Below are 101022 nucleotides of genomic sequence, written 5' to 3' on the forward strand. Positions count from 1 at the left end.
TGACGGCCGCCTCCAGGGCGACGTCCTTCAGGACGACGTCGATGCCGGCGCGGGCGCAGGAGTAGGCGATGCCCGCGCCCATCATGCCGGCGCCGAGGACGGCGACCTTGCGGACCCGGCGGGGCTCGATGCCCCGGGGGCGGTTGGCGCCGGAGTTGACGGCCTGCAGGTCGAAGAAGAAGGCCTGGATCATGTTCTTCGAGGTCTGGCCTGCGGCCAGCTCCACGAAGTAGCGGGCCTCGATGACCTGGGCGGTCTCGAAGTCCACCTGCGCGCCCTCGACGGCCGCGGCGAGGATGTTGCGGGGGGCCGGGTAGGGCGCGCCGTTCGTCTGCTTGCGCAGGGTGGCCGGGAAGGCCGGCAGGTTGGCCGCGAACTTGGGGTTGGCGGGGGTGCCGCCGGGGATCTTGTAGCCGGGCTGGTCCCAGGGCTGCCGGGACTCGGGGTTGGCGTCGATGAAGGCGCGGGCCCTGGCGAGCAGTTCCTCCGGCGTGGCGGCGACCTCGTGGACCAGGCCGTTCTCCTGGGCCCGCCGCGCGTTGTACTGCTGCCCCTGGAGGAGCACCTTCAGCAGCGCGTCCGCGATGCCGAGCAGCCGTACGGTGCGGACGACTCCGCCGCCGCCGGGGAGCAGGCCGAGGGTGACTTCCGGGCAGCCGATCTTCGTGCCGGAGGTGTCGAGGGCCACCCGGTGGTGGCAGGCGAGGGCCAGCTCGAAACCGCCGCCGAGGGCGGCGCCGTTGATCGCCGCGACGACCGGCTTGCCCAGGGTCTCGATGCGGCGCAGGTTGCGCTTGATGGCGAGGCCGCCGTCGAACAGGTCCTGCGCGGTCTCGGGCGTGACCCGGATCAGGTCGCGCAGGTCGCCGCCCGCGAAGAAGGTCTTCTTCGCCGAGGTGAAGATGATGCCCCGGACGGAGTCCTGCTCGGCCTCCAGCCGGTCGGTGATCGCGGCGAGGGAGTCGCGGAACGCCTGGTTCATGGTGTTCGCGGACTGGTCGGGGTCGTCCAGGACGAGGGTGACGACACCGGTGCCGTCCTGCTCCCAGCGGATGGTGGTGCTCTCGGTCATGACAGTCGTCTCCGTTGAAGTCGCTTGGTTCCGCAGGGAGTTCAGATGCGCTCGATGATCGTGGCGATGCCCATGCCGCCGCCCACGCAGAGGGTGGCGAGGCCGTACCGCTTGTCCTGGCGCTCGAGTTCGTCCACGAGGGTGCCGAGGATCATCGCGCCGGTCGCGCCGAGGGGGTGACCGAGGGCGATGGCGCCGCCGTTGACGTTGACCTTGTCCAGGGACAGGCCCATGTCCTTCACGAAGCGCAGCACGACCGCGGCGAACGCCTCGTTGATCTCGACCAGGTCGATGTCGTCGATGGTGAGGCCCGCCTTGGCGAGCGCCTTGCGGGTCGCGGGGGCGGGCCCGGTGAGCATGATGGTGGGCTCGGAGCCGGAGACGGCGGCGGAGACGATCCGCGCGCGCGGGGTGAGGCCGTAGCGCTCGCCGACCTCCTTGGAGCCGATGGCGACGAGCGAGGCGCCGTCGACGATGCCGGAGGAGTTGCCCGCGTGGTGGACGTGGTCGATCTTCTCCACCCAGTGGTACTTCTGCAGCGCGACCGCGTCGAAGCCGCCGAGTTCACCGATGTCCGCGAACGAGGGCTTCAGCTTGGCGAGGGAGTCCGCGGTGGTGCCGGGGCGCGGGTGCTCGTCGTGGTCGAGGACGACCAGGCCGCTGCGGTCCTTGACGGGGACCACCGAGCGGGCGAATCGGCCCTCCTTCCAGGCGGTGGCGGCGCGCTCCTGGGAGAGGGCGGCGTACTCGTCCACGTCGCGGCGGGTGAAGCCCTCGACGGTGGCGATCAGGTCGGCGCCGATGCCCTGCGGCACGAAGTCGACCTGGAGGTTGGTCATCGGGTCGTTGAACCAGGCGCCGCCGTCGGAGGCCATCGGGACCCGGGACATGGACTCGACACCGCCCGCGAGGACGAGGTCCTCCCAGCCGGAGCGGACCTTCATCGCGGCCATGTTGACCGCTTCGAGGCCCGAGGCACAGAAGCGGTTCTCCTGGACGCCCGCGACCGTGTCCGGCAGTCCGGCGGCGACGGCCGCGATCCGCGCGATGTCGGACCCCTGGTCGCCGACCGGGCCGACGACGCCGAGCACGATGTCGTCGATCGCGGCCGGGTCGAGACCGGGGAAGCGGTCGCGGATCTCGTGGATGAGGCCGACGACCAGGTCGATGGGCTTGGTGCCGTGCAGGGCGCCGTCGGCCTTGCCGCGGCCGCGCGGGGTGCGGATCGCGTCGTACACGTACGCTTCGGTGCTCACTGATGTGCCTTTCGGGAGGGTGGGCCGAGCGGGGTGGGCGGGCTCAGCCGGCGTCGGTGACCGGGTCGTCGCTCACGAGTGCTGGTATGCCCCAGTCCCGCGCCACCGCGGCCGTGTCCGCGCCCGGCCGGGCCGGGCCGCTGCGGACGGTGGTGGGGGTGGCGGAGAAGCGGGGGGCGGGGGCGGGCTGGGTGATGCCTCCGTGGTCGGTGAAGGTGCCGCGGGCGGCGAGGTGCGGGTGGTGCGGGGCCTCGCTCAGGGACAGCACCGGTGCCACGCAGGCGTCCGAGCCCTCGAAGACGGCGGTCCACTCGTCGCGGGTGCGGGACTTGAAGCGGGCGGCGATGCCTTCGCGCAGTTCGTCCCAGCGGGTCGGGTCCGCGCGGGCCGGTGCCAGGTCGGCCAGGCCGAGCAGGCGCAGGAACTCCTCGTAGAACTGGCCCTCCAGGGCACCGACCGCCATGTACCGGCCGTCGGCGGTCTCGTAGGTGCCGTAGAAGGGGCAGCCGCCGTCCAGCAGGTTGGCGGCGCGCCGGTCCTGCCAGCCGCCGGCCGCGAGCATGCCGTGGATCATCGCGGACAGGTGCGCCGTGCCGTCGACGATGGCGGCGTCGACGACCTGTCCGGTGCCGGTCGCGCGCGCGTGGTGCAGGGCGGCGAGGACGCCGACGACCAGGTAGAGGGAGCCGCCCGCGTAGTCGCCGAGGAGGTTGGCGGGGACGGCCGGGGGCTCGTCCGGGCGGCCGATCATGCCGAGGGCGCCGGTGAGCGCGATGTAGGCCACGTCGTGGCCCGCGCGGGGGGCGAGCGGGCCGTCCTGGCCCCAGCCGGTCATGCGGCCGTAGACCAGGCGGGGGTTGCGGGCGTGGCAGTCCCGGGGCCCGACGCCGAGGCGCTCGGCGACGCCGGGGCGGTAGCCCTCGACGAGGATGTCGGCGCGGGCGGCCAGGTCGAGCACGCGCGCGGGGCCGTCCGGTGTCTTCAGGTCGACCACGATCGAGCGCTTGTTGCGGTTGGTGACGTCGTGCTCCGGGTCGATGCCGAGCCCCGGGCCGCCCGGGCGGTCCACCCGGACCACGTCCGCGCCGAGGTCGGCCAGCAGCATGGCGGCGAAGGGCCCCGGCCCGATGCCGGCCAGTTCCACCACGCGCACGCCGGAGAGCGGGCCGCTGCCCGGCGTGCCGGGTGTCCGTGCCGTCGTCATGCGTCCAGCCCCCAAAGCGTGTGACACAACTGATGTAACACCGGTGATGCTAAGAACACGCTCCACCGGGCACAAGACCTGAACGAGCAAGCGCTTAGCCAAGTGCCCGAGTGCGCGCGCATCACCCGAAGGAGTGAGAGGCGGATGCGCCACGGGATGGATCGGCGCAGGGAGGGGCGCGCGTGCCGGTCGTGAGGGCGTTCCTGGCCACGGCCACCGCTGCCTCCGGGGGCTGGTCGTCATCGCTGCGCACTGCTCACGCTAGCCTCAGCCACCGACAGCGGCGCGTCCGGCACGACCAAGGGGTGTCATGAGCAGGCTAAAAAGGGCGGATCGCCCCTATGACCTCGTGCTCTTCGGAGCCACGGGCTTCGTCGGCACGCTCACCGCGGAGTATCTGGCCGCGCACGCGCCGCAGGACCTTCGCTGGGCGGTGGCCGGCCGCGACGAGCGCAGGCTCCGGCGGCTGCGCGAGCGGCTGCCCGGCGGCGCGGACATCGGGGTGCTGCGGGCCGACGTGGCCGAACCCGCCTCCCTGTACGCCCTGGCCGAGCACGCCCGCGTGGTCGCCACGACCGTGGGGCCGTACGTGCTCTACGGCGAGGACCTGGTCGCCGCCTGCGCGGACACCGGCACCGACTACCTGGACCTCACCGGCGAGCCGGAGTTCGTGGACCTCATGTACGTCCGGCACGACGCACGCGCGCGTGAGACGGGCGCACGCCTGGTGCACGCCTGCGGCTTCGACTCCGTGCCCCACGATCTCGGCGTGCACTTCACGGTCGCGCAGCTGCCGGAAGGGGTGCCGCTGACCGTGGACGGGTACGTGACCGCCGACGCGGCCTTCTCCGGCGGCACCCTCGCCTCCGCGCTGAACCAGTTCGCCCGGGGACGGCAGATGCTGGCGGCCGCCCGCGAGCGGGGCCGGCACGAGCCGCGGCTGATCGAGCGCCGGGTCACCGCGCCGACGGGCGCGCCGCGGTTCGCCGGGGAGGTCGGTGCCTGGGCGCTGCCGCTGCCGACCATCGACCCGCAGATCGTGCGCCGTTCGGCGAAGGCTCTCCAGCGGTACGGACCCGACTTCCGCTACCGGCACTACGCGGCGGTGCGGCACCTGCCGGTCGCCCTCGGCGGGATCGCCGCGGTCGGCGCGCTGCTGACGGCGGCCCAGCTGCCGGCCGCCCGGCGCTGGCTGTCGGACCGGCTCAGGCCGGGGGACGGCCCGAGCGCCCAGAAGCGGGCGAGGAGCAGCTTCTCGGTGCGTTTCGTCGGCGAGGGCGGCGGACGACGGGTGTTCACGGAGGTCGCGGGCGGCGACCCCGGCTACGACGAGACGGCGAAGATGTTCGGGGAGGCGGCCCTGTCCCTGGCCTTCGACGACCTCCCGCCGACGGCCGGGCAGGTCACCACGGCGCAGGCCATGGGCGACGCCCTCACGGCCCGGCTGCGCGCCGCCGGCATCACCTTCCGCGTCGCGGCCGGCGGCTAGGACGCCACCGGGCCACGCCGAACCGCCGGGCTGCGGTTCCTCCGCACTGCCGTGCCGCCGCACGCGCTCGCCCGGGAACCGCGCGACGGCCCGGCCGTACGCGAGCCGGCGGGTCAGGAGGCCGGCGCCCGGCGCGCCGACGCGTCCCGGGCCTTCGCGCGTGCGTGGGCCCGCGTCGCCTCCGCAAGGGCGCGGCGGCACAGGGCGTCCGCCCGGCGCGTGGTCTCCGGCAGCCGGTACACGGGTGTCAGCGCCAAGGTGTGCGCGAGGGCGTTGTCCAGGCTCACCCGGTGCCCGACGGAGACGAAGACCGGCTTGACGCCGTCCCGGGTGCGCAGAGCGCGCCCGACCTCCTCGCTCCCGGCGAGCAGCGGAGCGGAACTGCCCCGCGCGGCGGCCGGGTCGTCGTGACGGAAGGTGAACGGGTTCTTGGCGACGCCGATCGTCGGCAGGCCGGTGAGCACGCCCAGGTGGCTGGCGAGGCCGAAGCGGCGCGGATGGGCCAGCCCGTAGCCGTCGCAGACGATCAGTCCGGGCGGGCACGGCAACGTCTCCAGCACGGCCCGGACGGTGGGGATCTCCCGGAAGGCGAGGAGCCCGGGGACGTACGGGAAGGAGACCCGGCCGACGGCCGTCGCCTCCGCCACGACGTCCAGGGTGGCTGCGTCCAGCACGACGGCCGCCGCGGCGACGAGGTCGAGGGCGTCGTCGTAGGCGACGTCGACCCCCGTCACCCGCCCGGTCCCGGGCACCGGCCCGGGCTCGTCGAGCACCACCCGCCCGCGCAGCTCGTCCTGCACGGCGCGGGCCTCCTCCTCCGTCGCGGGCCAGCCCGCGGGTACTCCTACGGTCGTCATGGTGGCCATGATGGACGCCCCCGGCGGGCCGCGCGGCCCGGGGGGTAGGCTCACGATCATGTTCGTGCTGGAACTGACCTACACCGCCCCGCTGGACGCCGTGGACGCCGTGCTGCCGGACCATGTGGGCTGGCTGGAGGAGCAGTACGCGAAAGGTTTCTTCCTGGCCTCCGGGCGGAAGGAGCCGCGCGACGGCGGGGTGATCCTGGCCGTCGCCGAGGACCGTGCCCGCATCGAGGAGATCGTCGCGGGCGACCCGTTCGCCGTCGCCGGGGTGTGCGCGTACCGCGTCACCGAGTTCGTCGCCACGAAGACCGCTCCGGAACTGGACCGCCACCGGCAGACGCTGAGCTGAGCCCGGGGGCTCAGCTCAGCTCGGCGTCGTCCGTGCGGGGCGGCGGCGCTCCGCGCGTTCAGCCCTTCTTGCGGTTCAGCGCGCGCTGCAGCTCGTCCTTGTTCATGTGTGAACGGCCTTCGATGCCACGCTGCTTCGCCTCGTTGTACAGCTGGTCGCGCGTCGGGCCCTGGGAGCCTGCGCGGCTGCCCGACCGCTGGCCGCCGCGCCTGCCGGACGACATGTCCTGCGTCGAGCTGCGACTGGCGCTCTCGGACTCGCCGGAGCGGGCGCGTTCCTTGTTCACCGTCCGGGCGGCGATCTCCTCGGCGCGCCCGGTGCTCTCGCCCCGGTCCTGCGCGCTCTTCTTGATGTGTTCGTACTGACGCTCGCGCTTGGGGCTGGAACCGGCTGGCATGATCGCTCCTTTCCTCAGCGGTGCGGAACGAGTACCCACCGCGACGGCACTTACGGCCCTCACACCTCAGCGTTCCAGCCGGGCCACCCTCCCCTGTTCGCCGGCCGCCCAGCAGCTCAGGTCGGGGGTGCAGTCCACGGTGTCGTAGGAACCGGTGTCGATCGTGTGCCAGGTGCGGCCGCCGTCGGTGGTCAGATCGGTGCCCGTGGGGCCGACGGCGAGCGCGGCGGTGCGGCTGTGCGGGAGCCAGGCGGCGCCGGAGCGGTAGGCGGGCGGCGGTGTGCCGGCCGGGCTCCAGGTGCGGCCGCCGTCGGCGGTGACCGCCGCGGCCTGCGGCGAGGACCGGTCCGGGCGGTAGTCGCCGCCGACGGCGAGGCCGTGGGCGCGGTCGCGGAAGGCGAGCGCGAAGACGCCGCGTGCGGGGTCGCCGGCCGGGACCGGCGTGTCGGCGGCCGTCCAGGTCGCTCCGCGGTCGGCGGAGTGCAGCACGCGCGCGTGGGCGGCGCCTCCCGTGGCCAGCCAGACGTCCTTCGGGCCCGAGGTGACCAGGCACTGCCCGCTCGCGGCGAAGCCCGCCTCGCCGTCCGGCGCGGGCGGCATGCCGGCGGCGGGCAGCACCCGCCAGGACCGGCCGCCGTCGCCGGTGGCCAGGATGCGGAACCTGCCGTCCACGGGGTCGCTCATCGCGAGGCCGTGGCGGCGGTCGAAGAAGGCGAGGCAGTCGTAGAAGGCCTTCGGGTCGGTGTTGCGGAAGGACTCCGTCCAGGTCGCCCCGCCGTCGTCGGTGCGGTACACGCGGGACGCCTCGCCCTCGCCGACGGCGAGGACCACCGCGCGTCGCGCGTCGAACGCCTCCACGTCCCGGAACTGCAGGTCGGCCGCCCCCGGCGGAGAGACGTTCCGCCAGCTCGCGCCGCCGTCCGTGGTGCGCAGCACCGTGCCGGCGGTGCCGGCGAGCCACGCGGTGTGCCGGTCGACGGCCGCGAGGCCCCGGAAGCGGACCTGCGGGGTGCCGGGGTCCTTCGGCCGCCAGTGCACACCTCCCTGCGCACTTTGGTGGCCGAGCGGCCGGGCCTCGGCCGCCGGCACCGTCAGCGCGGCCAGTGCCGCCCCGCACGCCACCCCCACCGCCGCTCTCCGGCCGGTCCGTCCGCTGCGTCGCGTGCTCCCCAGGCGCCTCATGGCGGGCGAAGCTAGCCCATGCCCCGGGCGCCGTCCAGAGGCCCAACCACGCACGTGTGCGCGGGAGATGGAGCGGGCCGTGCGGCTGCGGACGTACGGGCCGCAGGCCGCGCGGGAACGTGTGCATGAACGCGGTGACCGAGGTCACTAGTTCCCCGTGTGCACGCATCGGCCGTTTCCGTCGTCTCATCCAGTGCCGGGTGTCACACCCGGACGTAGTCCAGCCGTCACGAGGGAGCAAGGCGTTGTCCACCGTCATCGAGCAGCCCGTAGAGGCCCGCCTCGTCGCCGCCGCACCACGCATGCCGAGCATTCCCGCCACGCTGCGCTACGACCGGCGCGACCCGTTCGCCGTCCGCATGACCTTCCCGGCCCCGGCCACGCTGGAGGGCGTCGAGGTGTGCTGGACCTTCTCCCGCGAGCTGCTCGCGGCCGGGCTGCAGGGCCCCGAGGGCCACGGGGACGTCCGGGTGCGGCCGTACGGCTACGACCGGACCGTGCTGGAGTTCCACGCCCCCGAGGGCACCGCGGTCGTGCATGTGCGCTCGGGCGAGATCCGGCACTTCCTGGAGGCGGCCAACGGTCTTGTCCCGGTCGGCCTGGAACACCTCCAGCTCGACCTCGACCACGACCTGGCCGAGCTGATCCGCGACGCCTGCTGAGCCGCTGCGCGCGCGTGCCGGCGCGAGGAGTCCCGCCGGGAACTACGCGCGTGTGAAGAGGGTGTTCAGCTCGCCGTGGTCGTACCCGTCGGCCGGCGCCCCGTACGTGCCGCCGCGAGCAGCTCCCGCGCGGCGCGGCGGACCAGGGCGTGAGCGGCCTGGGCGAGTGCGAGATCCCGCGCTGATCCGGGCGACGCCGAGGGCGGCCGGCTCCGCGGCCGGGGGCGCGCCGGGGCCGGCATCACATCGAGGGGCCCGTCGATGCCCGCGACGAGCGCCCCCCACCGTCTCCGGGGCGACGGCCCCGGGGACGAAGATCCCGTCGGCACCCGGCCAGGAGGCCGCGGCTCGTTCCGGGGTGCGGTCCACTCCCCCGGCGCCGCGCAGGAACGTGTCGATGCGCGCGTCGACGAGCAGGGGGACCCCCGCCTCGTCCGCGGCCTCGCGGGCGGCCGCGTTCCTCTCCGCCTGCTCGGCTGCCCACAGCGGCTCCCCGTGCGCCGTGTGCCGGGCGTCCTCGATGTCGACGCCCACCGCACCCGCGGCGAGCACGGCCCGCACGGCGGCGGCGACCCGGGCGAGCGCCTCCAGGGCGCGGTCCCGGTCGAGCCGGTCGCCGTCGGCGGCCCCGAGCGCCCGGGCGAGCCCGGCGCTGGTGGTCGACGGCCGCGGCACCGACCTCCGCGACGGCCGCGGCACCGGCCGCGTCCCAGGCGTTCGGCAGGACGAGCGGACGGCCGGGCACGGGCAGGGCGCGGAAGGCGCGGGCGGGAGCGAGGAGCGGGTGCTGATGCGTCACGGGCCCGGCCAAGCACCGGGCGGGGTGCGGACGCCGACAGGAATCCGACATGTGCGTGGGGGCCGCAGCGGACGGGTGCCGCGCCGCCGGAGGGGCACCCCCCGTTTTAATCGCGTTGACAGCCTTCCGGCGCTCTCCTACGGTGTACAGCGGTTCTGTTGCCGTCGATTGGAGAAGGACGTTGCTCGTCTGAGGTCCTGAGGCACCGCGTTCGCACCGGTGAGGTGTGCGCGGCGTACGACCTCGGCGTCCGAGCCGTCCTCCGGCACAGGCCCCTCTTTTTTTCCGGCCTCTTCGTGCCCAGACCCTTCGGTTCCCGCCTCGCGGTGTCTCGAGATGCGCCCACCGACCGCACGCGCACCCCTTGCGAGGCCTCCATGTCATCTTCCCTCACCTGCACGTCCCTGTCCTTCGCCTGGCCCGACGGCACCACCGTCCTCGACGGCCTGGACATCGCCTTCGGCCCCGGCAGGACCGGGCTCGTCGGCGTCAACGGATCGGGCAAGTCCACCCTGTTGAAGCTGCTCGCCGGTGAACTCGTACCGGCCGACGGCACCGTCAAGGTCACCGGCGAGGTCGGCCACCTCCCGCAGAACGTCACCCTGGACACCGCGCTCCGGGTCGACCAGGCCCTGGGCATCGCGGAGCGGCGGGCCGCGCTGCACGCCATCGAGGCCGGTGACGCCGCCGAGCAGCACTTCGAGACGCTCGGTGACGACTGGGACGTCGAGGAGCGCGCCCTCGTCACCCTCGGCGAACTCGGCCTCGGCCACATCGGCCTGGACCGCAGCGTCGGCGAGGTGTCCGGCGGCGAGTCGGTGCTGCTGCGGCTGGCCGCGCTGCTGCTGCGCCGTCCCGACGTGCTGCTGCTGGACGAGCCCACCAACAACCTCGACCTGTACGCACGCCGCCGCCTGTACCAGGCCGTCTCCGCCTGGCCGGGCGTCCTGGTCGTGGTGAGCCACGACCGGGAACTGCTCGACCTGGTCGACCAGATCGCGGAGCTGCGCTCCGGCGAGGTCACCTGGTACGGCGGCAACTTCTCCGCCTACGAGGAGGCCCTGGCCGTCGAACAGGAGGCGGCCGAGCGGATGATGCGCGTCGCCGAGGCCGACGTGCGCAAGCAGAAGCGCGAGCTGGCCGACGCCCAGGTCAAACTGGCCCGCCGCAAGCGGTACGGGCAGAAGATGTACGAGCAGAAGCGCGAACCGAAGATCGTCATGGGCGCCCGCAGACGCGCGGCGCAGGAATCCGCGGGCAAGCACCGGATCATGCACGAGGAGCGGCTCGCCGAGGCCAGGGAACGCCTCGACGAGGCGGCGGAGGCCGTACGGGACGACGACGAGATCCGCGTCGTCCTGCCGTACACGGCCGTACCGCCCGGCCGGGAGGTGCTCACCCTGGAGAACCTCGTGACGGCCTACGGCGCGCGGGTGCAGGGGATCCTCGATCTGCGCGGCCCGGAGCGGATCGCGCTGGTCGGCCGCAACGGCGCCGGCAAGACGACGCTGCTGCGGACGGTCGCCGGTCAGCTGGAGCCGGTGGCCGGCGCGGTCCGGGTACACGTCCCGCTGCGCTACCTGCCCCAGCGGCTGGACGTGCTGGACGACGAGCTGACGGTCGCCGAGAACGTGGCCCGGTTCGCGCCGGGTGCCACCAACAACCGGATCCGGGCACGCCTGGCCCGCTTCCTGTTCCGGGGAGCGCGGGCCGACCAGAAGGCGGCGACCCTGTCGGGTGGCGAACGGTTCCGGGCGGCCCTGGCCGCGCTGATGCTCGCCGAACCGGCGCCCCAGCTGCTGCTGCTCGACGAGCCGACCAACAACCTGGACATGGCGAGCGTGCGGCAGTTGACCTCGGCGCTGGCGTCGTACGAGGGCGCGCTGCTGGTGGCCAGCCACGACCTGCCGTTCCTGGAGTCGATCGGTATCACCCGCTGGCTGCTGATGGAGGAGGGAGAACTGACGGACACCACACCGGAGGAGCTGGGCCGGTCCGCTTGAGGACCGGCGGGGCTCGCACGGCCCGCGTGCACGTCTCAGGAGGGGCACAGCCTGAGGACGAGGGTTTTGTCCGGGACGGAGCGCCCTGCATGATGGCGGACCGGTGCCGTGTCACCGGCACCGGTCCGCACCAACGATTCGAAAGGTCCCTCGTGCCCAGCAAGAAGGCCCTCGTCCGCCGCCCCGGTCCCCGCCTCGCCGAAGGCCTGGTGACGCACATCGAGCGGGAGAAGGTCGATGTCGGGCTCGCCGGCGAGCAGTGGGAGGCCTACGTCGAGGCCCTGCGCACCCACGGCTGGGAGACGGTCGAGGTCGACCCCGAGGACGACTGCCCGGACGCGGTGTTCGTCGAGGACACCGTCGTCATGTACCGGAACGTGGCGCTGATCACCCGTCCCGGCGCCGAGTCCCGGCGGGGCGAGACCGCGGGGGTCGAGGAGGCGGTGGCCCGCCTGGGCTGCTCGGTCAACTGGATATGGGAGCCGGGCACGCTGGACGGCGGCGACGTCCTGAAGGTCGGCGACACGGTGTACGTCGGCCGTGGCGGGCGCACCAACGCGGCCGGCGTGCAGCAGTTGCGGGCGGCGTTCGAGCCGCTGGGCGCGCGCGTGGTCGCCGTACCGGTGAGCAAGGTGCTGCACCTGAAGTCGGCGGTGACCGCGCTGCCCGACGGCACCGTGATCGGGCACATCCCGAAGGTGGACCGGCCGTCGCTGTTCCCGGGCTTCCTGTCGGTGCCGGAGGAGTCCGGCGCGCACGTGGTGCTGCTCGGCGGCCACAGACTGCTGATGGCGGCGAGCGCCCCGAAGACGGCGGACCTGCTGACCGACCTCGGGCACGAGGTGGTCACGGTCGACATCAGCGAGTTCGAGAAGCTCGAGGGCTGTGTGACATGTCTCTCGGTACGCCTGCGGCAGCTGTACGCCTGATCGGGTGAATCTGTCACTCCTACGGCCCTGGGACCTGCGGGTCCCGGGGCCGTCCCGCAGGGCCGACAGGCACGGTCGGAAAGCCCTGCCCGCACGCTGATCAGGGATCTTTACGACGGCCTTAACCTACGGCTTCGTAACCTACGGCTTCGTAGCCTACGATCACGTAGGTTTTCCGGCACCGCTCGCCGGACCGTCCCTTCACTCCCCCATCTGTTCGGCGTCCCCCTGGAGTTCCCGTGACGATCACTTCCCCTCACCTCGGCAGCCCGTCCGCCTGGACCGACGCGCGGCTGCTCTACGCGCTGGAGGAAGTGGTCGAGAAGGAGCTGAACCGCCATCTGACGGTCGCCAAGGACTGGATGCCGCACGAGTACGTGCCGTGGAGCGACGGCCGCAACTTCCCCGGTCTGTTCGACGACGGACAGGCGTGGGAGAAGGACCAGTCCAAGGTGACGGAGATCGGCCGCATCGCCCTCGTGGTCAATCTGCTCACCGAAGACAACCTGCCGAGCTACCACCACGAGATCGCCTCGCTCTTCGGCCGCGACGGCGCCTGGGGCACCTGGGTGCACCGCTGGACGGCCGAGGAGGGCCGGCACGGCATCGTGATGCGCGACTATCTGCTCACCTCGCGCGCGGTGGACCCGGACAAGCTGGAGCAGTTCCGCATGGCGCACATGAGCGAGGGCTTCGAGTCCGACAACCGGCACTCGATGCTGCACTCCGTCGCCTACGTCGCCTTCCAGGAGCTGGCCACCCGCATCTCCCACCGCAACACCGGCCACCAGTCCGGCGACCCGGTCTGCGACCGCATGCTGGCCCGCATCGCGACCGACGAGAACCTGCACATGGTCTTCTACCGCAACCTGCTGAAGGCCGCCTTCGAGCTCGCCCCCGACCTGACCATGCAGGCGGTCCGGGACGTCGTGGTGGACTTCCGCATGCCGGGTCACGGCATCCCCGGGTTCGAGCGGGCCGCCGCGCAGATGGCGATCGGTGAGGTGTACAACCTGCGCATCCACCACGACGACGTGCTGCAGCCGGTGCTGCGCTTCCTGAAGATCATGGAGATCGACGGTCTCGGCCCCGAGGGCCGTCAGGCGCAGGAGGAACTGGGCCTGTTCCTGGGCGGGCTGGACGCGGAGGCCAGGAAGTTCGACGAGAAGCTGGCCGCCCGGAAGACGCGGATGGCGGCCCGCGCCGCCGGCTGACCGGCGCAGGCGCGCGGGCTCAGCGGGAGGCGCGCCGCAGGGCGAGGCGCTCCTTCTCGGAGAGCCCGCCCCAGACGCCGAAACGCTCGTCGTTGGCCAGCGCGTACTCCAGGCAGGCCGGGCGCAGCTCGCACATGGCGCAGATGCGCTTGGCCTCGCGCACCGAGCTGCCGGGGTCGGGGAAGAAGAAGTCCGGCCCGGTCTGCGCGCACAGGGCCTGCGCCTGCCAGGCGTCGTCGGCCGGGGTGATCGTCTCGAAGTGCATGGCCAGGATCGTGCCGCGCGGCGAAAAACGTTCGATCAACGCCCGGTCAACGGCACCCTCGGGGCCTCCGGCCGCCCCGATGATGCTCCCCGGGACCGCGCTCGTGCACGGCGGCGCGCGGGAGGGGACGAGAACCGGGTGAACGCGCCGGGTCACCGAGGGTGAGCGCGGACGGGGCCGGCGCGTCGCGGTACTCCGGCGGCGATTGTCGGTGGGGGGTGCCAGACTCGGCAGTGCAGAGGACGGGACCCCTTCCGAGGAGGGCGAAGATGCTCACCACCCGTTTCGTCACCGGCGCCCCGAACTGGATCGACGTCACCACCCCCGACATCGACGGCGCCCTCTCCTTCTACGGCGGTCTCTTCGGCTGGCAGTTCCAGTCGGCGGGGCCGGACGCCGGCGGCTACGGCTTCTTCCAGCTGGACGGCAGGACCGTCGCGGGCGGTTCCCAGGCCGGCCCCGAGCAGGGACCGCCGTCCTGGACGGTGTACTTCCGGAGCGAGGACGCGCAGGCCACCGCCAAGGCGGTCGAACAGGCCCACGGCAGGGTGCTGTTCGGGCCGCTGGACGTGATGGGAAAGGGGCACATGGCGGTCCTCGCCGACCAGGCGGGCGTGAAGTTCGGGATCTGGCAGCCCGGGACGACCAAGGGCGTGGACGTGGCGGGCGAGCCGGGCGCGCTGTGCTGGGTCGAGCTGTACACGCCGGACATCGCGGCGGCCGCGGCCTTCTACCACCAGGCGCTCGGCCTGGAGACCTCCGGCGTGCCCTTCCCCGGCGGGACGTACACCTGCGTCAACCCGTCCGGTGCCGGTGACGACGCCGCGTTCGGCGGGATGGTGCCGTTGGCCGACGCACCCGCCGAGGTGGAGGGCGGCCCGTACTGGCTGCCGTACTTCGAGGTCGAGAACACCGACACCGTGGTCGAGAAGGCGCGGCGACTCGGCGGGACGGTCCGCATGCCCGCGACGACCTTGGCGGGCGTGGGCCGCATCGCCAGGCTCGCCGACCCGTACGGCGTGCGCTTCGCGGTCATCAAGAGCGAGTCCCCGGAGGCCGCGTAGGGCTGCCGCGCCGGGCGGTGGCCGGGGCTGCCGGGCGGACCGGACGGGCGGAGCGGCCATGGCTGTCCGAGCGGCGGCGCGAATCGTCGGTCAGGCCCTAGGCGGACGCGCGGCGTATCAGGGTCGTCGGGAGGATGACGTCGGTGGCCGGAGCCTTCGAGGTGGCCGGCGCGGGCGACGGGGTCCGCACGGCTTGCGTGCGGTCGCGGGCGGTGGACCGGCCGCTCAGGAGGAGGCGGGCCATCAACCGGCCCATCTCCTCTATCTCCTGACGGACCGTCGTCAGCGGCGGATCCGTCTGCTCGGCGAGCGGCACCATGTCGTCGAAGCCGATCACGGCCACGTCGTCGGGCACCCGTCGGCCGCTCTCGCGCAGCACGCGCAGCGCACCCAGCGCGGTCAGGTCGTTCGCGGCGAACACGGCGTCCACGTCGGGGCAGCGGTCCAGGAGTTCCCGCATGGCGCGTTCACCGCCGGCCGGGGTGAAGTCGCTCTCCACGACCAGCCGGGGATCGCCCCCGCCCAGCGCCTCGGTCATCACGTCCCGGTAGCCGTCGAGCCGGTCCACGGCCGAGGTCTGGTCCAGGGCACCGGTGATGTGGGCGACGCGTCGGCGGCCGAGGCCCACGAGGTGACGTACGGCGGCCCGGGCCCCGCCCCGGTTGTCGCAGTCGACGTACACCACGCCCCGGTGCGGCCCCGCGGCTGCCGGCCGTGCGGCGCCGGGCGCCCCGCCGTTCTCGCCCCAGCCGGGCCGCCCGCCGAACACGGTGGGCACACCGGCGTCCTGGATGAGACCGGGCAGCGGGTCGTCCAGGTGCAGCGAGAAGACGAGCGCGCCGTCGACATGGCCCCCGGCCAGGTAGCGGGCCACGCGCGCGTGATCGTCGCGGCCCTCGGTGAGCAGCAGCACCAGTTGGTTGTCGTGGGCGGTCAGCTCCTTGCTGATGCCGCGCAGTTGGAGGGCGAAGAAGGGGTCGGCGAACACCCGGCTCTCCGGCTCGGCGATGACCACCGCGACGGCGTCGTGCCGCTTGGTGACGAGGCTGCGCGCCGCCTGGTTGGGGACGTAGCCCAGCTCCTCCACGGCCTGCCGGACCCGCTCGGCCAGCGGCTCCCGGACCCCGTCCCCGCCGTTGACCACCCGGGACACGGTGGCCCGGGACACCCCGGCCCGCGCGGCCACGGCCTCCAGCGTCGGACGCGACACTGCCTCGGTCACTTCGGCCTCCTCCTCGGCGGCTGCCGGTCAGGATAACCGGGCCTGGACCGGGACGACCCCCGCATGATCCCCCGCCGCGGGGGCCGTTGTCAGTGCCGTGCCGGAGCTGTGATCAGTGGCGGCCGGGAACCACGGACCGGGGGACGCCCAGGGCCGGCCCGCCGCCCTCTCGCCTCCCCGTGAGGGCCTCAGGACGTCGGTTCGCGTCGGGCCCGGCTCGGCTGGACCCGCTTCGGTTCGCCGGGCATCTTCGGATACTCCGGCGGGTACGGCAGATCGCCCAGCCCGTGGTCGTGCTCGTCCTGGCGGGCCAGCTCCAGCAGGGCCTCCAGGGAGTAGGCGTGGTCGTCCATGTCGGCGTGCACGTCGCCGAGTTCGGCGAAGCGGGCCGGCATGGTGGCGAGGTCGAAGTCGCGGGGACGGGCCACGCCGACCTCGTCCCAGCGCAGCGGCGCCGAGACGGGGGCGTGCGGGTGGGGCCGTACGGAGTAGGCGGAGGCGATGGTGCGGTCGCGGGCCGTCTGATTGTAATCCAGGAAGATGCGGCTCCCCCGCTCCTCCTTCCACCACTTGATGGTCACGTGCTCGGGCATGCGGCGTTCCATCTCCCGGCCGACCGCGATCGCGGCGCGGCGCACCTGGGTGAAGGTCCAGCGCGGTTCGATGGGGACGAAGACGTGCAGGCCACGGCCGCCGGAGGTCTTCGGCCAGCCGCGCAGCCCGCCGAACTCCTCGAGGACGGCGCGCAGTTCGTGGGCGGCGCGGACGGCGTCGGCGTAGTCGGTGCCGGGCTGCGGGTCGAGGTCGATGCGGAGTTCGTCGGGGTGGTCGACGTCCGTGGCGCGCACCGGCCAGGGGTGGAAGGTGAGCGTGCCGTACTGGGCGGCCCACACCACGGCCGCCTGCTCGGTGGGGCACATCTCGTCGGCGCTGCGGCCGCTGGGGAAGGTGATGTGCGCGGTCGGGATCCAGTCGGGCATGCCCTTCGGGGCCCGCTTCTGGAAGAACCACTCGCCGCCGACCCCGTCCGGGTAGCGCTCCAGGGTGGTGGGGCGGTCGCGCAGGGCGCGCAGGATGCCGGGGCCGACGGCGGCGTAGTACCGCGCGAGGTCCAGCTTGGTGAAACCTCGCTCCGGGAAGAAGATCTTGTCCGGGCTGGACAGCCGTACGGTCCGGCCGCCCACGTCCAGTTCCACCGCATCACCCATGCGGCCACGGTAGGCGCACCCCGCATACCTCGCACACCGGGCGAAGGGGGAGGTGCACGAGCAGAATCGGTCCCATGGATCTGCCTGTCATGCCGCCCGTGAAGCCCATGCTCGCCAAGTCGGTCGCGAAGATCCCGCCGGGGATGCACTACGAGGCGAAGTGGGACGGGTTCCGCTCGATCGTGTTCCGGGACGGGGCCGAGGTCGAGCTGGGCAGCCGTACCGGAAAGCCGCTGACCAGGTACTTCCCCGAGCTGGTGGCGGCGCTGAAGGAGCGGGTGCCCGAGCGGTGCGTGCTGGACGGGGAGATCGTCATCGCGCGGGAGGGCCATCTGGACTTCGACGCGCTGACCGAGCGGATCCATCCGGCCGCCTCCCGGGTGCGGATGCTGGCGGAGAGGACCCCGGCCTCCTTCGTCGCCTTCGACGTGCTCGCGCTGGACGACGAGTCGCTGCTCGAGGTGCCGTTGACCGACCGCCGGGCCCTGCTGGAACGGGCGCTCGCCGACGCGACACCGCCCGTGCACGTGGCGCCCGCGACGACGGAGCTCGACGTGGCGCTGCAGTGGTTCGAGCAGTACGAGGGCGCCGGTCTCGACGGGGTCGTCGCCAAGCCGCTCACCCTGCGCTACCGGCAGGACGAGCGGGCCATGTTCAAGATCAAGCACGAGCGGACGGCGGACGTCGTCGTGGCCGGGTACCGCTTCCACAAGAGCGGCCCGGTGGTGGGCTCGCTGCTGCTGGGCCTGTACGACGAGCACGGCCGGCTCCAGCACGTGGGCGTGTCGGCCGCGTTCGCCATGAAGAGGCGGGCCGAGCTGGTCGAGGAGCTTCAGCCGCTGCGGATGGACGACGTGGCCGGGCACCCGTGGGCCGCCTGGTCGGACGAGGCCGCCCATGAGACGGCCCGGCTGCCCGGCGCGCCGAGTCGCTGGTCGGGCAAGAAGGACCTGTCCTGGGTGCCGCTGCGGCCCGACCGGGTGGCGGAGGTGGCGTACGACCACATGGAGAACGGGCAGCGGTTCCGGCACACGGCCCGCTTCCGCCGCTGGCGCCCGGACCGCACGCCGGAGAGCTGCACCTATGCCCAGCTGGAGGAGCCGGTGCGCTACGACCTGGCGGAGATCCTCGGTGAGAGGGACCGGACCTGACCGAGATTGCGGGAGGACCTGCCCCTGCAAGGGACTACGGCTGCATGAGGACCTTGACGGCGCCGTCCTGCTTGCGCTGGAACATCTCGTAGGCGTGCGGCGCGTCGGCGAGCGGCAGCCGGTGCGTGGCGAAGTCGTCGACGCCGAGCGGGTCCTCCTCCGTGAGGTAGGGCATGATCTCGTCGGTCCACCGGCGGACGTTGGCCTGTCCCATGCGCAGCTGGATCTGCTTGTCGAACAGGGTCAGCATGGGCATCGGGTCGGCCATGCCGCCGTAGACGCCGCTGAGCGAGATGGTGCCGCCGCGCCGGACCAGGTCGACGGCCATGTGGAGGGCGGAGAGCCGGTCGACGCTGAAGCGTTCGGCGAGCGGCCCGCTGAGCTTGCGGGGCAGCATCCCGGTGGCCGTCTGGGCGAGCTTGGCGGCGGCGCTGCCGTGCGCCTCGGTGCCGACCGCGTCGATCACGGCGTCCGGGCCCCGGCCGCCGGTCTCGTCGTGGATCGCGTGGACCAGCGCCTTCTCGTCGTCGAAGGCCCTCAGGTCGTACGTCCGCACGCCCCGCCGGTTCGCCCGGGCGAGCCGCTCGGGCACCAGGTCGACGCCGAACACCTGCTCGGCGCCCCGGGCGAGAGCGATCCGGCAGGCCATGTCGCCGATCGGGCCGAGGCCGAGGACGGCGAGGGTGCCGCCGCGCGGGACCGCGGCGTACTCCACCGCCTGCCAGGCGGTGGGCAGGACGTCGGAGAGATAGAGGAAACGGTCGTCCGGCGGCCCCTCGGGCACCTTGATCGGCCCGAACTGGGCCTGCGGCACGCGCAGATACTCGGCCTGGGCGCCGGGGACGGAGCCGTACAGGCGGGTGTAGCCGAACAGGGCGGCACCCATGTGCTCCCCGGTGACCTGCGTGGTCTCGCACTGGGTGGGCAGCCCGGTCAGGCACATCCAGCAGCTGCCGCAGGCGATCTGGAACGGCACCACGACCCGGTCCCCGACCGCGAGGTCCGGCACCCCAGGGCCGACCTCCTCGACGATGCCCATCGGTTCGTGTCCGAGGATGTCGCCGGGGGTCATGAACGGTGTGAGCACCTCGTACAGATGCAGGTCCGAGCCGCACAGTCCGGTGGACGTGATGCGGATGACGGCGTCGGTGGGCTCCTCGATCCGCGGGTCGGGCACATCCTCCACCCGTACGTCCCGCTTGCCCTGCCAGGTGACTGCCTTCATGGGGTCGCACTCCCTTGGTCGCGTGCGCGCCGGTTCCCCGGCGCGTCCGGTCTGCGGTGTCTGCGCCCTGTCCGGGGGTGGCGGCCGGGTACCCGTGTCCCCCTGCACCGAACCCCGCCCACGGTTTCGCGCCGGTGCGCGGGCCCCGCGCCGAAGGCTCCTCCCGCCCACGTGCCGATCCCTGGGCCCGCGTCCTCGCGCCCTCCCGCCGACGCACGACCGGAAGTGACCGGATATGGCGGGCGACGACCCGATGAGCGCACAATCAGATCACAGGGGCGGGACGGGGACGGTGGGCATGGAACACGGAGCGCGCACGCGCCGCGCGGCGCTGACGGCGGCCGTACTGGCCGCCACGCTGACCGCCTCCCTCACGGCGGGCTGCACCCACCACGGCCGCGACGACCAGGGCCGGGCACCCACCCGTGCACCGGCGGCGACCGCGGCCCCGAGCCGCTCCGTGGCACCGGCCGGTTCACCGCTCGCCGTGAAGATCGACAATGTGCCCGCGGCCCGCCCGCAGACGGGGCTCGGCGCGGCGGACGTGGTCTACGCGGAACAGGTGGAGGGTGGTCTGAGCCGGCTGATGGCGGTGTACGCGACCACCCTGCCGAAGACCGTCGGACCGGTGCGCAGTGCCCGCGAGTCCGATCTGGAGCTGCTGCGCCAGTTCGACCGGCCGACTCTCGCCTTCTCCGGTGCCCAGCACAAGCTGCTGCCGCTGATCGACCGGGCGCCGCTGCGGCCGGAGTCCGCCGACCGGGCCGGACGCCTACCACCGGGCCCCGGGCAGGGCCGCACCGCACAACCTCTATCTGCACCCGGCCCGGCTGCTGCCCTCCGCCCCGGGCCGGGGGGCCCTGACGACGGGCTTCCGCTACGGCCCCGCCCCGTCCGGCGGCGCCCCGACGGCCTCGCGCACCGTCCGCTACCCGGCCGCCCGCTTCACCTTCACCTGGTCCGCCGCGCGGCACGGCTGGCTGGTCGCCATGGACGGCGTCCCGACGGTGACCACCGACGGGGGACGGATGGCGCCGGCGACGGTCGTGGTGCAGTACGTGACGGTCCGGACGTCCCGGTACCACGACGTGCTCGGCAACCCGACGCCGTACACCGAGACGGTCGGCTCGGGACGGGCGCGGGTGCTGCGCGACGGACGGTCCTTCGACGCCTCCTGGTCACGGCCGGCCGCGACGGACGGGACGACGTTCACGGCGGCGGACGGCGGCCCGCTGAACTTCGCCGCCGGTCAGGTGTGGGTCGTCTTCGCCGAGGCCCCCTCCTGACCCGGCGCCTCGCGTCAGGACCGCTCAGCCCTGCCGGGCCGCCGCCGGCTCGCCGGGGTTGCGCAGGTCCTCGGCCGCGTCCGCGACCCGGCGGATCAGGTCGAAGAACACGGTCTGCTCCTCCGCGGACAGCGGGGCGAGGAAGACCTGGTTCATCCGGGCGGTGCGCACGGTCAGCCTGCGGTGGGTGCGCAGGCCGTCGTCGGTGAGGCGGAGCAGGAAGCGCCGGCCGTCCTGCGGGTCGCGCACCTTGTGCAGCAGCCCGCGCCGGCCGAGCCTGCTGATGACCTCGGCGATGGTCGAACGGTCCAGCCCCACCCGCTCCCCCACGGTCCGCTGGTCGAGGCCCGGCTCGGCGACGAGCGCGTTCAGCACGGCGAACTGCGGCGAGGTGATCTCCTCCGAGACCATCGTGTTCCACAGCAGGTAGTGCGCCTGCTGCAGCCGCCGGGCCAGATGCCCGGGATGGGTGCTGAGGTCCGCCGCGGCCATGTGCGCTCCCCTGATCGATTCGTTGGTGTACTGAACGATACGCGCTGTCGGCGCGGCCGTCCGGCACCCGGTGTCGTACAAAAGTAGAGCTCTTGACGCTTTCCATCCGCAGTGGCAGCGTGATGAACACCTCGCTGGAATACTCAGTGCCCTGATTAATTTCGAGAGATGGGGCTTCACGGATGGACAAGGTGGTCGCCACGGCCCTGGAGGCGGTGGCGGACGTGCCGGACGGCGCCTCGCTCGCCGTCGGCGGATTCGGACTGAGCGGTGTGCCGAACGTTCTGATCCAGGCGCTGTACGAGCGCAGGGTCGGCGGCCTGAGCGTGGTGTCGAACAACTGCGGGGCGATGGAGTCGGGGCTCGCGGTGTTGCTGGCGGCCGGGCGGATCGCCCGGGTGACCGGCTCCTACATCGGCGCCAACAAGGAGTTCGCCCGTCAGTACCTGGCCGGTGAGCTGGAGGTGGAGCTGATCCCGCAGGGCACCCTCGCGGAGCGGCTGCGCGCGGGCGGCGCCGGGATCCCCGCCTTCTACACCCCGGCCGGGGTGGGTACGCAGGTCGCCGACGGCGGGCTGCCCTGGCGGTACGACGGCTCGGGCGGGGTCGCGCTGGCCTCGCCGCCCAAGGAGGTGCGGGAGTTCGACGGCACCGAGTACGTGCTCGAGCGCGGCATCCGCACCGACTACGCCCTGGTCCGGGCGGCCAAGGGCGACCCGCACGGAAATCTGGTGTTCAACAAGTCCACCCGGAACTTCAACCCTCTCGCCGCGATGGCAGGCAAGATCACGATCGCGGAGGTCGAGGAGCTGGTCGAGCCCGGCGCGATCGACCCGGACGCGGTGCACCTGCCGGGGATCTTCGTCCAGCGGGTGGTCGCCCTCGGCCCGGAGCAGGCGGCGGACAAGCGGATCGAGCGGCGGACGGTGAGCAGCCGATGACCTGGACACGCGAGGAGACGGCCGCCCGCGCGGCACGCGAACTGCGCGACGGCCAGTACGTCAACCTGGGCATCGGCCTGCCGACGCTCATCCCGAACCATCTGCCCGAGGGCGTCGAGGTGGTGCTGGAGTCCGAGAACGGCATCCTCGGCACCGGCCCGTACCCCACCGACGACCGGGTCGATCCCGACCTGATCAATGCCGGCAAGGAGACCGTGACGGTCCTTCCCGGCGCCTCCTTCTTCGACTCGGCGCTGTCGTTCGCGATGATCCGCGGCGGGCACATCGACGTGGCCGTGCTCGGCGCGATGCAGGTCTCCGCCGGCGGGGACCTGGCCAACTGGGCGGTGCCCGGCAAGCTGGTCACCGGGATCGGCGGCGCGATGGACCTCGTCCACGGCGCCCGCCGGGTGATCGTGGTGATGACCCACACCGCGAAGGACGGCTCCCCGAAGATCCTGAAGGAGTGCACCCTGCCGCTGACCGGCACGGCGTGTGTGAACCGGATCATCACCGATCTCGGCGTCCTGGACGTCACCGATGACGGCCTGCGCCTGGTCGAGTGCGCGCCGGGCGTGTCCGCCGCGGAGATCGCCGCACGGACCGAGGCCGAACTGATCCTCACGGAGGGCCTGTCATGAGGGACGTCTACGTCGTCGACGCGGTCCGCACCCCGATCGGCCGCTACAACGGCGGGCTGCCCGCGGTGCGGCCCGACGACCTGGCCGCCCACGCGATCGCCACCCTCTGCGTCGGCGTGGGCCAGGGCCTCGCCCTCGTCCTCGAACGCTGACACCAAGGACTTCCCATGACTCTCACCCAGCAGGACATCGACCATGAGATCGCCGCCGAGCACGCCGCGTACGTCAAGCGCGTCGCCGACGGCGCCCCCGTCGAGCACCACCCGCGCCGCGACTACGCCCCCTACCGCTCCTCGGTGCTCCGCCACCCCGAGCAGCCCCTGGTCCCCATCGACACCGCCAAGGACCCCGAGCTGGTGGAGCTGTCCTCCCCCGCCTTCGGGGAGCGCGACATCACCGAGATCGACCACGACCTCACCCGGCAGCACACCGGGGAGCCGGTCGGCGAGCGGATCACCGTCTCCGGACGGCTGCTGGACCGCACCGGACGCCCGGTGCGCGGCCAGCTGATCGAGATCTGGCAGGCCAACTCGGCCGGCCGCTACGCCCACCGGCGCGAGCAGCACGACGCCCCGCTCGACCCGAACTTCACCGGCGTCGGCCGCACCCTCACCGACGCCGAGGGCCGCTACCGCTTCACCACCGTCCAGCCCGGCCCCTACCCGTGGCGCAACCACGTGAACGCCTGGCGCCCCGCCCACATCCACTTCTCGGTGTTCGGCACGGCGTTCACCCAGCGGCTGGTGACGCAGATGTACTTCCCGAACGACCCGCTCTTGCCGCACGACCCGATCCTGCAGTCCGTGACCGACGACGCGGCCCGGCAGCGACTGGTCGCCACCTACGACCACACCCTGTCGGTGCCCGAGTTCTCCCTCGGTTACCACTGGGACATCGTGCTCGACGGCCCGGCCGCCACCTGGATGGAAGAAGGACGCTGACCACCATGACGAAGATCGACACGAGCAGCCCGGAGCAGGTGCTGCCCACCCCGTCCCACACGGTCGGCCCCTTCTACGGCTACGCCCTGCCCTTCCGCGGCGGCGAGGAGATCGCACCGCTCGGCCACCCGGACACGGTCACCGTGCACGGATACGTCCTCGACGGCGCGGGCGAGCCGCTGCCCGACGCGTTCGTGGAACTGTGGGCACCCGCGCCCGACGGCACGGTGCCGCGGGTGGACGGCTCCATGCGGCGCGACCCGGCCACCGGTGGCCATCTCGGCCGCAACGGCGTGGAGTTCACCGGCTGGGGCCGCGTCCAGACCGACGCGGACGGCCACTGGTACGCCCGCACCCTGCGGCCCGGCGCGCGCGGCGGGAACGCGCCGTACCTGAGCGTCTGTGTCTTCGCGCGCGGCCTGCTCACGCACCTGTTCACCCGGATCTACCTGCCGGGCGACGAGGCCTCGCTCGCCGCCGACCCGCTGCTCACCCGGGTGGGTGACCGGCGCGCCACGCTGATCGCGGACGACGAGGGCCGCGCCACCTACCGTTTCGACATCCGCCTTCAGGGCGAGGGCGAGACGGTCTTCCTGGAGTTCCAGTGACATCTGTGACATCTGCGTACCCTCCCTGTGCCGACACCGGCCTGCTCGCCCCCGACTGGGGGCTGTCGCTCGCCGCGTCCGAGACCGGTGACCTGGCGTATCTGCAGGCGCTGCTCGACGCCGAGGCCGGGCTGACCAGGGCGCAGGCGACGCTGGGGCTCGCCCCGGCCGAGGCCGCGACGGCGGTGACCCGGGCCGCGGTCCGAGACCGGTTCGGCATCCGCTCGCTGGCGGCGCGCGCCCGCGTGGGCGGCAACCCGGTCGTGCCGCTGGTCGCCGACCTGACGAGGGAGGTCGGCGAGGAGTACGGCCCCTACGTCCACCGGGGCGCCACCAGCCAGGACATCATGGACACGGCGACGATGCTGGTCGCCGTGCGCACCCTCGGCGTGGTCCTGGCCGACCTGGGCCGCACCGAGCGGGCGCTGGCCGCACTGGCCGCCGCGCACCGGGACACGGTGATGCCGGGACGGACGCTCACCCAGCACGCCGTTCCGACCACGTTCGGGCTGAAGGCGGCCGGCTGGCGCTCGCTGGTCCTGGACGCGACGGACCGCGTCACCCGGGTCCGGGACGCGCTGCCCGCCCAACTCGGCGGCGCCGCAGGCACCCTGGCCGCCTTCCAGGCGTACGGCACCCCGGACGCCGCCGCGCTGGTCCGGGAATTCGCCCGCGAAGTCGGTCTCGCCGCACCGGAGTTGCCCTGGCACACGCTGCGCACGCCGATCGCGGACCTGGCGGGGTGCCTGGCCTTCACGGCGGGGGCGCTGGGCAAGCTCGGCGCGGATGTCCTGACGCTGTCGCGCACCGAGATCGGAGAGGTCGGCGAGGGCAGCGGCGGCGGCTCGTCGGCCATGCCGCACAAGGCGAACCCGGTGCGCTCCACGCTGCTCGCGGCCGCCGCCCGACGCGCTCCCCAGCTCGCGGCCACGCTGTACGGCTCCCTCGCCGCCGAGGACGAGCGGCCGGCCGGCGCCTGGCACGCCGAGTGGGCACCGCTGCGCGACCTGCTCCGGCTGGTGGGCGGCACGGCCGAGCACGCGGCCGAACTCGCCGAGGGGCTGCGGGTGCACCCGGCCGCGATGCGCCGAAACCTCGGCATCACCCGTGGCCTGATCGTCTCCGAACGGCTCTCCGCCGAGCTGGCGCCCCACCTGGGCCGGGCCCGAGCCAAGGAGCTGCTCACCGAACTCGCCCGCCGCGCCCACCGCGAGGACCGCTGTCTCGGCGAACTCCTCGCCGAGCATTCCGAAGTGAAGGAACTGGGCCTGGACCTGGCCGAGCTCACCGACCCCGCCCGCTACACCGGTTTCGCCGGTGTCCTCGCCGACCGTGCCCTGGAGCGACGTCGACCGTGAAACTCCTCAACCACCGTGAAGAAGGCCCGGCTTCGGCTCCCCCGCTGCTGCTCGGGCCCTCGCTCGGCACCTCCCTCGCCCTGTGGGACGAGGTCGCGCCGGAACTCTCCTCCAGCCACCGGGTCGTGCGCTGGGACCTGCCGGGGCACGGGGCATCGGCGGCGGACCTGATCAGGGCGGGCGCCACCGTCGGCGACCTCGCCGCGCTGGTGCTGTCGCTCGCCGACGCGCTCGGCATCGACCGGTTCGCCTACGCGGGCGTTTCCCTCGGCGGCGCGGTCGGCCTCCACCTGGCCGTACACCGTCCCGAGCGGCTGACCTCCCTCGCCGTCATCTGCTCCTCCGCCCACTTCGGGGGCAGCGCGGCCTGGCAGGAACGTGCGGAACGCGTGCGCCGGGACGGCCTGGACCGGCTGGCGGACGACGCCGACGCCCGCTGGTTCACCCCCGGGTTCACCGTGCCGAGGCTCGTGCGGGACCACCGGGAGGCCGACCCGCAGGCGTACGCCGCCTGCTGCGACGCGCTCGCCGCGTTCGACCTGCGCGACCGGCTCGGCGACATCACCGTACCGACCCTGCTGATCGCGGGCCGGCAGGACCCGGCGACGCCGCCCGCTCATCTGCGGGAGATCGCCGACGCGGTGCCGGACTCCACGCTGGTGGAGCTGCCCGGGGCCTCCCACCTGGCGCCGGCGCAGTGCCCGCGGGCCGTGCTGACCGCCCTGCGCAGCCGGCTCGACGGGCCCCCGGCGAGCGGCATGACGGTACGCCGGGAGGTGCTCGGCGACAGCCACGTGGACCGGGCGCAGGCCCGGCAGACTCCGTTCACCGCCCGCTTCCAGGACTTCATCTCCCGCTACGCGTGGGGCGAGATCTGGACCGATCCGACCCTGTCGCGCCGCGAACGCAGCATGATCACGCTGACCGCGCTGGTCGCGCACGGCCACTACGACGAACTGGCCATGCATGTGCGGGCCGCCCGGCGCAACGGGCTGACGCCGGAGGAGATCGGCGCGGTGCTGCTGCAGACGGCCGTCTACTGCGGGGTGCCGGCCGCCAACTCGGCCTTCGCGACGGCCCAGCGGGTGCTCGCCGAGGAGGAGGGGACGGGCTGAGCCGGCCGGCTGCCGCCCGTGCCCCGGCCACTGCCCTACGTCAGCCGCCGCGCCGTCTCCAGTGCCCGCTGTGCCCGCTCCACCAGCCCCTGCGCCCCGCAGGCGCGCGCCAGGTCCAGGCCCCGGTCCAGTTCGGCGACCGAGCCGGCGGCGATGCCGTACTCGACGCGGGCCGCCGCGTGCTCGTACTGGCAGGGCGAGGCCTCCAGGTAGGTGACGGCCCGGGCGGCCAGCTGCACTCTTCGCCGGCCGGTCTCCAGGGCGGCGGCGCAGCGCAGGGACTCGCCGATGGCGGTGTCCGTGCCGAAGCGTTCGGCCTGCCGGCGGGCGTCGGCGGCGAGCCGGCGGGCGCGGGCCGGGTCCCGGTCGGCGAGGGCCTTGGCGAGGTCGATGGACCAGGGGGCGAGGACGGGGTTGTGGCCGCCGCGTGAGGCGGCGGTCTTCTCGGCGGCCTCCAGTTCGTGGATGCCGTCCTCGGTGCGGCCGACGGCAAGCAGCAGCCGGCCGCGTACGGAGCGGATGTCGGGCAGCACGATGGTCGACGGGTACGGCGGTGCGAAGCCGTACTGTTCGGCGACCGACCAGGCCTCGTCGACGCGGCCGCGGGCCAGCAGGGTGTCGACGAGTCCGCAGCTGGCGGACCAGTACAGGGGCAGGCCGCGGCCGACGCGTTCGGCGAGGACCAGGGCCTCGCGCAGGGTGGTCTCGGCGTCCCTGAGCCGGCCCTGCCTGCGGTAGGCGAGGCCGAGGAAGGCGTTGGCGAGGGAGAGGTGGCCGCCGCGCCAGCCGGCGCCGGTGTAGACGCGCAGGGCTTCGGAGAAGAGGCTCTCGGCGCGGTCGAGCCGGTCGGCGTAGGCGTACGCGCTGCCGAGCATCATCAGCAGTTCGATGCCCCACTCCCGGTCGGTCCAGCCGAGGCCGGGGGCCAGGCGGCCGTTGACCAGCGCGCGGTCGCACAGCTCGATCACCTCGGCGGCGCTCTCGCCGTGCGTCATGGCGTCGAAGCCGCGCAGGACGAGCAGGGCGCGTTCGGAGTTGTCGCGGCCGGTGCAGGTGCGGGCCAGTTCGGCCAGGCGCCGGGAGCGGGCCGGGGAGACGGTCTCCCCGTGGATGCCCTCCCACATGAACTGGAAGGCCTGCAGCCGCATCCTGACGGGTTCCGCCGTGTGCCGGGCGGTCTCGGCCTCGATGGTGCGGACGGCCTCTTCCAGCTGGTCGTTGTGGAGCAGTGCCTGGGAGAGACGGACCACGGCGTCGACGCGGTCCCGTCCGTCGAGGCCGGGCATGCCGAGTGCGCTCTGCAGGTGGCCGATGGTGACGGCGGGCGCGGTCAGCAGGGTCGCGCAGCCGAGTTCGTAGAGGACCTGCGCGTGGACGTCGGCGCGCGGTGGTTCCTCGAGGGCGCGTTCCAGGCAGTGGCGGGCCGCGTCCGGGGCGCCGACGGCGAGGTGTTCGCGGGCTGCCTCGCGCAGTTGCTCGACCAGTTCCTCGTCGCCGTCCGGGTGCACCTTCAGCAGGTGCCGGGCGGCCTGGGCGGCGCCGCGTCCCAGTTCGGTGATCATCTGGGCGGCGACGCCGTGCATGGCGGTGCAGACGCCGGACGGTATGGAGTTGTAGACGGCCGTGGCGATGAGCGGGTGGACGAACTCGAGTTCCCCTTCCTCGCGTTCGGTGCCCGCGGCGGGGTCGGGTTCGGTGAGGATGCGGGCGCTGCAGAGCAGGTCGGCGCAGTGCCGGGCGATCTCGGGATCCATGGTGGCGAGGCGGGCGACCATGTCGACGGTGATGCCGGTGCCGAGGATGGCGGCGGCCCAGGCGAACTGGGTGGCCTCCAGTCCGAGGCCCTTGAGCCGGTCGACGAGTCCGCCGCCGCGGGCCGCGCGGTTGAGGGCGCGCAGCTCTCCGGCGCGGGCCTCGACCGGGGTCAGTTCGCTGTCCTGCACCTTGGCGAGGAGTTCGACGGTCTCGTACGGGTTGCCGGCGGTGACGGCCCACACCTCGCGGCAGAACGCGCCGTCGGCCTGCCGGCCGAGGGTGGCGCGGGTGAGTCCGGCGGCGGCGTCGGGGGTGAGGGCGCTGAGGTTGTGGACGGGGCGGTCCGAGGCGGCGGCCACCTCGTCGAGGTGGCGGGCGCTGTCGCCGCTGACCTCGCCGGGCCGGCGGGCGACGACGACGAGGACGGACAGGTCGTCCAGGCGCCGGGTGAACGCGGCGAGCCAGCGCAGGGTCTCCTGATCGGCCCAGTGCGCGTCGTCGACGATCAGCACCAGCGGCCATTCGCGGCGGGCGAGCCGGCGGACCGCGGCGACGAGTCCGTCGCAGACGTACTGCGGGTCGGGGGTGTCCTCGCCGGGGTCGACTATGCCGAGGGCGGGGCCGGCGATGTCGTACCAGTCGCCGAGGTACTCGCGGGCCTCCTCGGGCAGCAGGGACAGCAGCGCGGGCTGGAGCAGCTGGCGTACCACGTTGAACGGGACGGACCTCAGGGTCTCCGCGCCGCGGGCGGTCCACACGGTGCAGCCGCGCCGCTCGGCCGTCCGGCGGATCTCGGCGAGCAGCGCGGTCTTGCCGAGTCCTGCTTCGCCCCGGAAGACCAGCAGGCCGCCCGCGGAGGACCGGTCGGCGCACAGGACGCCGAGCGCCCGTGCGACGGTGGCGATCTCCGCGTCCCGCTCCCACAGGGCAGCCGAGGCGGCCGCCTGCGGCCGTCCCTCCGTCATCCCGATACCTCCCCAGGTCGCCCGAATGACGTACGGACCACGAGCCTAGCCGTCCGGTGGGACGCGTGGTGGCCGGTCGGGGCAGGTGTTGCCCCGCCGGGGTGAACGCGGGTGCGGGAGGGCGACGCGCACCGGGACCGACCTGCCGGTCGGCAGCGGACGGGGCGTCAACCGCGTTGTCCGGTCGGCCGGTTCAGCAGGGGCGCGCGACCGGGCGGCGTCGGAGGTGCGGGCGGTGACGGCGGGGCCGCCGACGTTCCTGAGGGCGTTTCAGGGATCTGTGGTGGGCGGGGAGTTCGGTGCGGTGACGGTGCTCATGCAGGCCGCGCCTCCGGGCCGGTGGGAGCGTACGGGGGCATGGCTGCCGTCCCCCGTGGAGCCGGAGCCGCTCGCCGGGGCTCCGGCTCCACGGTGACACGCTGCTCCCGCGCCCTCCGGCCGTGCGTGCCGGGGTCGGTGACGACACCGGCCGGGGAGGGCTTCCGGTGGCCGTCGGCCGTGGCGGGCGGGCCGCTGCGGCCTGCCGTGGAGGAGCCGTGGGGCACCTGGGTGCGGCGCGGCCCGGCGCACGAGAGGTCACGGCCTGCCCGGGTCTCTCATCACACTTTCACTGTCGCCTCATACGGTGGGGGCATGACGCAGGTGACTCCTCCCGGGTGGTATCCCGACCCGGGGCAGACGAACGACGGTCCGCCCACCGAACGCTGGTGGGACGGCAAGGCCTGGACGGACCGGACCCGCCCCGCCGGGACGGCCGCCACCTGGGGTCCCCCGACACAGCCGCCGGCCGGTGCCGGCCCCCATCCGGTGCACCCCGCGCCCGGCGTTCCCGCCGGGTACGACGCCCGGCCGGCCCATCCGGCGTACCCGGCGTATCCGGCCGCGCCGCCCCCCGCGCCCCCGCGCCGGCTGCGCACCGGTGTCGCCGTCACGGCGGCGACCGTGGTGCTGGCGTGCATCGGGGTCGGCGTGTACGCCCTGACCAAGGACCACGACGACACCGGCGACGACCGCGCCGGGTCGCGGCAGGCGTCGGGCGGCGGGCAGGACGGCGGCTGGGGCGGACCGTCCGGCGGGCCCGGCGGCGGCTCGGGGCGATCCGGCGGGCCCGGTGGTTCGGGCGGTTCCGGCGGTTCCGGGGGCGCCTCGCCCTCGCCGGGGCAGTCCGAGGCGCCCAAGGTCAAGGGCGGCGGCACCGTCCCCGACCCGGTCAACGGCATCAGCCTGCCGGTGCCCCGGGGCTGGACCGGGCAGACGATCGGCGTCGGCGCACAGGTGACCTCGGACGACTCCTACAAGTGCCCGGGCAACTCCTCCCAGACGTGCACCGCGGGCGGCGCCTACACGGCTCCGGCCCAGGCGCTGAACATCAAGGGGACGACGGCCGAGTCGGTCGCGAAGGCGGACATCTCGGCCAACGCCAAGCAGTCCTACGGCGGGAGCACCTACGGCAGCATCACCTCGCACCAGGTGCTGGCCTCCCGGCCGGTCACGGTGGCCGGGCAGAAGGGCTATCTGGTGCGCTGGAAGGCGGTCACCAGCAAGGGCGCTGACGGCTATGTCGAGTCGGTCGCCTTCCCCTCACCGAACGACGCCGAGCAGATCGTGGTGGTGCGCTTCGGCGTGGACGTCGGCCAGGAGGTGTCGGTCATCGACAGCATCCTGAAGGGGATCAAGGTCTCCTCCGGCGACGGGAACGGCCAGACCGTCTGAGCCGCACGTCCGGGCCGCCGGCGGGCACGCCCGGCACGGAGTTCGGCCGGGTGGGGCCCCCCTCCGCTCAAGGGGAACCCCACCCGGCCGGGGGGTGCGCGCCGCCCCCGTCCCCACGGTGCGGCGCGAGCAGGTCACCGTTCAGTCATCCCGTGAACGGCGGCCTGGGTCCTCATGTCAGTCCGAGTGCGGGCAGCACGGTGGCCTCCACGAACCGGACGAGATAGTCGCCGTCGGCGTACTGGCCGCTGAGCACCGGCCGCACGCGCAGGACGCCGAACATCATGGCGGGCACGTACTCCAGCGCGGGATGGTCCGCGCGGACCTCGCCCCGGGCCGCGCCCCGCGCCAGCATCTCCTGCAGTGCGGCGATCTCCGGGTACACCAGCGCCTCGCGCAGCGCCTGGGCCAGCTCCTGGTCCGCGGTCACCGCGTGCCCCAGCGCCTGCAGCAGCCGGGTGTCCTTGCCGGACCAGTCGCCCGCGGCCCGCGCGGCCTGGCGCAGGTCCTCGGCGAGCGATCCGGTGTCGATGCCGGCGAACCGGACCCGGCGGCTGGCGCGCAGCGCGGCGGCGACGAACTGGGGCTTGCTCTTCCACTGCCGGTAGAGCGTGGACTTGCTGCAGCGGGTGCTGGCGGCGACGCCCTCCATGGTGAGGGACTCGTAGCCGCACTCGCGGATCTGCTCCAGCACGGCGTCGAAGAACTCCCGCTCACGCTCCGGCGTGATCTTGGAGCGGCGCGAGGCGACGACCGTCTCCGGTCCGTCCGCGGCCTGCGACGTCATGTGGTGCTTCCCCTCACTCGTGTACGGCCGGCTCGAGCATCGCTCGAGAGCGAGCGCCGAGCCTGTCTCCAGTGTGTCGCACATCAATCGATACGCCAGTGTACCGGTACTCGAGCGTATCGGTACACTGGCGTATCGGTACGAGGACGTATCGATGAGTGCCGGGGCCGCCCCGGGCTCGCTCGCACCACCACACGCACCACCGTCAGTGAAGGGGCCGGGGGATGAATGCCCGCACCGAGCCTGCAGAGGCATCCAAGGAGCCGGACGCGACCGCGCGTCCGGCCCTGATACGTGAGTTTCTGCTGGTCGCGGGGCTCTTTCTGGTCTACAAGCTGGGCCGGCGACTGGCCGTCGGCCACACCGCGAGCGCCTTCCACAACGCCCACCGCGTCTGGGACCTGGAACGGGCACTGGACCTGCCCCGGGAGACCGCCGTGCAGTCCGCCCTGCTGCACGGCGGCACCCTGGTGCACCTGGCCAACACCTACTACGCGACCGTCCACTTCCCGGCCACGCTGGCCTTCCTGGTCTGGCTGTACGTGCGGCGGCCCGAGCACTACGTGTGGGCCCGCCGGGTGCTGGCGGTGGTCACCACGGCCGCGCTGGTACTGCCGTTCACGTTCCCGCTGGCCCCGCCGCGGATGCTGGCCGGGACCGGCCTGGTGGACACCGCCCGGATCTACGGCCCCTCCGTCTACGGCCCCCCGTCCAGCGACCATCTGTCCAACCAGTTCGCGGCGATGCCGTCGCTGCACTTCGGCTGGGCACTGATGGTGGCGGCCGGGCTCGTCGTGGCCGCCCGCTCCCGCTGGCGCTGGCTGTGGCTGCTGCACCCGCTGGTCACCCTGCTGGTGATCGTGGGCACCGCGAACCACTACTGGCTCGACGCGATCGCCGCCACCGCCATGCTCGGTGCCGCGCTCGCCGCCATCCACCCGCCGCACCGGACGGCCGGCCCGGCCGGACGGGGCACGGACCGGCTCGCACCGCGCGGGAACGTCCTGGTGGGAGCGGGCCGATGAACGCCGCCGCCCTGATCGCCGTCGCCCTGTCCCTGGTGTCGGCCGTCGCCTACGCGCTGGCCGCCGTCGCCCAGGAACGCCTCGCCTCCCGCAGCGCCGGCACCGGACTGCTGCGACTGCTGGGCACCGGCGCCTGGTGGTCGGCGGTCGCACTGAACGCCGCCGCCGCACTGCTGCACGTCGTCGCCCTCAAGTACGGCCCGCTGACCGTGGTCCAGCCGCTCGGCGCGCTCACCCTGGTCGCGGCCGTGCCGCTCGGGGCGCGGGCGGCCGGGCGGCGGGTCACCGCGGCGGAGTGGCGCGGTACGGCGCTGACGCTGCTCGGACTCGGCGCGCTGCTGGTCACCGCCTCCGGTCCGGCGCCCGCGCGGGTGCTGACGCTGACCGAGGCGGTGGCGGTCGCCGGTACGACCGCCGCGGCGATCGGCATGCTGTCCCGGCCCGGCGCCCGTCCGGGCCTGCGGCACGCGACCGCGTCCGGTTTCGCCTCCGGGGTCGCCTCGGCGCTCACCCAGACCGTGACCGTGGCGGCCACGGACAGCTCCGAACCGGGCCTGCGCACCGAGGTGATCGTGGTCGCCGTACTGGTCGCCGCGTTCGCCGTGGGCGGGCTGCTGCTGTCGCAGACGGCCTATCGCGGCGGCCTCGGCGCCCCGCTGGCCGTGGTCACCCTCGCCAACCCGCTGGCCGCCGCCGTGATCGGCCTCACCCTGCTCGGACAGGGCCTGCGCGGCGGTCCGGCCGGTGTGCTGCTCGCTCTGGCGGGGGCGGGCCTGGCCTCCTGGGGCGTGCTGCTGCTCACCCGGATCCCGCCCGTGCCGCAGCCGGACGACGAGGACCACCCCGTGGCCGCGGTGCTGGCGCTGGAGCCGGACACGGCGGCGCCCGAACCGGCCCTGGTGCCACGGCAGCCGGAGCAGCCGGGACACCTCACCTCGCTGTGAGGAACACGGAACACGGCGAGTGAGGACGCCGATCCGACACGACGGCGGCCGGTGCGCGCGTCACCGCGCGTCCACCGGCCGCCGTCGCCGTGTTCCCGGTTGCGGCTGCCCCCCGTCGGGGCCCGCTCAGTTCCAGCCCCGCGAGTCCTGCTTGAGGGCGGTGTCGACGGTCAGGGCCGTCGCCACCACGAGGCTCAGCAGCGGCTCGGGCAGCTGGTAGTGGATCTGCAGGACGTAGTTGTCCGCGGACGTGAACAGCGTCTTGGCGAGGCCCTCCCAGGTCTTGGTGATCCGGGCGACCTCGTTGTCCGCGTGGTCGACGATCGCGAAGTTCCACGCCCGCCAGTTCTCCGCCTTGATCGCGCCGACCTGCTGGCCGTTCACGTTCATCGCGAAGTTGATCTTCCCGATCATGTTCTGCTGGACGATCTCGCCGACCGGCGAGCCGTCCGGGCGGGTCACGATCACCCGGGACTTGAAGATCTTCGCGGGCCGGGTCAGCAGCAGCTGCGGCTGGCCGTAGGCGTCACGGATCTCCAGCTTGTGCGTCAGGAACTGGTCCCAGCTGGAGACGAACCGGAAGATCTTGCGCAGTACGCCCTGGCCGACCTCGGTGACCGAGCCGAGGTCCCGGCCGTTCTGATCCATGACCTTGTACTCGTTGGTCACCTCGATCAGCTTGGCCTTCTGGTTCACGACCAGGACGGGCTCGGTGAAGAGGGTGCCGCCGCCGGGGCCGCCGGCCGCGACCCCGGCCTGCTGCTGCACCTGCCGCTGCACCTTGGCATCGGCGGTCTGCTGCTGCGGGAAGGCGGGCTGCTGGACGGCGGCCTGCTGCGGCGGGACCTGCCCGGCCGGCTGCTGGCCCTGCTGGTTGGTGTGGTCGGTCCACTGCGTGCCGTCCCAGTAGCGCAGCGTCTGCGGCGCTCCGTGCGGATCCGGGTACCAGCCTGCAGGAGTGTTCGATTGCGTGGTCACCGGGGCACACTACCCTGATGTGACCGGTACCTGACCAGTCCGCACGGAGCGCTGTTCATCGGCCGTTCACTCCGTCACGATCGCCGGGTCGCTGACGCCGGGCAGCCCGTTCTCGACGTGCCCGGCGAAGCCGCGCAGGAACGCCGGGTCGGCGTCACAGGTGACGGTCAGGTCGTACCAGCGCCTGCTCGCCGTGAGGTCGACGGTCTGCTTCACCGTGGCCCCCGGCCGGACGCTCACCGTGAGGGGCCTGCCGCCGTAGCCGCTCGCCACCTTCAACTTCACCGTGCCGGAGCCCTTGTTGGTGCACGCCAGCTCCAGGTGGTCGCCGGCCCGCCGGGCGGTGACCTCCGGTCCCGCGGCCTTGTTACGGCCCTTGAAGACACGCTGGAAGCCGTTCGGGCCGTGCACGGTCAGGTCGTAGGAGCCGCCGGAGTAGGCCGAGTTCCAGGTGTCGGCGAGGCTCTTGCCGGCCTCGGTGGTGTAGGTCCAGGGGCCGTCGGTGCGGTTGTTCGAGGTGACGAGGAAGGCCGCGCCCGCGTGCGCCCCCGAGGCGAACGTGAGCGTGAAGGTACCGGCCGACGTGTCCGCCGAACCGTCCACCACCGGCGCGTACTTCAGCGGACGGGTGGGCCGGCTGCCCCGCTCCTGCCTGGGCAGCGAGGGGTTGGCGGGCGGCTTGGGCACGTAGTCGGGGTGCCGCTCGCGGTCCGGCGGCTGGTAGGCGGCCGTGGACGGCAGCGCGACCGGCTCGGTGTCCTTGCGGGAGAAGTCGAAGGCGCTCGTCAGGTCGCCGGTGACGGCCCGCCGCCAGGGCGAGATGTTCGGCTCGTGCACGCCGAAGCGGCGCTCGACGAACCGGATGATCGAGGTGTGGTCGAAGGTCTCGGAGCAGACGTACCCGCCCCTGCTCCACGGGGAGACCACCAGCATCGGCACGCGCTGGCCGAGCCCGTACGGGCCGGCGACATGGCTCGCGTCACCCTTGTACAGGTCGAGCGAGGGATCCACGGTCGACTTGCCCTGCGCGCCGGAGGCCGGCGGGAACGGCGGGATGACGTGGTCGAAGAAGCCGTCGTTCTCGTCGTACGTGATGAACAGCGCCGTCTTCCCCCACACCTCGGGATCCGAGGTGAGCGCGTCCAGGACCTGGGAGACGTACCAGGCGCCGTAGTTGGCGGGCCAGTTCGGGTGCTCGGTGAAGGCCTCGGGCGCCACCACCCAGGAGACCTGAGGCAGCCTGCCGGCCTTGACGTCGGCCTTCAGCCGGTCGAAGAAGCCCTCGCCCTTCGTGGCGTCGGTGCCGGTGCGGGCCTTGTCGTACAGCGGGTCGCCGGGCTTGGCGTTGCGGTACTGGTCGAAGTACAGCAGGGAGTTGTCGCCGTAGTTGCCGCGGTAGGCGTCGTCGATCCAGCCCCAGCCGCCGGCGGCGTCCAGACCGTCCCCGACGTCCTGGTAGATCTTCCAGGAGATCCCGGCCTTCTCCAGCCGCTCCGGGTACGTCGTCCAGCCGTACCCCTTCTCGTCGTTGCCGAGGACCGGGCCGCCGCCCGTGCCGTCGTTGCCGACGTACCCCGTCCACATGTAGTAGCGGTTGGGGTCGGTGGAGCCCATGAACGAGCAGTGGTAGGCGTCACACAGGGTGAAGGTGTCCGCGAGGGCGTAGTGGAACGGTATGTCCTCGCGGGTCAGGTGCGCCATGGTCGTGGCGCCCTTGGCCGGCACCCACTTGTCGTACCTGCCCCCGTTGAAGGCGGCATGCGTGTCCTGCCAGCCGTGCGGAAGGTCCTGGAGGAAGGCCAGGCCCAGGTCGTCGGCGTCCGGGTGGAAGGGCAGGACGTCCTTCGTGCCGTCGGACTGCTTCCAGACGGAGCGCCCGTTCTGCGTGACGGAACGGGGGTCCCCGAAGCCCCGGACCCCGCGCAGCGACCCGAAGTAGTGGTCGAAGGACCGGTTCTCCTGCATCAGGACGACGATGTGCTCGACATCCTCGACCGTCCCGGTGCGGTAGTGGGCGGGCAGGGCGGCCGCACGCTGGATGCTGCTGGACAGCGCGGTGAACGCCGTGGTGGCGCCCGCGAGTTGAAGGAATCGGCGCCGGTTGACGTCGGGCATGGGTGAGGAACCTCTCATCCTGGTACGCAGGCTCGGTACATGAGGAAACATGCGCGGAGCGAGTGTTCCAAGAGCACCAAACGTCAGGGAAGGGTCTGGTGGCGCCCGTGTGAAAGTCCACGGTACATGTGGTGCAGCTGCGCACAGGGAGTACGGCCCACCAGACGGTTTCCGCAGGTCCACGCGATGACGCATGGAATGTGGACCTCGACTTGTCCGGATAGGAGATCGTTCATTCGCTGCCCGGCGCCGGCGCGCCGCGCCGCGCGGACACGGACCGCCCGGCCGGGGGCACGAGCGGATCCGCGGCGCGCGGCGCGGGGCCGACGGTGTCAGCTGGTCAGGTACGCCTCCACCTCACTGAACTGTCCGGCCGGCCAGCCCGTGTTGGCGCTGACCGTCAGGCGCAGGTAGCGCAGGTTCGTCCCGCTCGGCAGGGACACGGTCGCGGTGTTGCCGGTGGCCGGATCGAACCGGTAGCCCTGCGAGCCGACGACGGCGGAGTAGCCCGATCCGTCGGTGCTGCCGAGCACGGTGACGGTCTGGGTGCGGGCGCCCCACGCCGCGGACGGCGGCAGCTTCAGCACCAGCCGGCGCACCGCGTAGGGCGAGCCGAGGTCGACCGTCCAGGACTGCGGGAAGGCGTTGTTCGTCGACTCCCAGTAGGTGCCCGCGTCCCCGTCGTCCGCCTTGCCGGGGGTGTAGACGTCCTGGGAGCCGGTCGCGGTGGCCGGGCGGCCCTTGGCCAGGTTGCGGTTCGGGTCGGGCGCGGGGTTGCCCTGGCCGGGCTGCGGCCAGGTCGAACAGTCCGACCAGGTGCCGGCCCAGCCGGAGTTGCCGCCGCCGTCGTTCAGGGCGAACGATCCGGAGTTCGCCGGGTAGGGGCAGTTGTAGACGCCGGCGGAGCCGACCTGGGTGGCGGTGACGTTCTTGAAGGTGGCCGCGCCCTGCGTCTCCGCCTGGACCACGACCGTTCCCGTGTTCCTCACGATCGCACCGTCCACGGTGACGTTGCGGACCGGATGGCCCTGCCCGCCGCCGGAGACGAACTCGAACGCGCTGTACGGGCTGTCGGTGATCGTGGTGCGGGTGATGTCGACGGTGGCGTCGACCGCGCTGTCGTAGGAGTCCACGCGCAGGGCGCCCATCGGGTGGTTCCAGTTGGGGTTCATCGCGCCGGCGCGCACCAGCGTGTTGCCGTCGACGGTGATCGTGCCGGCGAGGGGGCTGAAGGGGTCCATGAACTTCTGGTTGGAGATGGCGATACCGCTGCCGAGGGCGTTGGTGTCGGAGATCAGGTTGTTCTTCACCGCGATGTCGGTGCCGCCGTAGATCGCGATGCCGTTGGCCAGGTTGGGCTGCGAGACGGTGTTGTTCTCGAAGCTGGAGTTCGTGTCCGGCGCGTACAGCGACCACATGGCGAGCGAGTCGTCGCCCTGGTTGCGCAGGAAGTTGTTGCGGACGCGGACGCCCTTGGCGGTGCCGTTGAGGTTGATGCCGTCGGCGGTGGTGTCGAGGATGCGGTTGTTCTCGACGACGAGGTTGTCGTTGGTGCCGGTCAGCCACATCCCGCACTTCATGTGCTGGATCCACATGCCGGAGACGGAGGAGTCCGGGCCGAGGGAGCCGTTGACGAAGTTGTCCGGGCTGGAGTCGACGCGCTCGGTGACCTCGCCGATGACCGCGAAGTCCTTGACGTGGACGTTCCCCGAGGATCCGGACTGGTCGACGAACCGTGAGGTGTGCACGACGGAGTACCAGTTGCCGGCGCCCTGCAGCGTCACGTTCTGCACGCCGCTGAGCGACGAGGTGAGCTTGTAGTCGCCCGGCGGGATCCAGACCGTCCCGCCCTGGGCCGCGGCGATGGCGTCCCGGAACGCCTGGGTGGAGTCCCCGGCGCCGCCGGGGTCGGCGCCCTCGGAGACGACGGACACCGAGCCGGCCGGCTGGGTGGCGGCCGCGGCGACCTGCTCGAAATCGGCGACGTCGACGGTGACCTGGGTGCCGGTCGACTCGACGGCGATCTTGTCACCGGCCTGGACGTTCCGCCCCAGCAGCAGCCGGGTGTCGTCGAAGAAGTGGTGCGTCCTGGAGCCGGGGATCCAGCCGGTGTCGACGTACGAGTACTTCGACGTCACCGGGAGGGCCTTGGCGAGCTTGCTACCGTTGACGTACACGTTCAGCGAACCGGACTGCCCGTCCGGGACGCTGTATGCGATGTTCACCGCATTGGATGCACGCGGCACGGTGAACTCCACGCGCTGACCGGACGTCAGCCGGACGGCCTGCCGTCCGGAGGCCTCCGAGGCCAGGGAGCCCTGCGTGTAGTCGGGGCCGATCTTCGTACCGGTGGTGCTCGCCGACTCGGCCTCGACCGAGGTGAAGGGGAGGGAGGCGCCCGCCGTGGCCGCGTGCGCGGCGGGGGCGAGGGTGCCGAGCATGCCGGCGGCGAGGGCGACCGTCGCCCCGATGACTGGCATGCACCTGAGATGTCGGGCCGTGCTCCTGTGCATGTGCCGATCCCTTCGTGGTGGGGGTGGGTGGACAGCGAGGTGCGTACGACGCGGCTCAGGCGCGCAGCCAGGCCGCCGTGTCCTGGGGCAGCCGGCCCGCCTCGTCCAGTGGTCCGCTGCTCAGCAGGAGTCGGGAGTGCGCGGGCAGATCGGCGGGCGCGGGAGCGAGGTTGACCACGCACAGCGCGCCGTCCGCGCGGGAGAAGGCGAGGACGCCGTCGGCGGCGGAGAGCCAGGCCAGGGGGCCGTCGCCGAAGTGCGGGCGGAGAGCGATGGCGGTGCGGTAGAGGGAGAGCATGGAGTCGGCGTTCTGCTGCTGACGGTCGACTGCATACGAGGGCCAGTCGACGGGCTGCGGTAGCCACGGCTCCTGCTGTGAACCGAATCCCGCATACGGCATACCGTCGACCCACGGCAGCGGCACCCGGCAGCCGTCCCGGCCGGGGTCGACACCATCCGATCGGAAGTACATCGGATCCTGTATGCGGTCGACCGGAATCTCGGCCTCCGGCAGCCCCAGTTCCTCCCCCTGGTACAGGTACACCGCCCCCGGCAACGCCAGCGACAGCAGGGCGGCCGCTCGCGCCCTGCGGGTGCCGAGGGCCAGGTCCGTCGGGGTGCCGAAGGCCTTGGTGGCGAAGTCGAAACCGGTGTCCTCGCGGCCGTACCGGGTGACCGTGCGGGTGACGTCGTGGTTGCACAGCACCCAGGTGGCCGGGGCGCCGACGGGGGCGTGCTCGGCGAGGGTGGTGTCGATCGACGCGCGGAGCCGTTCGGCGTCCCACGGGCAGGACAGGAAGGAGAAGTTGAAGGCGGTGTGGAGTTCGTCGGGGCGCAGATAGCGGGCGAAGCGTTCGGCGTCGGGGAGCCAGACCTCGCCGACGAACACGCCGTCGTACTCGTCCGCCACCCGCCGCCAGGAACGGTAGATGTCGTGGAGTTCGTCGCGGTCGACGAACGGGTGCGGGACCGGGTCCGAGGCGAGGCCCGGCAGCTCCGGGTCCTTGGCGAGCAGGGCGGCGGAGTCGATGCGGACGCCGGCCACGCCCCGCTCGAACCAGAACCGCAGGACGTCCTCGTGCTCCTGCCGGACCGCCGGGTGGGCCCAGTTGAGGTCCGGCTGCTCGGGGGTGAACAGGTGCAGGTACCAGTCGCCGTCGGGCAGGCGTGTCCACACCGGCTCGGTGGAGCCGGCGAACTGCGACGGCCAGTCGTTGGGCGGGAGTTCGCCGTGCTCGCCGCGACCGGACCGGAAGTGGAACAGCTCGCGCTCCGGGCTGCCCGGCCCGGCGGCGAGCGCGGCCCGGAACCACGGGTGCCGGTCGGAGACGTGGTTGGGCACGATGTCGACGATGGTCCGGATCCCCAGCTCGCGCGCCTCGGCGATGAGCTTCTCCGCCTCGGCGAGGGTGCCGAAGGCCGGGTCGATGGTCCGGTAGTCGGCGACGTCGTAACCGCCGTCCTTCATCGGCGACAGGTACCAGGGGCTGAACCACAGTGCGTGCACACCCAGTTCGGCGAGGTACGGCAGCCGCGCGCGGACGCCCGCCAGGTCTCCGGTGCCGTCGCCGTCACCGTCCGCGAAGCTGCGGACGTACACCTGGTAGATGACGGCGGAGCGCCACCAGTCGCGGTCCTTGAAGGCATGGGTGGGCTGTCCCACGGAGCGTGACCTTTCTGTGAGGCGGTGCGGTGGCGTCAGCCCTTGGTGCTGCCCGCGCTGATCCCGGCGATGATGTGCCGCTGGAAGACGAGGAACAGCGCCACCATCGGGATGCTGGCGATCACCATCGCGGCGATGAGCACGGTGAGCTGGATGTTCTGCGACAGCTGGACGAGGGCCACGCTGATCGGCTGCTCGTCGGTGTCGGAGAAGACCATCAGCGGCCACAGGAAGTCCTGCCAGACGGCGACCAGTGCGAAGATCGACACCACGCCCAGCACCGGCCGGGACATGGGCAGCACGACCGACCACAGGGTGCGCAGCTTTCCGGCGCCGTCGATCTCGGCGGCCTCCAGCACGTCGCGGGGCAACTGGTCGAAGAACCGTTTGAGCAGGTAGAGGTTGAAGGCGTTGGCGACGGCCGGCAGCCAGATGCCGAGGGGGCTGTTGAGCAGGCTGGTGTGGATCAGCGGCAGGTCGGCGACCGTCAGGTACTTGGGTACAACCAGGGCCTGGGCCGGAACCATCAAGGTGGCGAGGATGCCGCCGAGGATCACCTTGCCGAAGGCCGGTCTCAGCTTCGACAGGGCGTAGGCGGCGGCCGTGCAGAACACCAGCTGGAACGCCCAGGCACCGGCCGCCTGCACCAGCGTGTTCCCCAGGTGCTGCGGCAGCTGCATCAGGTCCCAGGCGTCGGTGTAGCCGCCGAGGTGCCAGTGCCGCGGTATCAGGGTGGGCGGGGTCCGGGCCACCTCGTCCGGGGACTTCATCGCGCCGGTCACCATCCAGTAGACGGGGAAGATGAAGGCGAGCGCGAAGAGGACGACCACGGCCCCGAAGACGGTCCAGTAGAGCGCCTTTCCACGGGGGCGGGCGAGGGTGGCCGGGGAGATCAGGGTCCGGGTGGCGCTGCTCATGCGGTGTCCCCCTCGGTGCGGGTGAGCCGCAGATAGACGGCGGAGAAGGCGCCGAGCAGCACGAGGAGCATGACGCTGAGGGCGCAGGCGCCGCCGAAGTCGTTGTAGAGGAAGGCGTACTTGTAGATGAGGTAGAGCACGGTCACCGTGGCGTTCTCCGGGCCGCCGCCGGTGATGACGAACGGTTCGGTGAACACCTGCATGGTGGCGATGATCTGAAGGAGGATCAGCATCAGGATCACGAACCGGGTCTGCGGGACGGTGACGTGCCGGATGCGCTGGAGCAGGTTCGCGCCGTCCAGTTCGGCGGCCTCGTACAGCTCGCCCGGGATGGACTGCAGGGCGGCGAGGTAGATGAGGACGGTCCCGCCCAGGTTGGCCCACGTGGCCACGACGACCAGGGAGACCAGGGCGGTGTCGGTGCCGTTGGACCAGTTCGAGGTCGGCAGGTGCAGGAAGCGCAGCGTCTCGTTGGCGAGGCCGGCCCCGGGGTCGTAGAACCACTTCCACAGCAGGGCGCTGACCACCGGCGGGATCATCACCGGCAGATAGACCACGACCCGGAAGAACGCCTTGGCGTGCCGGAGTTCGTTGAGGACGAGGGCCAGGACGAACGGGACGGCGAAGCCGACGAGCAGGGCCAGCAGGGTGAAGGTGAGGGTGTTGCGCCAGGCCGCCGCGAATTCCGGGTCGTGCAGGACGCGGGTGAAGTTGGCGGTGCCGGCCCACTGGGGGTCCGAGCCGGGCGTGTACTTCTGGAAGGCGATGACGACCGCGCGGATCGCCGGGTACCAGGAGAACAGGGCGAAGCAGACCAGGCCGCCGAGGAGGAAGCCGTAGGCGCGGGCCTGGTCGGCGAGGCGGCGCCGCCTCCGGTCCCCTGCCGGGGGCGGCGCCGGGTCGGGGTGGACGGCGGCCGTCGCCACGGGCCGCCGTTCGGCCGTCTTCGTCATGGCGGTCAGCTCCGGGCCAGGATGCTGTCGATCTTGCCGGACGCGTCCTCGAGGAGCTGGTCGATGTCGGCGTCCTTCTTGGTGAGGACGGCGGAGACGGCGCCGTCGAGCACCGAGTAGATCTGCTGGGCGTCCGGCGGCTCGATCTTCATCTGCAGCTGCTGGTTGCCGTCGAGGAAGGGCTGGTAGTTCTCCACGGGGACGTTGGCGTTGGCCTTCTTGACCTGCTGGTCCTTGGCGTCGGCGGCGCCGGTGAACAGGCGGGGTTCGGGCAGGCCGACGGGGGCGTCGTTCTTCTTGGCGCGGGCGTAGTCGCCGAGGAAGCCGGCTCCGGGGGTGAGGAACATGTGGTCCAGCCACCTCAGGCCGGCGCGGATCTGGGCGGGCGTGTCGTGCTTGGCGAACATGTAGCCGTCGCCGCCGATGAGGGTGCCCTTGCCGCCGGGCATCGGGCCGATGGCGATGTCGTCGTAGTCCGCGCCCTTCTCCTTGACCAGGATCGGGATGTTGTCGGGAGCGGCGAGGTACATGCCGAGCCTGCCCGAACCCATCATCTGCTGCGCGTCGTTGATGACGAGGAGCTGCCTGCTGCCCATGGAGTTGTCGGTCCACCGCATGTCGTGCAGGTTCTGCAGGACGGCGTGGCCCTCCGGGGTGTCGATGGTGGCCTTCTTGCCGTCGGGGCCGACGACGTCGCCGCCCTGTGAGTAGAGCTCGGCGGTGTAGTGCCAGCCGCCCTGGTTCTGGGCGCTGTAGTCGGCGTAGCCGACGGTGCCGCCGCCGAGGGCGGCGATCTTCTTGGCGTCGGCGCGGACCTCGTCCCAGGTGGTGGGGGGCTTGTCGGGGTCGAGGCCGGCCTTCCGGAACAGTGTGCGGTTGTAGATCAACCCCATGCTGTATCCGGTACGCGGTATGCCGTAGACCTTTCCGTCGACGGTGTAGATGTCCCGCAGCTGCTTCTGGATGCTGTCGTAGGACTTCAGTTCCTTCAGGTAGGGCGTGAGGTCGGCCGCCTGGTGGATGTCCACGACGTGCCGGGCGTCGGTGAAGTACGCGTAGAAGACGTCCTCCATCTGGCCGCCGGCGAGCTTGGCGTCGAAGGTCTTCGGGTCCTGGCAGGGGAAGGCGTCGTGCGCGACGACGTCGATGTCCGGGTTCCGCTTCTCGAAGGCGGCCACGTCCTCGTCGAAGAACGCGCGGTCGGTCCTGGCGCTCTTCGGCGGTTCGCAGTTGACGGTGATGCGGGTCTTCCCGCCCGCCGAGCCGTCGTCGCCCGACCCGCAGCCGGTGGCGGCGAGGGCGAGCGAGGAACAGACGCCGATCGCGACGAAGGTGCGGCGGAACCCGGTGTGTCTCATCGGTGAACCCCTCATGGCACTTAGGGCAGGAGCGGTGGGCGTCGCACACTCAAGCACCGACGACATTGCCGCGCAATATGTCGCGTAGAATCTGTAATTATTTGACAGCCAGATGGATCTTCTCGATGTCAGTCCCGCGGAGCTTGCGCGGTGGATCCGCGCACCACCAGTTCGGGCTCGAACAGCAGCTCCTCGGCGGGTACGGAGCTGCCGCCGATCTGTACGTTCAGCAGCTCGACGGCCGCGCGGCCCATGGCCTCGATGGGCTGGCGGACGGTGGTCAGCGGGGGCTCGGTGCAGTTCATGAAGGCCGAGTCGTCGTAGCCGACGACGGAGATGCGGCCCGGGACGTCGTACCCCTTGCGGCGGGCGGCGCGGACCGCGCCGAGGGCGAGGGGGTCGGAGGCGCAGATGATGCCGGTGACCCCGCGGTCGATCAGCCGGGAGGCGGCGGCGTGCCCGCCCTCGACGGAGAAGATGGCGCGCGCGACGAACTCCTCGGGCAGGTCGCCGGCGACCGCCCGGGCGGCGGCCAGCTTGCGGGCCGAGGGCAGGTGGTCGGCGGGGCCCAGGACCAGCCCGATCCGCTCATGGCCGAGGGAGGCCAGATGACGCCAGGCCTGCTCGACGGCGACCGCGTCGTCGCAGGACACGCCCGGGAAACCGAGGTGCTCGATGGCCGCGTTGACCAGCACGACCGGGATGTTGCGCTCGGCCAGCAGCCGGTAGTGGTCGTGCGGTGCGTCGGCCTGGGCGTACAGGCCGCCGGCGAAGACGACACCGGAGACCTGCTGCTGCAGCAGCAGCTCGACGTAGTCCGCCTCGGAGACGCCGCCCTTGGTCTGCGTGCACAGCACCGGGGTGAGTCCCAGTTGGGCGAGCGCACCGCCGATGACTTCGGCGAACGCCGGGAAGATCGGGTTCTGCAGCTCGGGCAGGACCAGCCCGACCAGCCGGGCGCGCTCTCCGCGCAGCTGGGTGGGGCGCTCGTAGCCGAGGACGTCGAGCGCCGTCAGCACCGCCTGCCGGGTGGCGTCGGAGACCCCGGGTTTGCCGTTGAGCACCCGGCTGACCGTGGCCTCACTGACCCCGACCTTCTTGGCCACTTCCGCAAGTCGTCGCGTCATGAACGCAAGCGTAGCGCAAGATATGCAAGCTGCTTGCGTAAGGGGGACGTGAGGCACCCGTCCGGGTGAAAGGGGAGGGGCCGTTCCGACCCGGCGCCGCCGGCGACCTGAACGCCGGCGGTGCCGGGTCAGCCCTCGGGGGTGGGAACGACCGAGAGGTGCGTGCTCGTGGGGCGCGGGCGGCGCGTACGGCGGGCGGGCGCGGCGGACCGGCGGGCGTCGCGCAGCACCATCGTCAGGCGCCGGTAGCCGAGCTCCCGCAGGGTCTGCGGCGTCTCGTCCACGATCCGGCACTCGGTGGGGCCCCGGCGCGGGTCGGGGTGGAGCAGCAGCCGGACGGCTCCGTCGAGGCGGGTCGCGGCCTCGCCGACGGCCCGGATCCAGTGCGGCAGGCCCTGCCGGAAGGCGGCCTCCATGAGCGGGTCCTGGGTGACGTCCCTGCGGACCGCCTGGAGTTCGGGGTCATGGCCGTACGCCTCCAGGGCCGCCCCGAGCTGCGCCAGCATCGGCAGGCACCAGCCCGCCTCGTGCTCGCCGAGGATCTCGGCCGCGTCCGGGTGGAACAGGACGAACCGGAGGAAGTTCTCGCCGGGCATGGCCGACGGGTGCGGGCGCATGCCACGGAAGAGCGTTCCGAAGGCGCCGTTGGCCATCACCACGTTCCAGCGGTGGTCCACGACCAGGGACGGCAGAGGGAGGGACTCCAGCAGCGCGGCGTAGTCCTGCAGGTAGGCCCGGGTCGCGCAGCTCTCGGGGACGGGCCGCGATACCGGCCGCCGCCCTCCTGCCTGATGTGCCATCGGGAGGTCACCCCTCTTGCCTCTGCCGCCTTCACGCGGCGATGCGATCCTGCTGTCCGGAGCCGACCGATGTCAACTATCGTGGCATTTCATGCCGGTTGACGGCTGAAATTCGCCACAGTTGTGGCGAGACCTGGATGGGAGTTCGAGACACCCGCTACTCTCCGGGAAGTTCACGGCGATCGCCGGTGAGACGCACAGACACACCTGTTGCCCTCGAAGAGACGTAGGAGTTCTGTCGGTGACGGATGGCTACGAGGATCCGGGCGCCACGGCGACCGCCCAGCTGCCGGCCGTCGTCGCTCGCGTCACCGCGCTCGCCGACCGGCTCGGCGTGCCGCAGGCCGAGGTGGTCGACACCGGGCGGCTCTCCGTCGCCTGCGGTGTCCCCGAGCCGGTGGTCAAGGCGCTGCTGAGCGGGCGGCCGGCCGGCGAACCGGACGTCCAGGCACGCTTCCTGCAGCGCCTGGACCTGCTGCGCCGCACCAGGCTGAAGCCCAACGGCCGCAAGTACACCCAGCAGGAGATCGCCGACGGCGCGGGCATGTCCCGGCAGCAGGCCGGCGCCCTGATCAACGGCGACCGGCGGCCCACCATGGAGCACTGCGACGCGCTGCAGCGCTTCTTCCGGGTGCACGCCGGCTTCCTCACCGCCGAGGACACCGAGGCGCTGGCCGGTGCGCTGCAGCGCACCGAGCAGGAGCTGCTGCAGAGGCTCGCCGACCGGGAGCGGGCAGCGGCCGAGGCCGTCGAGGATCCGCTGGAGCGGCTGCTGCAGGACCACGGCGTGCGCGGTATCGCCTGGCGAGCCGCGCAGTTGCCCACCGACCAGCACCGGGACAAGGTCGCGGAGTGGCTCGACATGCTCCTGGAAAGCGTCAAGCGACCCGAGTCGTGAGCCGGGGGAGGACTGTGGGCATCGGCAGGGACATGCGCCGGCTGTGCAACGAGCTGGTGGGCGGGCTGAGCCTGCCCGCACCGGCACCGCCGCGCGAACTGTACGGCACGCTGTGCGAGGCGATGAGCCGGCGCCGCGGACGCCCGGTGCAGTTCCGTACGGCCGCCTTCCCGCCCGGCACCGCGAGCGGGCTGTGGCTGGACCTGACCGACCGCGATCTCGTCGTCGTCGAGGAACGCACCGCCCCCGACCACCAGTTGGTGATCCTGGGACACGAGCTGTGGCACATGCAGGCGGACCACTCCGGTCACCACGTGGACGGGGTCGGGGTCGCCACCCGGCTGCTGCACGACGACACCGACCAGGCGGCGCTGCAGGAGACGGTGCACCGGGTCGCGGCCCGGACCCGCTTCGACCTCGCCGAGGAACGGCAGGCCGAGACCTTCGGCCTGCTCCTGGCCAGCAAGTGCCGCACCTGGCTGGCCGGCTCGGCCCTGCGCGGCCCGGTCCAGCGCGACGGCGTGGCCGGCCGCATCGAGGCGTCCCTGGGCTACCCGGGCCCGCAGGGCTGACGCCCGGCCGGGCCACCCGGCCGCCCCTCGGCCCGACCGAGCCGGTCCGGCCGACTCCTGGGAGCGGCCGAGCCGTTCCGTCCGGCCGGGCACCGGCGGGCGCCGGGGCGACCCCTGTCCGGGGGGACTCCGCGGCGCGGGCGAGCGCGGACCGACCCCGGCCCAGCCCCTGCTCCCCGGCCCCTCGTCCCCCGCTCGGCACGCGCTCTCCAGCTGCTCCCCCGGGTGTTCCGCCTCCGCCGAGCGGGCCGAGCGGCGCGGATCGCAGGGGCGTTGTCAGTGGTGGGCGGCAAGCTGGTGGGTGCGCCGCAGGGCGTGTGACCGCGTTGCCTACTCGGGGAGAGCCGACCGATGCCCACCGCCGTACTGACCGACCGTGAGCGCACCGCCGTACAGGCCTACCTTCGGCTGCTGCACACGGTGCGTGCCGCCTTCGACGGGCCACCGGACGCGGCCCGGCCCGCGGTGGTCCCACCCGCCGTGCTCGCCGAGGCGGAGCAGGCCCTGGCGCGGGCCGGACTCGCGGGCAACGAGGAGGAGTTCTTCCGGCTGCTGCGCGACTGGTGCCCGCCCGCCTGAGCGGCCGGGCCGGACCCGCCCGCCGTCGGGTCAGGGGTGCGGTACGACGACGGCGGTGGTCACCAGCCCGTCACGTACGGCCCAGCGACCGGAGAAGGTCCGCAGCCGGCGGCCGCCGACCACCGGCCCGGGGACGAGGAGTTCGGCGCTCAGGGTGCCGCGCCGCTCCTCCCCCGGGCCCGGGAGGAGGGTGATGTCGGCCTCGGTGAAATCCAGCCACTTCCGGGTGAGCGGGAACCACGCCTTGTACACCGACTCCTTGGCGCTGAACAGGATCCGGTCCCAGTGCAGGGCGGGCCGCTCCGCGGCGAGCCGGGCCAGCCGCTCGGCCTCGGCGGGCAGGCTCACCGAGGGGGCGACGCCCGTCGGCAGCGGTCCGTGCGGTTCGGCGTCGATGCCGAGGGAGAGCAGATCGGTGGCGCGGACCAGTGCGGCGGCGCAGTAGCCGTCGCAGTGGGTCATGCTGCCGACCAGGCCGGCCGGCCAGCGGGGGGCGCCCCGCTCGCCGTTGACGACGGGCTGCGCGGGCACGCCGAGCTTCTCCATGGCGCGCCGGGCGCAGCCGCGCACGGCGGCGAACTCGCGGCGACGCTTGGCCACCGCACGCGCCACGAGCGCCTCCTCCTGCGGGTGGAGCGGCGCTTCCCACAGCGGGTCGTCACGGTGTGCCTCCACGGCCACGACCGACTCCGGGAGCAGCTCCTCGATCACCGGCTTCGACCTCCATCGGCAGGATGCGGCGCGGCCTTCCCGGGGGTTCCGGGCGCCTTCGCCACTCGCGGGGGTATCCCACGGAGACCTCGGTGAAGCGGACTCCGTCGCGCCAGGTGGTGCGCGGGATGTGCAGATGTCCGTAGACCATCGTGGCGACGCGGAACCGGCGGTGCCAGTCGGCGGTCAGCTCGGTGCCGCACCACATGGCGAACTCGGGGTGCCGCAGGATCTCGGTGGGGTGGCGGTCCAGCGGGTAGTGGGCCGCCAGCACGGTCGGCAGGCCGGCGGGCAGCGCGGCGAGCCTGCGCTCGGTCTCGGCGACCCGGGCCCGGCACCAGTCCTCACGGGTCGGGTAGGGATCGGGGTGCAGCAGGTACTCGTCGGTGCAGACGATCCCCGTGTTCTCGGCGTAGGCCAGGCCCTCGGCCTTGCTGGTGCAGCCGGCCGGCAGGAACGAGTAGTCGTACAGGAGGAACAGCGGGGCGACGACGGCCGGCCCGCCGGGACCGTGCCACACGGGATAAGGGTCCTCGGGGGTGATCACGCCCAACTCACGGCAGACGTCCACCAGATGCTCGTAGCGGGCGACGCCGCGCAGGGTGACGCTGTCGCTCGGGTGGGTCCACAGGTCGTGGTTGCCGGGCGCCCACAGCACGGTGCGGAAGCGGCCGGCGAGCGTGGCGAGGGTCCAGCGGATGTCGTCGACGGTCTCCGCGACGTCACCGGCCACGATCAGCCAGTCGTCGTCGCTGTCGGGGTACATGCCCTCGACCAGGGCCCGGTTCTCCCGGTAGCCGATGTGCAGGTCGCTGATGGCCCACAGCTGTCCGGCCCCGGCCGTCGCATCCACCCCGCGCCCCTCTCGATCATCAGCCGTCCGCACCACGAGAACACATTCACGCAGCCCGGACAAGAGGCCTCCCGGCCGCGTGTCGACACCCCGGCGCACCCGCCTGCCGTACCCGCGGATCCGTAACATCCGCGTTGCACGCACGGGCCCTTGAAAGCCGTATGATCGCCCCAACACCAACGCCCTCACCTCCCTTCCCACAGGGCCGTTCGGTGTCCCTTCCTCCTTCCTGCCCGGGCACGGGCCGCTGCGCCCTGCCCGAAAACCCCCGAAAGGCGGCCTGCATGCTCTCTCGCGTACGCGTCTGGCTCAACCGCACGTACGCGGAGAACGTGTTCTTCATGGATCAGCTGCGCAGAAACCCCAGCGACCGCGCGGTGGAGATCCATGCCACGCACGGCGATCCCGACTCCCCCGTGCTGGCCGCCGCCGACACCGCCGAACTGGAGCCGGACGGGCTGTCCCCGGCCGCGTACGTCGAGTACGCCCTCGACCAGTGCGCGCGGCGCGGCATCGACGTGTTCGTGCCCCGGCTGCACCAGGCCGCGATCGTGGCGCACCGCGCCGAGTTCACGGCGGCCGGTACGGCGCTGCTGGCGCCGACGCCGCAGGCGGTGGCCGTCTTCGAGGACAAGGCGACCGCCTACGAGGCGGTCCGCTCGGTCGGGGTACCCGTTCCGCCGTGGTGGCGGGTGCGGACGGCCGACGAACTCCTGGACGCCGTCGAGGAGTTGGAGGACGCCGGGCACCGGGCGTGCTTCAAGCCGGCGGCCGGCGCGGGCGGGGTCGGGTTCCGGATGATCACACGCTCCCCCTTCTCGCTGGCCGGCCTCGCGGGCTTCCCGGGCCCCTACGTCCAGCTCGACCTGGTCGTCGAGGCGCTGCGCCAGGCCGAGGAGCCGGTGGACTGGCTGGTGATGCCGCGCCTGGAGCAGCCCGAGGTGTCCGTGGACTGCCTGACCGGCACGGACAACCGGGTGCGGCTCGCGGTCGGCCGCACCAAGAACGGCCGCCGCCGGGGATTCACCCTGGACGAGCGATGGCTGGCGCCGGCCCGGCTGGTCGCGGAGGGGTTCGGGCTGCACCACCTGTCCAACGTCCAGTTCCGGATGCTCGGCGACCGCCCGGTGCTCCTCGACGTCAACACGCGGCCCGCCGGAGGGCTGCATCAGCTGTCGCTCTGCGGGGTGAACGCGCCGTGGGCCGCAGTGCAGTTGGCACTGGGCGAGGATCCCGGAGTGATCGAACCGCCGTTCCTGGGGCAGGACTACACGGTGGTGTCGGGGCCGCGTCCGCTGCTGACCGCGTCGCTGCCGCAGCAGCGGGTGGCCGGCGAGGTGCTGCTGCCGGCGGTTCCGGCACCCCAGGGCAGGGCGGAGACGGCCGGGGCGGCGCAGGCACTGCCGCTCTAGACGCGGTCCCGCGCCGGCTCCCGGCCGTCACCGGGCGCCCGTCAGCGGTGCTGCCCGATCCGGTCGACCACCTGCAGTTCCCGCAGCGTCCTGGTCTCGTAGTAGAAGCCGGTCTGCTTCCACTCGCCGTGCACCTTCTTCGGGACGCTTCCCTCGGTGCGCAGGCCCATGTAGTCGTACGTCGTGCGGTCGAAGAGGAACGTGAAGGACGACTCGGGGTAGGAGACCCCGACGACCTTCCGCCCGGCGACGTCCGTGGCCCCCCGGTCCAGGCGGATCCGGGGCAGCTTCGACAGCATCTCGAAGGCGGCGGCCTGCAGGCCGGGGGGCATCACCCGCGGCCCCATCATGAGCATGCAGCCCTCGAAGAACACCCGCAGGTCGCGATGGGGATCGTCCGGTTCGCTTCCCCGGAACCGCGCCAGGAGCCGGTCGGGGTCCGTCGGCATCTTCTGCAGCTTGGCGTAGACGGTGGGAGGCCACACCACCTCGTGCGGGCCGAGCGGAGGATCGTGGTGGACCTTCCCGTACTCCTCACGCAGGGACGGCTTCGACCCGTCCACCGACATCCAGCTCTCGTCGGTCCACGTCCGGGTCCGCCCGCCCTTCACCGGCGTCCGCCGGATGAACGTCCGGGTGTAGAAGTACTGGTCGTCGCGCGGCACCGGCAGGGTGCTGCCCGCGGCGCGCGTCCGGTCGGCGGCCCGGTGCAGCACCTGTGTCGCGCTGACCGTGTCCAGCCGGGGCGCGCGGCCGTCGCCGGTGCCGTGGTCGGCTCCCCGGGTCACCACGACGGCGGCGCCCGCCGCCGCCGCGGTCAGGCCGGCCAGCGCGCCGCGGACCACGATCCGCCGGCTCGGCCGGCGCACGCCGGGGGCCGTGCCGCGGGTCTCGTCCTCGATCGCCGTGGTGAGGCGGGCCCGAGCGGCGGAACGGGCCCGGGTGGACGGCCCGCGCTCGTCGGTGCCCCACTCACGCACCCGTGTCAGTTCATCCACGGTCGGTCTCCTTCTGCGGTGCGGTCGAGGTGGCGGGGGCGGTTGCGGTCGAGGTGGCGGAGGGGGTTGCGGTCGACGTGGTGGGGCCGGTTCCCGTCGACGTGGCGGGGCCGGTACCCGTCAACGTGGCGGGGCCGGTACCCGTCGACGTGGCGGGGCCGGTACCCGTCGACGTGGCGGGGCCGGTACCCGTCGACGTGGCGGGGCCGGTACCCGTCGACGTGGCGGAGGCGGTTCCCGTCGACGTGGCGGGGCCGGTACCGGTCAACGTGGCGGGGCCGGTTCCCGTCGACGTGGCGGAGGCGGTTCCGTCGAGCGCCCGTCGCAGCCTGGCGCGTGCCCGGTGCAGACGGGAGCGCACGGTGCCGACGGGGACGCCGAGGGCCTCCGCGGCCTCCGCGTAGTCGAGTTCTCCCCAGGCGATCACCAGCAGCACGTCCCGCTGCCGGGCCGGCAGGGCGGCCAGGGCGCCGGCCAGAGCGGCGTGCGTGGCCGCGGCATCGAGCCGGTCGGTGACCGGGTCCTCGGGGCCGCCGTGCTCCGGGTGCGGGGCCAGGGACGCCATGCGTGACTGCGCCCGCAGCCGGCGGGCCTCGTCCCTGCGGTGCCGGCCGATCAGGTTGGTGGCTATCCCGTACAGCCAGGGCCGGGCGTGCGTGTGCGTCAGGTCGTAGCGCCGGCGCCGCTGGAACGCGATCACGAACGTCTCCGCCATCAGGTCGTCGGCGGTGTCGGCGCCCAGCCGTCGGGCGATGTAGCGGTGGATGTCGTCGGCGTGGCGGTCGAAGATCCCGGCGAACACGTCGGGCGTGCCCCAGGAACGTTCGATCACCGAGCTGTCGGAGCCGCCGACCGCGTCCGCTGCTGCGGCGACAGCGGCACCGGTGTCCGGCAGCAATGTCACGCCGTACCTCTGTCGTTCATTTCCGTATCCCTTCACGACCGTGTCTCGGACGCCTGTTGTTCGCCGATGCCCGCCGGGAAGTTCCACCCCGTCAAGTGATCTGCCTCACAGGGCACATGGGTCCACGGGCGACGGACGGTCGTGTCCTCTCCGCCTATGCGAGGTAGGCGAGGCCCGGGTGGACGGAGGTGTACCCCTCGAGGAGCCTGCGGGCCACGTTCACGGAGTCGACCAGCGGGTGCAGCGCGAAGGCCTTCACCGCCGCCGCACGGGATCCGGAACCGGCGGCCGACAGCACCTCGCGTTCCACCGCCTTGACCGCGCACACCAGCCCGCTCGCGTGCCCGGGCAGCGGGTCGACCGCGAACGGATGGGCGCCGTTGGCGTCGACGAGGCAGGGCACCTCGATGACGGCATCGGCGTCGAGCGCCGCGAGGGTGCTCCGGTTGCGCACGTTCAGGATCAGCGTGGCCCGCTCGTCCCGCGCGATGGCCCGCATCAACGCGAGCGCCACCTTCTCGTAGCCGCCCGAGAGGTCGTCGGCCTCGCGTTCACCGGCGCCGGCCGTCTCCCGGTTCTCGGCCATGTAGGTGGCCTCGCGCTCGGCGCGGGTGCGGTCCCAGACGTCCAGGGCGGAGACGTCCGTGCGGCAGGCCTCCTCGTAGAACAGGGCCTGCTGCTCGCGCAGGAAGGCGCCCCGGGTCTTCTCCGCCTCCTGGTAGGCGCGTACGGCTTCCCGGTTGAAGTAGTAGTAGTGCAGGTACTCGTTGGGGATCGCGCCGAGGGACTGCAGCCAGTCGGTGCCGAAGAGCCTGCCCTCCTCGAAGGAGCCGAGCAGCACGGGGTCGGCGAGCAGGCGCGGCAGTTCGTCGCGCCCCGCAACACGCAGGCCGCGCACCCAGCCGAGGTGGTTGAGGCCGACGTAGTCGACGAAGGCCTCGCCGGGGTCGGCGCCGAGGACGCGGGCGATACGGCGGCCCAGGCCGACGGGTGAGTCGCAGATGCCGATGACGCGGTCGCCGAGGTGGCGGGACATGGCCTCGGTGACCAGACCGGCCGGGTTGGTGAAGTTGATGACCCAGGCGTCCGGGGCGAGGCGGGCCACGCGCCGGGCGATGTCGACGGCGACGGGGACGGTCCGCAGACCGTAGGCGATCCCGCCGGCGCCGACGGTCTCCTGGCCGAGGACTCCCTGCTCGAGTGCCACCCGTTCGTCGTCCGCGCGGCCCGCGAGGCCGCCGACGCGGATCGCGGAGAAGACGAAGTCGGCGCCGTGCAGCGCCTCGTCGAGGTCGGTGGTGGCGGTGACGGTGGGGGCGTCCGGGATGCCCGCTGCCTGTTCCGCCAGTACACGGGTTACCGCATACAGTCGACGGTCGTCGAGATCCTGCAGCACGACTTCCGTCACCCGCCCGTCGGCGCGGTCGGTCAGCAGCGCACCGTATACAAGCGGCACCCGGAACCCGCCGCCACCCAGAATCGTCAGCTTCACCTCTGCACCCTTCCCGAGTCTTTGCCACCCACCACCTCGACCCCGCCGCGCTGCCGCTGCCGCTGCCGCTGCAGCAGCGGCAGCGGCAGCGCGGCGCGGACCGGACGGCCGGGGCCACCGGCGCGTACGCCACCACCACGTCCAGGCCCGGGTCCGGTCCCCGGGACCGCGGACCTCGGTCGAGGTGCCGCGCCCAGGTCCCGCGCCGCGGCCTGGCTCGAGATGCCGGTCAAGCCTGCCATGATCGCGGCGAGCGACACGGCCGGGCAGCGCAAGAGGACACCGTCGGACCCGCGGGTCGACGACCGGCCCGACGCGACCCGCCGGCGCGTTCCTCGACCTGGCGCGCCGTGGTCATCGAGTCCCCGCCGGATCTTCAGGGGCACTTCATCCGGGAGTTGCGGGGCCACGCGATCCTGCGGCACGTGAGCGACGGAACACCGGGCGGGCGCCTGGGCGCAGGGCCGTACACAGGCGGTGTCGCCGCGTCCGGCCGTCGCCGGGTGTACGGCGACTTCGGAGAGCCGGTGCACCGCGGGCCGTTCGGTGCGGGCGAGGCGGCCTCCCCGGGCCGCACCTCGACGCCGGTCCGGCGCGGGCAGCGGGAGCACGCGGCTCCGGTGCGCATCCGCTGCTTCCGGCACGAGGGCATCGTCGTCACCAATCACCGGCGCCGGTGGGGCCTGGGTGGGCTGACGGGCACGTGGGAGCTGTCGCTGGCCGACGGCCGCACGCTGACCGCGCCCGCCGAACTGCCCGATCTGCGGCCCGGCGAGACCGCGGCCGTACCGCTGCCGCTGGAGCTGCCGAAGGACGGCGGCGAGGCGTGGCTGACCTTGCGGGTCGTGACGGCCGAGGGCCGGCCGTGGGTGCCGCCCGGCACCGAGGTGTGCGCACCCCGGATCCGGCTGCGGGCCGCCGCCGCGGTGACCGGGCGGGGCACTGACGGCCCGCCGGTGAAGACGGACGGTAGGGGACCTGTCCGGGTGCTGCCCGTCCCCGCCTCCCTGACCCGCTGACGCCGCCGCACGTGAGCGGCCCGACGGCGCGCGGGGCGCGGCGCACGGGGCGCGTCGTGCCTCACACCGTGCCGCCGAAGAAGACCCGCACCTCCCGGATGAGCCCGTCCCGCACGGTGATCGCCTCGACGTTGCGGTACCCCTCGCCGCCGCTCAGCCCGTACTCGTACTGCACGAACACGACCTCCTCGTCGGCGGCGACGAGATGCAGGATCCGCTGGTCGGTGAAGCGGTGGGCGGTGGGGAAGCAGCGCGCGAAGAACGCCTCCTTGCCGATGTGGTCGTCCTGGGGGCTGGTGAAGGTGAAGTCGTCGGCGTAGAGCGGGAGGGCCGCCTCGCGGTCCTGCGACCGGTAGTGGCGGAACGCCGCCTCGACGACGCTCGCCGGGGAACCGTTCATGCGCTGTCCGTCCTCGCGCGGCAGGGATGACCGTACGCGGCCACGATAGGCGGTGCCGGTGCCGCCCGCGGACGGTGACGCCGCGCGTCCTCACCGGCATCTCAGCGCGCACCCTCCGGTTCCGCAGGAGCGTCCCAGACACGTCGCGCACGATGCCCGGCAGTGACGGAGGTCCGAGGGAAGGCGTGTCGTAGAAGTGGCGCACGTGGCGCAGGTCCCTGGGCCGGCTGGAAGGCGGGGGCGCGGTCTGAGCGGGCCGGGGCGGCTTCAGCCGGTGAACTCCCGTGCAGGTCAAGGAGTTTCTTTGTTTCAAGTCTTGACGACCGTGGAGGCGGGGAGCACATTGTCGGCACCTTGGGAGCGCTCTCAAGCCGTCATCCGCATCCCCCATCCCGCACCCGGGAGGCATCCCCCATGAGCGAAACCCCCGGCATATCGCATACAAACAGCAGACGTTCGCATACAGGCGGCGGACTTTCGCATACAAGCGGCAGTCGTTCGCATACAGTGCACCGGCGGCGGTATTCCGTCCGCCGGATCCTCGTCGCCGCCCTCGGCACGCTGAGCCTGGCCGCCGCCCTGGCGACCGTCGGCACCCTCCCCGCCGGCGCCTCCGCGCCCGCACCTCCCTCCGGCTGGACCCAGCTCTTCGTGGACGACTTCAACGGCTCTGCCGGCTCGGGCGTGAACACGGCCAACTGGCAGTACGACACCGGGACGTCGTACCCGGGCGGCGCCGCGAACTGGGGCACCGGCGAGGTCGAGACGATGACCTCCAGCACGAACAACGTCGCGCTGGACGGCAACGGCAACCTGCTCATCACCCCGCGCCGCGACGCCTCCGGCAACTGGACCTCGGGCCGTATCGAGACCACCCGCACCGACTTCCAGCCCCCGGCCGGAGGCAAGCTCCGCGTCGAGGCCCGTGTCCAGATGCCGAACGTGACCGGCGACGCGGCCGCCGGGTACTGGCCCGCCTTCTGGATGCTGGGCGCGCCCTACCGCGGCAACTACCAGAACTGGCCGAGCGTCGGTGAGCTGGACGTGATGGAGAACGTCCAGGGCCTGAACAAGACGTGGGCCACCATGCACTGCGGCACCAACCCGGGCGGCCCCTGCAACGAGACGACGGGGCTGGGCAACTCGACCGCCTGCCCGAACACCACCTGTCAGTCGGGCTTCCACACCTACACGATGGAGTGGGACCGTTCGGTGAGCCCGGAGGCCATCCGGTTCTCCGTCGACGGCGTCACCTACCAGACGGTCACGGCGAACCAGATGGACGCCACGACCTGGGCGAACGCCACGAACCACGGTTTCTTCGTGATCCTGAACGTGGCGATGGGCGGCGGCTTCCCCGGGGCCTTCGGCGGCGGCCCGACCGGAGCCACCGAGCCCGGCCACCCCATGGCCGTGGACTATGTGCAGGTCCTGCAGTCCTCGGGCACCGGCGGCGGCACCACTCCCCCGCCGTCCGGCGACCGGGACGCCTACAGCGCCGTCCAGGCCGAGTCGTACGACAGTCAGTCGGGTGTGAGCACCGAGACGACCACGGACACCGGCGGCGGCCAGGACGTCGGTTACATCGCGAACGGCGACTGGGCGCTGTACAAGGGCGTGAAGTTCGGCTCGACGGCGGCCACCCAGTTCAATGCGCGGGTGGCGAGCGGCGCCGCGTCCGGGGTGAGCGGTCTGGTCGAGGTCCGGCTGGACAGTCGCGGCAACGCGCCGATCGGCAGTTTCGCGGTGGGCGACACGGGCGGCTGGCAGAGCTGGAGGACGGTACCGGCCAATATCAACGCGGTGACCGGCACGCACGACGTCTATCTGACGTTCACCAGCGGCCAGCCGGCCGACTTCGTGAACGTGAACTGGTTCGACTTCGGTCACTGAGCACTTGGCGGCGCCCGGGGTCGGCCGTCCCGCACGGTCGCTCCCTGGCGCCGCCGCCACGACACGGCCACGCGTTCACCCAGCCACGCGCAGTCACGCGGCCACGCGCAGTCACCCAGCCACGCGGCCACGCAATCACGCGGTCACGCGCTCACGCGGTCACGCGGCAGCTCGGCGCCGGTGCGGCCCGCACCGGACATCGAGAGACCCGCGCCTCGAAGTCCCCTCACCGCCCGCCCCGTCTCCCGGGCCCCGGCCCACGGCCTTCGGCCCCCGGCCCCAACCCCCGGCCCCAACCCCCGGCAAGGCCCCTTCAGCCCGCCCGCCCCCTTTGAGCCCATTCGGCACTGTCCGCCCCGCTCCCTCACCGCAACTCCGCCCGAAACGCCACCGGCGTCTGTCCGGTGTGCAGATGGAAGAACTTTGAGAAGTTCGCCGCGTCGGGAAAGCCCACGGCCGCCCCGACGCGGCCGATCGGCATGTCGGTGTGCGCGAGGAGGCGTTTGGCCTCCAGGACGACGCGTTTGTCGATGAATCCCTTCGGTGTCTCGCCGGTGGCCGCGCGGACTGCGCGGACGAGGGTGCGGCGGGAGTAACCGAGGGCGTCGGCGTAGGCGCTGACGCTGTGATTGGTGGCGAATCCCTGCTCCACGGCGTCACGGAACCGCGTGAAGGTGCTGTCCGTCCGCTGCCGGGAGACCTCGGCGGAACGGGCCGCGAGGTGGGCGAGGCGCAGCAGGAACGCGGTGAGGGTGTGTCTGAGGACGGCCGTGTGCAGGCTGAGCGGGAGGGTCGCGGTGTCCTCGTACTCGCGGCGCAGCTGGTCGAGGGCCGCCTGGAGCGCGGCGCGCTGGGCGGGTTCGGGGTGCAGCAGCGGCGGGAGGTCGTAGCGGTACAGGCCGGTGGCCTCGACGGTGGCGCGCGGCAGGAAGCCGGGCTGCATGGTGAGGACGGTTCCGCGGTACACGCATTCCCGGGAGAAGCGGTGGACCTGTCCGGGGCGGATCCACAGCAGGTCGCCGGCCGTGGCGTCGTACTCGGCGAAGTCGACCATGTGGCGTACGGGGCCGTCGGTGAAGAGCATGACGACGTGGAAGTCGATGCGGTGGACGCGGTCGAGCGGGGCGTCGGCGTGCCAGGTGCGGCCGGTTCCCATGGGTCCGATCTGCATGCCGACGCCGCCGACGGCCAGCTCGGCCGGGAAGGGGAAGGTTCTGATTCCGTCGCCGTCCGTGGCTGTGACTGCGTGGCCGTCCGTGGCTCCGCCGGCTGGTTGTGGCGTTCTGTCGGCCATGTCCTGTTCGCGCCGTCCGTGTTCCGTGATCGCTGTCCCAGATTCACCACAGACTGACACACCCCGACCTTCCCTCGAAAAAGTCCGACTTTTAAGTTTGAACGCGCTAGGCCAGCCTCCCGCACCGAACGAGGACTTCTTGAAGATGAGCGCACACACTTCCGAGAGCTTCGAGTGGACCGACCTTGACCGGCGAGCCGTGGACACTGCCCGTATTCTGGCGGCCGATGCGGTGCAGAAGGTGGGCAACGGGCACCCGGGCACGGCGATGAGCCTGGCACCTGCCGCGTACACGATCTTTCAAAAGGTGATGCGTCATGACCCTGCCGACCCGGAGTGGGCCGGCCGTGACCGCTTCGTCCTCTCCCCCGGCCACACCTCGCTGACCCTCTACACGCAGTTGTTCCTCGCCGGGTACGAGGTGGAGCTGGACGACCTGAAGGCGTTCCGCACCCATGGCTCGAAGACGCCGGGCCACCCCGAGTACGGGCACACCGCGGGCGTGGAGACCACCACCGGCCCGCTGGGCCAGGGTGTCGCCAACGCCGTCGGTATGGCGATGGCCGCCCGCTACGAGCGCGGCCTGTTCGACCCGGAGGCTCCCGAGGGCACCTCCCCCTTCGACCACACCGTCTGGGCGATCGTCTCCGACGGCGACCTGGAGGAGGGCGTCTCCGCCGAGGCCTCCTCGCTCGCCGGCCACCAGAAGCTCGGCAACCTGGTCTTCCTCTACGACGACAACCACATCTCCATCGAGGGCGACACCGCGACCGCCTTCTCCGAGGACGTGCTGAAGCGGTACGAGGCCTACGGCTGGCACACCCGGCGCGTCGAGCCCACCGCCGACGGCGACGTCGACGTGCCCGCCCTGTACGAGGCGCTGAGGGCCGCGCAGGACGAGACCGGGCGGCCCTCGATCGTCGCACTGCGCACGATCATCGCCTGGCCCGCCCCGAACGCGCAGAACACCGAGGCCTCCCACGGCTCCGCACTCGGCGAGGAGGAGATCGCCGCCACCAAGCGCGTCCTCGGCTTCGACCCGGAGCGGAGCTTCGAGGTCGACGACTCGGTTCTCCGGCACACCCGCCGCGCCCTGGACCGGGGCGCCGAGGCACATGCGGCCTGGGACAAGCGGATCGCCGAGTGGCGCAGCGCGCAGCCGGAGCGCGCCGAACTCTTCGAGCGGATCAGCAAGGGCGAGCTGCCCGAGGGCTGGCAGGACGCGCTGCCGGTGTTCGAGGAGGGCAAGTCGGTCGCCACGCGTGCCGCCTCCGGCAAGGTGCTGCAGGCCCTCGGACCGGTGATCCCCGAGCTGTGGGGCGGCTCCGCCGACCTGGCCGGGTCGAACAACACCACCATCGACAAGACGTCCTCCTTCCTGCCGAAGGGCAACCCGCTGCCCGAAGCCGACCCGTACGGCCGTACCGTCCACTTCGGCATCCGCGAGTTCTCCATGGCCGCGGAGATGAACGGCATCGCCCTGCACGGCAACACGCGCATCTACGGCGGCACCTTCCTCGTCTTCTCCGACTACATGCGCAACGCCGTCCGGATGTCGGCCCTGATGCAGCTGCCGGTGACGTACGTGTGGACGCACGACTCCGTCGGCCTCGGCGAGGACGGCCCCACCCACCAGCCGGTCGAGCACCTGGCCTCGCTGCGCGCGATTCCGGGCCTGAACGTCGTCCGCCCGGCCGACGCCAACGAGACCGCGATCGCCTGGGCCGAGATCCTGAAGAGGCACGCCGAGAACCCCGCCCCGCACGGGCTCGCGCTCACCCGCCAGGGCGTGCCGGTGTACGCGCCGAACGAGGACGCGGCCAAGGGCGGCTATGTGCTGCGCGAGTCGTCGACAGAGGTCCCGGAGGTGATCATCATCGCGACGGGCTCCGAGGTGCAGCTCGCCGTGGCCGCGCGGGAGCGGCTCGAGGCCGAGGGGATCGGCACGCGGGTGGTGTCGATGCCGTCCGTGGAGTGGTTCGAGGAGCAGCCCCGCGCGTACCGCGAGCGGGTGCTGCCGCCTGCCGTGAGGGCCCGGGTCGCCGTCGAGGCCGGGATCGGGCTGACCTGGTACCGGTACGTGGGCGACGCGGGACGCATCGTCTCCCTCGAGCACTTCGGCGCCTCCGCCGACGCCAAGACCCTGTTCGCCGAATTCGGCTTCACCCCCGAGAACGTCGCCGCGGCGGCCCGTGAGTCGCTCGCCGCCGCGCGCGCCTGATCCGATCGCGACACCACGAGAAAGATGACTACCGTGACCGAAGCAATCGCCACCGCCGGAGCCCTCAAGAGCCTTGCCGATGAGGGGGTCTCCGTCTGGCTGGACGACCTGTCGCGCAAGCGGATCGCCTCGGGCAACCTGGCCGACCTGATCGAGAACAGGAACGTCGTCGGCGTCACCACCAACCCGTCGATCTTCCAGGCCGCCATAGGCTCGGGTGAGGGGTACGAGGAGCAGCTGACCGACCTGGCCGTGCGGGGGGTGACGGTCGAGGAGGCGGTGCGGATGCTGACGACCGCCGACGTGCGGACCGCCGCCGATATTCTGCATTCTGTATACACCGCTTCGGCCGGCCGTGACGGCCGCGTCTCCATCGAGGTCGACCCCCGCCTCGCCCACCGCACACAGGCGACCGTCGCCGAGGCCAAGCAGCTGGCCTGGCTGGTCGACCGCCCCAACGTGATGATCAAGATTCCGGCGACCGAGGCGGGCCTGCCGGCGATCACCGAGGTCATCGGCCTCGGCATCAGCGTCAACGTCACGCTGATCTTCTCCCTGGAGCGCTACCGCGCGGTCATGGACGCCTACCTGGCCGGCCTGGAGAAGGCCCGCGAGCGCGGCCTCGACCTGTCGACGATCCACTCCGTGGCGTCGTTCTTCGTCTCCCGCGTGGACTCCGAGATCGACAAGCGGCTGACCGCCCTCGGCACCGACGAGGCCCTCGCCCTCAAGGGCCGCGCGGCCCTCGCCAACGCCCGTCTCGCCTACGAGGCGTACGAGGAGGCCTTCGCGTCCGAGCGCTGGCTGGCGCTGGCCGGCGACCGGGCGAACAAGCAGCGTCCGCTGTGGGCGTCCACCGGTGTGAAGGATCCCGCATACAAGGACACCCTGTACGTGGACGAGCTGGTCGCGCCGGGCACGGTCAACACCATGCCGGAGGCCACCTTGAATGCGGTCGCCGACCACGGCGAGATCACCGGCGACACGGTGACCGGCGGCTATGCACAGGCCCACGCCGATCTGGCCGCCGTCGAGCGGCTGGGCATCTCCTACGACGAGGTCGTCCAGCAGCTCGAGGACGAGGGCGTCGCCAAGTTCGAGGCGGCCTGGCAGGAGCTGCTGGACGCCGTAGCGAAGTCCCTGACGAACAAGGGAGTTGACGTCCGATGACCGAGAACGCACCCGCCGCCGCGGCACCCGCACCCGAGGCGGTGCAGGTCCCGGTGATTCCGGCCGCCGACTGGGAGAACCCGCTGCGGGACGCCCGCGACCGCCGCCTCCCCCGCATCGCCGGCCCGTCCGGGCTGGTCATCTTCGGTGTGACCGGTGACCTGTCGCGCAAGAAACTGATGCCGGCGGTGTACGACCTCGCCAACCGCGGTCTGCTGCCGCCGGGCTTCTCCCTGGTCGGCTTCGCCCGCCGGGACTGGGAGGACCAGGACTTCGCCGAGGTCGTGCACGACGCGGTGCGCGAGCACTCCCGCACCCCGTTCCGCGAGGAGGTGTGGCAGCAGCTCGCCGAGGGCATGCGGTTCATCCCCGGCGACTTCGACGACGACACCGCGTTCAAGCAGCTCAAGGACGCCGTCGACGAGCTGGACGCCTCCCGCGGCACCGGCGGCAACTTCGCCTTCTACCTGTCGGTGCCGCCCAAGTTCTTCCCCAAGGTCGTCCAGCAGCTGAAGAAGGTCGGCCTGGCGACCCCGCCCCAGGGCGCGTGGCGGCGCGCGGTCATCGAGAAGCCGTTCGGTCACGACCTGGCCAGCGCCATCGACCTGAACACGATCGTGCACGAGGTGTTCGAACCGGACCAGGTGTTCCGGATCGACCACTACCTCGGCAAGGAGACCGTCCAGAACATCCTGGCGCTGCGCTTCGCCAACCAGATGTACGAGCCGATCTGGAACCGCTCCTACGTCGACCACGTGCAGATCACCATGGCCGAGGACATCGGCATCGGCGGCCGGGCCGGCTACTACGACGGCATCGGCGCCGCGCGCGACGTCATCCAGAACCACCTGCTGCAGCTGATGGCGCTCACCGCCATGGAGGAGCCGATCGCGTTCGACGCGGAGGCGCTGCTCACCGAGAAGCTGAAGGTGCTGAAGTCGGTACGCCTGCCGAAGGACCTGGGCGCGTCGACCGTGCGCGGGCAGTACGCGGCCGGCTGGCAGGGCGGCGAGAAGGTCGTCGGCTACCTCCAGGAGGACGGCATCGACCCCAAGTCGAAGACCGACACCTTCGCCGCGCTCAAGCTCGGCATCGACAACCGCCGCTGGGCCGGCGTCCCCTTCTACCTCCGCGCCGGCAAGCGGCTCGGCCGTAGGGTCACCGAGATCGCGGTGGTCTTCAAGCGGGCCCCGCACTCACCGTTCGACTCCACGGCGACGGAGGAGCTGGGCCAGAACGCGATCGTCATCCGCGTCCAGCCCGACGAGGGCATGACGGTCCGGTTCGGCTCGAAGGTGCCGGGCACCTCGATGGAGATCCGGGACGTGTCCATGGACTTCGCCTACGGCGAGTCGTTCACGGAGTCGAGCCCGGAGGCGTACGAGCGGCTCATCCTGGACGTGCTGCTCGGCGACGCGAACCTGTTCCCCCGTCACCAGGAAGTGGAAGAGTCCTGGAAGATCCTCGACCCGATCGAGGCGTACTGGGCGGCACACGGCAGGCCGGCGCAGTACGCGTCGGGCAGCTGGGGACCGACGGAAGCGGACGAGATGCTCGCACGAGACGGACGGAGCTGGCGCAGGCCATGAAGATCGACCTGACCGACACCACGGCAAGCAAGATCAACAAGGCGTTGGTGCAGGGCCGCCGCGCCATCGGCACCCCGGCCGTGGGCATGGTCCTGACGATGGTCATCGTCACGGACGAGGAGAACGCCTACGACTCGATCAAGGCCGCCGAGGAGGCCTCGCACGAGCACCCCTCGCGCACCCTGGTCGTCATCAAGCGGCACGCCCGCACCCTGCGCGACCGCACCCACTCCCGGCTCGACGCCGAGGTCCGGGTCGGATCCGAGGCCGGCACCGGCGAGACCGTCGTACTGCGCACCTACGGCGAGGTGTCCGACCACGCCGACTCGGTCGTCCTGCCGCTGCTGCTGCCGGACGCGCCCGTCGTCGTGTGGTGGCCGGTGGAGGCGCCCGACACCCCGTCCAAGGACCCGCTGGGCGCGCTCGCCCAGCGCCGGATCACCGACCTGTACGCGGTCGAGCGGCCGCTGGAGGTCCTGCAGACCCGGGCCGACAACTACGCGCCCGGCGACACCGACCTCGCCTGGACCCGGCTGACCCTGTGGCGGTCCATGCTGGCGGCGGCCCTGGACCAGGCCCGGGTGAAGGTGACGTCCGCGGCCGTGGAGGCCGAGGCGGACAACCCCAGCGCCGAACTCCTCGCACGCTGGATCGGGGTCCGCCTCGACGTCCCCGTGGACCGGGTGGTGACCGGCGGCCCGTTCGTCACGGCCGTACGCCTCGGCACCGCGAACGGCGAGATCGTCGTCGACCGCCCCGAGGGCCCCCTCGCGACCCTGACCCTGCCGGGCCAGCCGCCGCGCACCCTCGCCCTGAAGGTCCGCCCCACCTCCGAACTCATCGCCGAGGAGCTGCGCCGCCTCGACGCCGACGAGATGTACGCCATCGCCCTCACGGGCGAGGCCGGCAAGGAGAACGCCTGACATGTCCGACGCCCCGTCAGACACCCCGAAGCTCACCCGGCGGCCCGAGTGGACGGCGCTCGCCGACCACCGCGCCGCGGGCCGGCCGCACCTGCGCGAACTGTTCGCCGCGGACCCCGGCCGCGCCGAGCGGTACGTCGTCCGGGTCGGCGACCTGCACATCGACTACAGCAAGCACCTGATCACCGACGAGACCCTGGCCCTGCTCCAGGAACTCGCCGACGCCACCGGCGTGTTCGCACAGCGGGACGCCATGTTCCGCGGCGAGAAGATCAACGTCACCGAGCAGCGGGCCGTGCTGCACACCGCGCTGCGCGCCCCGCGGGACGCGGTGGTCGAGGTCGACGGCGAGAACGTGGTCCCGGCCGTGCACGCGGTGCTCGACAAGATGGCGGACTTCGCCGGCCGCGTCCGCTCCGGTGAGTGGACCGGCCACACCGGCAAGCGCATCAAGAACGTCGTCAACATCGGCATCGGAGGCTCCGACCTCGGCCCCGCGATGGCCTACGAGGCGCTGCGCCCGTACACCGCGCGCGATCTGACGGTCCGCTTCGTCTCCAACGTGGACGGTGCCGACCTGCACGAGGCCACCCGCGACCTGGACCCGGCGGAGACCCTGTTCGTCGTCGCGTCCAAGACGTTCACCACGATCGAGACCATCACCAACGCCACCTCGGCCCGCTCCTGGCTGCTCGAGGCCTTCGACGGCGACGACAAGGCCGTCGCCCGCCACTTCGTGGCGCTGTCCACGAACGCCGGGAAGGTCGCCGAGTTCGGCATCGACCCGGACAACATGTTCGAGTTCTGGGACTGGGTCGGCGGCCGGTACTCGTACGACTCCGCGATCGGCCTGTCCCTGATGATCGCGATCGGCCCGGACCGCTTCCGTGAGATGCTCGACGGCTTCCGCATCGTCGACGACCACTTCCGCACCGCGCCCGCCGAGGCCAACGCGCCGCTGCTGCTGGGCCTGCTGGGCATCTGGTACGACAACTTCCACGACGCCCAGTCGCACGCCGTCCTGCCCTACAGCCACTACCTGTCGAAGTTCACCGCCTACCTGCAGCAGCTGGACATGGAGTCCAACGGCAAGTCGGTGCAGCGCGACGGCGAGCCCGTGGAATGGCAGACGGGGCCGGTCGTGTGGGGCACGCCGGGCACCAACGGGCAGCACGCGTACTACCAGCTGATCCACCAGGGCACCAAGCTGATCCCGGCGGACTTCATCGGCTTCGCCCGGCCGGTGGCCGAGCTGAGCGGTGAACTCCAGGCGCAGCACGACCTGTTGATGGCCAACTTCTTCGCCCAGACCCAGGCCCTCGCCTTCGGCAAGACACCCGAGGAGGTCCGTGCGGAGGGCGTGCCGGAGGAGCTGGTCGCGCACAAGACCTTCCACGGCAACCGCCCGACCACGACCGTCCTGGCGGAGGAACTCACCCCCTGCGTCCTCGGCCAGCTGATCGCCCTCTACGAGCACAAGGTGTTCGTACAGGGCGCGGTCTGGAACATCGACTCCTTCGACCAGTGGGGCGTCGAACTCGGCAAGGTCCTCGCCAAGCGCGTCGAACCCGCCCTCACCGACGGCGCCGACGTACCCGGTCTGGACCCGTCCACCAAGGCCCTCGTCGCCGCCTACCGCACGCTTAGGAAGTGAACTGACATGCAGCTCGGTCTCATCGGTCTCGGCAAGATGGGCGGCAACATGCGCGAGCGCATCCGCCGCGCCGGCCACACCGTCATCGGCTACGACCGCAACCCGGAGGTGTCCGACGTCAAGAGCCTCGAGGAACTCGTCCAGAAGCTGGACGCACCCCGCACGGTCTGGGTGATGGTCCCGGCCGGCACCGCCACCCAGGGCGTCGTCGACGAGCTCAAGGACCTGCTGTCCGAGGGCGACACGGTGGTCGACGGCGGCAACTCCCGCTGGACGGACGACGAGAAGCACGCCGCCGAACTCGGCGTCAAGGGCATCGGCTTCGTCGACGCGGGCGTCTCCGGCGGCGTGTGGGGCCTGCAGAACGGCTACGCCCTCATGGTCGGCGGCGACAAGGAGCACGTGGAGCGGCTGCGGCCGGTCTTCGAGGCGCTCAAGCCGGAGGGCCCGTACGGCTACGTCCACGCGGGCCGGGTCGGCGCCGGGCACTTCTCGAAGATGGTCCACAACGGCATCGAGTACGCCATGATGCAGGCCTACGCCGAGGGCTGGGAACTGCTGGAGAAGGTCAAGTCGGTGGACAACGTCCGCGAGGTCTTCCGCTCCTGGCAGGAGGGCACCGTCATCCGCTCCTGGCTGCTCGACCTCGCGGTCAACGCCCTGGACGACGACGAGCACCTGGAGAAGCTGCGCGGCTACGCGGAGGACTCCGGCGAGGGCCGCTGGACCGTCGAGGCGGCCATCGACAACGCCGTCCCGCTGCCCGCGATCACCGCCTCCCTCTTCGCCCGGTTCGCGTCCCGGCAGGACGACTCCCCGCAGATGAAGATGATCGCGGCGCTGCGCAACCAGTTCGGCGGACACGCCGTCGAGAAGAAGGACTGACCGGCCGTGGGGGACCTCCTACTGGTCCGCCACGGTGAGACGGAGTGGAGCCGGTCGGGACAGCACACCAGCTACACCGACCTGCCCCTGACCGGGCACGGCGAGGAACAGGCCAAGTCCCTCGCTCCGCTCCTCACCGGCCGGACCTACGCCCACGCGCTGGCCAGCCCGCTGGACCGCGCGATACGCACCGCCGAACTGGCGGGCCTGGCCGGGGTCGTGCCCGACCCGGACCTGCACGAGTGGGACTACGGCGGTTACGAGGGCGTCACCACCGTCGAGATCCACCGCACCCGCCCCGGCTGGGACCTGTGGACCGACGGCGTGCCGCCCGGCCCGCAGGGGCACCCGGGCGAGTCGCCCGAGCAGATCGGGGCCCGCGCCGACCGGGTGCTGGCCCGGATCGGTGCGGCGCTCGACGAGGACGCCGGGGACGTCGTCCTCGTCGCCCACGCCCACTTCCTGCGGGTGCTGACCGCCCGCCGACTGGGCCTGCCGCCCGCCGAGGGCCGGCTGTTCCAGCTGGCCACCGGCACGGTCAGCCGGCTGTCCACCGAGCATGGGCGTCCCGTGATCGCGGAGTGGAACAGACAGCCGTAACGGCGCTTTCTCATGGCCCGGTCCACCTGTGGTGGGCCGGGCCACGGTCGTGCGGTGGCCGTGTGGCGTCGAACGGCGTCGAACGGCGGCCGGGATTCGGTCGCGGGGATCCAATAGTCGGGATCCAGTAGCTGGGATCCGGTCACCAGGATCCAATCGCCGGTGTCCAGTTGACGGTATACGAGATCCAGTTGTGTGTGGACCGCGCCGAGCGCTCCGGCCTGCGGATCGAACGCGTCCAGGTGGCCGATGACCAGCTGCTTGCAGGGGTGGGTGATGTTCAGTCCGTCGAAGCCGAGGTCACGTGCGGAGCGCAGCAGGTCGCCGACCGCTTCCGGACGCACGCCGAGCACGTCGAGGTCGAGCAGCCGGCACACATAGCGCAGGCCCTGGCGGTCCGCCTCGCGCTGGTGCTGGGCGGGGCTGAGCGAGGGACCGATCCCGGCTCCGATCAGTCCGACGAGATACGAGTCCTTGGCCACGCGGACCTCCCGAGCAACAAGGCTAATGTACTAACTGGTACGTTAGCTCTAGCAGCCGTGCGGCTCGCGCGGAAGCCCCCGCCACGATCCGGGAACCTGCTTCTACAATCACCGGCACGCGCACGCGCGTGCCGCCCAGGCGTCCCACGGCCCGAAGGAACCCGATGACGAGCGTCGAAGAACCGGTACGACCCGGCGGGCGGGTGCGCGACGCCGCCCGGACCAAGGCCGAGATCCTCGACGTGGCCACGCAGGAGTTCGCCCGCGCCGGCTACGACGGCGCCCGCGTCGACGAGATCGCCGCCCGCACCCGCACCACCAAGCGGATGATCTACTACTACTTCGGCGGCAAGGAGCAGCTGTTCACGGCCGTGCTGGAACGCGCCTACGGCGTGATCCGGGAGGCCGAGCAGCAACTGGACGTCGAACACCTGGACCCGGTCGCCGCGATCCGGCGCCTCGCCGAGGTGACCTTCGACCACCACGAGCAGCACCCGGACTTCATCCGCCTGGTCAGCATCGAGAACATTCACGGCGCCGAGCACATCGCGGCCTCCGAGAAACTCGGCAGGATCGGCTCCCCGGCCCTGGAGGTGATCCGCCGGATCCTCGCCACGGGCCAGGAGTCCGGGCTCTTTACAGCCCAGGTGGACGCCGTCGACCTGCACGCGATGATCAGCTCGTTCTGCTTCTTCCGGGTCGCCAACCGGCACACATTCGGCGCCCTGTTCGGCCGCGACCTGGTGGACCCGGCGCAGCGGGACCACTACCGCACCATGCTCGGCGACATGGTCATCGCATACCTGACGGCCGAGCGGACCGCCGACTGACCCACACCACGACAGCCCACGCAGCACCTCTTGACACGCGGGAAGGACGGGCGCAACATCCCACCCATCATAACTAACTATCCAGTGGGTTAATCGTTTGGGCAGCGCCGCCGCGCTGATCTTCCCCAAGGTGTTCTTCGACGCCTTCGATCCGGCCACCGCCACCCTGCTCTCGCTCGCCACGTTCGGCGTCGCCTACGCGGCCCGGTCGCTCGGCGCGCTGGTGCGGCCTGAGGGCGGGCGCCGGGGTCTGCCTGCCCGGGGGCCTGGCCCTGGGTCGCCCTCCGTCAGCCGCCGCCAAGCGGCTACCGGCTACCGGCTACCGGCTACCGGCTACCGGCTACCGGCTACCGGCTACGATCCGCCGTCTACTGTCTACCGCCTACGGCTTCGGGTGGCGGGGCTCGTACAGGGCGAGTTCGCCGCCGCCCGGAAGGCGGAACGCGGTCACCCGGCCCCAGCGAGCCTCCTCCACAGGCCGGGTGAACTCCACTCCCTGGTCCGCGAGTTGCCGTCGCGTCGCGTCGAGGTCGTCGCACATCAGCATCAGCTCATGCGCCGGCGCGCCTTCCGTGGGGTGGCAGGCCACCTCCGCGGGCGGCGCCTGAAAAATGAGCCATCCGTGGCCCGCGTCGACATGTGCCCATCGAAGGGTGTCGCGCAGGAAGGCCCGGTCGGCCTCCGCGTCTCGGCTGTAGAGCACCACATGCGCACCGTTGATCACGGGCGGAGGTTAGTGCGGCGGGCGGGGCCGGACAAGCACCGGAAGCCGATGACCCGCCGCACGGCCGGCCACGCTCACGAACCCGGAGACGTCGCCGCTGCCGCATCGAGCAGGGGGCCGAGTTCTCTGACCACCGTCTTCAACGGCCGTGCGTCTCCCTCGGCGCGGGCCAGGATGATCGCGCCCTCCAGAGTGCTGATCATCAGCGTGGCCAGGGACTCGGAGCGGGCGGCCGGTACGCCCATCCCGGTGAGGGCGTCGGCGAGCGGGGAGCGCCAGGTCGTGAACGCGGCCGCCGCGGCCTGGCGGGTGGTGCTGCCGGAGGAGGCACAGTCGACCGTGGCGGCGGCGACCGGACAGCCCGCGGCGAAGCCGTCGGCCTCGTACTCGTCGGTCCACTGGCCGACCATCGCCGCGAACAGACCGCTCGGGGTCGGTTCCTCGAGCCCCGCGAGGAAGCGCGAGATCCGTTTGCCCGCGTACCGTCCGGCCCACGCGACCGCCTCGTTGACCAGCTGTTCCTTGCCGCCCGGGAAGTAGTGCTGGAGCGAGCCGCGCGGTGCGCCCGCGTGTGCGGCGACCTCGCGCATCCCGGTCGCGGTGACCCCGTCACGCCGGATGAGCTGGGCCGCGCTGAAGACCATCCGTTCCCGCGGTCCCCGCCGCGCCTCGGTCATCGTCGCCCTCCGATCGTCACCGCCCCCATTCTATGACCGTCGTCATAACGCCCGCTACTATGACAGCGGTCATAGTCGGCCCGCGGAGCGAAGGGCAGCCCCCATGAACGTCGGTTTCATCGGTCTCGGAGTGATGGGCCGGCCCATGGCTCTGCGTCTGGCGGCCGCCGGAACATCCCTGGTGGTATGGAACCGGACCACCGAACGCACCGAGCCGCTCCGGGCGGCCGGCGCCGAGGTCGCGGCGGACGTCGACGAGCTGTTCGCACGCACGGACGTGGTGCTGCTGATGCTCGCCGACGAGGCAGCCGTCGACACGGTCCTCGGCCGCGGCACCCCCGCCCTGGCGGCACGGGTCGCGGGCCGCACCGTCGTCCACATGGGGACGACCTCCCCTGAGTACTCCCACGCCCTGGAGACCGATGTGCGGGCTGCCGGCGGCCGGTACGTCGAGGCACCCGTCTCCGGGTCACGGGTCCCGGCCGAGCAGGGGCAGTTGGTGGCCATGCTCGCCGGGGAGCGGTCCGCAGTGGCCGCCGTACGACCACTGCTCGCCCCGATGTGCCGGCAGACGTTCCTGTGCGGCCCGGCGCCGCGCGCCCTGCTGATGAAGCTGGCCGTGAACCTCTTCCTGATCACCCAGGTGACCGGACTGACCGAGGCCTTCCACTTCGCCGAGCGGCAGGGCCTGGACCGGCGGCTGTTCCTCGACGTCCTCGACGCGGGCCCCATGGCGAGCGCGGTCTCCCGGATGAAGGCACCCAAGCTGCGCGAGCGGGACTTCGCGGTACAGGCGGCGGCGCTGGACGTACTCAAGAACAACCGGCTCATCGCCGAGGCGGCGCGCAAGGCCCACCTGGCGTCACCGCTCCTCGACGTGTGCCACTCGCTGTTCGAGGAGACGGTGGCCCAGGGGTACGGCGGCGAGGACATGGTCGCCGTGCTGCGGGCGATCGAGATGCGGACCACCGAGGTGCCGTAGTCCGCCTACCGTATGCAGAAGATCGTCCGCTGCGTGCCGCTGTTCGCGGACGGAGTGCGCGACACCCCAGACGGCATACCGCATACTGCTGACTGCAGACTGCAGCCTGCAGACCATGGTCCGTAGACCGCATATCACATACCGGAGCCCGTAGTCAGCGCTTCGGTGCGCCGTACACCCGCTCCACGCGCAACCGCACCACCAGCCGCCGGTCGCGCACCATCGCGTCCCGGTAGTCGTCCCAGTCCGGGTGTTCGCCGAGGACGTCCCGGTACAGCCGGATCAGTTCCTCGACCGTCTCGTCGTGCGGATCCCGGGCGACCGGGGACAGTTCGGCCGTACCTTCGGCGACGGTGTACGCCCAGCGGTCGGTGCTGGTGACGTGGTAGGAGGCGCGTGGATCGCGGCGCAGGTTGCGGGTCTTGGCGCGGTCGTCGGTGACGGAGATCCGGATGAGTCGTTCGTCCGGGTCGTAGGCGTGGCTGACGTTGGACAGCTGGGGGCGGCCGTCACGCTTGAGGGTGACCAGCACCCCGCCGTGGCCGGCGGCGAGCAGGTCGAGCAGCGCGTCCTGGGTCGAGTCCTGGTTCATGTCGGGTCAACTCGTCGGCCGGGTCCCGCATTCCCGCACGCCCTCCCCGCACGCCCTTCCTGCACCACCCTCGCACCAGCCACGCGCCCGGCGCCCGCCCCTCGCCCGCCCCTCGCCCACCCCACTCCTCATAGACACTGTCTACCCTCTCTGGTAGACAGTGTCTATGAACGAGGACGACACGGGGCTGCGGGCCCGCCTGGTCGACGTCGGGGTGGAGCTGCTGGCCGCCGAGGGTCCGCAGGCGCTGACGCTGCGGGAGATCGCCCGGCGAGCGGGCGTCTCGCACGGGGCGCCCCGCCGCTACTTCCCCACCCATCTGGAGCTGCTGTCGGCCATCGCGCGCCGGGGCTTCACCGACCTGGCCGACCGTGTGCACCGGACGCTGGCCCAGGCGCCCGCCGAGCCGCGCACCCGGGTGGCCGTGCTGGCGCGGGCGTATCTGCAGTTCGCACTCGGCGACCCCGGCATGTACGAGCTGATGTTCCGTCACGATCTGTTGGAGAGCGGGCATCTGGGCCTGCGCGAGACGAGCCTGCCGCTGTTCTCGCTGTTCGCCGGGCTGGTCGGGGAGGTCCGCCCGGAGGCCGACGCCCGGCGGGTGGCCGCGGTACTGTGGGCGAACCTGCACGGGATCGCCCAGCTGTGGCGCTGGCGCGCCCTTCAACTCGCTCTCGGCGAGGACGATTTCGAGCCGCTCCTCGAGGCGGCTCTGGCCGCCCACCTGGGTCCCGAGGCCGGTCGGTGAGCCGGCGGTGGACGCTCGTGAGCAGCGTGGCGGGGGCGGTGGTCGTCGCACTGGACGGTACGGTCCTCACGGTGGCCCAGCCGCGGCTGCAGCGGGAGTTGGGGGCGTCGTTCGCGCAGGTGCAGTGGACCAGTACCGCGTATCTGGTCGCGGTGGCCGGTCTGCTGGTGTTCGCGGGGCGGCTCGGCGACCGGTACGGGCACCGGCGGCTGTTCGCCTGCGGCATGCTGGGGTTCGGCGCGGCCTCGGCGGGCATCGGCCTGGCTCCGGAAGTGGGCTGGGTGATCGGACTGCGGGCGGTGCAGGGGGGGTTCGGGGCGCTGTTGCAGCCGGCCACGCTGGGCATGCTGCGGGCGGCGTACCCGGTGGAACGGCTCGCTGCTCCCCTCGCCGTGCGGACGGTGGCGATCGGGCTGGCGGCGGCAGCGGGGCCGCTGTTGGGCGGGGCGCTGGTGACCGGGCTGGGCTGGCGGGCGGTGTTCTTCGTCAACGTGGTGCCCGCGCTCGCCCTCGGCCTGCCCGCGCTGCTGCGCCCGGACCGGGGCCGAGCGGACTCACGTGCCCCGCTGGACCTGCCGGGTGCCGTGCTGCTGGCCGTGACGCTGGGCTGCCTGGTGCACGCGCTGGTCTCCCGGCCGGCTTCCCCGGCCGGGATCGCCGTCGCGCTGGTCACGGCCGCTGTCCTGGTCCGGCACGAGCGGCGTACGGCGAACCCGCTGCTGCCGCCCGGGGTGCTCGGCTCGCGCACGGTCGCCGCCGCCCTCGCCCTGCTGGTGGCCGTGTCCGCCGCGCTGTTCGGGACTCTGTTCGTCGCCACGTACGTCCTGCAGCGCCGCCTCGGCCTCGACCCGTTCCACAGCGCGCTGCGCAGTCTGCCGTTGGCGGTGCTGATGGTGCTGTCCGCCGCTCTCTGCCCGGTGCTGCTCGGCCGGTTCGGTGCGCGGGGGACGACGACCGCGGCGACGGTGGCGGTCGCGTTCGGTGTCCTGGTGCTGTCCCGGGCCACCGGCGCGGCCGCCCTGGGCTGCGGGTTCGCTTTGCTGGGCGCCGGTTTCGGGACGGTGATGACGGCGGCCACGCACGCGGTCGTACGGCGGGCGGACGCGGCGGTCGCGGGGGTGGCGGGCGGACTGCAGCAGACCGCGCTGAACGTGGGGCCCGCTGTGGGCGTGGCCGCGGCGACCGCGCTGATGCACGCCGGCACGGGGACGGCGCTGCTCGCGTTGGCGGCGGTGGCCGCGCTCGGCGTGCCCGCGGCCCTCGGGCTGCCCGGGGCCGGCGGCGTCGCGTCGCTCACGCACCCCGCCGAGCCGCGGGTCCCGGCGGGTGTTCCTGAGCGACGATGAGGAACGCGCACGTCCCGTCGGGGCAGTCGGGAGGCGGTGCGTCGGACGCGACCGGAGGAGAGCGATGGCAGAGCTGCGACAGGACGTAGACCCGGGCGAGGCGGGGCTGGACGGTGGGGCGCTGGAGTGCCTGGACCGGCACTTCGCCCGCTACGTCGACGAGGGGCACCTGCCCGGCTACCTGGTGGCGCTGGCCCGCGGCGGCCGCGTCGCCCACCTCACCACGTACGGCCTGCGCGACGTGGCGGCCGGGCTGCCGGTGGAACGGGACACGCTGTGGCGGATCTACTCGATGACCAAGCCGGTCACCGCCGTCGCGGTGCTGATGCTGGCGGAGGAGGGCCGGCTCTCGCTGGACGACCCGCTCGACCGTCATCTGCCGGCATTCGCCGACCCGCGGGTCTACGAGGGTGGTTCGGGTGCCGACGTACGCGCCCGTCCGGCCGCCGGCCCGATCCTGATCCGGCACCTGCTCACGCACACCGCGGGCCTGACCTTCGGCTTCTACCACAAGCACCCGGTGGACGCCCTGTACCGGGAGTCGGGCCTGGAGTACTCCGTGCCGCCGGGCGCCGATCTGGCGCACACGGTCGAGGTGTACGCGCGGATGCCGCTGCAGTTCGACCCGGGCACGCAGTGGAACTATTCGGTCGCCTCCAACGTGCTGGGCCGGGTCGTCGAGGTGGTCTCCGGGCAGCCGTTGGACGCGTTCTTCGCCGAGCGGATCCTGCGTCCGCTCGGCATGTTGGACACCGGCTTCCACATCCGGCCCGAACAGGCGCAACGGCTGGCCGAGTTGTACCGGGAGACCGACGACGGCGGGATCGAGCCGGTCGCGGGCCTGCCGGTGCACGGCAGGCCCCGGTTCCTGTCGGGCAGCGGCGGGCTGGTCTCGTCCGCCCACGACTTCCACCGGTTCATGGAGATGCTGCGCCGCGGCGGCGAGTTGGACGGCGTCCGGCTGCTGCCCGCGGAGGCGGTCGCCCGGATGACCCGTAACCAGCTGCCCGGCGGCGCGATCCTGCGCGCGTTCGGCGCGCCCGTCCACCAGGAGGCCGGCAACGACGGCCTGGGCTTCGGCTTCAACGTCTCCGTGGTCGTCGACCCGTCCCGCACCTTCGCACCGTCCCGGGCCGGCACCTACGGGTGGACCGGCGCGGCCACGACCGCGTTCTGGGTCGACCCGGCCCGTGACCTGACCGTGCAGTTCCTGTCGCAGGTGCGCCCGAGGACGCTGAAGGTGTTCCCGGAGCTGCGGCGGCTGGTGCACGAGGCGGTGACGGACTGACCGCCACGGGCCGGGCCGCGGGCTGAACCGCGGCCCCCGCTCGGCCGGTTCGGTCCTCCGCCGCCCTGCACCGTGTCCGGGCCCCGGCTGGTGGCCCGCCGCCGGCTCCCGGTCCGGCGAGGCGGGTCCGGTCGTGTCACCCGCCCGCCTGCCCGGCCGCTCGGCCACCTGCCCGCCTGCTCGGCGACTTGGCCACCTGCCCGCCCGTGGCTGCGCGACGACCGGCTTCCCTGCCCGGCCGCGGGCCCGGCACCTCTCAGGAGCCGTGGGCGACCGCGTCCAGGTGGGGCAGGTGGTGGTCCATCCGCTCCCGCTTCGTCCGCAGGTAGGTGATGTTGCTCTCGCACGGCTCGATCAGCAGCGGCACCTGCTCGGCGACCTGGACGCCGTGCCGGACCAGCGCCTCCCGCTTGCGCGGGTTGTTGGACATCAGCCGGACCGAGCGCACCCCGAGGTCCTGCAGGATCTGGGCGGCGACGCCGTAGTCACGGGCGTCGACGGGCAGGCCGAGCGCGAGGTTGGCCTCCACGGTGTCCAGGCCCTCCGCCTGCAGGGCCATCGCGCGCAGCTTGGCGAGCAGTCCGATGCCGCGGCCCTCGTGGCCCCGCAGGTAGACCACGATGCCGCTGCCCGCGGCGACCACCGCGCGCATCGCCGCCTCCAGCTGGTCGCCGCACTCGCAGTGCCGGGAGCCGAACGCGTCCCCGGTCAGGCACTCCGAGTGCAGCCGGGTCAGTACGTTCTCGGAGCCGATCTCCCCGTACACCAGGGCCACTTGCTCGTCACCGCGGTCGTGGTCCAGATAGCCGATCGCCTGGAACTTCCCGTACACGGTGGGCAGCGGAGCATTCACGACGCGTTCCGCTCCGCTGCGCCGCGGGGACTTCTTGCCGAGTACGCCGATGGTGGTGCCGGTGTTTTCTGTCATGATCTGTTTCCTAAGCAGAGACGAAAGGCCGTGAAAAAGATGAGTGGTTCGGGTGCGCGGGCGGTGGCACACGGGGTGATGCCGGCGGACACCACGGAGGACGCGCGCAGGCGGGGGGCGGGCGTTTCAGCACGGGTCGCAGTCCTTCCGGTGGGCAGTTTCGAACAGCACGGCCCGTTCCTTCCGCTGGCGACCGACACGCTGGTCGCCTGTGCCGTGGCGCGGGAGATCGCCGCCGCGTATCCGGTACAGCTCCTTCCTCCGGTGACGTTCGGCTGCTCGCACGAGCACGCGGGCTGGCCGGGGACGGTCAGCATCTCGTCGGTGACGCTGCACGCGGTGGTGCGGGACATCGCGGAGTCGCTGCGCCGCTCGGGCGTCGAGGCGCTGGTCGTGGTGAACGGGCACGGCGGGAACTACGTGCTGGGCAACGTCGTCCAGGAGGCCTCCGCGCGGGGGGAGAGGGCGGCGCTGTTCCCGGCCGCCGAGGACTGGGAGGCGGCACGTGAACGGGCCGGGGTGGTCACCTCGCTGCTCACCGACATGCACGCGGGAGAAATCGAGACCTCGATTCTGCTGCACGCTCACCCCGAATTCGTCCGCCCTGGTTACGAGTCCGCCGATTTCACCGCTGACGACCGTCGTCATCTGCTCACCGTGGGAATGTCCGCCTATACCGAGTCGGGCGTCATCGGCCGTCCTTCGCTGGGATCGGCGGAAAAGGGGAAGGAACTGCTCGCGGCCCTCGCGGAATCCTTCGCGCCGTATTTCGCGTTGCTGACGTCCGGGGACGGGCGGGCGTAGTCGGCGACAGCCGCCGACGGGCGCGGGCCCGGGACCCCGTGCGTGGGGGCGGGGGCCTGGACGGCGGTTCCGGCCCGCAGGCTCGTGTACCAGCGGACGACGAGTACGGCGGCGCCGGGCAGGCTCGCCACGAAGCTCAGGACGCCGTACACGACGGCGACCGCGACTCCGGTGCTCGCGCCCAGCCCCGCCGCGCCGAACGCCCAGGCGGTGACGCCCTCCCGGGGGCCGAAGCCGCCGACGTTGAGCGGCAGGCCCATGGCGACCAGGGCGAGGACGGCGAGCGGAAGCAGCACCGCGACCGGCGCGGCGGAACCGGCGACCCGGGCGGCGACCACGAACATCGCGAGGTGCCCGGCCAGGACGACGGCGGAGGACAGCGCGACCCCGGGGCCGGTACGGCGGGACAGCAGGCCTTCCCGTGCCTCGCGCAGAGCGCCGCGCAGGGCGCCGCCGCGGCGGGCGGGCGGCCGGTTCATGCGGACGGCGAGGACGACGGCCAGCGCGCCGGCCCCGGCGAGGGCCGCCAGCGGGGCGAAGCCGCGCACGTCGGCGCGGACCGGGGAGGGCAGGGTGAGCAGCACCGCCGCGCCGACCGCGGTCAACGCCAGCTGCCCGGCGACCCGTTCCAGGACGACCGCCTTCACCCCGCGCCGCAGGTCACCGGCGCTCTGTCCGTGCCGGACCGCGCGGTGCACGTCGCCCAGGATGCCGCCGGGCAGGGCCGCGTTGAGGAACAGCGCCCGGTAGTAGTCGGCGACGGCGGGCCCCAGTGGCAGCCGGATGCCCAGGCCCCGGGCCACCAACTGCCAGCGCCAGGCGCTGAACGCGGTGGTGACCACGCCGATGCCCAGGGCGGCCAGGACGGTCGCCGTGTCGATCCGCCGCAGCCCGTCGAGGAGAACGCCGGTGCCCAGGCGCCACAGCAGCACACCGAGGATGGCCGCGCCGGCGACCGTGCCGCAGTGGGTGCGGATCGTACGGGCGTCGAGGCGGCGCCGGGTGGGGGGTTCGGCCGGCGCGGCCTCGGGCGGGGACGGTTCGGGGAGGGCCGGTGTGGCGTCGGGGGCGGGGCGGGCCGTGGGGGCGCCGGTGGCGGGCCGGCCCGTGCGGGCACTGTTCCCGCGCGTCCGGCCCCCCTGCGTCATGCGCGCGTGCGTCGTTTCCGAGGTCGTCACGCGCGCGTGCGTCGTTTCCGAGGCCGTCACGCGCGCGTGGGTGCCGGCTGCCGGGGTCCGGGCGACCCCCGCTCCCGCGCCTCCCACCCGCACGTCCGCCTCCGCTCCCGCCGCCCCCGCGCTCATGACGCCCCGCCCGTCGGCCGGGGCAGGGCCAGCAGGTCGCTGTGGTGGACCACGACCCGCAGCTCACCGGCCGCGCAGGCGGCCAGCCGGTCACGCAGGTAGCGTTCGGCGCGGTCACCCAGTTCGGGCCGCTCTTCGACGGCCGCTCCCACCCAGCCGCGCAGCCACTGCTCGGTCAGTGCCGCCTCAGCCGGGCCGAGCCGCCACGGGCTCGGGTGGACGCGCACCGTCGCCCCGCGCTCGGAGAACGCCTCGCAGGCCACGGTCACCGCGTCCGGGCCGAGCAGCCCGCCTCGCCGCTGGTGGGCGTTGAACGCCTCGGTGATCTCGGCGTCCAGCGGGTCCGCCGGGGTGAGTTCGACGCGCCCGGCGACGGACAGCGTGAGCAGCGCGGGACATCCGGCCCCGGTGCAGGCGTCGGCGAGAGCGGTGACCTCCTCGGCGGTGAGCACGTCGAGCAGCGCGGAGGCGGTGACCAGCGAGGCGCCGGCCAGCGCGTCCGGGGTCAGCCGGGACACGTCGCCGCGCCGGGTCTCGACGGTGACGCGGCTGCCGTCGGCGGCGGAGCGCGGGGCGGCCACGGCGGCGAAGTGCAGCAGGTAGGGGTCGCGGTCGTGCAGGACCCAGTGCTGGGGCCCGTCCAGGCGGGGCGCGAGCCAGCGGCCCATCGAGCCGGTGCCGCAGCCCAGGTCGTGCACGACCAGTCCGCCCGTCCGGCCGGGCAGGCCGGCCGGCCTGATCCGGAGCGGGTCCAGCGACTGCGTCGCCCGGGCGGCCGCGTCGGGCCCTTCCCGCAGCTGCAGCCACTCGGGCGCGTACCGCGGCGCCTCTTCGGGGCCACCGTCCCGCAGCCGTACGGTGGCCCGCTCACCCGGCCGTACGACGGGCCCGGCACCGGCGATGACACCGCGGGTCCCGCCGTCCGCCGCGGCCCGGTGGCCGTGCTCGCAAGAGCCGCCGAGGTGCGCGTGCTCCACGGCACCGCCCACGTACGCGTGCTCGCCGGAACCGCCCCCGCGCGCGTGCTCCGCACTGCCACCCCGCAGCGTGCCCTCGAAGGACCCGCCGGGCTCCGGCTCCGCCGGCCTGCCGGACTCCGTCATGGTTTTCGTCCCCTTCGGTCCCGGCCGGGCCGGGACCGGGCCCGTGCCGTCGGTCGCCGTCTTCGGCCTGTTCATGCCGCCCTCCTCGGGGGTTCGGGGAGCCGTTGGAGAACGCCGGCCAGGCTGCGGGCCGTCGTCGCCCAGCCGTCGAGGGCGGCCCGGCGGCTGCGGGCCGCGGCCTTCAGACGGCGGCGCACGTCGGCCTCGCCGAACCAGCCGCGCAGTTCGGCGGCGAGCGCGGCGGGGTCCTCCGGCGGGACGAGGATGCCGGGCACCCCGCCGTCGGGGGCGCGGCCGACCGCCTCGGGCAGGCCGCCGACGTCGGTGGCGAGGACCGGGATGCCCCGGGCCAGGGCCTCGGTCACCGCCATGCCGTATGTCTCGGCGTAGGAGGTGAGGACCATCAGGTCGGCGGTGGCCCAGGCCGCGTCGAGGTCGGCGCCGGTGAGCGGGCCGGTCAGGTGCAGGCGGTCGGTGAGGCCGTGGCGGGCGATGAGGGCTCGCAGCTCGGCGACGTACGCGGGGTCGTGCCCGAGGCCGCCGACGCACGCGCAGGTCCACGGCAGTTCGCGTACCGCCGCCAGCGCCTCGACCAGGCGGTGCTGTCCCTTGCGCGGGGTCACCGAGGCCACGCACAGCAGCCGGGACACCCCGTCGGTGCCGGGGGCGAGGGGGGCGATGTCGGCGCCGGGGGCGGCGACGTGCACCCGGTCGGGGGCGAGGCCGTGGTGGGACAGGAGCCGGCGCACGGCCCAGTCGCTGGTCGCGACGACCGCGCCCGCGGCCCGCAGCACCGCGCGCTCGCGCGCGTCGAGGTCGGCGGCGACGGCCGCGTCGAGGCCGGTCTCGTCGCCGAGCGGGAGGTGGACCAGGACGGCGAGGCGCAGCCGGCCGGCCTCGGGGACGACGACGTCCGGGACGCCGCAGGCCACGATGCCGTCGAGCAGGACGACCGTGTCGTCCGGCAAGTCGCGCAGGGTGCGGGCGAGTGCGTCCCGGTCGGCGCGGCCGGGGCGCGGCCAGGTGCCGGCGGCGGTGTGCCGGACGACCTGCCAGCCGAAGCCGGGCAGGTCGAGGCAGAGCCGGCGGTCATAGGCGTTGCCGCCGCTGGGCGCGGCCGGGTCGTCGACGCCGCCCGGCATGACGAAGTGCACGGTGCGCAGGGACATGGGGACGATTCCGGCGTTCTCGGCGGCGGGCTGGGTGGGCACGTAGGTGAGTCGTGCCCTCTGCACGGTCACATCGGTCACAGGTCACGCTCGTAACTCGCCCAGGCGATGTGCGACTCGTGCAGGGTGACGGTGATCCCGGTGAGGCCCCGGGCGCCCTCGCCGAGGGCGCCCTGGTGGACGCGTTCGGCGAGCCGGTCGGCGATGACCTTGGCGAGGAACTCGGTGGAGGTGTTGATCCCCTTGAACTCGGGTTCGTCGTCGAGGTTGCGGTAGTTCAGCGCGGAGACGACGGCGCCCAGTTCCTGGGTGGCCAGGCCGATGTCGACGACGATGTTGTCCTCGTCCAGCTCTGTACGGCGGAACGTCGCGTCCACGAGGAACGTGGCGCCGTGCAGTCGCTGCGCGGGACCGAACACCTCGCCGCGGAAGCTGTGGGCGATCATGAGGTGATCGCGGACGGTGATGCTGAACAACGGACGACCCTCCAGGTGCGGCGCGTCGGGTCCCCCTGCCCTTGCCTGCCGGGGGATGCCGTGTAGTACGGCTCTTCGCTTCCCCGCGTTCAGCGTCCTCTCACTCTTTTCTCAGGTCAGACCCGTGTCGTCTCTCAGGAGGGGTCCGTCTCCTCGTACCTGACGCGGTGGCAGAGGGCGGGGATCTCCCCGGAGGCGAGCCGGGGCATGACGTCCGGGAGGTCCGCGAAAGCGCTCTCCCCCGTGATGAGCGCGTCCAGCGCCGGGTCGGCGAGCAGGTCGAGGGCGAGGGCCATCCGGTCGGCGTAGCCGCGGCCGGCCCGGGCGGCCGGGGAGACGGTGCCGACCTGGCTGCTGCGCAGGGTGAGCCGGCGGGAGTGGAAGGCCTCGCCGAGCGGGAGGGTGACGCGCCGGTCGCCGTACCAGCTCAGTTCCACCACCGTGCCTTCGGCGGCGAGGAGTCGGAGGGCGCCGGTGAGTCCGGCCTCCGTCGCGCTGGCGTGGACGACGAGGTCGCAGTCGCCGAGGGCGTCGCCGGGTGCGGCGAAGTCGACGCCGAGGGCTTCGGCGGTCTTCGCGCGGGCCGGGTCGGCGTCGACGAGTTGCAGCCGGACGCCGGGGAAGCGGGCGAGCAGGGCGGCCACCGAGCAGCCGACCATGCCGCCGCCGACGACCGCGATCCGGTCGCCGATCAGCGGGGCCGCGTCCCACAGGGCGTTCACGGCGGTCTCGACGGTCCCGGCGAGCACGGCCCGCCGGGCCGGCACCTTCTCGGGCACGACGGTCACGGCGCTCACCGGAACGACGTAACGGCTCTGGTGCGGATACAGGCAGAACACCGTGCGGCCGACCAGCGCGTCGGGGCCCTCCTCGACCACGCCGACGCTGAGGTAGCCGTACTTCACCGGTCCGGGGAAGTCGCCCTCCTGGAACGGCGCCCGCATGGCCGCGTGTTGGTTCCCGGGCACCTGGCCGCGGAAGACGAGGGTCTCCGTGCCCCGGCTGACGCCGGAGTAGAGGGCACGCACCAGGACCTCGTCCTCGGCGGGCTCCGCGAGGGTGAGGTCGCGCAGCTCGCCGTGGCCGGGCGAGCGGAGCCAGAACGCGCGGGCCGAGCGGTTCATCGGCATCCTCCTGAACGATCGGGAAGTTGTTCACGTACCGAGATGTGCACAGGCCGCGCACAGTACGCGGCGTTGATCGACTATGTCACTCGGCCGGAGGGTGTGCGGTGGCCCTGAACAACACGTATGACGCGAGGCTCCAGCAGGAGACCGCTGTGGGAGCGGGCGTCCAGATCCTGCTGCTGGCCCTGCTCGGCACGGGAATCGGCATGGGGCCGGCCGGCTGGCTGACGGGGCTTGCGTTCGCGTTCGCGACCTGGGCGGTCCTCTCAAGGGCCCTGCACCGCTCCCGGCTCAGCTCCTTCGGCCCCGCGAACCGGGTCACGCTCGGCCGGGCGACCCTGGTCGGCGGGGTGACCGCGCTGGTCGCGGACTCCTTCGAGAGCGCTCCGCCGGTGACCGTGCTGGTCGGCCTGACCGCGGTGGCGCTGCTCCTGGACGGTGTGGACGGCAAGGTGGCCCGGCGCACGGGGACGTCGACCGCGCTGGGTGCCCGGTTCGACATGGAGGTCGACGCGTTCCTCATCCTGGTGCTGAGCGTGTACGTGTCCATGCAGCTCGGGCCGTGGGTGCTGCTGATCGGCGGGATGCGCTACGCCTTCGTCGCCGCGGCCCGCGTGGCGCCCTGGCTGAACGCCCCGCTGCCGCCGTCGTTCGCCCGCAAGACCGTCGCCGCCGTCCAGGGGATCGCCCTGCTCCTGGCGGGCGCCGGGCTGCTGCCGCACGGGGTGAACCTGGCGATCGCGCTGCTGGCCCTGGGCTCGCTGGTGTGGTCCTTCGGCCGGGACGTGCGGTGGCTGTGGCGCACCTCGCGCATCACCGTGGAGGCGGCGACCGGAGGGGAACTGCTGGAACTGGCGGCGCGCTGAGCGCGGCGCATGGCCGAAGGGGGGACGACGGGGTGGACGAAGGGCCCGGACCGGGTTGCCGGTCCGGGCCCTTCGTCGTCCTGCTCGAGGTTCTTCTCCTCGTTCTTGTTGTCGCTCAGCCGGTTACGGCCGTGCGGCCCGGCTCCGTACGAGCGCGAACGCGGCGGCCGCGAGGCCGATGACGCCGACGATCAGGCCGGCGATGCCGAGCCCACGGGCCGTGGAGTCGCTCGCGTCGGCCGCCTCGGCGGTGGAAGCGGTGGATGCGGCGGCCGGGGCGCTGTCGTCACCGGCCGTCAGCTTCAGCACCGGGGCCGGGTTCTCCGGTTCGTCGTCGCCGGTCGTCTCCTCGATCCAGCGCACGACCTTGCCGTCGGAGTAGCTCTGCAGGGTCTTGAAGACCAGTTGGCCGGTGTCCTCGGGGAGTTCGCCGAAGGCGACGTCGAAGTCCTCGTACTGGCCGGCGCCGATCTTGCCGCCGGTGAAGGTGATCTCGGAGGCCGCCTCCGTGATGGTGCCGTCGTCGGTCTTGACCGGCTTCTTGAGCTTGGTGGTGGTGACCTTGGCGGTCCAGCCGTCCTGCGGGTGGACGAGGACGCCGAGGACGGGGTGGTCGGTGGGCAGGAAGACCTGGACCTTGGTGGTGGAGGCGTTGTCCTCCTCGTTGGGGACGCGGAAGGTCAGGACGCCGTCGGTGGCTCCCTTGGCGTAGCTCTCCGGGTGGACGGTGACGTGCGCGGAGGCGGCGCCGGCGGCGAGGAGGACGGAAGCGGCGGCGACGGCGGTGACGGTGCCGGCACGGCGCAGGGTGAGGCGTGATGCGGACATGGGTGAGTCGATCTCCGTACGAGTGACGTGTGTGGATGGGTCAGACCGAGTACGGGATCGACGGCGGTGGCCCGCGACGGCTCACCGCATGCCGCAGCGCGGGCCGGCGGGGCGGCTCGGGGCCGGCGGGGACGCTCAGGGTGCGCACGGCGGTTGCGGGCAGCGGGGCGGCCCGCCACCAGGCGACGAGCCCCGGCACGAGCGCGACGGAACGGCGCAGCAACGACCACACGGCGGCCTCGCCGCGCCGCAGCCACCAGGAGGCGAGCAGGGCGGCGAGGAGGTGGGCGACGGCGGCCTGGGCAGCGGTGGCGTGGGGCATCGACGCGGCGTCCATGGCGGCCATGGTGTGCCCCGGCATGGATGCCATGTGCATGGCCTGCGAGGGCGCCGGCCCTGCCGGCCGGTGGGCCGCGGCGAAGGCGAAGTGCAGCCCCGCCTGGGTGGCGAGCATGGCCGCACCGATGCCGGGCAGCGACCGCTCGCGCCGGCCGAGCGACCAGCCGAGCGCGAGGACGGCACCGAACGCGGCGCCGTCGGCCCACAGCGGCGGCATGTCCCCCATGGCCAGCCCGTGCCCGGCGGCAGCGAGCAGCACGCACACCGCGGCGAACACCGCGGCACGCAGGCCTCTCACCGCAGGGGACGCGCTCATGGTGAGGGATCCTGCCACGGTGGGGGGATACGTGCGGCGCCGACGCACTGTTCAGTCACCACTGCCACGGGGGTCGCTGCGCGAGACCGGTCGCGGCCGGCGGGGGGCTCGTCACGCCCGGCGGGCGAACGGGATCGGGCATCCGGGCAGTCGTCGAACCGGCCGGGGGAACACATTTTCTCCACGCTCGCGCGCAACCTTTCCCCCATCCGGAATGTCGATGCCTGTATGCACCACGTTCCCTTGGGCAGGAGCGTTCGGCCTGAGCGGTTCGCTCCGCAGGCGCTCCCGTCCGCCCTCGCCGGGCCCCCGCCTGCGCGCCTGCGCCAGGAACACCGCCCCGGGGCCACGGCCCCCGACGCCCCGCCCGTTGAGAGAGCCCGTTGACCGACATCACGACCACGCAGCGGGACGGGTCCGCCCCCGTCCCGCAGGGCACGGCCCCGTCCCCTGCCGAGGCACGCGCGGAGCGCCGTCGGCTCGTCGAGTCCATCCGTGCGCTCCGCCGCCTCCTCGACAAGCGACGCCCCTTCGAACTCGCCGACCGGCGGCGCCTGAACCGTGAGGCGAGGGACCGCGACCGCGCCGAGGCGTCGCACGGCAAGGCGCTGCAACGCATCCACGAACGGCAGGCGCGCCAGGAGGCATCCCTCACCCGGCGGCTGAACGGACTCGACGGCAAGCGCGAGCACCGGGAGAAGCAGGCCCTCGCAGTCCTGCGCCGCGAGTCCGTCGAGCGCACGCTCACCAGCACGTACCTCACAGCGAGCCAGGTCAACGGCATCGGCACCGGACTGATCCGCGACCTCGCGGCCCAGGGCATCACCACCGCGGCCGACTTCGAGCGCGTCAGCTGGGGCAAGGCGCCGGGCGGCAAGGGCGGCGACGTGCTCTACATCCACCGCGCCAAGGGCGGCAAGGTCCACATCAACGGCATCGGTGAGCACCGGGGCCGCCCGCTGATGGAGTGGCGCCGGGCCGCGGTCGCCCGGGCCGAGGCCCGTGCTCCGCATGAGCTGCCGCCCGACGAACGGCACCGCATCGCCGACATCGTCGAAGCCGAACGCAAGCGGCTGCAGCAGGAACTGGCGCAGGCACCCCGCACCGCCGAGACCGCACGCGCCGAAGCCGTACGCGGGCACACCGAAGCGCTGGACCGGCTCGGCACCGGCCACCGGGAGGCAGCGGAACGTGCCGCCGGACGCCGGGCCGAGTTCGACGCGATGGCCGAGCAGTTGCTCAGCCTGCAGGCCGAGCTGTCCACGCACATCGACCGGTTCGGAGACGTGGGCCGCCGAGTCCGCCGCGCCCAGACCCGCGCGCTGCGCCCGCTCCCGGATCCTGCGCCCCTGCCCGCCGTCCCCGCACCTCGCCCGTCCCCGGAATCCGGGCCGTCCTCGACCACGGCCTCCCGCCCGAAGGTCAGCCTCGCGAAGGCCACGGACGAGGCGCGGCTCCCTCCGGCCGCCGGAGTCCGGGCAGGCCTCGGCTGGCTCGTGCCGATCGTCTTCCTCGGCCTGACCGCGATCGCAGGCGTCGGCGAGCCCGATGCCACGGCCCCGCCGTGGTTCCGGCTCGGCACCCGGCTCGTGGCGCTGGCGACGACTGTCGACCTGCTTCGCCTGTGGATCCCGCGCAGACGGTGGCGGACCGCGGGCCCCATGCCCTCCGGGACCGGCCCGCTGTGTACGGGCGCGTTCTTCGCGCTGGTCGCCGCGAGCATGTTCGCGGACACGGAACCGGACGGCGGAGCGGCCTGGGCCGCGGCGGTCGTGTCGCTGGTTCTCCTGGTGCTCGGCACCGCCCGGCGCGCTCACCGGCACGAGGGCGTCACGGCCTCCGGCTGAGCACCCGGCCGGCGTGTGAGGCGACGTCTCCCCCACGCACGACGAACCGCACGCTACGTGTCCCGCCCGCACGGTCCACGGCACCGTGAGGGCGGGACACGTCCTCGGGGTCCCGTACGTGGACGGCCTGCGGGGTGACGGCGTCCGCGCGGCAGCGACGCCGAGCTGCCGCCCGGCCACCGGTCACGACAGTCCGACCGGCCTTCGGTCGGACCGCCTCAGAGGCCCGCCCGCGCCAGCAGTACCGGCAGTGCCTCCGGCTTCACCTTCTGGACGGACCGGACCTGCCCCAGACCGAGTTCCTCCCGCCCCACCGGGCTGCGGAACAGCGCCCGCGTCCCCTCCGGCAGCAAGGTCACCTCGACCCGGTAGGCGGAGTCGGGATCGTCGGGATCCTCGTACGGCTCCCCGTCGACCTCGGCCACAGCGGCGACCGCGGCTTCGGGCCGGCTGAAGAAGAACCACAGACGGTCGCCCCGCACCATCCGGTTGCGCCGGCTGAGCCAGAGGTCGAGCTCCGGCTCCTCCTCGGCCAGTCTGCGCAGGGTCTCCTTGTCGGAGGGCTCCCCGTCCAGCGTGTCCCGGCCGGGATCGAGTATGTAGATCCAGTCCGCCATCGTCGCCCGTCCCCTCGACCGCGCCGCTCGCCTTGTCGGAGCGTCCCACCACGCCGTCCCCGCCGGACCATGCTGCCAACTCCGGCCGTCGTCCGCAGCCGATCCGCCGCCTTGGAGCAGACGGTCTCCGGTACCGGCCGGTCCGGCACGCCGGTCCGTGGACTCCGGGGGCGACCGGGCGGCCGTGACCGACCCGGCCCGGTGTGGAGGCCGGTGGCCCCGGGCTTCCCCCGCCCGGGGCCACCGGCGGTCCGGGCGGGGCTCAGGCCGCCCGGCGGGTCCGGGCGCGGTGGACGCGGACGATGTCCGCGTACCGGTGTCCGCTGCCCTTGATCGTGCGGGTCTGGGTGCGGTAGTCGACGTGGACCAGGCCGAAGCGCTTGTCGTAGCCGTACGCCCACTCGAAGTTGTCCAGCAGCGACCAGGCGAAGTAGCCGGCCAGCGGGGCGCCCCTGCGGACGGCCGAGGCGCAGGCGGCCAGGTGGCGCTCGAGGTAGTCCTGGCGCTCGGGGTCGTCGATGCCGCCGTCGGGGCGGACCACGTCCGGGAAGGCGGAGCCGTTCTCGGTGACGTAGATCCTCCGGGCTCCGTACTCCTCGGTGAGCCTCAGCAGCAGCGTCTCGATGCCGCTCGCGTCGATCTCCCAGTCCATGCCGGTGCGCGGCACGCCCTCGCGGCGGACCGAACGGGCGTGGGGCGCCGGGCCGTCGGGGTCGTCGGCGACGTACGCGGGGAAGTAGTAGTTCAGGCCCAGCCAGTCCAGCGGGGCGGCGATCGTCTCCAGGTCCCCCGGCTTCAGCGGGAGTTCGATGCCGTACGTCCGCGTCATGTCCGCCGGGAAGCCGCGGCCGTGCACCGGGTCGAGCCACCAGCGGTTGACGTGGCCGTCGTGGCGGCGGGCGGCGGCGACGTCCTCGGGGCGGTCGGTGGCCGGGTGCACGGTGGACAGGTTGTTGACGATGCCGACCTGGGCGCCGGGGGCGGCGGCGCGGACCGCCTGGGCGGCGAGGCCGTGACCGAGGAGCAGGTGACAGGAGGCGCGCACCGCGGCGGTCAGGTCGGTCAGTCCGGGGGCCATCCTGCCCTCCAGGTGGCCGATCCACGCCGAGCAGGACGGCTCGTTGAGGGTCGCCCACAGCCGGACGCGGTCGCCGAGGCGGGCGGCCACGGCCGAGGCGTACTCGGCGAACGCGTGGGCGGTGTCCCGCTCGGGCCAGCCGCCGCGGTCCTGGAGCACCTGCGGCAGGTCCCAGTGGTAGAGGGTGACGGACGGGGTGATGCCCGCCTCGAGCAGGGCGTCCACCAGCGCGTCGTAGAAGGCGAGGCCCTTGGCGTTCACCGGGCCGGTCCCGCCGGGGACGACGCGCGGCCAGGCCACGGACAACCGGTAGGCGTCGACGCCGAGTCGCCGCATCAGGCCGATGTCCTCGCGCCAGCGGTGGTAGTGGTCGCAGGCGACGTCTCCGTGGTCGCCGTTCGCGACCTTCCCGGGGGTGTGCGAGAAGGTGTCCCAGATCGAGGGCGTGCGGCCGTCCTCGGCGACGGCCCCCTCGATCTGGTACGCCGCGGTGGCCGTGCCCCACAGGAAGTCGTGCGGGAGTGCGGCCAGGTCGATGCGTTCGGACACGGAAGTCCCTTCGGAGTGCGGGGTGTCGCTCACTTGACGGCGCCCGCCGTCAGACCGGCGACGAGATAGCGCTGCAGGAGCAGGAAGCCGGCGACCACGGGCACGCTGACGACCAGCGAGGCGGCCATGATCTGGTTCCAGTAGACGTTGTTGAGGGTGGAGTAGCCCTGGAGGCCGACGGCGAGGGTGCGGGTGGTGTCGTCGGTCATGACGGACGCGAAGAGCACCTCTCCCCAGGCGGTCATGAAGGCGTAGACGGCGACCGCGACGATGCCGGGGACGGCGGCGGGGACGACGATCCGCAGCAGGGCGCCGAGCGGGCCGCAGCCGTCCACCAGTGCCGCCTCGTCCAGGTCGCGCGGCACCGAGTCGAAGTACCCGATCAGCATCCAGATGGAGAACGGCAGCGAGAAGGTGAGGTACGTCAGGATCAGGCCGCCGCGGGAGCCGAACAGGGCGATGCCGGTGGCGTTGCCGATGTTGACGTAGAGCAGGAACAGCGGGAGCAGGAAGAGGATGCCCGGGAGCATCTGCGTGGACAGCACGGTCACCGTGAAGACGCGCTTGCCGCGGAATTCGTAACGGCTCACCGCGTACGCGGCGAACACGGCGATGACCACCGAGCAGACGGTGGCCGCGCCGGCCACGATCAGCGAGTTCACGAAGTAGCGGGCGAGCGGGACCGTCGACCAGATGTCGATGTACGGCCGCACGGTCAGCTCGCTGGGCAGCCAGCGGAACGTGCCGGTGACGTCCGCGAGCGGCTTCAGCGAGCTGGACACCATCACGTACACCGGGACCAGCACGAATCCGGTCAGCAGGGTGAGAAAGACGCGCCGCGTCCACAGGAAGGAACGCGCGGGCGCCATGGGTGAGCTAGGCATCGGCGGCCCTCCGTCCGCGGGAGGTGAGCAGCAGGTAGGCGCCCGTCACGACGAGCAGGAAGAGCAGCAGCAGGACGGACATGGCGGAGCCGGTCCCGAAGTTCCAGGTGACGAAGGAGGCCTGGTAGATGTGGACCGAGACGAGGTCGGCGGCCTCGGGGGCGGCTCTGCCGAAGAGCACGTAGGGCGTGTTGAAGTCGTTGAACGTCCACAGGAACAGCACCAGGACCAGCACCTGGTTCACGGGGTGCAGCGAGGGCAGGGTGATGCGGCGGATCTGCTGCCACATTCCGGCGCCGTCCAGCGCGGCGGCCTCGTACAGCTCGCGCGGGATGTTCTGCAGTCCGGCCGTCACGATCAGGAAGGCGAACGGCCAGCCCTTCCACACCGACACGGTCAGCAGCGCGTAGAAGCTGTTGTCGCCGATGAGCCAGAAGGAGGGCTTGCCGGTGAGGTGGAGCTGGTCGTGCAGGACGTGGTTCACCAGGCCGTTGTCGTGCTGGAACATGAAGACCCAGGTGATGACGGCCGTGTAGACGGGCAGCGCGTACGGCACCAGGAACAGCGCGCGCAGCAGGCCCCGTCCGCGGAAGGTGTCCTGCATGCAGATCGCGGCCGCGGTGCCGATCAGCCAGCACAGGGCGACCGAGAGCAGGGTGAAGCCGACGGTCACGAAGAAGGAGTGCAGCAGGGCCTGGCCGACGGGGGCGTCGAAGTCCACCGACACCCGGTAGTTGCCGAGCCCGGACCAGGGGGCTCGGCTCCAGTCCCGGATGTAGAACTGCGTGAGTTCCTTGAAGCTCATCACGATGCCGATGACCATCGGCACCAGGTGGACGAGGAGTTCGAGCAGCAGGGCGGGCAGGAGCAGCAGGTACGGCAGGGAGATCCTGCGCAGGCGCCTGGTGCGGCGGCGTGGTTCGCGTGCCGCCGCGTCCGGGGACGACGCCCGCACCGGCTCCTTGAAGGCGGTGGTCGTCATCGTGTCAGGCCGCCGGCATCTGCTGCTGGGCCTTCTCCAGCTCGGCCTTGACCGAGTCGGTGGTGATCGCGCGTCCGGCGGCGGCGTCGGCGAACAGCTCCTTCACGGCCGTACCGACCGTCGTCTCGAACTGCGACTCGGAGGCGACCTGCGGCAGGGCCGCGGCGCTGGTGGCGAGGGTGCTCTTCAGGACGGCGGTGGCCGGCGAGTTGAACGCGGCGTCCGCCTGCGCGGACTTGACCGGCGGGATGGAGCTGTAGGCCGTGTTGAGGGTCTTCTGCTCGGCGTCGGAGGTCATGAACTTCACGAACTGCGTGGCGCCGTCGAGGTTGTGGGTGTTCTTGAAGACGGCGATGTTGATGCCGGCGACCATCGAGTTCGTCCCGGTTCCGGCCCCGGGGGTGCCGGAGGTCACGGGTACGGGTGCGATGCCGTAGGCGTCCTCGCTCATGCCCTGGGACGTGAGGTTGGCGGCGGCGGACTGCCACAGCAGCATCGCCAGCTTGCCCTTGGCGAAGTCGCTCACGGACTGGTTCTGCGCGTACTCGGCGTCACCGGTCGGGATGACCTTGTCCTTGGCCATCAGATCGACGTAGCTCTTGACCGCGTCGACCACCTTGGGGTTCGTGAAGTCGGGCTTGCCGTCCGGGGTGAAGAACTCGGCGCCGTGCTGCTTGGCGAAGACGAAGACGTGGTGGATGTTCTCCGAGAGGTTCGCGCCCTCGGCGCCGAGCACGGACTTGCCCCCGGCCTTGATCTTCTTCCCGTCGGCGACGAGTTCGTCCCAGGTGGCGGGCGGCTTGCTGATGCCGGCGTCGGCGAATATCCGCTTGTTGTAGTAGAGCGCGTACGCCATCGAGTACAGCGGCACGGCGGCCGGGTCCTTGCCGGCGGCGCCGGTCGAGCCGAGCGCGGAGTCGACGAAGCGGTCCTTGCCGCCGATCTTCGCGAAGTTCTTCGCGTCCCAGGGCAGCAGCGCGCCGGTCGCCTGCAGGGAGGCGCTCCAGGTGTTGCCGATGTTCAGCACGTCCGGGCCCTGACCCGACGTGGTCGCGGTCAGGATCCGGTTGAGCAGGTCGGACCAGGGCACGACCTCCAGCTTTACCTTGATGCCGGTCTGCTTCTCGAACTTGTCGAGCTCGGGCTGGAGGACCTTCTTGTCGACGGCGACGCTGGCGCCCTGGTTGGAGGCCCAGTACGTCAGCGTCTTCGGCGAGGCGTCGGAGCCGCCGCCGGTGGACGATCCGCCTCCGCAGGCCGTGGCCGCGAGAGCGAGAGACAGGGTGACGGCGCCTACGGCCGCGGCTCGGATGCTGCGCATGGCTCCTGGTGTCCCTTTCCGGGAGTCGAGAACCCGAGGGCTGCTGCGGGGAGTCGGCACACCGCCCGCCCCCACGCCCCCCTCATGGCTTAATTTAGGACGTGAGTTAATCGGCGGAGGCGGCCCTCGTCAAGGGATCCGGCAGGACGAACAAGGAGGTCAGCGACGGAAGTCGCCGGATGCGCGGGGCGTGACCTGCGCGGGAGGGGCGGAGGGGGGTTCTACAACGGTTTCATGACGGCGCCGGGCTTGGCGGACGCCGCCGGGCAGGGTGGGCGGGACGGCGAGCAGGCGGACACCCGGGGCGGGGAGGTGCCGGGCGACACCTCCCCGCCCCGGACGGTCCTGACGTGCCGTCATACCGCGTCGCCGGCCCTTCGGTTCCAGCCGCCGCTCCGCCGGATCGTGCGTCAGCGGGCCGGTACCGGCCCGGGTGCCGGGGCGTAGCCGGCGGGCCGGGCCGTGAAGGTGCCCCGGCCCCGGGTGCGGCTGCGCAACCGGGTCGCGTAGCCGAACAGTTCGGCCAGCGGCACGGTGGCGGTCAGTACGGCCGCGCCGCCGCGGGTCTCGGAGCCGCCCACCCGGCCGCGCCGGGCGGCCAGGTCCCCGAGGACCCCGCCGACCGCGTCCTCCGGCACGGTGACCGTGACCTCGGCGACCGGTTCCAGCAGAGCCGTCGCGCAGGCGCGCAGGGCCTCACGGAGACCGAGCCGGCCGGCGGTGCGGAACGCCGTGTCGGAGGAGTCCTTCACGTGCGTGGAGCCGTCGGTGAGCGTGGCCCGCAGCCCGGTCACCGGGTGCCCGTGGAGCGGTCCTTCGGCGAGGGCGTCCCGGCAGCCGGCCTCCACCGCGCGCACGTACTCCTGCGGCACCCGCCCGCCGACGACGGCGGACCGGAACACGAAGCCGGTGGCCCCCGCTTCGGGACCGAGCGGCTCCACGTCGAGCACGACGTGGGCGAACTGCCCCGCGCCGCCGTCCTGTTTGACGTGCCGGTACACGAAACCGGTCACGCCGCCGACAACGGTCTCGCGATGGGCGACGCGCGGCCGGCCCACGGTGACCTCCGGCCCGCCGTCCCGGCGGATCTTCTCCACCGCGACCTCCAGATGGAGTTCGCCCATCCCGGACAGCACGGTCTGCCCGGTCTCGGCGTCGGTCCGTACGACGAGGGAGGGGTCCTCCTCCGCCAGCCGGGCCAGCGCCGTCGCCAGCCGTCCGGTGTCCGTGGCCCGCCGCGCCTCGACCGCCACGGACACCACGGGCTCCGCGGCCACGGGTGGTTCCAGCAGCAGTGGCGCGTCCGGGGCGCACAGGGTGGAGCCGGTCCGCGCCGACTTCACCCCCACGAGGGCGACGATGTCACCGGCGACCGCCCGGTCGAGCCGGTCGTGCCGGTCCGCCATGACCCGCAGGATGCGTGCGACGCGCTCGGTGCGTCCGGTGCCCGGGTCCCACACGGTGTCTCCCTTCTCGATCGTGCCGGAGTAGACGCGGACGTAGGTCAGGCGGCCGGTACTGCCCGCGTTCACCTTGAACACGAGCCCCGCGAACGGCGCTTCGGGGTCGGCGGCCCGCCGCTGCCCGGTGCCGTCGTGCTCACCGCGTACGGCGGGCACGTCCAGCGGCGACGGCAGGTAGGCCACCACCGCGTCCAGCAGCGGTTCGACACCGCGGTTGCGGTAGGCGGAGCCGCACAGCACGACCACGCCGTCGCCGCTGCGGGTGAGGTCGCGCAGGGCGGAGGCGAGGGTGGAGGCCGAGAGCGCCTCGCGGGCGCAGAACTCCTCCAGGGCGCCCGGATGCAGCTCCGCGACCGTCTCCTCCAGCACGCGACGCCGCCGTACGGCCTCCTCCCGCAGCGCTTCGGGCACCGGACCCGCGACGGCCGGACTCGCGACGGCCGGGCCCGCGCCGTCACCGTCGCCGTCCCAGACGAGGGCGCGCATCCGCACCAGGTCGACGACACCGGTGAAGCCGTCCTCGACGCCGATCGGCAACTGGACGACGAGCGGCGCCGGATGCAGCCGCTGCCGGATCGAGTCGACGGCCCGGTCGAGGTCGGCGCCCGCGCGGTCGAGTTTGTTGACGAACGCGATTCTCGGTACGCCGTGCCGGTCGGCCTGCCGCCACACCGACTCGCTCTGCGGTTCGACACCGGCGACGGCGTCGAACACGGCGATCGCCCCGTCGAGGACGCGCAGCGAGCGCTCGACCTCGTCGGCGAAGTCGACGTGGCCGGGGGTGTCGATGAGGTTGATGCGGTGCCCGTCCCAGGCGCAGGTCACCGCGGCGGCGAAGATCGTGATGCCGCGGTCGCGTTCCTGCGGGTCGAAGTCGGTGACGGTGGTGCCGTCGTGCACCTCGCCCCGCTTGTGGGTGGTGCCCGTCGCATACAGGATGCGCTCGGTGACGGTGGTCTTGCCGGCGTCGACGTGGGCGAGGATGCCGAGGTTGCGGACGGCGGCGAGGGTGGTGAGGTCGGTGCGCACGGCCCGGTGCCTTTCTGGGGCTCAGGAAAAGATCGGAGAAAAGGGGCAGCGCGATCACCCGTGCGCCGGGTGGCAGGCATGACGGTACGGCGGCGGCCGGGCGTGGGGCCCGGGCAGGCTGCCGTGGTGTGTCAGCGGGGCGTCACGGGCATCCGGTGCCGGCCGCGCAGCGGGCACCGGACGGACGAGGACACGAGGATCACCTCGTACCGGGAACGGGGAGCGACGACAGCGGTGCGTGCGCGCACGGCCGGGCTCCCCTCACTCGTCGGACTGACTCCCGTCCGGCCCGCCTGTGTCGGGGCGGTGCCGGACGATGTGGGCGAGTGTAGGCGGGGATGATCGGCGGGGGCATCGCATTTTCGCGGGGGCTGCTGCGCGGCTTGCGTCCTGCCAGCACGGCCGGAACAGCCGCGCCCGCTGCCGGGTACGGCGACGCACGGGACAGCCGCGCCCGCTGCCGGGGCGGGCTGCGCCCTGCACCGCGCCCCCGTCTCGCACTCTTCCGCCCGCACCCGCACGGGGTCGGTCCCGCCTCGCGCCCCCGCCCCGGCATGCGCCCGGGGCGGGGCCCACGCTCTACCGGAACGAGGCGCCGTCCGCACGCCGGACGATCCGAGGCGGGAGGGAACGCGGGGGACGGGCTCGACGGGGCCGGGCGTCAGTCGCGGGGGCGGAGGCTGGCTTCCTCGAGGTCGAGTTCGTGCTGGATCCGGCGCCGGGTGGCGTTGCTGATCTTGTTCGCTTCGTAGAGGTGCTGGAGCTCGGCCGCCTCGATGGCGATGAGCGTCCGGCGGATCTCACGGTAGGCGTCGGCGGGACGGGCGTCCGGATCGCTGTAGTGGGCGTCTTCCACCTGGTGGATGCGCGCCTCCAGGTGACGACGGGCCTGTTTCAGGGCGGCCTGCGCGGCGGCACCCAGATCGGCGAGCTCCTCCGGATCGCCGAGCTGCTCCAGCTCTTCGAGGGCGGCATGGGCGATGCGCCGGCGGGTCCGCGCCTCCTCGCGAGCGGTGTGCTCCGGTTCCACGGCGATGCCGGAGCGGCGGACGACTGGGGCCAGGGTGAACCCCTGGAAGACGAGAGTGAGCGCGACCGTCCCGGTGGTGAGCATGAGAATGAGTGCCCGGTGCGGCAGCGGCGCCCCGGTGCGGGTGACCAGGGGGACCGAGAGCGCGGCCGCCAGCGGCATGACGCCTCGGGTGCCCGCCCAGGACAGGACGGCCGGAACGCGCCAGGAGAGGCGGTTGTCACCCATCCTGTGCCTCTGATGGATCAGGGCGGACAGCGGGAAGATCCACAGCAGGCGGATCGCCAGCAGAGTGAAGGCGATCACCGGCACCCACAGCGGCCAGCCGTGCTCGTCGTGGGCGAGATGGCGGACGGTCGAGGGGAGTTCGAGGCCGATCAGGGCGAAGACGACGCTCTCCAGCAGGAAGGTCACGGTGTCGTACACGGCGTGGACCTGGAGGCGGACTGAGGCGTCGCCGAGCTTGTGGCCGGTGCTGCCGAGGACGACCCCGGACACGATGACGGCGGTCACGCCGGAGGTGTGCGACTGCTCCGCGACGACGTAGGAGACGTAGGGGGTGACCAGGGCGATCACGGTCTCCAGCATGGGGTCGTCGGTCCGCCGGCGGATCAGGGTCACCACCGCGGCGACCGCCGCGCCCAGGAGGGCTCCGCCGCCCGCGAGGACCAGGAACTGCACGGCGGTCCCGGACACGCTGATGGCGCTGCCGGTGACCGCGGTCACCACGGCGACCTTGTACAGGACCAGCGACGTGGCGTCGTTGAACAGGCTTTCCGCCTGCACCAGCGCCTGCACGCGCGGCGGGAGTGACAGACGCCGGCCGAGCGCGGTGACCGCCACGGGGTCGGTGCTGGCCAGGGCGGAGCCGAGGATGAGCGCGGTCGCGGCGGTGAGCGGAGTGATCGCGGCGGCCACGTACCCGACGGCAGCGGCCGAGGCGAGGACCAGTCCGAAGACCAGTCCGCTCACCGGTCTCCACACGGTGCGCAGGTCCCGGACGGAGATCTCCCCGGCCGAGGCGTAGAGCAGGGGAGGAAGCACCAGCACGTTGATCACTTCCGGGGGCAGACGCACCTCGGGAACCCAGGGCATCAGCCCCACGACCAGACCGGCGATCACGAGGAGCGAGGGAGCGGGCAGACTCCAGCGCCGGGCACCGGTCGCCACCGCCGTGGCCAGGATGACGAGCAGCAGGACGACGGTCAGGCCGGTCATGGAGCGCCCCCAGCGGGTCGGCGGTCAGTGTTCCTGGGCCGTGGGGCGGACCATGATCTCGTTGACGGCGGCATGCGGGGGCTGAGTGATCATGAAGGTGATGGCGCGGGCGATGTCCTCGGCCCGCAGCCAGGCGTTTCGCGGCAGGCCACGGGCGGCAGCGGATCCGGCGCCGGTCGCCATCTCCGTGACCGTCATGCCCGGCTCGATCACTCCCACCCGGAGACCCCGTCCCGTCACCTCCTGGCGCAGGGCCTCGCTGAACGCGCCCACCGCGTGCTTCGTCGCCGAATAGACACCGTTGTTCCTGCGCACCACCCGGCCCGCGACCGAGCTGACGTTCACCAGATCGGCGACCCCGCGCGGGCCGTCCGCCGCCGCGCGCAGCAGGTGGGGCAACGCCGCCTGCGACAGGTGCAGGACAGCGTTGAGGTTGAGGTCGACCATCCGCTCCCACTCCGCGGCGTCGCCCTCCTCGATGGCCCCCATGGCCACGTAGCCGGCGTTGTTCACGAGCACGTCCAGCCGCGTGAAGCAGTCCCCGGCCTCTTCGACGGCCCGGCGCGCCTGCCCCACGTCCGCGAGGTCGGCGGTGAGAACCCGGCACGAGCCGCCCCGCTCACGGATCTTCGCGGCCAGGTCCTCCAGCCGCCCGGTGCGGCGGGCGACCACCGCCACGGCGGCGCCCTGCCGTGCGAGCGACAGGGCGGTGGCCGCGCCGATGCCGCTGGACGCACCCGTCACCAGCGCCGCGCATCCCGCCAAGGGCGCACCGCCGCCGGCGCCGCCGGTACCCGCCGCCGCAATGCCCCGGTCAGCGGCCTGCGCGCGCCCGGCGTTCGGATCCCTCACAGTCATGATCACCTTTCACGGGTCATCCCGCCCCGCGCAACGTTCACAGCCCGCCCCGCCCCGAACGGCTCTCTCAGACCGCTCCGTCCCGCACGGCTTTCGCAGGCCGTCCGGTCCCGCACAGCTCTCACGGCCGTCCCGCCCCGCGCGGGCCGAGGTGCCGCCCGCGCGGGCCGAGGCGCCGCGAACCCCGCACCGCAGCCTGCCGGCGCGGTGCCGCCCGCTCTTCGAAGCTTGCACCACGCGGTCCATGACCGCCTCCGCGCGGCGTCCTCCGACGGGTGCCGCCGACCACCTGGGACGGGGCGTCCGCCCTGTGCTCCTCTCCGGCGCACCGACGCGCGGCCTCTCGGGCGCGCGCCGGGCGCGCGGGTAGGCCCCGGTCAGGCCCCCGTCAGGCCCCGCTAGAGCACCGGCGATGTGCCCGGTCACCGAGCGCCGGCGTGGTGCGCCCGGGCGCCTCGGCCGCCGGTCCGTCCCGGCGTGGCCGGGCCCCTGCGACCGACCCGGGCGCGAGGTCACGTTTCGGTATCCGCCCGCACACCCCTAGGCCGTACCGACTGGTCGGTACTAGCGTCTGCGCACATCGTCCCCGCCCGGCCTCCGAGACCCGAGACCCGAGACCCGAGACCCGAGGGATTCGCCCTGGCCGGACAGTGCCCGTGCCCGCCGCACCGCAAGGCGTGCACCGTCCCGCACCCCACCGCACCGGGCCCATGGGCCCGACCCAGGAGCCGCCGCATGACCGCCATGCCCGCTTCGCCCGACGACACGAACCTCCGGCCGGCCGACACCGGCATGCCGGACACCCCCCATCCCGCCGCCCGGCTGTGGCGCCGCGAGCTGCACCAGTACCCCGTCACCTCACGCCGGACGGCGTATCTGGCGATCGTGGTGCTGACCACCGTCGTCCTGTACTACGCCCTCTACGTGCAGTACGCGGTCGCCACGTCGATCATCACGCACTTCCACATGACCTACGGCTACTTCGTGTGGGTCAGCGTCATCGGCAACGCGGTCGGCGCCTTCGCCTCGCTCGTGGCGGGCCTCGCCGACCGCTGGGGCCGGGCCAACATGGTGGTCTACGGGCTCCTCATCGCCGCCCTGCTCAGCCTCGTCGGCCTGCCCAACGCCCCCGACAAGGGCACCTACCTGGTGCTTTTCGCCGCCCTCAGCTTCATCGAGGGCATCGTGCTGGTGGCCACGCCGGCACTGATCCGGGACTTCTCCCCCCAGCTCGGCCGGGCCACCGCGATGGGCTACTGGACCATGGGCCCGGTCATCGGGAGCCTGGTCGTCACGGTCGTCACCAGCAGCACCCTGTCCTTCGCCGGCTGGCAGGACGAGCTGCGCTACTCCGGCTGGGCCGGGCTCGCCGTCTTCGTCCTCGCGCTGCTGGGGCTGCGCGAGCTGTCGCCCCGGCTCCGTGACCAGATCATGGTCAGCCTCCGCGACCGCGCCCTCGTCGAAGCACGGGCCAAGGGCACGGACCCGGCGACGGCGCCCGCGAGCCACTGGCGGCAGATGCTGCGGCCGGACGTCATCGGCTCGGCCACGGCCGTCAGCCTCTTCCTCCTGCTCTACTTCGGCGCCGTGGGCAACTTCGTCGTCTATTTCGCCGCGACGTTCGGCTACAGCGAGCAGCGCACCAACGGACTGGCCAACTGGTACTGGGCGGCCAACGCGGTGGCACTGGTGGCGGCGGGGCTGCTCTCCGACAAGCTGAGGGTGCGCAAGCCGTTCATGATCGTCGGGGCCGTGGGCTCGATCGCCGTCACCACGCTCTTCGCCGTGCGCGCCACTCAGCCGCACACCGGTTACTACACCTTCGCCGCACTGTTCGTCGCCATCGGTGTCCTCACCGGCGTCGCCTACGCACCCTGGATGGCGAGCTTCACCGAGACCGTGGAGAAGCACAACCCGGCCGCCACGGCGACCGGACTGGCCGTGTGGGGGTGGATCATCCGGGCGGTGGTCGCGATCTCCACGGCGTTCGTCCCGGTCGTGGTGACGTCGGCCACGCCACTGGTCGAGCACGGCGCCCAGGTACAGGCCGCACGCGTCCAGGCCGCCCCGGCCCTGGCCGTCATCGACGCACACCCGCGGCTCTTCGCCGAGCTCCGGGCCTACCCTCCCACCGCGGTCCCGCCGGCACTGGCGGCCCGGGCGGCGCGCGAGGTCGGGGCCGACGGCCTGGCGACCGTGCGCAGGGCCCAGCCGCAGCTGGCGCTGCTGCAACGCTACGGCCCCCAGGTGAAGAGCGCCGCGGCCCAGGGCCCCGGACAGTGGCGCACCTGGTGGCTGATCTGTGCCGCCGGGCAATTGATCTTCCTGCCGTTCATCTTCGTCATGGCCGGCCGCTGGAGCCCGCGCAAGGCCCGCGAGGAGGCGATGGAGCACCAGCGCGCCGTGGACCGTGAACTGGCGGCCCTCGCCGAGCGGGGCGACTGATGCCGCGAGCGTGGGCCTCACGGAGAAGGACGGCAAGCCCTCGTACGACATCAAGGCCGTACCGCACGCCATGCGCCTGACCGACTCGGGCACGTTCATCCACGGCAACTACTGGGGTGCCGACTCGGTCTTCGGCAAGGTCAACACCAGCCACGG

Annotated in this window: 86 protein-coding genes and 6 pseudogenes (1 of these 92 cut by a window edge); 42 read left to right on the forward strand and 50 right to left on the reverse strand. The window is 72.7% G+C overall.

Annotated features, from left to right (window positions below; translation table 11 throughout):
- The 3 genes in view from ACIHEJ_RS03180 to ACIHEJ_RS03190 are tightly spaced (at most 43 nt apart) and all read right to left on the reverse strand, a layout consistent with a single transcriptional unit that may run on beyond the window.
- Window positions 1-1072 carry the beginning of a 3-hydroxyacyl-CoA dehydrogenase NAD-binding domain-containing protein gene (locus ACIHEJ_RS03180; protein ID WP_400131585.1) on the reverse strand. It extends 1112 nt beyond the left edge of the window, so the window shows 1072 of its 2184 coding nt (coding positions 1-1072); it begins with the start codon at window positions 1070-1072; the stop codon falls past the left edge of the window.
- Window positions 1073-1113: 41 nt separating this feature from the next.
- The gene (locus tag ACIHEJ_RS03185) at window positions 1114-2328 is read right to left on the reverse strand and encodes an acetyl-CoA C-acetyltransferase (RefSeq protein WP_400131587.1); all 1215 of its coding nucleotides are present in this window, start codon (window positions 2326-2328) and stop codon (window positions 1114-1116) included.
- Window positions 2329-2371: 43 nt separating this feature from the next.
- Window positions 2372-3532: a CaiB/BaiF CoA transferase family protein gene (locus ACIHEJ_RS03190; RefSeq protein ID WP_400131589.1), complete on the reverse strand. Its 1161-nt coding sequence runs from the start codon at window positions 3530-3532 to the stop codon at window positions 2372-2374.
- 310 nt (window positions 3533-3842) lie between these two features.
- Between ACIHEJ_RS03190 and ACIHEJ_RS03195 the strand changes: the two genes are divergently transcribed.
- Window positions 3843-5021, forward strand: coding sequence for a saccharopine dehydrogenase family protein (locus tag ACIHEJ_RS03195; RefSeq protein WP_400131591.1), 1179 nt, complete (start codon window positions 3843-3845; stop codon window positions 5019-5021).
- A 113-nt stretch (window positions 5022-5134) separates the two neighbouring features.
- On the opposite strand, the gene ACIHEJ_RS03200 is transcribed toward ACIHEJ_RS03195, so the two are convergent.
- Window positions 5135-5878, reverse strand: coding sequence for an endonuclease V (locus ACIHEJ_RS03200; RefSeq protein WP_400131593.1), 744 nt, complete (start codon window positions 5876-5878; stop codon window positions 5135-5137).
- A gap of 58 nt (window positions 5879-5936) precedes the next feature.
- Between ACIHEJ_RS03200 and ACIHEJ_RS03205 the strand changes: the two genes are divergently transcribed.
- On the forward strand, window positions 5937-6233 hold the full coding sequence (locus ACIHEJ_RS03205) for a YciI family protein (protein WP_400131594.1): 297 nt from the start codon (window positions 5937-5939) through the stop codon (window positions 6231-6233).
- A 58-nt stretch (window positions 6234-6291) separates the two neighbouring features.
- Here the strand turns inward: ACIHEJ_RS03205 and ACIHEJ_RS03210 are convergent, their stop codons facing one another.
- A complete protein-coding gene (locus tag ACIHEJ_RS03210) occupies window positions 6292-6630 on the reverse strand; it encodes a plasmid stabilization protein (RefSeq protein WP_400131596.1) in 339 nt (112 codons plus the stop codon).
- A 66-nt stretch (window positions 6631-6696) separates the two neighbouring features.
- Window positions 6697-7812, reverse strand: a complete 1116-nt coding sequence (locus ACIHEJ_RS03215; protein WP_400131598.1) for a WD40/YVTN/BNR-like repeat-containing protein — start codon at window positions 7810-7812, stop codon at window positions 6697-6699.
- Between the two features lie 245 nt (window positions 7813-8057).
- On the opposite strand from ACIHEJ_RS03215, the gene ACIHEJ_RS03220 reads away from it, so the two are divergent.
- Window positions 8058-8474, forward strand: a complete 417-nt coding sequence (locus ACIHEJ_RS03220) for an SsgA family sporulation/cell division regulator (RefSeq protein ID WP_400131600.1) — start codon at window positions 8058-8060, stop codon at window positions 8472-8474.
- A gap of 42 nt (window positions 8475-8516) precedes the next feature.
- Here the strand turns inward: ACIHEJ_RS03220 and ACIHEJ_RS03225 are convergent, their stop codons facing one another.
- Window positions 8517-9149 carry an isocitrate lyase/phosphoenolpyruvate mutase family protein gene (locus ACIHEJ_RS03225; RefSeq protein ID WP_400131602.1) on the reverse strand — a complete coding sequence of 211 codons (633 nt, stop codon included), beginning with the start codon at window positions 9147-9149 and terminating at the stop codon, window positions 8517-8519.
- Between the two features lie 501 nt (window positions 9150-9650).
- On the opposite strand from ACIHEJ_RS03225, the gene ACIHEJ_RS03230 reads away from it, so the two are divergent.
- From ACIHEJ_RS03230 to ACIHEJ_RS03240, 3 genes are all read left to right on the forward strand, one after another.
- Window positions 9651-11276 (forward strand): ABC-F family ATP-binding cassette domain-containing protein, encoded by a 1626-nt coding sequence (locus tag ACIHEJ_RS03230; protein WP_400131604.1) that lies wholly within the window; start codon window positions 9651-9653, stop codon window positions 11274-11276.
- Window positions 11277-11428: 152 nt separating this feature from the next.
- Window positions 11429-12205: a dimethylargininase gene (gene ddaH / locus ACIHEJ_RS03235; RefSeq protein ID WP_400131606.1), complete on the forward strand. Its 777-nt coding sequence runs from the start codon at window positions 11429-11431 to the stop codon at window positions 12203-12205.
- Between the two features lie 239 nt (window positions 12206-12444).
- The gene (locus tag ACIHEJ_RS03240; protein WP_400131608.1) at window positions 12445-13419 is read left to right on the forward strand and encodes an acyl-ACP desaturase; all 975 of its coding nucleotides are present in this window, start codon (window positions 12445-12447) and stop codon (window positions 13417-13419) included.
- Window positions 13420-13438: 19 nt separating this feature from the next.
- On the opposite strand, the gene ACIHEJ_RS03245 is transcribed toward ACIHEJ_RS03240, so the two are convergent.
- On the reverse strand, window positions 13439-13684 hold the full coding sequence (locus ACIHEJ_RS03245; RefSeq protein ID WP_400131609.1) for a WhiB family transcriptional regulator: 246 nt from the start codon (window positions 13682-13684) through the stop codon (window positions 13439-13441).
- A 269-nt stretch (window positions 13685-13953) separates the two neighbouring features.
- Between ACIHEJ_RS03245 and ACIHEJ_RS03250 the strand changes: the two genes are divergently transcribed.
- On the forward strand, window positions 13954-14748 hold the full coding sequence (locus ACIHEJ_RS03250) for a VOC family protein (RefSeq protein ID WP_400131611.1): 795 nt from the start codon (window positions 13954-13956) through the stop codon (window positions 14746-14748).
- 97 nt (window positions 14749-14845) lie between these two features.
- On the opposite strand, the gene ACIHEJ_RS03255 is transcribed toward ACIHEJ_RS03250, so the two are convergent.
- Entirely contained in the window at window positions 14846-15970 is a 1125-nt protein-coding gene (locus ACIHEJ_RS03255) for a LacI family DNA-binding transcriptional regulator (protein ID WP_400131613.1), read from the reverse strand.
- Window positions 15971-16158: 188 nt separating this feature from the next.
- Window positions 16159-17178 carry a non-homologous end-joining DNA ligase gene (gene ligD / locus ACIHEJ_RS03260; RefSeq protein WP_400131615.1) on the reverse strand — a complete coding sequence of 340 codons (1020 nt, stop codon included), beginning with the start codon at window positions 17176-17178 and terminating at the stop codon, window positions 16159-16161.
- Between the two features lie 74 nt (window positions 17179-17252).
- Here ligD and ACIHEJ_RS03265 point away from each other — a divergent pair, with 74 nt between their 5' ends.
- Entirely contained in the window at window positions 17253-18329 is a 1077-nt protein-coding gene (locus tag ACIHEJ_RS03265) for an ATP-dependent DNA ligase (protein WP_400131617.1), read from the forward strand.
- A 34-nt stretch (window positions 18330-18363) separates the two neighbouring features.
- Here ACIHEJ_RS03265 and ACIHEJ_RS03270 read toward each other — a convergent pair whose 3' ends face one another.
- Window positions 18364-19554 (reverse strand): zinc-dependent alcohol dehydrogenase, encoded by a 1191-nt coding sequence (locus ACIHEJ_RS03270; protein ID WP_400131619.1) that lies wholly within the window; start codon window positions 19552-19554, stop codon window positions 18364-18366.
- 298 nt (window positions 19555-19852) lie between these two features.
- Here ACIHEJ_RS03270 and ACIHEJ_RS03275 point away from each other — a divergent pair.
- Window positions 19853-20840: pseudogene (locus ACIHEJ_RS03275) on the forward strand (DUF3048 domain-containing protein).
- 24 nt (window positions 20841-20864) lie between these two features.
- On the opposite strand, the gene ACIHEJ_RS03280 reads toward ACIHEJ_RS03275, so the two are convergent.
- Window positions 20865-21332: a MarR family winged helix-turn-helix transcriptional regulator gene (locus ACIHEJ_RS03280; protein ID WP_400131621.1), complete on the reverse strand. Its 468-nt coding sequence runs from the start codon at window positions 21330-21332 to the stop codon at window positions 20865-20867.
- Between the two features lie 182 nt (window positions 21333-21514).
- On the opposite strand from ACIHEJ_RS03280, the gene ACIHEJ_RS03285 reads away from it, so the two are divergent.
- The 7 genes and pseudogenes from ACIHEJ_RS03285 to pcaD all read left to right on the forward strand — a co-directional run bounded on the left by ACIHEJ_RS03285 (window position 21515) and on the right by pcaD (window position 26936).
- Complete coding sequence (locus tag ACIHEJ_RS03285; protein ID WP_400131623.1) at window positions 21515-22273, forward strand: CoA transferase subunit A; 759 nt, start codon at window positions 21515-21517, stop codon at window positions 22271-22273.
- Complete coding sequence (locus ACIHEJ_RS03290) at window positions 22270-22914, forward strand: CoA transferase subunit B (RefSeq protein WP_400131625.1); 645 nt, start codon at window positions 22270-22272, stop codon at window positions 22912-22914. Before ACIHEJ_RS03285 ends, ACIHEJ_RS03290 begins: the two co-directional genes overlap by 4 nt.
- Window positions 22911-23021: pseudogene (locus ACIHEJ_RS03295) on the forward strand (acetyl-CoA acetyltransferase); the annotation flags it as partial. The gene ACIHEJ_RS03290 and the pseudogene ACIHEJ_RS03295, both read left to right, overlap by 4 nt.
- Before the next feature lie 60 nt (window positions 23022-23081).
- Complete coding sequence (gene pcaH, locus ACIHEJ_RS03300; RefSeq protein WP_400131627.1) at window positions 23082-23855, forward strand: protocatechuate 3,4-dioxygenase subunit beta; 774 nt, start codon at window positions 23082-23084, stop codon at window positions 23853-23855.
- 5 nt (window positions 23856-23860) lie between these two features.
- On the forward strand, window positions 23861-24463 hold the full coding sequence (gene pcaG / locus ACIHEJ_RS03305) for a protocatechuate 3,4-dioxygenase subunit alpha (RefSeq protein WP_400131629.1): 603 nt from the start codon (window positions 23861-23863) through the stop codon (window positions 24461-24463).
- A 5-nt stretch (window positions 24464-24468) separates the two neighbouring features.
- Window positions 24469-25821, forward strand: coding sequence for a 3-carboxy-cis,cis-muconate cycloisomerase (gene pcaB / locus ACIHEJ_RS03310; RefSeq protein ID WP_400131630.1), 1353 nt, complete (start codon window positions 24469-24471; stop codon window positions 25819-25821).
- Entirely contained in the window at window positions 25818-26936 is a 1119-nt protein-coding gene (pcaD, locus tag ACIHEJ_RS03315; RefSeq protein ID WP_400131632.1) for a 3-oxoadipate enol-lactonase, read from the forward strand. Before pcaB ends, pcaD begins: the two co-directional genes overlap by 4 nt.
- 35 nt (window positions 26937-26971) lie before the next feature.
- On the opposite strand, the gene ACIHEJ_RS03320 is transcribed toward pcaD, so the two are convergent.
- Window positions 26972-29656, reverse strand: a complete 2685-nt coding sequence (locus ACIHEJ_RS03320; RefSeq protein ID WP_400131634.1) for an ATP-binding protein — start codon at window positions 29654-29656, stop codon at window positions 26972-26974.
- Window positions 29657-30289: 633 nt separating this feature from the next.
- On the opposite strand from ACIHEJ_RS03320, the gene ACIHEJ_RS03325 reads away from it, so the two are divergent.
- Entirely contained in the window at window positions 30290-31369 is a 1080-nt protein-coding gene (locus tag ACIHEJ_RS03325; RefSeq protein WP_400131636.1) for a DUF2510 domain-containing protein, read from the forward strand.
- Window positions 31370-31541: 172 nt separating this feature from the next.
- Here ACIHEJ_RS03325 and ACIHEJ_RS03330 read toward each other — a convergent pair whose 3' ends face one another.
- Window positions 31542-32156 carry a TetR/AcrR family transcriptional regulator C-terminal ligand-binding domain-containing protein gene (locus ACIHEJ_RS03330; protein ID WP_400131638.1) on the reverse strand — a complete coding sequence of 205 codons (615 nt, stop codon included), beginning with the start codon at window positions 32154-32156 and terminating at the stop codon, window positions 31542-31544.
- A 224-nt stretch (window positions 32157-32380) separates the two neighbouring features.
- On the opposite strand from ACIHEJ_RS03330, the gene ACIHEJ_RS03335 reads away from it, so the two are divergent.
- Complete coding sequence (locus tag ACIHEJ_RS03335; RefSeq protein ID WP_400131640.1) at window positions 32381-33181, forward strand: phosphatase PAP2 family protein; 801 nt, start codon at window positions 32381-32383, stop codon at window positions 33179-33181.
- On the forward strand, window positions 33178-34125 hold the full coding sequence (locus tag ACIHEJ_RS03340) for a hypothetical protein (protein WP_400131641.1): 948 nt from the start codon (window positions 33178-33180) through the stop codon (window positions 34123-34125). The genes ACIHEJ_RS03335 and ACIHEJ_RS03340 overlap by 4 nt, the downstream gene beginning before the upstream one ends.
- Window positions 34126-34251: 126 nt before the next feature.
- Here the strand turns inward: ACIHEJ_RS03340 and ACIHEJ_RS03345 are convergent, their stop codons facing one another.
- From ACIHEJ_RS03345 to ACIHEJ_RS03385, 9 genes are all read right to left on the reverse strand, one after another.
- On the reverse strand, window positions 34252-35103 hold the full coding sequence (locus ACIHEJ_RS03345; protein ID WP_400131643.1) for a phospholipid scramblase-related protein: 852 nt from the start codon (window positions 35101-35103) through the stop codon (window positions 34252-34254).
- A 66-nt stretch (window positions 35104-35169) separates the two neighbouring features.
- Entirely contained in the window at window positions 35170-37218 is a 2049-nt protein-coding gene (locus tag ACIHEJ_RS03350) for a phosphocholine-specific phospholipase C (RefSeq protein WP_400131645.1), read from the reverse strand.
- 332 nt (window positions 37219-37550) lie between these two features.
- Window positions 37551-39731, reverse strand: a complete 2181-nt coding sequence (locus ACIHEJ_RS03355) for a discoidin domain-containing protein (RefSeq protein ID WP_400131647.1) — start codon at window positions 39729-39731, stop codon at window positions 37551-37553.
- A gap of 55 nt (window positions 39732-39786) precedes the next feature.
- Window positions 39787-41394, reverse strand: coding sequence for a glycoside hydrolase family 13 protein (locus ACIHEJ_RS03360; protein WP_400131648.1), 1608 nt, complete (start codon window positions 41392-41394; stop codon window positions 39787-39789).
- Window positions 41395-41429: 35 nt separating this feature from the next.
- Entirely contained in the window at window positions 41430-42311 is an 882-nt protein-coding gene (locus ACIHEJ_RS03365) for a carbohydrate ABC transporter permease (RefSeq protein ID WP_400131650.1), read from the reverse strand.
- The gene (locus ACIHEJ_RS03370) at window positions 42308-43264 is read right to left on the reverse strand and encodes a carbohydrate ABC transporter permease (RefSeq protein WP_400131652.1); all 957 of its coding nucleotides are present in this window, start codon (window positions 43262-43264) and stop codon (window positions 42308-42310) included. The genes ACIHEJ_RS03365 and ACIHEJ_RS03370 overlap by 4 nt, the downstream gene beginning before the upstream one ends.
- Before the next feature lie 5 nt (window positions 43265-43269).
- On the reverse strand, window positions 43270-44622 hold the full coding sequence (locus tag ACIHEJ_RS03375) for an ABC transporter substrate-binding protein (protein WP_400131654.1): 1353 nt from the start codon (window positions 44620-44622) through the stop codon (window positions 43270-43272).
- Window positions 44623-44750: 128 nt separating this feature from the next.
- Window positions 44751-45749, reverse strand: coding sequence for a LacI family DNA-binding transcriptional regulator (locus ACIHEJ_RS03380; protein WP_400131656.1), 999 nt, complete (start codon window positions 45747-45749; stop codon window positions 44751-44753).
- Between the two features lie 128 nt (window positions 45750-45877).
- A complete protein-coding gene (locus ACIHEJ_RS03385; RefSeq protein ID WP_400131658.1) occupies window positions 45878-46549 on the reverse strand; it encodes a hypothetical protein in 672 nt (223 codons plus the stop codon).
- Window positions 46550-46790: 241 nt separating this feature from the next.
- Between ACIHEJ_RS03385 and ACIHEJ_RS03390 the strand changes: the two genes are divergently transcribed.
- The 3 genes from ACIHEJ_RS03390 to ACIHEJ_RS03400 all read left to right on the forward strand — a co-directional run bounded on the left by ACIHEJ_RS03390 (window position 46791) and on the right by ACIHEJ_RS03400 (window position 48598).
- The gene (locus tag ACIHEJ_RS03390) at window positions 46791-47447 is read left to right on the forward strand and encodes a helix-turn-helix domain-containing protein (RefSeq protein WP_400131660.1); all 657 of its coding nucleotides are present in this window, start codon (window positions 46791-46793) and stop codon (window positions 47445-47447) included.
- Between the two features lie 32 nt (window positions 47448-47479).
- The gene (locus ACIHEJ_RS03395) at window positions 47480-48019 is read left to right on the forward strand and encodes a toxin-antitoxin system, toxin component (RefSeq protein WP_400131818.1); all 540 of its coding nucleotides are present in this window, start codon (window positions 47480-47482) and stop codon (window positions 48017-48019) included.
- Window positions 48020-48370: 351 nt separating this feature from the next.
- The gene (locus ACIHEJ_RS03400) at window positions 48371-48598 is read left to right on the forward strand and encodes a hypothetical protein (protein WP_400131662.1); all 228 of its coding nucleotides are present in this window, start codon (window positions 48371-48373) and stop codon (window positions 48596-48598) included.
- Between the two features lie 30 nt (window positions 48599-48628).
- On the opposite strand, the gene ACIHEJ_RS03405 is transcribed toward ACIHEJ_RS03400, so the two are convergent.
- A complete protein-coding gene (locus ACIHEJ_RS03405; RefSeq protein WP_400131664.1) occupies window positions 48629-49309 on the reverse strand; it encodes a 4'-phosphopantetheinyl transferase in 681 nt (226 codons plus the stop codon).
- Window positions 49257-50162 carry a metallophosphoesterase family protein gene (locus ACIHEJ_RS03410; protein WP_400131666.1) on the reverse strand — a complete coding sequence of 302 codons (906 nt, stop codon included), beginning with the start codon at window positions 50160-50162 and terminating at the stop codon, window positions 49257-49259. Before ACIHEJ_RS03410 ends, ACIHEJ_RS03405 begins: the two co-directional genes overlap by 53 nt.
- A gap of 284 nt (window positions 50163-50446) precedes the next feature.
- Here ACIHEJ_RS03410 and ACIHEJ_RS03415 point away from each other — a divergent pair, with 284 nt between their 5' ends.
- Window positions 50447-51574: an ATP-grasp domain-containing protein gene (locus ACIHEJ_RS03415; protein ID WP_400131668.1), complete on the forward strand. Its 1128-nt coding sequence runs from the start codon at window positions 50447-50449 to the stop codon at window positions 51572-51574.
- A gap of 41 nt (window positions 51575-51615) precedes the next feature.
- Here ACIHEJ_RS03415 and ACIHEJ_RS03420 read toward each other — a convergent pair whose 3' ends face one another.
- From ACIHEJ_RS03420 to ACIHEJ_RS03430, 3 genes and pseudogenes are all read right to left on the reverse strand, one after another.
- Complete coding sequence (locus ACIHEJ_RS03420; protein WP_400131670.1) at window positions 51616-52572, reverse strand: CU044_5270 family protein; 957 nt, start codon at window positions 52570-52572, stop codon at window positions 51616-51618.
- A gap of 304 nt (window positions 52573-52876) precedes the next feature.
- Window positions 52877-53470 (reverse strand): annotated as a pseudogene (locus ACIHEJ_RS03425) (RNA polymerase sigma factor); the annotation flags it as partial.
- A 160-nt stretch (window positions 53471-53630) separates the two neighbouring features.
- Window positions 53631-54968 (reverse strand): 6-phospho-beta-glucosidase, encoded by a 1338-nt coding sequence (locus tag ACIHEJ_RS03430; protein WP_400131672.1) that lies wholly within the window; start codon window positions 54966-54968, stop codon window positions 53631-53633.
- A 425-nt stretch (window positions 54969-55393) separates the two neighbouring features.
- On the opposite strand from ACIHEJ_RS03430, the gene ACIHEJ_RS03435 reads away from it, so the two are divergent.
- On the forward strand, window positions 55394-55987 hold the full coding sequence (locus tag ACIHEJ_RS03435) for a DUF4981 domain-containing protein (protein WP_400131674.1): 594 nt from the start codon (window positions 55394-55396) through the stop codon (window positions 55985-55987).
- Between the two features lie 61 nt (window positions 55988-56048).
- Here the strand turns inward: ACIHEJ_RS03435 and ACIHEJ_RS03440 are convergent, their stop codons facing one another.
- Window positions 56049-56387: a nuclear transport factor 2 family protein gene (locus ACIHEJ_RS03440; RefSeq protein WP_400131676.1), complete on the reverse strand. Its 339-nt coding sequence runs from the start codon at window positions 56385-56387 to the stop codon at window positions 56049-56051.
- A 414-nt stretch (window positions 56388-56801) separates the two neighbouring features.
- Between ACIHEJ_RS03440 and ACIHEJ_RS03445 the strand changes: the two genes are divergently transcribed.
- Entirely contained in the window at window positions 56802-58280 is a 1479-nt protein-coding gene (locus ACIHEJ_RS03445; protein WP_400131678.1) for a glycoside hydrolase family 16 protein, read from the forward strand.
- A gap of 364 nt (window positions 58281-58644) precedes the next feature.
- Here the strand turns inward: ACIHEJ_RS03445 and ACIHEJ_RS03450 are convergent, their stop codons facing one another.
- Window positions 58645-59574, reverse strand: a complete 930-nt coding sequence (locus tag ACIHEJ_RS03450) for a helix-turn-helix domain-containing protein (protein WP_400131680.1) — start codon at window positions 59572-59574, stop codon at window positions 58645-58647.
- Between the two features lie 145 nt (window positions 59575-59719).
- Between ACIHEJ_RS03450 and tkt the strand changes: the two genes are divergently transcribed.
- The 7 genes from tkt to ACIHEJ_RS03485 are packed head-to-tail and all read left to right on the forward strand — an operon-like array spanning window position 59720 to window position 68616.
- Entirely contained in the window at window positions 59720-61795 is a 2076-nt protein-coding gene (tkt, locus tag ACIHEJ_RS03455) for a transketolase (protein WP_400131682.1), read from the forward strand.
- Between the two features lie 24 nt (window positions 61796-61819).
- Window positions 61820-62965 (forward strand): transaldolase, encoded by a 1146-nt coding sequence (tal, locus tag ACIHEJ_RS03460; RefSeq protein ID WP_400131684.1) that lies wholly within the window; start codon window positions 61820-61822, stop codon window positions 62963-62965.
- The gene (gene zwf, locus ACIHEJ_RS03465; protein WP_400131685.1) at window positions 62962-64554 is read left to right on the forward strand and encodes a glucose-6-phosphate dehydrogenase; all 1593 of its coding nucleotides are present in this window, start codon (window positions 62962-62964) and stop codon (window positions 64552-64554) included. The genes tal and zwf overlap by 4 nt, the downstream gene beginning before the upstream one ends.
- Window positions 64551-65477 carry a glucose-6-phosphate dehydrogenase assembly protein OpcA gene (opcA, locus tag ACIHEJ_RS03470; protein ID WP_400131687.1) on the forward strand — a complete coding sequence of 309 codons (927 nt, stop codon included), beginning with the start codon at window positions 64551-64553 and terminating at the stop codon, window positions 65475-65477. The genes zwf and opcA overlap by 4 nt, the downstream gene beginning before the upstream one ends.
- Before the next feature lies 1 nt (window position 65478).
- Window positions 65479-67131, forward strand: a complete 1653-nt coding sequence (gene pgi, locus ACIHEJ_RS03475) for a glucose-6-phosphate isomerase (protein WP_400131689.1) — start codon at window positions 65479-65481, stop codon at window positions 67129-67131.
- 6 nt (window positions 67132-67137) lie between these two features.
- Window positions 67138-68016: a phosphogluconate dehydrogenase (NAD(+)-dependent, decarboxylating) gene (gene gnd, locus ACIHEJ_RS03480; RefSeq protein ID WP_400131691.1), complete on the forward strand. Its 879-nt coding sequence runs from the start codon at window positions 67138-67140 to the stop codon at window positions 68014-68016.
- A 6-nt stretch (window positions 68017-68022) separates the two neighbouring features.
- Entirely contained in the window at window positions 68023-68616 is a 594-nt protein-coding gene (locus ACIHEJ_RS03485) for a histidine phosphatase family protein (protein WP_400131693.1), read from the forward strand.
- Window positions 68617-68810: 194 nt separating this feature from the next.
- Here the strand turns inward: ACIHEJ_RS03485 and ACIHEJ_RS03490 are convergent.
- A pseudogene (locus ACIHEJ_RS03490) lies at window positions 68811-69098 on the reverse strand (shikimate dehydrogenase); the annotation flags it as partial.
- 164 nt (window positions 69099-69262) lie between these two features.
- Between ACIHEJ_RS03490 and ACIHEJ_RS03495 the strand changes: the two are divergent.
- Window positions 69263-69928 carry a TetR/AcrR family transcriptional regulator gene (locus ACIHEJ_RS03495; RefSeq protein ID WP_400131695.1) on the forward strand — a complete coding sequence of 222 codons (666 nt, stop codon included), beginning with the start codon at window positions 69263-69265 and terminating at the stop codon, window positions 69926-69928.
- A 100-nt stretch (window positions 69929-70028) separates the two neighbouring features.
- A pseudogene (locus ACIHEJ_RS03500) lies at window positions 70029-70175 on the forward strand (MFS transporter); the annotation flags it as partial.
- 135 nt (window positions 70176-70310) lie between these two features.
- Here ACIHEJ_RS03500 and ACIHEJ_RS03505 read toward each other — a convergent pair.
- Both ACIHEJ_RS03505 and ACIHEJ_RS03510 read right to left on the reverse strand, forming a co-directional pair.
- A complete protein-coding gene (locus ACIHEJ_RS03505) occupies window positions 70311-70652 on the reverse strand; it encodes a VOC family protein (RefSeq protein WP_400131697.1) in 342 nt (113 codons plus the stop codon).
- A 74-nt stretch (window positions 70653-70726) separates the two neighbouring features.
- A complete protein-coding gene (locus tag ACIHEJ_RS03510; RefSeq protein ID WP_400131699.1) occupies window positions 70727-71329 on the reverse strand; it encodes a TetR/AcrR family transcriptional regulator in 603 nt (200 codons plus the stop codon).
- Between ACIHEJ_RS03510 and ACIHEJ_RS03515 the strand changes: the two genes are divergently transcribed.
- Window positions 71271-72311 carry an NAD(P)-dependent oxidoreductase gene (locus ACIHEJ_RS03515; protein WP_400131701.1) on the forward strand — a complete coding sequence of 347 codons (1041 nt, stop codon included), beginning with the start codon at window positions 71271-71273 and terminating at the stop codon, window positions 72309-72311. The genes ACIHEJ_RS03510 and ACIHEJ_RS03515 overlap by 59 nt on opposite strands.
- 154 nt (window positions 72312-72465) lie before the next feature.
- Here the strand turns inward: ACIHEJ_RS03515 and ACIHEJ_RS03520 are convergent, their stop codons facing one another.
- On the reverse strand, window positions 72466-72903 hold the full coding sequence (locus ACIHEJ_RS03520) for a PPOX class F420-dependent oxidoreductase (protein WP_400131703.1): 438 nt from the start codon (window positions 72901-72903) through the stop codon (window positions 72466-72468).
- Between the two features lie 166 nt (window positions 72904-73069).
- Between ACIHEJ_RS03520 and ACIHEJ_RS03525 the strand changes: the two genes are divergently transcribed.
- The 3 genes from ACIHEJ_RS03525 to ACIHEJ_RS03535 all read left to right on the forward strand — a co-directional run bounded on the left by ACIHEJ_RS03525 (window position 73070) and on the right by ACIHEJ_RS03535 (window position 76285).
- Window positions 73070-73651: a TetR/AcrR family transcriptional regulator gene (locus tag ACIHEJ_RS03525; protein WP_400131705.1), complete on the forward strand. Its 582-nt coding sequence runs from the start codon at window positions 73070-73072 to the stop codon at window positions 73649-73651.
- Window positions 73648-74997 (forward strand): MFS transporter, encoded by a 1350-nt coding sequence (locus ACIHEJ_RS03530; protein ID WP_400131707.1) that lies wholly within the window; start codon window positions 73648-73650, stop codon window positions 74995-74997. The genes ACIHEJ_RS03525 and ACIHEJ_RS03530 overlap by 4 nt, the downstream gene beginning before the upstream one ends.
- Window positions 74998-75061: 64 nt before the next feature.
- Window positions 75062-76285, forward strand: coding sequence for a serine hydrolase domain-containing protein (locus ACIHEJ_RS03535; protein ID WP_400131709.1), 1224 nt, complete (start codon window positions 75062-75064; stop codon window positions 76283-76285).
- A gap of 256 nt (window positions 76286-76541) precedes the next feature.
- On the opposite strand, the gene ribA is transcribed toward ACIHEJ_RS03535, so the two are convergent.
- Window positions 76542-77213: a GTP cyclohydrolase II gene (gene ribA, locus ACIHEJ_RS03540; protein WP_400131711.1), complete on the reverse strand. Its 672-nt coding sequence runs from the start codon at window positions 77211-77213 to the stop codon at window positions 76542-76544.
- A gap of 39 nt (window positions 77214-77252) precedes the next feature.
- On the opposite strand from ribA, the gene ACIHEJ_RS03545 reads away from it, so the two are divergent.
- Window positions 77253-78017, forward strand: coding sequence for a creatininase family protein (locus ACIHEJ_RS03545; protein WP_400131713.1), 765 nt, complete (start codon window positions 77253-77255; stop codon window positions 78015-78017).
- A gap of 125 nt (window positions 78018-78142) precedes the next feature.
- On the opposite strand, the pseudogene ACIHEJ_RS03550 reads toward ACIHEJ_RS03545, so the two are convergent.
- The 5 genes and pseudogenes from ACIHEJ_RS03550 to ACIHEJ_RS03570 form a co-directional block, all read right to left on the reverse strand.
- Window positions 78143-79321, reverse strand: a pseudogene (locus ACIHEJ_RS03550) (YbhN family protein); the annotation flags it as partial.
- On the reverse strand, window positions 79318-80223 hold the full coding sequence (locus tag ACIHEJ_RS03555) for a hypothetical protein (protein WP_400131820.1): 906 nt from the start codon (window positions 80221-80223) through the stop codon (window positions 79318-79320). The gene ACIHEJ_RS03555 and the pseudogene ACIHEJ_RS03550, both read right to left, overlap by 4 nt.
- A 272-nt stretch (window positions 80224-80495) precedes the next feature.
- Complete coding sequence (locus tag ACIHEJ_RS03560) at window positions 80496-81674, reverse strand: glycosyltransferase family 4 protein (RefSeq protein WP_400131715.1); 1179 nt, start codon at window positions 81672-81674, stop codon at window positions 80496-80498.
- Window positions 81671-82069: a 6-pyruvoyl trahydropterin synthase family protein gene (locus ACIHEJ_RS03565; RefSeq protein WP_400131717.1), complete on the reverse strand. Its 399-nt coding sequence runs from the start codon at window positions 82067-82069 to the stop codon at window positions 81671-81673. Before ACIHEJ_RS03565 ends, ACIHEJ_RS03560 begins: the two co-directional genes overlap by 4 nt.
- A gap of 134 nt (window positions 82070-82203) precedes the next feature.
- Window positions 82204-83193, reverse strand: a complete 990-nt coding sequence (locus ACIHEJ_RS03570; RefSeq protein ID WP_400131719.1) for a dehydrogenase — start codon at window positions 83191-83193, stop codon at window positions 82204-82206.
- A 107-nt stretch (window positions 83194-83300) separates the two neighbouring features.
- On the opposite strand from ACIHEJ_RS03570, the gene ACIHEJ_RS03575 reads away from it, so the two are divergent.
- Complete coding sequence (locus tag ACIHEJ_RS03575; RefSeq protein ID WP_400131720.1) at window positions 83301-84062, forward strand: CDP-alcohol phosphatidyltransferase family protein; 762 nt, start codon at window positions 83301-83303, stop codon at window positions 84060-84062.
- Window positions 84063-84185: 123 nt separating this feature from the next.
- Here ACIHEJ_RS03575 and ACIHEJ_RS03580 read toward each other — a convergent pair whose 3' ends face one another.
- Both ACIHEJ_RS03580 and ACIHEJ_RS03585 read right to left on the reverse strand, forming a co-directional pair.
- Window positions 84186-84890: a YcnI family protein gene (locus ACIHEJ_RS03580; RefSeq protein WP_400131722.1), complete on the reverse strand. Its 705-nt coding sequence runs from the start codon at window positions 84888-84890 to the stop codon at window positions 84186-84188.
- A 40-nt stretch (window positions 84891-84930) separates the two neighbouring features.
- Window positions 84931-85545 (reverse strand): hypothetical protein, encoded by a 615-nt coding sequence (locus tag ACIHEJ_RS03585; protein WP_400131724.1) that lies wholly within the window; start codon window positions 85543-85545, stop codon window positions 84931-84933.
- A 383-nt stretch (window positions 85546-85928) separates the two neighbouring features.
- On the opposite strand from ACIHEJ_RS03585, the gene ACIHEJ_RS03590 reads away from it, so the two are divergent.
- Entirely contained in the window at window positions 85929-87392 is a 1464-nt protein-coding gene (locus ACIHEJ_RS03590) for a hypothetical protein (RefSeq protein WP_400131726.1), read from the forward strand.
- Between the two features lie 218 nt (window positions 87393-87610).
- On the opposite strand, the gene ACIHEJ_RS03595 is transcribed toward ACIHEJ_RS03590, so the two are convergent.
- The 8 genes from ACIHEJ_RS03595 to ACIHEJ_RS03630 all read right to left on the reverse strand — a co-directional run bounded on the left by ACIHEJ_RS03595 (window position 87611) and on the right by ACIHEJ_RS03630 (window position 98421).
- Window positions 87611-88009 carry a hypothetical protein gene (locus ACIHEJ_RS03595; RefSeq protein WP_400131728.1) on the reverse strand — a complete coding sequence of 133 codons (399 nt, stop codon included), beginning with the start codon at window positions 88007-88009 and terminating at the stop codon, window positions 87611-87613.
- Window positions 88010-88271: 262 nt separating this feature from the next.
- A complete protein-coding gene (locus ACIHEJ_RS03600; protein ID WP_400131730.1) occupies window positions 88272-89636 on the reverse strand; it encodes a GH1 family beta-glucosidase in 1365 nt (454 codons plus the stop codon).
- Between the two features lie 29 nt (window positions 89637-89665).
- Window positions 89666-90505, reverse strand: coding sequence for a carbohydrate ABC transporter permease (locus ACIHEJ_RS03605; protein ID WP_400131822.1), 840 nt, complete (start codon window positions 90503-90505; stop codon window positions 89666-89668).
- 7 nt (window positions 90506-90512) lie between these two features.
- The gene (locus tag ACIHEJ_RS03610) at window positions 90513-91502 is read right to left on the reverse strand and encodes a carbohydrate ABC transporter permease (RefSeq protein ID WP_400131731.1); all 990 of its coding nucleotides are present in this window, start codon (window positions 91500-91502) and stop codon (window positions 90513-90515) included.
- A 4-nt stretch (window positions 91503-91506) separates the two neighbouring features.
- Window positions 91507-92823, reverse strand: a complete 1317-nt coding sequence (locus ACIHEJ_RS03615) for an ABC transporter substrate-binding protein (protein ID WP_400131733.1) — start codon at window positions 92821-92823, stop codon at window positions 91507-91509.
- Between the two features lie 410 nt (window positions 92824-93233).
- A complete protein-coding gene (fusA, locus tag ACIHEJ_RS03620) occupies window positions 93234-95315 on the reverse strand; it encodes an elongation factor G (RefSeq protein WP_400131735.1) in 2082 nt (693 codons plus the stop codon).
- Window positions 95316-95976: 661 nt separating this feature from the next.
- Complete coding sequence (locus ACIHEJ_RS03625) at window positions 95977-97563, reverse strand: Na+/H+ antiporter (RefSeq protein WP_400131737.1); 1587 nt, start codon at window positions 97561-97563, stop codon at window positions 95977-95979.
- 24 nt (window positions 97564-97587) lie between these two features.
- On the reverse strand, window positions 97588-98421 hold the full coding sequence (locus ACIHEJ_RS03630; protein ID WP_400131739.1) for an SDR family oxidoreductase: 834 nt from the start codon (window positions 98419-98421) through the stop codon (window positions 97588-97590).
- A gap of 735 nt (window positions 98422-99156) precedes the next feature.
- On the opposite strand from ACIHEJ_RS03630, the gene ACIHEJ_RS03635 reads away from it, so the two are divergent.
- Entirely contained in the window at window positions 99157-100866 is a 1710-nt protein-coding gene (locus ACIHEJ_RS03635; RefSeq protein WP_400131741.1) for an MFS transporter, read from the forward strand.
- Window positions 100867-101022: the final 156 nt, after the last annotated feature.

Origin of the sequence: Streptomyces sp. NPDC052301 (assembly GCF_044593395.1) — a bacterium.
Taxonomy (GTDB): Bacteria; Actinomycetota; Actinomycetes; order Streptomycetales; family Streptomycetaceae; genus Streptomyces.

Excerpts from the sequence above, each read along its gene's own strand:
- pcaH (WP_400131627.1), top strand. The coding sequence starts at position 23,082 with ATGACTCTCACCCAGCAGGACATCGACCATGAGATCGCCGCCGAGCAC.
- ACIHEJ_RS03355 (WP_400131647.1), bottom strand. The coding sequence starts at position 39,731 with ATGCACAGGAGCACGGCCCGACATCTCAGGTGCATGCCAGTCATCGGG.
- ACIHEJ_RS03395 (WP_400131818.1), top strand. The coding sequence starts at position 47,480 with ATGCGCCGGCTGTGCAACGAGCTGGTGGGCGGGCTGAGCCTGCCCGCA.
- ACIHEJ_RS03545 (WP_400131713.1), top strand. The coding sequence starts at position 77,253 with ATGAGTGGTTCGGGTGCGCGGGCGGTGGCACACGGGGTGATGCCGGCG.
- ACIHEJ_RS03195 (WP_400131591.1), top strand. The coding sequence starts at position 3,843 with ATGAGCAGGCTAAAAAGGGCGGATCGCCCCTATGACCTCGTGCTCTTC.
- ACIHEJ_RS03230 (WP_400131604.1), top strand. The coding sequence starts at position 9,651 with ATGTCATCTTCCCTCACCTGCACGTCCCTGTCCTTCGCCTGGCCCGAC.
- ribA (WP_400131711.1), bottom strand. The coding sequence starts at position 77,213 with ATGACAGAAAACACCGGCACCACCATCGGCGTACTCGGCAAGAAGTCC.
- ACIHEJ_RS03215 (WP_400131598.1), bottom strand. The coding sequence starts at position 7,812 with ATGAGGCGCCTGGGGAGCACGCGACGCAGCGGACGGACCGGCCGGAGA.
- ACIHEJ_RS03335 (WP_400131640.1), top strand. The coding sequence starts at position 32,381 with ATGAATGCCCGCACCGAGCCTGCAGAGGCATCCAAGGAGCCGGACGCG.
- pgi (WP_400131689.1), top strand. The coding sequence starts at position 65,479 with ATGTCCGACGCCCCGTCAGACACCCCGAAGCTCACCCGGCGGCCCGAG.
- zwf (WP_400131685.1), top strand. The coding sequence starts at position 62,962 with ATGACCGAGAACGCACCCGCCGCCGCGGCACCCGCACCCGAGGCGGTG.
- ACIHEJ_RS03610 (WP_400131731.1), bottom strand. The coding sequence starts at position 91,502 with ATGACGACCACCGCCTTCAAGGAGCCGGTGCGGGCGTCGTCCCCGGAC.
- ACIHEJ_RS03290 (WP_400131625.1), top strand. The coding sequence starts at position 22,270 with ATGACCTGGACACGCGAGGAGACGGCCGCCCGCGCGGCACGCGAACTG.
- ACIHEJ_RS03200 (WP_400131593.1), bottom strand. The coding sequence starts at position 5,878 with ATGACGACCGTAGGAGTACCCGCGGGCTGGCCCGCGACGGAGGAGGAG.
- ACIHEJ_RS03580 (WP_400131722.1), bottom strand. The coding sequence starts at position 84,890 with ATGTCCGCATCACGCCTCACCCTGCGCCGTGCCGGCACCGTCACCGCC.
- ACIHEJ_RS03445 (WP_400131678.1), top strand. The coding sequence starts at position 56,802 with ATGAGCGAAACCCCCGGCATATCGCATACAAACAGCAGACGTTCGCAT.
- ACIHEJ_RS03280 (WP_400131621.1), bottom strand. The coding sequence starts at position 21,332 with ATGGCCGCGGCGGACCTCAGCACCCATCCCGGGCATCTGGCCCGGCGG.
- tkt (WP_400131682.1), top strand. The coding sequence starts at position 59,720 with ATGAGCGCACACACTTCCGAGAGCTTCGAGTGGACCGACCTTGACCGG.
- ACIHEJ_RS03595 (WP_400131728.1), bottom strand. The coding sequence starts at position 88,009 with ATGGCGGACTGGATCTACATACTCGATCCCGGCCGGGACACGCTGGAC.
- ACIHEJ_RS03385 (WP_400131658.1), bottom strand. The coding sequence starts at position 46,549 with ATGGCACATCAGGCAGGAGGGCGGCGGCCGGTATCGCGGCCCGTCCCC.
- ACIHEJ_RS03440 (WP_400131676.1), bottom strand. The coding sequence starts at position 56,387 with ATGAACGGTTCCCCGGCGAGCGTCGTCGAGGCGGCGTTCCGCCACTAC.
- pcaG (WP_400131629.1), top strand. The coding sequence starts at position 23,861 with ATGACGAAGATCGACACGAGCAGCCCGGAGCAGGTGCTGCCCACCCCG.
- ACIHEJ_RS03630 (WP_400131739.1), bottom strand. The coding sequence starts at position 98,421 with ATGACTGTGAGGGATCCGAACGCCGGGCGCGCGCAGGCCGCTGACCGG.
- ACIHEJ_RS03510 (WP_400131699.1), bottom strand. The coding sequence starts at position 71,329 with ATGACCGAGGCGCGGCGGGGACCGCGGGAACGGATGGTCTTCAGCGCG.
- ACIHEJ_RS03270 (WP_400131619.1), bottom strand. The coding sequence starts at position 19,554 with ATGAAGGCAGTCACCTGGCAGGGCAAGCGGGACGTACGGGTGGAGGAT.
- opcA (WP_400131687.1), top strand. The coding sequence starts at position 64,551 with ATGAAGATCGACCTGACCGACACCACGGCAAGCAAGATCAACAAGGCG.
- ACIHEJ_RS03350 (WP_400131645.1), bottom strand. The coding sequence starts at position 37,218 with ATGCCCGACGTCAACCGGCGCCGATTCCTTCAACTCGCGGGCGCCACC.
- ACIHEJ_RS03450 (WP_400131680.1), bottom strand. The coding sequence starts at position 59,574 with ATGGCCGACAGAACGCCACAACCAGCCGGCGGAGCCACGGACGGCCAC.
- ACIHEJ_RS03250 (WP_400131611.1), top strand. The coding sequence starts at position 13,954 with ATGCTCACCACCCGTTTCGTCACCGGCGCCCCGAACTGGATCGACGTC.
- ACIHEJ_RS03635 (WP_400131741.1), top strand. The coding sequence starts at position 99,157 with ATGACCGCCATGCCCGCTTCGCCCGACGACACGAACCTCCGGCCGGCC.
- ACIHEJ_RS03400 (WP_400131662.1), top strand. The coding sequence starts at position 48,371 with ATGCCCACCGCCGTACTGACCGACCGTGAGCGCACCGCCGTACAGGCC.
- ACIHEJ_RS03190 (WP_400131589.1), bottom strand. The coding sequence starts at position 3,532 with ATGACGACGGCACGGACACCCGGCACGCCGGGCAGCGGCCCGCTCTCC.
- ACIHEJ_RS03210 (WP_400131596.1), bottom strand. The coding sequence starts at position 6,630 with ATGCCAGCCGGTTCCAGCCCCAAGCGCGAGCGTCAGTACGAACACATC.
- gnd (WP_400131691.1), top strand. The coding sequence starts at position 67,138 with ATGCAGCTCGGTCTCATCGGTCTCGGCAAGATGGGCGGCAACATGCGC.
- ACIHEJ_RS03370 (WP_400131652.1), bottom strand. The coding sequence starts at position 43,264 with ATGACGAAGACGGCCGAACGGCGGCCCGTGGCGACGGCCGCCGTCCAC.
- ACIHEJ_RS03265 (WP_400131617.1), top strand. The coding sequence starts at position 17,253 with ATGGATCTGCCTGTCATGCCGCCCGTGAAGCCCATGCTCGCCAAGTCG.
- ACIHEJ_RS03285 (WP_400131623.1), top strand. The coding sequence starts at position 21,515 with ATGGACAAGGTGGTCGCCACGGCCCTGGAGGCGGTGGCGGACGTGCCG.
- ACIHEJ_RS03525 (WP_400131705.1), top strand. The coding sequence starts at position 73,070 with ATGAACGAGGACGACACGGGGCTGCGGGCCCGCCTGGTCGACGTCGGG.
- ACIHEJ_RS03495 (WP_400131695.1), top strand. The coding sequence starts at position 69,263 with ATGACGAGCGTCGAAGAACCGGTACGACCCGGCGGGCGGGTGCGCGAC.
- ACIHEJ_RS03515 (WP_400131701.1), top strand. The coding sequence starts at position 71,271 with ATGAGCTGGGCCGCGCTGAAGACCATCCGTTCCCGCGGTCCCCGCCGC.
- ACIHEJ_RS03585 (WP_400131724.1), bottom strand. The coding sequence starts at position 85,545 with ATGAGCGCGTCCCCTGCGGTGAGAGGCCTGCGTGCCGCGGTGTTCGCC.
- ACIHEJ_RS03535 (WP_400131709.1), top strand. The coding sequence starts at position 75,062 with ATGGCAGAGCTGCGACAGGACGTAGACCCGGGCGAGGCGGGGCTGGAC.
- ACIHEJ_RS03325 (WP_400131636.1), top strand. The coding sequence starts at position 30,290 with ATGACGCAGGTGACTCCTCCCGGGTGGTATCCCGACCCGGGGCAGACG.
- ACIHEJ_RS03625 (WP_400131737.1), bottom strand. The coding sequence starts at position 97,563 with ATGACCGGCCTGACCGTCGTCCTGCTGCTCGTCATCCTGGCCACGGCG.
- ACIHEJ_RS03245 (WP_400131609.1), bottom strand. The coding sequence starts at position 13,684 with ATGCACTTCGAGACGATCACCCCGGCCGACGACGCCTGGCAGGCGCAG.
- ACIHEJ_RS03615 (WP_400131733.1), bottom strand. The coding sequence starts at position 92,823 with ATGCGCAGCATCCGAGCCGCGGCCGTAGGCGCCGTCACCCTGTCTCTC.
- ACIHEJ_RS03380 (WP_400131656.1), bottom strand. The coding sequence starts at position 45,749 with ATGACGCGACGACTTGCGGAAGTGGCCAAGAAGGTCGGGGTCAGTGAG.
- tal (WP_400131684.1), top strand. The coding sequence starts at position 61,820 with ATGACTACCGTGACCGAAGCAATCGCCACCGCCGGAGCCCTCAAGAGC.
- ACIHEJ_RS03365 (WP_400131650.1), bottom strand. The coding sequence starts at position 42,311 with ATGAGCAGCGCCACCCGGACCCTGATCTCCCCGGCCACCCTCGCCCGC.
- ACIHEJ_RS03520 (WP_400131703.1), bottom strand. The coding sequence starts at position 72,903 with ATGAACCAGGACTCGACCCAGGACGCGCTGCTCGACCTGCTCGCCGCC.
- ACIHEJ_RS03570 (WP_400131719.1), bottom strand. The coding sequence starts at position 83,193 with ATGAACCGCTCGGCCCGCGCGTTCTGGCTCCGCTCGCCCGGCCACGGC.
- ACIHEJ_RS03320 (WP_400131634.1), bottom strand. The coding sequence starts at position 29,656 with ATGACGGAGGGACGGCCGCAGGCGGCCGCCTCGGCTGCCCTGTGGGAG.
- ACIHEJ_RS03605 (WP_400131822.1), bottom strand. The coding sequence starts at position 90,505 with ATGGCGCCCGCGCGTTCCTTCCTGTGGACGCGGCGCGTCTTTCTCACC.
- ACIHEJ_RS03330 (WP_400131638.1), bottom strand. The coding sequence starts at position 32,156 with ATGACGTCGCAGGCCGCGGACGGACCGGAGACGGTCGTCGCCTCGCGC.
- ACIHEJ_RS03375 (WP_400131654.1), bottom strand. The coding sequence starts at position 44,622 with ATGAGACACACCGGGTTCCGCCGCACCTTCGTCGCGATCGGCGTCTGT.
- ligD (WP_400131615.1), bottom strand. The coding sequence starts at position 17,178 with ATGGGTGATGCGGTGGAACTGGACGTGGGCGGCCGGACCGTACGGCTG.
- ACIHEJ_RS03340 (WP_400131641.1), top strand. The coding sequence starts at position 33,178 with ATGAACGCCGCCGCCCTGATCGCCGTCGCCCTGTCCCTGGTGTCGGCC.
- ACIHEJ_RS03415 (WP_400131668.1), top strand. The coding sequence starts at position 50,447 with ATGCTCTCTCGCGTACGCGTCTGGCTCAACCGCACGTACGCGGAGAAC.
- ACIHEJ_RS03205 (WP_400131594.1), top strand. The coding sequence starts at position 5,937 with ATGTTCGTGCTGGAACTGACCTACACCGCCCCGCTGGACGCCGTGGAC.